Genomic DNA, 115,343 nt, shown 5'->3' on the forward strand with positions numbered 1-115,343 from the left:
ATCATCGCCCAGCGCGGCTACCAGGCCAACGCACAAGTAGTTGACCGGGCCCGCGAAACGTACCTGGCAGCACTCGAGATCGGAAAATCCTGATGTCCCTGAGTCCCATCGAGAGCGTCCAGGGCGTCAGCGGAACGGGGTATGCCGGGAGCACCAAGGCCCCCGGCAGCACCGGGGGTGGGTTCGGCACCGCACTGACCGGCGCCGTCGACGATTTGCAGTCCCTGCAGTCCACGTCAAAGGAACTTGCTGTGTCCGCGGTGACAGGCAACCTCGACGATATCCACAAGGCAACCCTCGCTGCCACGCGCGCGCAGGTGACGTTCGAGCTTGTTGCCGCGGTGCGGAACAAGGGCATTGACGCGTTCAACGAAATCATGAGGATGCAGGCCTGATGCCACCGGCGATTTCCCAGTTCTTCCGCAAGCTTGGCAGCGGCATGCAGGCGTTCAGCCCTGCCCAGCGCACACTCGCCATTCTGGGCGTGGCCGTGATTGTGCTCGGCGGCGTCGCCCTGACTGCGTGGCTGGGGAAGCCCGCCTACTCACCACTGTTTTCCGGGCTGAAGGACACCGACGCGAACAGCATCGTGGAGCAGCTCCGCAAGGACAACATCCCTTACGAGCTCAGCAACGGCGGGTCCACCATCCTGGTCCCCGAGGACAAGGTGTACGACGAGCGCTTGAAAGCGGCGGCCGCAGGATTGCCTACCGCCGCGGCCACCGGCTATTCGTTGCTGGACAAGCTGGGCGTCACTTCCTCTGAGTTCCAGCAGTCCGTCACGTATAAACGGGCCTTGGAAGGGGAACTCAGCACCACCATCCAGGCGATGGACGGCGTAAAGTCCGCGGCCGTGCAACTCGCCATCCCGGAGAAGTCGGTCTTCGTGGCCACCACCCCCGAAGCCACCGCCTCGGTGTTCGTGGAAACGCAGCCGGGCACGACCTTGTCCTCGGACAAGGTCCAGGCGATAGTGCACCTGACCTCCGCGGCGATCGAGAACTTGAAGCCAACCAACGTCTCGGTGGTCGATTCGCAAGGCAACGTCCTGTCCACAGTGGGCGGAGGAGCTACCGGGTCATCGTCCAAGCAAGCCTCGGATTACCAACAGCGCACCTCGGACGCGGTCCGGACAGTGCTGGACAGCGTAGTGGGCCCCGGGAACTCGACCGTTGCAGTGGCCGCTGATGTCACGGCCGAATCGGCCCAGCAACGCAGCGAAACATTTAGCCCTGCCACCAACACGCCGGCACTCAGTGAGTCCACGAAGACTGAGAAATACACCGGAACGGGCGGCGGAGCAGCAGGCGTCCTGGGTCCGGACAACATTGCCGTTCCCGGCGGAACCTCGGCGAACGGCAGCTACGACTCCAGCGATACCACCAAGAACAACGCCGTCAACAAGGTCACCGAAGACCGGACCATCCCTCAGGGAGCCGTAAAAAGGCAGACCATCTCCGTTGCCATCAACCAGTCAGCTGCCGGGGGCGTGAACATCGACTCCGTCCGATCACTGGTGACCGCCGCTGCCGGCATCAACACTGCACGCGGCGACGTAGTCACAGTGGAGGTCCTGCCCTTCAGCACCGCCGCCGCAGACAAGGCCGCTGAAGCACTCGGATCTGCCCAGGCCGATGCCGAGGCAGCCAAAGAAGCAGCGCTCATGAACACACTGATCATGGCCGGCAGCATCTTGCTCGCCGCAATCGCGCTGATCGTGACCGTCTTGATTATCCTCAAGCGCCGCCAGCGCCGGGAACCGGTGGACCTCGGAGAACGCGTGGAGTACGACGCTTTGCCTGAAGCCATCCCAACCCCTGCCATAGCAGGTCCGCCCACCACGGCCATCGAACTGACATCCATCCAGCCCGCTGCACCGTTGGAGCCCACCCCCGCCCTGCCGTTGCCCGATTCGGATGCCCTCGACGGCGAACTCAAACGTGCGCAGATCGAAGCGATGGTTGCCGATAACCCGGCACGGACCGCCGAATACCTGCGCGGCCTCATGGATGAAAGGCAGTCGGTGTGAGCCTGCCCGAAGCACCGGCCCTGAGCGGGGTCCAGAAGGTGGCTGTGGTCCTCATGCAGATGACCCCTGCCAGTGCCGCTGCAGTCATGGCCCAGTTTTCCGAATCCGAGGCAGAGGACATCGCCGCGGAAATTGTTCGTCTCCGCCGCGTTCCGTCCACCGTCGCAGATCACGTCATCAACGAGTTCCATGGACTGGCCGTCAGCGGCCGCTGTTCCGCCCGCGGGGGCCAGGAATTCGCCGTCGGACTTCTTGAAGCATCCTTCGGTGCCGACAAAGCCGCCGGCTTCATGGACCGACTCGCTTCAACCATGGCCGGAAAGTCCTTCGAATTCCTGGAAATGATGGACCCCGGGCAAATCCTTGCCCTGATCGACGGGGAATTGCCGCAAACCATCGCGTTGATCCTGGCCCATCTCCGGCCCGGCAAAGCCTCCGCTGTCATGTCCGGTTTGGAAGATGTCCAACGCATCGATGTGGCCCGGTGCATCGCGACCATGGGCTCGGCGTCTCCCGAAGCTGTCAGCATCGTCGCCGAAACACTCAAGGTCCGAGCCGGGGCGGTGATGTCCCAACGCAAATCCAATGAGGTCGTGGGCGGCATCCAGCCGCTGGTGGATATCATCAACCGTTCCGACGTCAGCACGGAGCGCTCGGTGTTGGACGGACTCGGCACTGTGGACCCGGACCTCGCCACCGAGGTTCGGGCGCGAATGCTCACGTTTGTGGACATCGTTAAACTGGAACCGCGCGATATCCAGCAAATTCTTCGCGGTGTCAGCGCCAGCGTCTTGGCCATCGCCATGAAGGGCGCCCCGCAGGTTGTCCTGGAAACCATCAGGGCCAACATGTCCGGCAGGAACCTGGAAATCCTCGAATCGGAAACGGCCGCATCAGGTCCTGTCCGTGCCTCGCAGGTGGAGGAAGCCCGCGCAGATATCGTCAGGTCCATCCGTGAGCTCGAAGCGGCGGGCGCTATTGTTGTCCGGCGCGGGGACGAGGACGACTTTGTCTACTGAGCCCTACACCCGCGTTACGTTCCCCGTCCTCCGCTCCGAGGCTCCCGCCACTGACCGCGGGTTCACCCAGGGCCACGCGGCCGGATACGCAGCGGGCATGCGCGCAGCGGCAGAAGAGCTACGCCGCTTGCGGGAAAAGCTGCTGGCTGAGCAGGCGGAAGGGCTCGACGCCGGCCGCTTGGCTGTTGCGCGTGCCGTCACCGTGCTGGAGGCAGCAGCTTCGGCCGCGCAGCGCCGCAGGGAGGCAACGGTTGCCGAGATCGAGGACGTGCTCGCCGCCACTGCCCTGGAGCTCGCCGAGGCCATTCTTGGCTACGAACTGGCGCACGGTGAACGGACGGCCCGGGCTGCAGTGGACCGGGCGCTCAAGCACTCCGAAGGAACCCTCACCACGGTTTGCCTGCACCCGGGAGACCTGGCCGCCTTGGAGGCTTCCGGCGTCGTGCTCCCCGCCGGTGTTGAGCTCAAGGCCGACGCCGCGCTCAACCCGGGCGACGCCGTCGCCGAACACCCTCAAGGGTGGATTGACGCGCGGTTGGGCTCAGCATTGGAGCGTGCCCGGCAGGCGTTGCTTGGAAGCCACGCATGAAGGGCCTCGCAGCCGCCGTGGCCGCCGCCGCTCCGCAACGGGTGGGCACCGTGACCTCCGTCCTCGGGCTGGGACTCGAGGTAGCGGGGCTGGATTGCGCGGTGGGCGAGTTGCTGACCGTGGGATCCGGCGCGGAAGCGCTCGACGCCGAGGTGGTGGCGTCGGTACTCGGGGGAGTGCGGTGCATGCCCCTGGGCCGGCTCACGGGTATTGCCGCGGGGGCGCCGGCACGCGCATCCGGACGTCCCGTGATGGTACCCACCGGGGCCGGTCTGTTCGGACGTGTGCTGGACGGGATGGGGCGGCCCCTTGATGGCAAGGGGCCGCTGGACTGTTCACACTTTGTGCCGCTGGACCAGGAAGCGCCGAACCCCATGCTCCGTGCGCGCATCGACACACCCCTTCAGACAGGGGTCCGGGTGCTGGACACCCTGACCACCCTCGGCCGGGGCCAGCGAATCGGCCTTTTTGCCGGCTCCGGGGTGGGCAAGTCCTCGCTGCTGTCCATGGTGGCCCGCGGCACCGACGCCCAAGTTTCCGTGATCGCGCTGGTGGGCGAACGTGGCCGCGAAGTACGCGAGTTCCTTGAGGACGATCTTGGTCCCGAAGGCTTGGCCAGATCCGTGGTGGTGGTTGCCACCTCGGACGAACCGGCCCTGATGCGCCTCCGCGCAGCCGTCACCGCAACACGGATCGCGGAGTCATTCCGTGAATCCGGACAGGACGTAGTCCTCATGATGGACTCCCTGACCCGTGTAGCCATGGCCCAACGCGAAATCGGCCTCTCCGCAGGTGAACCGCCCGCAACACGGGGCTACCCGCCGTCGACCTTTTCTGTTTTAGCCAGGCTCCTGGAACGGGCCGGAACCGCCGAAACCGGCTCCATCACGGGTATCTACACAGTCCTGGTGGACGGCGATGACCACAACGAACCCATTGCCGATGCCGCACGCTCCATCCTGGACGGGCACGTGGTCCTGGACCGGAAGCTCGCCGTGACAGGCCACTTTCCGTCCGTCGATGTTCTCGGATCCGTGTCCCGGGTGGCCTCGAAAGTAACAGACCCCGTCCATACCGCGTGCGCCGTGCAGTTGCGGAGGGTACTGGCTGCCCGCCGTGCAGCCCAGGACCTGATCGACGTCGGCGCATACCGCCGGGGGAGCAACCCGTTGGTGGACGCCGCCTTGGACAACGAGGCTGCCATCAACCAGTTCCTGCGCCAGGGCATGGGCGAGCCCTCCGCTATGGCCGAATCGTGGGCTTGGCTTTCCAGACTGTCCACCCGCTTTGACGTGGAAGGAGCCGCGTGAACCGACAGTTCTCCCTCGCAGGATTGCTGAGGCTGCGACAGGCCGAGCAAAAGACCGCCGAAACGGGGCTGGCTTCAGCCAATGCCCGTTCCTCCTCCGTCCGTGCCCGACGCGCCGAGGCCCGCGCCGCCCTCGCGGAGTCGGCCGGAACCGCCGGAGATTCCGCTACCTTGCTGGCCATCGCGGCTGCCCGGGCATCCTCGCAGAGCATGCTCGCAGAGCTTGATGCGTTGGCAGCCGTCGCCGCTGAGGAGGCCGCCGCCGCGCAGGCTGAGTACACAGAGGCGCGGCGCCGCGCGGTCGGCCTCGAGAAACTGGAGACCCGGCACGATGCAGCTTTCGCTGCATCCGAACTCCTCGCCGAACAGGGCGCCCTGGATGAGATTGCCTCAGCGGCATGGCACAGGAAGGCCGGCTCATGAGCATGGTTGAGGCGCTGGGCAGGATCCAGAGCATCGAAGCATCGCTGCAGCAGTTGGTTGAGCGGCCTGTTCCTGCCTCCTCTGGTCCGGTCACGCCCGTTTCTTCTTCCTCCTTCGCCTCGGCATTGAATTCGGCCCTGGGAACTGCCGACGCTTCCGCCCCTGCGGATATGTCCCGGATGCTCGCCGCCGTAGGTAGTACGACGTCGGCAACGGCCCCCGCCGCACCCGTTGCCACGGGCGGGGGAGCCACAGGGGACGCCGTGGTTGCTGCAGCCAAGAAGTACATCGGAGTGCCGTACGTGTGGGGAGGGACCAACCCGGCCGTCGGCATGGACTGCTCAGGATTCGTGCAGCGCGTGTTTAAGGACCTGGGTGTTGACTTGCCCCGCGTGGTGAGCGACCAAATGCACAAAGGCAGTCCCGTAGCCTCGCTCGCTGAAGCCAGGGCCGGGGATCTCCTGGTGAGCTATGGCGGCGAGCACATTTCCATCTATCTGGGCAATGGCAAGGCCATTGATGCTCCTGTGCCGGGCCAGACTATCCAGATCCGGGATGCGTGGGAGAAGTATTCCAACCTGACCTCCATCCGCCGGATTGTTCCGTCCGGGGGTGACTGATGCAGGTGGGGTTCCTTTTTTCGGGCAGCCCGTCCGGAGTTGTTAGGCCGGGTGGTGCTTCCGGTTCTGCGCAGGAGGGGTCGTCGGTTTCCGTGCAGGAGGGGCCGCCGTTGGCCCTTGGTTCCGTTGTTGCAGGGGGTTCGTCGGTGGCAATGAGCCTCCCCGCTGCCGAAGGAGCGGGAGGTCCGGGGGCTTTTGGCGACATCCTCGAGCGGTTGCTCGGCCCCGCCGATGCGGACGGTACGGAGTTGTCCGACGACGGATCCGTGGCTTCGGCTCAGGACCTGCAAGCCCGATTCGTGGGTTCGCTGCGTAGTGTGCCGGGCGCACGGCACACCCCGCAGCGAGGCATCGAAGTGGAGGGAACTCCTGCGCCAGAGGCAGCTTTGTCCGGAGTAGGCGTCGCCCCTGGCCCGGTCCGTTTAGACGACTCCCAGCGTATTAGACGGTTCCTGCCGTCCAGTGGGCAGCGATCCGTCGAAGCAGGGAGTTCTGCGGTGATTCCTGTGCCGCATGCCGCTTCGTCGTCAGGGCTGGGAGTGGGCGGTGGGGTACCCGTTGCTTCGGTGGAGGGTAGGCCGGCGGGGAGTCACGGCGAGATGCGGGACATGGCCCGATTCGTGGGTTCGCTGCGCAGTGTGCCGAGCGCACGGCATGACCCGCAGCGAGGCATCGAATCGGAGGGAGTTCCAGGGCAGGCAGCGACCGCGACGCCCGCCGCCGTCGTTCATCACGCGCAGGTGCAGCCGCAGGCGCAACCCGCCCAGCTCCAACCGGCGCCGACCCAATCCGCAACCCCGCACCAAGCAACGAACCAGCCCCTTGCGCACCAGCTCACCCAACCCCTGTTCACGCTGGCCACGGCCAAGCCAGGCGAGCACGTCATGACGCTGAGGGTGTCGCCGGAGGACCTGGGCCCGCTGACTGTGCGGGCGCACATCGACGGCGGGGGTGTGAGGATCGAACTGTTCGCCGCGGGTGATGCGGGACGTGAAGCTGTGCGCCACGTGCTCCCTGAGCTGAGGCGGGGGCTGGAGGAGATGGGAGCGAGCCTGAGCCTGTCGTCGGATGACAGCCCCCAGACGGACCGCCGTCCCCACGACAACTCCCAGGGGCAACATCATCCCCATGACAACCCCCGCCATGTCCCGACCGGTGAAGGGCCAGCCAGTGGAAATACAGAACTCCGGGCTCCGGTCCCGCAGGGCCCACGAGAGCCGGCCCTGGATGCTTCCCGCAATCGTGGACCACTACAAACCCGCCTCGACGTCCTCGTCTGACGTGAAGGAGAGAACAGCGTGACCATCCAAGCCATACCCGGCGCGGCCCAAGCCAGCCCAAGCCAAACCGTACGCAAGCCCGTCCAGACCATGGATTCCGAGGTCTTCATGCAACTGCTCGTGACGCAGTTGAGGTATCAGGATCCCAGCGCGCCCATGGACACCAACCAGATGATGAGCCAGTCGGTGCAGCTGTCCATGATGGAGAAAATGACGGAACTTACTGCCGGTTCCAAGGAGAGCTTCTCGTTGCAGATGCGCACGGCTGCTGCCCAGATCATCGGAACCACCGTGGATTACGCGCTCGCCGACGGAACCAAGGGCTCCGGCACGGCCACGTCCGTGTCCTTTGCCGAGGGCATCCCACTGGTCAGCATCGGCGACAGGAAAGTCCCGCTGGACAGCATCACAGGCATTACCACCGGACCATCAGCCGCGTAAGCGCACACAACAAACAGACCACCGAAGAAAGGCAACACCATGCTCCGTTCGCTGTACTCCGGAATTTCCGGCCTCCGTGCCCACCAGACCATGCTCGACGTCACCGGCAACAACATCGCCAACGTCAACACCACGGGGTTCAAGTCTTCCTCGGCCCAGTTCCAGGACACCCTTTCACAGATGGCCCAGGGCGCGGCTGCTCCACAGGGGGACAGCGGTGGCTCCAATCCTGCCCAGGTGGGGCTCGGCGTCAGGGTTGCCGGCGTAAGCACCAACTTCGGCCAGGGTTCATCGCAGAGCACCGGCCGCGGCACCGACCTGATGATTTCGGGCGAGGGTTTCTTCGTCACGGAGAAAGGGACCCGGCAGTTCTACACGCGTGCGGGCAACTTCCAGCTCGACGCCGGGGGCCGCTTGGTGAGTCCCGACGGCGGCATCCTCCAAGGCTGGTCCGCCACCAACGGAGCGGTGAACCTGGGCGCTGCCACGGGGCCCATTACCCTGGCTCCGAACGCTACCGCTGCGGCTGTGGCAACAACCCGCGCAGCGCTTGCTGGAAACCTGCCATCTGATGCAGCCGTGGGTACCGCTGTGGAGCGCCAGATCAGGGTGTTCGACGGCAACGGGGCAGAACGGGCGCTCAACATCACCTTCAGCCGCACGAACACCGGGTGGAGCGTAGCCGGAGCGGACGCCAACGGAGCCAACGGCTCGGGCGCGCTCACGTTCGCGAATGGAACACTGACCTCGGGCGGAACACTCAACGTTGGCGGGATTACCGTGGACCTTGGCGCCGTCACCGGCTTCGCTCAGATGGACACGGTCACCGTCACCGGCCAGAACGGTGCCGAAGCGGGAAAGCTGGAGTCCTTCACCCTGGCCGCTGACGGCTCTGTGGTGGGCGCGTTCAGCAACGGCAGCACCCAGGTCCTCGCCCAGGTGGCCCTTGCCAAGTTCACCAATGCCGAGGGCCTGGAGAAGGCCGGCGGCTCAACGTACGTCGCAACGGCCAACTCGGGGGCTGCACAGCTCGGCGTCCCGGGTGATGCGGGACTGGGTTCGCTGAGCTCCGGTTCCCTCGAGATGTCCAACGTGGATCTGTCCCAGGAATTCACCAACCTGATCGTGGCCCAGCGCGGCTTCCAAGCGAATGCCCGCATCATCACCACCTCGGATGAGGTCCTGCAGGAACTGGGCAACCTCAAGCGCTGATTGCCCGGAGACGTCTCCTGAAGAAGAGAGAGGCCGCCCGGGCTGCAAAGACCATCGGAGCCCGGGCCGTCCCTTTAGCATCGGCTGCTTCGCCGGCATACGTCAGGGGGTGACCGGCGCTTGGCCGGCAATGGCGCGGCGGGCCGTTCCGCCGTTTAGCAAGTCACCGGCTCGTGCTGTAACGAGTTCTCCCAGGAACCCGATCTCTTCCCGGGCGGGCACCGTGGCAGCAGCTCTTTCGACCGACTCCAGCACGGCGATCGCCGTCGCCTGCGCATCTCCCGCCTCCATGCCCCACGCCACACCTTCGCGTACCACATGCTCCAACGTGAGGTAGTTGAGCCTGGACTGACCACCCACAACGTGGCCCGCGTTATTGCTCGGGGCATAGAGGAGCAAAGTGGGGGCAAGGTCGTACAGCGGGGCCAGCTCCAGTTCGCCTCCATCCCTGATGAGCATCGAATAGTTCTTGGAGTGCGCGTCCCCATTGCCGATTACGAGATTGAAAGTAACGGACCGCAGCAGCGTGCGCCGGAATTCCCGGTCGTCGCGGGTGTGCGGTCCCGCAGCCTTCGCGAGCTGGGTCAGTCGGGACGGCGGTGCGGTGGAGGTTTCGTACTTGGAGGTGCTGGCCAGGGCCAACGCCTGGGCGAAATCTTCCTGGTGCAGCCGATCGCCGTCCGGAGTGCGGTCGTACCGGGTTACGACGATTGCCTCGCGGGATCCGAACATCTCCACATGAGCCTTTGCGGCCGGCAAGCCCGCCGCAGCCGCAACATTCAAAGCCCAGTCCTCGGCGGCTATCAGATGCGGAACAGGGGAATCCAGCGGTTCCGGCTTGATGATGTGGGTGGATACGGTCCCGCGGGCCGGCCATGCCCAGCCGTTCCTGCGCCGGCTCAGCAGCACCTTGGACTGAATACCTCCCAGCGAAGCGGTGATCGCGAAGTCTTCGGGCAGGTCCCAGGTAGGCAGTGCCTCAACGACGCGGACGACCTCATCGGCGGACATCAGTTGGGAGTCAACGGGGGCGTCCGGGGTCATACCCGATGGGAGTGCTTGGACTGCACCGGCGCAATCGGCACCCAGAATGGTGAGCAGCCCTAGGGCGTCCGGGGTCGACAATCCGTTCTCCGCAGCGAGATGCGAACGGACCTGCCCCTCCGGCAAGAGCCCGTCAAAGTAGTTGTATACCGCGGGCCCGTCGATCTTCTTGCGGTCTATCGGCAGCGACAATGAAAGCAGAATAGAGGCGGCGCCGTACTCGGCAATGACGTCCGGATCGTAGCGGAATGACATCCTCAGGCCAGACCCGGTGAGGACGCCGATGTGCCTTCCGTGCAGGAATACTTCCAGGCTCGTGTTCCGCGGGCTCACGGCTTAACCTGCAGCTTCGAGAACCGGGGGACCAAAGCGACATCGCGGCCCAGTACGCGGATGGCTTCCATAGCGAGGACGACCGAGACTGCTTCGCCGTGCTCAAGCCTCACAATGGTGCGCCGCGCAGTTCCCAGACGATCCGCAAGCTCCTGCTGGGTAATGCCCGCCTCCCTTCGGGCACCGCTGATAGCCCGCCCCAGCGAGGCGGCATCAACGGCCCGGTAAAACGGAGTTTGCGACATATATTGATCATACGCACCAAGTCCCTTATTTGCGCCAGATATGGCACATTTTTCAAAGAGGCGCGATTGTGCCAAATATGGCACACGCCGGACCGCGTCCGTCCTTCATCCAACAGACAGGGCAGGTTTAGGTGGGACCCCTAACGCCACGCCGGTCCCGGCCGACAGTAGGAGGTACAACCACCTCAAGCCAAAGCAGAACAGCACATGATCGTCGTGACCCGCCTCAACGGCACCCGCTTCGCCGTGAATCCGGACATTCTTGAACGGATCCACGAGAGTCCGGACACCCATTTGGTGACTCTCGACGGCGCCGCCTACGTTGTGCGGGAATCGCTGGTCGAAGTGGTGGAGCTGATCGCGGAATACCGGGCGACCGTGCTGCGCCGGGCGCAGGACCTTCCGCGGGTGACGGGCTACCCGTTGAGCCTGGTGCCGCCGCCCAAAGCGGACGAAGCGGACGAGTCGGACGAAGCAGAAGAACCGGAACACCCCAACCACCCCCGAAACGGAAGGTAGCCCCGTGACTATCATCGGCCTGCTGCTAGCCTTTGCCTCAGTGGTGGTCATGGTCACCTTGGAGCACGCAAACCTGACGTCATTGCTCCTTCCCGCACCCATGGTTCTGGTCTTTGGCGCGACCATCGCCGTGGGCCTGGCAGGCAATACGCTCCCCGATGTCATCAGCTCGTTCAAGCAGGTGCCCAAAGTCTTCATGGGCAAGCCGGCCAAGGCCAGTGCGAGCATCGACGAGCTGGTCCGGTTGGCGGAGAAAGCCCGGAGCGACGGCTTGCTGTCCTTAGAGGAAGAAGCCAACAACGCCAAGGATCCGTTCCTGGCCCGTTCCCTCCAGAACATCGCCGACGGAACGGACGCCGATGAGCTTCGGTTCCTCATGGAGGACGAAATCGATACCCGGATGCGCGCGGACCATGTGGCCTCCAAGTTCTTCGCTGCCTTGGGCGGATACGCACCTACGATCGGCATCATCGGCACTGTGGTCTCGCTGACCCACGTGCTGGAGAACCTGTCCTCCCCGGACCATCTGGGTCCAATGATCGCCGCGGCCTTCGTTGCCACCCTCTGGGGCCTGCTGTCGGCGAACTTCATCTGGCTCCCGATCAGCGCCAAGCTCAAACGTCTCTCTGAGCTGGAAGTGGAACGGATGAACCTCGTGATGGAGGGCTTGCTCGCAGTACAAAGCGGGACCCAGCCGTTGCTCCTGGCGGAGCGGCTGCGGGCCATGGTCCCGGCCGATCCCAAGGCCAAGAACGCCAGGAACAAGGCGGACGACGGCGGCAGGACCGGCAAGCTGACGACGTCCAGGGCCGCATGAGGTCCCGCAGGAAACGCGGTGCTCAGCCTGAAGAGCATCATGTGGACGAACGCTGGATGGCCTCCTACATGGACATGGTCACAGTACTCATGTGTATGTTCATCGTGCTCTTCGCCATGTCATCGGTAGACCAGATCAAATTCGAGAAGCTCCGCAATTCGCTGGCCACGGGTTTCGGAACCGAGATCAGCCAGAAGGTGGATACCGCCAGTGGAGTGGTGGTGCCGGGCGAATTGGCCACGGCCAACGGTGAAGGTTTCTCACCCCTTGACCTGGCCACGGAGGAAGTCAATAAGCTCACTGCCCTGCAGGGCGCCATGCAGAACCAGCTGCAAGCGCAAGGCCTGGACCAGAATGTGGAGTTCGTGGTGGGGGAGCGGGGCCTGACCGTGAAGCTGGTTGGTTCCCAGACCTTCTTCCAACCTGACATGCCGGACCTCACCCCCAAAGCGCTGAAGATCCTCAACGCCATCGCTCCCACCGTGGTTGGCTCAGGCCTTGAGGTGATGGTTGAGGGCCACGCAGCCAAGGGCTATACCGCTTACGCTTCGACGTGGGAACTGTCCGCAGCAAGGTCGGTCAACGTCTTGAGGTACTTCGTGGACCAATCCGGTATGCCGCCCGGCCGGATAGGTGCCGTGGCCTTTGGCGCCGCCCGGCAGGTCACGGATGATTCCACGGAGGAACTGATGGAACTCAACCGGCGGGTGGACGTAGTGCTGGTTTCCGACCGGCCGGAAGACATCCGTTCCCTCATTCCGCAGGCAATCGAAGCCCAAACCCAGGACACCGCTGCTGCGGCCAAGGCGAAGTAGCCAACGCCGGATAACGGAGAGTAAAACAGCCTTACGCCCGCTTCATCTTGGTCGATAGTCCCGTCCGTGGGAGAACAGGAAGGCCGCCGGCGCACCGTGGACGTCTATGACTTCCGCCGGCCTACCACCTTGCCGCGCCAGCACAGCCGTGTCCTGGAAGTTGCCTTCGAAACCTTCGCCCGGCAATGGGGCACGCAGCTCACCGCGAAAGTCCGGCTGAAGTCCACGGCGACACTTGAACAGTTGAGCATGCAGAGCTACGACGAATACTCTGCTTCCTTGCCTTCGGTGACGTCGATGATCCTGTGCCGGATCGAGGACTGCGAGTCCAGGCTGGTGGTCCAGTTCCCCGCCACGGCGGCGCTGTCCTGGCTCAGCCGGATGCTGGGGGGATCAGCAGATACCGCCGTGCCGGAACGCAAGTTCACGCAGATTGAGCACTCGTTGATCAGCCGCATGGTGGAGGAAGTCCTTGAGGACCTGAAGTACTCCCTGGGCAACCTGTTGACACAGTCCGTCACCATGGACGGGATCCAATACAACTCCCAGTTCGCCCAGGCCGCTGCGCCCTCTGAGCTGATGGTGGTGGCCGCCTTCAGTGTGAACGTGGGTGAGACCCAGTGTGCTGCAACTCTGGCCATTCCGGCCGATGTCCTGCTCAGCGGATTGGGAGAGGTCAACCCAACAGTCCATAGCGTGGACAACGAAGCCCTTGTCAGGACACAGTTGGCCCAAGTACCCGTTGAGGTGGCTGTCCAACTAACCCCCGCCCAGGTGACGCCGGCGCAGATCCTGGCACTCGGCGTCGGGGACGTCCTTCCGTTGCCCCACCTGGAGAACCGGCCGTTTGACGTCACCATCAACGGCACCCGGCTGGCCACAGCCGCCGCCGCACGGAACGGTTCGAGGGCCGCCGCCGTCATTGTCACTACCGAGGAGCACCAGCGATGAGCATCACCCTTACCGTGCAGGAAGCGGCAGCCGAACGCCTGGCACAGCACCTTCCAGCGTCCTCACTGCTGACGGTTGCCGGGATCGTCCCCGCGGAGTCCGCGGCACCTTATGCCTCTCCGGCTGTCACTGCCACATTTGTAGGTGCGTCGACGACTGACTTCGCCCTGCTGCTGGTGGACACCTCGTTTCTCGCCGCTGCCGGCGGTGCCTCCACCGGGGCGCCCTTCTCCGCAAGTGACGTCCTTCGTCCCGCCTTGGAGCAGGCTGCATCTGCGTTCGACGCCGGGGTGTTGGGGGAGTTGCGCGAGGAAGATGCAACAGGACTGCTGCAGGACCCTGCGACGGTTGTTTTTGAACTTCACGACGGCACAGTGCCTTTCGGATGGTTCGCTGTCCGGGTGCGGAACAATGACTCCGGGCCTTCCCGCAACGGCCGCGATTCCGATCTCACGGCCCGGCTTGGCCTCATCAGCAGCGTGGAGATGGCGTTGACGGTGGAGATCGGCCGTACTCGAATGTCCGTCCGCGACGCCTTGGCACTTGAACCGGGGAAAGTCATTGAACTCGACCGTTCGGCCGGTGCCCCCGCTGACGTACTGCTGAACGGACGCCTGATAGCCCACGGCGAAGTTGTGGTGGTGGACCAGGACTACGCCGTGCGCATCACCCGTGTCCTGGACGGGGCAGAGGGAACGTTGTAAATGGATTCCTTCCTCCTCGGGCTGCGCGTCGTCGTTGCCCTCGGCGCCGTGCTGGCCGCAATCTGGCTACTCCAGCGCCGACTCGGCAAAGGCAAGGGACGTCGTCGTGCCGATTCCACGCTGAGCGTGGTGAGTCGCCAGGCCGTGGGGCAGAAGGCCTCCGTGGTGGTGGTCGATGCCGGTGACAAGCGCTTTCTGCTGGGTGTCACGGAGCACAATGTCACGGTCCTGCACAGCAGTGACGCACCGGTGCTTGCAGCTGAGGTGATGGATTCGGTGCCCCGGCCGATGGTTGAGGAACAGAGTTTCGCTCAGTTGTTCCGGCAGGCATCCGGGGAACAGGTGCCCCGCACTGAACTGGTCACCGGGCAGGTTCCCGTGGTCCGGCGTCGGGCGGACCTGCACCGGCGGGCGGCCACCCCGGCGCACCCCCTGCACGGCTCCATCCTTTCCGCTTCCACGTGGCGCCAGGCCTCCGATGCCTTCAGGGGACGCCGCAATTGATTCGTTCCGCTGGTTCCGGCTTGCCGGGACTGCCCTCCTCCCGGCTGTACCGGGTGTGGTTCGTAGCGCTGTGGGCCCTTCTGCTCACGGCGGTCTTGATGTGGGCTGGAACCGCTGTTGGCCATGCCTCGCCGATCGATCCCACGCCGCCCACACCACCGACGCCTCCGGCAGCCCCGGGGTCCGGAGGCAATGTGAGCATCGACATCAATGGTTTGGACGGGACCCCGTCCACGGCTGTAGTGACCTTGATCGGGATCACGTTGCTGTCCGTGGCGCCTGCCTTGCTGCTCATGATGACCTCGTTCACAAAGATCTTCGTTGTGCTGGCGATGACCCGCAACGCCCTGTCCCTCCCGGCCATCCCGCCCAACCAAGTCCTCGCCGGCCTGGCACTCTTCCTGTCGTTGTTCGTGATGTGGCCTGTGGTGTCGGACATCAACACCGTGGCGGTGCAGCCCTACTTGAACGGCGGGCTCGACTTCAACGGCGCAATGTCCGCCGGCTGGACTCCGTTGCAGCACTTCATGCTCGCCCATACCCGTGAGGAAGATATCGCGCTCATGACGCGCGCGGCCGGAATGGATAACCCGGAGAACCCGGAATCCGTCCCTCTGCAGACTTTGGTGCCGGCCTTCATGGTTTCCGAACTCCGGGCGGCGTTCATCATTGGCTTCGTGATCTTCATACCGTTCCTGGTCATCGACCTCGTGGTGTCCGCCGCACTGATGTCCATGGGCATGATGATGCTCCCGCCGGTGATGATTTCCTTGCCGTTCAAGATCCTGCTGTTTGTCCTGGTTGATGGTTGGGGCCTGGTGATCACGTCCCTGATCCAGAGTTATTCGGGCGGCTGATGGATACCAACGCAGTCCTGGACATTTGCCTGCAGGCCATGATGGTCGCAGCCAAACTGGCAGCTCCCACCCTTCTCACTGCCTTGGTGGTTGGCCTGGGCATTTCCCTGTTGCAGTCCATCACGCAGCTTCAGGAGCCCACACTGAGCTTCGTCCCCAAGGCCGTTGCCGTAGCCATAGCGCTGGCGGTGTGCGGGCACTGGATGATCTCGGAAATGGTCACGTTCACCAATGAACTCTTCCTGCGCATCCCCGGATTGATCGGTGGCGCGTGAGGTGGACATTCCCATCGACCAGTCATGGATCCAGGTTCTCTTGTTGGCCTCGGTCCGCATGACGGCCTTCCTGGTGGTGGCACCACCCTTTGCGCATCATGCCATTCCGGCGAGGATCAAAGCCATGCTGGGTATCGGCCTTGGCCTGGCATTGTCCCAGCGGCTGTCCGCGGACGCCGTGCCCAAGGACACCGCGGGATTCATCACCGGCGTCGTCCTGGAACTGGCAACGGGCCTGGTGCTGGGGTTCCTGGTGATGGCTGTGTTCGCGGCGATCCAGTCGGCCGGCAGCCTGATCGATCTCTTCAGCGGGTTCCAGATGGCGCAGGCCTTCGATCCCCAGATGATGGTCAACGGCGCCCAGTTCACGCGCTTGTTCCAGATGGCGGCACTCGCGCTGCTCTTCGCCTCGGACGGCTATCAGCTGGTGATCGGGGGCCTGACGGGCAGCTTCAGTGCCTTGCCCCTCGCCGGCGGCCTGGACCTCAGCAAACCCGTGGATGCCATGGTGGGCGCTGTCACCGGCATGTTCATCTCCGCGGTCCAAATAGCCGGTCCGCTGCTGGTGGTTTTGGTGCTGGCCGACGTCGGACTCGGTCTCCTCACGCGCGTGGCCCCGGCCCTGAATGCATTTTCCCTGGGCTTCCCCCTCAAGATCTTCATCACTCTGGCTTTGGCAGGCTTCCTTTTCCTTGCCCTGCCTCGCCTGGTCGCTTCCCTGGCCGAGTTGGCCGCACGGACAGTCCTGGGGGTGGGCTAGTGGCGGACTCACAGGAAAAGACCGAACAAGCCACGGACAAACGTATGCGTGAGGTCCGTGAAAAGGGCCAGCTCTCCAGATCCCAGGACCTCATGGCCTGGCTGGCGGTGGGCGGTGCCGCCGCAATGCTTCCGGCCACCATCGACCATGCCTCCAACGCGGCCGTGGACCAACTCTTCACGGTCAAGGGCATCATCAACCATCCGGATCCCGCCAAAGCTGTGGCGGCCTTGGAGGACGGGCTCGCCTCTCTGGCGGGAATCCTGGGACCACTGTTCCTGGTGGTTACCGTGGTGGTGCTGGCAGGGTCTGCCTTGCAGGGCGGTATCCGCTTCAAGAAGTTCCGGCCCGAGTTCGAACACTTCAACCTGCTGGCCGGTTTCAAGAGGATGTTCGGTGCCCAGGCGCTGTGGGGCGGGGCCAAAGCACTACTGAAGACCGCCGTCGTGGGTCTTGTCCTCTACACCGTGATCCAAGGCTTGATGCCCGTTCTCCTCACCGCCGGGGGCTTGCCTGTGGCCGGTGTGCTCGCGGCCGCCGCAGGGGGCGTCGGGACGCTCATCCAGTTCGCGGTCGCGGCCGGGCTCGTGTTGGCAGCCGCCGACATGTTCGTCGTGATGCGCCGCAACCGGAAGAAAACCCGGATGTCCAAAAAGGAAGTCCTTGACGAGAACAAGAACACCGACGGAGATCCGCTGGTCAAGTCACACCGGCGTTCGCGCCAGCTGAGCATGAGCCGGAACCGCATGATCGCCGCGATCGGGGATGCCGACGTCGTGTTGGTCAACCCGACGCACGTGGCAGTCGCGTTGAAGTACGACGCCGGCAAATCGGCACCTCGCGTCGTGGCGAAGGGGGCAGGGGTCATAGCGGCCCGCATCAGGGAGGAGGCCGAGGGCAAAGGGGTGCCCATGGTCCAGGACATTCCCTTGGCCCGTGCCTTGCATTCGGCGTGTGAGCTGGGGCAGGAGATCCCCGTGGAGCTGTACCGCTCGGTGGCCGCTGTCCTGGCTTTCGTCATGTCCCTCAAGACGCGCGGCGCTGCCCGTGGAATCCATCGCATGAAGGAAGGTTTGCTGTCATGAAGAACAGCAAGTTCGCCCGGCTGTCGGTCCCGGTGGGCATCGTGGGGATTGTCCTGCTTCTGGTGGTCCCGCTGCCTGCTCCGCTGCTCGACTTCCTGATTGTCTGCAACATCCTGCTGGCACTCCTGATCCTGCTCACCAGCATGTTCGTGAAGAAACCCCTGGACTTCTCCGTGTTCCCGTCGCTGCTGCTGGTGGCCACGCTGTTCCGGCTGGGACTCAATGTGGCGTCCACCCGGTTGGTGCTGGGACAAGGCTTTGCCGGGCAGGTGATCGAGGCGTTCGGCAAGGTCACGGTGGGCGGTTCCTTGATCATCGGTGCCGTGGTGTTCCTGATCCTGGTGGTCATCCAGTTCGTGGTGGTCACCAAGGGTGCCGAGCGCGTGGCCGAAGTGGGCGCACGCTTCACCCTCGACGCCATGCCGGGTAAGCAAATGGCCATCGACGCCGACCTCAATGCCGGACTCATCACGGACGCCGAAGCCCGGAAGCGCCGCGCCGAAGTCTCTGCCGAAGCCGACTTCTACGGCGCCATGGACGGTGCCTCAAAGTTCGTCAAAGGCGACGCGATCGCGGGCATCATCATTATCATCATCAACTTTGTGGGCGGCATCGCGATCGGCGTGCTGCAGCGCGGCATGGACGCCGTTGACGCCCTGAACACGTATGGCCTGCTGACCATGGGCGACGGCTTGGTCACCCAGATCCCGGCCCTCCTCATGGCCGTCTCCACAGGCATGATCGTCACCCGGTCCAATGCCGAGGAGGACATGGGCCGCACCGCATCCTCGCAGCTCATGCAGTCACCCAATGCGCTGTTGATCGCAGGCCTTGCAGCGGCAAGCATGGCGTTGATTCCAGGGATGCCTGTCCTGCCCTTCCTTGTGGTGGGTGCCTTGTTGGTGATCGCGTCGCGACGCGTGGCAGCGCAGCAAAAAGCTGCTGCCGCGGCGGAGGCAGCAGGCAACGCCGCGGTGGCCCCGGAGGAAGATCCAAACGAGCGGCTCATGGAAGACATGCGGGTCCACCCGGTGGAGATTCTGTTGGCTCCGGACCTGGTGGACATCGTTTCCGGAGCTTCCGACGACCTCCTTGCGAGGGTGAGGTCGCTTCGGCAAAAGATCGCCATGGAGCTGGGCTTGGTTGTCCCGCCCGTCCGCACCAGGGATGCCATGGATCTCCCGCCCTCCACCTATGCCATCCGCATCGCCGGTGTCGAGGCCGGAAGGGGAGTGGCGCCGTCGGGCAAGCTCCTGGCCCTGGGCGAGTTCCTGGACGCCCTCCCGGGTACGGCCACCGTGGAACCTGTCTTCGGTTTGAACGGCAAATGGGTGCCCACGGAAATGCGCCACAGCGCAGAAATGACAGGCGCCACGGTGATCGACAGGGTGTCTGTCCTGGTGACGCATTTGTCCTCGATCATCACCGCCAACGCAGCAAGGCTCCTCACTCGCGAAGACGTTCGCGTCCTCACCGAGGGAGTCCGCAAGCAGAGCCCTTCCGCAGTGGAGGAGCTTACTCCCGGGTTGCTGACGCTCGCAGAGATCCAACGCGTCCTTGAGGGCCTCCTCGAGGAGCAGGTCCCCATCAACGACCTCCCGCGCATCTACGAGGCACTGTCCTTGCGGGCGAAGGTATCTACGGACCCGGAAGCCCTTATTGAATCGGCGCGGCAAGCTCTGGGGCCTGTCCTGGCCGACAAGTATTTGGACGGCGACGTTCTTCCGGTGGTGATGATCGATCCCCTGCTGGAGCAGTCGATGCTTGAGGACATGCGCCCGGGCGAGGGCGGTACACAGATCGTGATGGGCCAAGCCAAGCTCGATTCTGTGCTCTCCTCACTTAAATCCGCGGTAGAGGGAGCCGCGGCCACGGGACGTCAAGCGGTCCTCGTTTGCGCCCCCGCCCTGCGACCCGCGATCCGACGGCTTGTGGCCGCTCCCGACGGCGGTGTCCCCGTCTTGTCGTACCGCGAAGTGTCATCGGCCAACATACGCATAGAAACAGTGGGGGTGGTTCGCCATGCCGAAGCGCTACAAGCTTAGGGGAGCGTCCCTCGACGCTATCCGCGAGAAGGCGCTGACGCAGTATGGTCCGCAGGCCCGGATTGTGGCTGCCGAGAAGGTCATCAATCCAGGCATCGTGGGCCTGTTCGCAGCTGCCCGGTTTGAAGCGACGGTAGAGGTGGGCGAAGCGGCTGGCATTGCCCCAGCGGCCCTGGCATCCGGTCCTGCCGCTCCACGCGCCTCAACCGGAAAGACCGCCGCGAACCCGATTGCCGGCCACGATTTGCAGGGTCCTGCCATTGCCGCACTGCTGGAGCGGGCCGACGCAGCGGAGCGGGAGATGCACCGGCCCGATCCCGTTTCGACGGCCTCACCCGATTTCGCCGGGCTGCTGGAACACCTGGGCAAGGAACTTGAGGCGGCTCCGGCTCTGCACACGGTGCCTGAGCCGCCACTACCGCCGTCGGACGCTCCGAACGAAAAGGTTCCTGCGCCGCTGGAGGGTAACGGCAACGTGATCCTCCTTGTGGGCCTCGGTGACGACGCCTTGGGGCCGGCCCTGGAAATGTCGATCGCCGCCGGAGGCTCGGACGTCCGTACCGCCGGAGAGCTGACAGCGTTCGGCCACCTGCATGTCTCAGGCCGTCAAAGCGCGATGGCTGCGCGCGCCCAGGCAGTACTGACCGGCCAGAACGTGGTGGTCGCCTACGGGCTGGGTAAGGCATCAGACATTCCGGAGCAGGCGCACGCCATCGCCGGCCTGTCCGCCGACCAGGTATGGGTGGTGGCCGACGCACGCCGGAAAGAAGGGGACACGGCCGCGTGGGTGCGTGCCCTGCAAACACTGCTCTCAACGGAACCGGTTGGTGTCTCCGCACTGGCCGTCATCGGTGCATCGGAAACTGCCAGCCCGGAAACCGTGGACGGGCTGGGTATCCCGGTGGGCTGGGTGGATGGCAAACCGGCACGAAGGACCTCGCTCGGAAAGGTACATTGAAAGCATGCTGGTACTGACGCGCAAACCGGGCGAGAAGATCATGATTGGTGACGATATTGTCATTACCGTCATGGAGGGCCGCGGTGACGGGGTGCGGATCGGAATTGAAGCCCCGCGGGGTGTTTCCATCCAGCGCAGCGAAGTAGTTGAGGCGATCGCCGCCGCAAACCTCGCAGCCGCCCAAGCCGGCCCCGACGCCGAGGAACTCCTGGCGAACCTCCGCCCGCCGGCCCCCACCAACAACTGATCCTCTCTCACATCCCGTCGGGTTTTCGTCAGGTCCTCTTTCACATCCCGTCAGGTGGTGCCGAGGAAATCACGCAAAGAGGGGAGTGCGGCGCTGGTCACCGCCGCACGCGCACGTTGAACGTTGACGTCCAGGGTCATTATGGCGAGATCGTCCGGCTCAGCGTCCGCGGGTTCCCGCTCCTGCTCGAGCGCGGAGAGGTTATCAGCTGCCACGGCATCTATGGATTCCAAGAGAATAACCAATGCGCGGTGGTGTTCTTTCAATAGATCAGGCCAAATTCCGGCCGGCGCCATTCCTGCCAGTGAAGGCAACGAAGTCTGATCCGGCGCTTTCCATTCCGCGGCCAGGGCAGCCGCTTCCACGCCGCGGGCCAATGACTCGAAGCGTAGGCTTTCCACCACTTTTTCGAGCTCGGACGCGGTGTATTCGAGGCGGTGCCAGTTGCCTGCCCGCAGATGCAGGAGTTGCGTTTCGAGGAGGAAAAGCAAGAAATCGAGTTGCCTTCTCTCCCGCCACAACGTTGCCGATAGCTCGTCCGCCCCCACGGTTCCTCAATCCTTATTTGCCCGGCGGAAAGCAGGTTTCAGCAGGGTTTTGAATTTCTTGTGTCGAGCGTACACGTTTAGGGGTTTGCAGGTGGTATGTTCACTGAACACGTACCTGAGACAAAGTCCCACTGCGGCGCTGTGATTGGTCTCCAAGCGCCGTCCGGAATGCGGATCAAGGGCATGGCAAACTCAATATTCCGGTCTCATGGGGGGACTATCTTTTGAATCGCGAACAGCGCAACGAGCTGGTGTTGCAACACCTCCCGCTCGTTGGTTACTTGGTCTCTGACCTTTGTGCGCGCGCATCTCATTTGTCGCGCGATGATTTTGCCTCGGTTGGTTCCCTCGCCCTCATCAGTTCGGCAGATTCCTTTGACCCGGACCTGGGTGTTCCTTTCGGGGCTTTCGCACGCCGTCGAATCATTGGGGCTTTCGCGGACGAAATGCGCGCGGGAGACTGGGCTACCCGTTCGGCCCGCAAGCGCATCAAGGAAACCCTCGCCGTCCAGGAAACCCTTACGGGTGTGCTGGGACGCGGTCCGAGCGTTGCCGAGATGGCCTCTGCCCTTGGCGTCGAGCGCAGCCACGTCGAGGCGGCCTTGGCCGATGCAGCCAGAACCCTGACGTCGCTGGATGAGGTCGTGGTGGATACCGTGGCATCGGTAGCTCCGTCACCGGAGAACTCCGTGCTCGCCGACGAGCGCATCAAGTACCTCCGGGCCGCCGTCGATGCCTTGCCTGAGAAGATGCGGTTCGTCATCAGGGAGATCTACTTGGCAGGCCGTTCGGTCAAAGACCTCGCAGAGGAACTGGGCTCCACCCACGCGGCAGTTTCGCAGCAGCGGGCCGAAGGCATCCGGCTTTTGCGCGACGGCCTGGCCGCCCACTATTCAGATAACCCGGACCGGGCATTTGAACCTGAGTCCCGGATCACCGCCCGGCGTCGGAACGATTACCTTTCCGCCCTCGCCACGGCCACTACCGGCGGAATCACCCGGAGCCTGGGATTGGGTTCAACCCTCAACCAAGCCGTCTAGAAAGCACCGGACTACTGCGCCTTCGGCACCCGGCGAAGTACGACGGCGGCAAGCACTGCCGCTCCGGCCATCAGTACCAGCCCGATCGCCGCGGTGACGTGCACTCCGGATTCGAAGGCCACCCCTGCGGCCGCAGTCAGTGCCTCGGACAAGGGCGCGGGCAGTGCGGCCGCCGCATCAACCGCTCCGGCCAAGGTTTCCCCTGACTGGCCCGCAGCGGCAGCGGATACGCCGTCCGGTATCACCAGGTTGTGCTGGTAGGACGCGGTCAGGATGGAGCCCAGGACGGCGGTGCCCAGGAGCGATCCCAGTTCGTAGCCTGTTTCCGAGATGGCGGATGCCGCGCCGGACTTGTCCGCCGGGACCGAGCCCAGGATGAGGTCGTTGGAGATGGTCTCCGCAGCACCCACACCAACTGCCAACACCGTCAGTGCTGAGAGCAGGAACACCGGGCCGCTTCCGTGATCGCCCACGACAACCGCCAGGTACCCCACTGCGTTGAGGACCAGGCCGCCCGCCACCACGAAGCCGGGGCGGATCCGCTTCACCAGCGGCACCACTACCAGCCCTGCCACGATGGTGGCCAAGAGGGCCGGGATCATGGCAATACCGGCCTCCATGGGCGACTGGCCTTCGATGAGTTGCAGGTGCTGGGCGAAGAAGTAGATGAACCCGGTCATGGAGAACAGGGACAGCACGTTGGCGACGATGGCCGTGCTGAACACTTTGTTGCTGAAGAGGCGCACGTCCAGCATGGGGCTGGCCAACTGCTGCTGCCGCCGCACGAAGAGCACGCCCAGTACCGCGCCGAAGAGCATGAAGAAAGCCGCGGTTGGCCCGAAGCCGTGCACGGCGAATTCCTTGATGCCGTAGACGAACGGAGCCATGGTGAGGACGGACAGGACGATGCTTGGTACGTCCACCCGGCCAGGGTTGGCGTCCTTCGACTCCGGAATGAGGATCCTGCCGAACGCAAGCAGGGGCAGGAGCAGGAACGCTGCCACCAGGAAGACAGCTCCCCACCAGAAGTGCTCCACCAGCCAGCCCCCAAAGATGGGACCGAGGGCTGCGCCGCCCGAGAACCCGGCTGCCCAGACGGCGATGGCGAGGCGGCGCCGGTTCGGATCGGTGAAGATGTTCCTGATCAGGGACAGTGTTGAGGGCATCAGCATGGCGCCGAAGACTCCAAGGGCTGCGCGGCCGGCTATCAGCCATTCAGCCGAGGGCGCGAACGCCGTAGCAGCCGACACCGCAGCGAAGCCTGTGCTGCCGGCCAGAAGCAGCCGCCGTCGTCCTATCCTGTCGCCGAGGTTGCCCATGGATACCAGCAATGCAGCCAGGACCAGCGGGTACGCGTCAACGATCCACAGAAGCTGGATGCCCCCGACTTCCAATGAGCGGGCGATCTCCGGTAGAGCGAAGGTGAGGGCGGTGTTGTCCACGGCCACCAGGAGAACCGGAAACATGAGCAGGGCAAGGGCCGTCCAGTCGCGCCATGCTGCCGTCCTGCCGTGGAGGCGACAGGTGGAAGTGCGGGGAGCTTTGGTTGCGGACGACGAAAACATGAATATTACTGTACCGTCCAGACGGTATAGTTTCAAAAGAGCTCAACACGCCTGTTTAGGGAATGATGGACACATGCCGCGAAAACCAGTTGCCAAGGATGCCGTCCTGGATGCCTTCGAGGCGCTCCTGATCGAGGTGGGGGAGCGGGCAGCAACGCTCGACGCCGTCGCGAAGCGCGCCGGAGTCTCCAAGGGAGGGCTCCTCTATCACTTCCCCAACAAGGAGGCCCTCATCAGCGCTTTGCTGGAACGCCTCGACCGATTGGCGGAGGAAGACACCGAACAAATGATCGCGGCCCCGGACGGCGCAGCTGCGTACTTCATCCGGTCTTCAGTGTGGGCCGGTACGCCCATGGACCGGGCTTTTGTGGCGACCACCCGCTTGGCAGAGGTAGCCCACGAGGAGACGCGGAGGAGGTTTGCCGCCATCCAACAACGCTGGCTCGACGTGCTCGCCGAGGACGTTGGGCCGGAAGTCGCCAAAGCCGTCAGCTACATGGGTGACGGACTCTATTTCAACGCCATGTTCGAAGGCGGGCAGGCGGGCGGCAGCGCCGGGCGGGAGGCCGACGTCGGGATCCTTCTCGAGGTTCTGGAGCGACTGCGCAAGTAGCGCTCCGCCTATTTGCCGCGACGCCGGGCACGTAGGACAATTAACAATTGTGGTGCGCCTTGCAGCGGGCCGCGAACAACTGCATAAGCCTATGATCTGCGGCGGGAGAGTCCTGCAAAGCACGTGACGCAGGCGCCGTAGGAGCAAATCCTCCCCAGGAATCTCTCAGGCCCACGCACCGCCGCGGCTAGGCAACTCTGGAAAGCAGCAGGCAATCCGCCGTCAGCGGTGACGATTGTTGTGTTCACCGACGGTGCAAGCGGCGTTGCGCAGGCAACCCGCGGAAACTCTCAGGTCCAATACAGAGCGGGGAGGAACCCGAGCCACTGCGGCGTACCCAAGCGCCGCCCAACTAATGGAGTTCCTTCGTGACGGTTAGTTCAGCCTCCACCGCCTTCGTCGATCGGCACATCGGTGCCCGCCGCCAGGCCGACATCGGCACCATGCTCAAGTCAGTCGGTTACGACTCCGTGGATTCCCTCGTGGACACCGCGGTTCCCAACGACATCCGCCAGGACGTTGCCCTGACGCTGCAGAACGCGCTGAGCGAGGTGGAGGTCCTTGCTGAACTCCGCAAGCTTGCTTCCAAGAACAAGACTGCTGTCCAGATGATCGGCCAGGGCTACTACGACACCATCACGCCGCCGGTTATCCGCCGCAACATTCTCGAGTCGCCGGCCTGGTACACCGCCTACACGCCCTACCAGCCGGAAATTTCCCAGGGCCGCCTCGAAGCGCTGCTGAACTTCCAGACCATGGTGCAGGACCTCGTTGGCCTGCCGATCGCCAATGCTTCGCTCCTTGACGAAGCCACCGCAGTCGCTGAAGCCGTGCTGATGATGCGCCGTGCCAACAAGAACAAAGCCGTCCAGGATGGCAAGACCGTCCTCGACGCAGACTGCCTGCCGCAGACCATCGCGATCGTGAAGGGCCGCGCTGAGGCGCTCGGCTTCGAGGTGGAGGTTGCGGACCTCTCCGCGGGACTGCCCGACGGCGACATCAACGGCGTCGTCCTCCAGCAGCCCGGCGTCTCCGGCCGTGTCTTCGACCACTCCGCCGTCATCGCCGAGGCGAAAGAGCGGGGCGCGCTGGTGACGGTTGCTGCCGACCTTCTTTCCCTCACGCTCATCACCCCTCCGGGTGAACAGGGTGCGGACATCGCCGTCGGCTCCGCCCAGCGACTGGGTGTTCCGCTGTTCTTCGGCGGCCCGCACGCCGCTTACATGGCAGTTCAGAAGGGGCTGGAGCGTTCCATGCCCGGCCGTCTGGTGGGCGTTTCCAAGGACGACGCCGGTGTCCCCGCCTACCGCTTGGCGCTGCAGACCCGCGAGCAGCACATCCGCCGCGAAAAGGCCACGTCCAACATCTGCACGGCGCAGGCTCTCCTGGCCATCGTCGCCTCGATGTATGCCGTCTACCACGGCCCCGAAGGCCTGAAGGCCATCGCCGAGACCGCCCACCACCACGCGCGCACCCTTGCGGCCTCACTGAAGGCTGCCGGCGTCGAGGTCCTGCACGGGTCCTTCTTCGACACCATCACGGTTCGCGTTCCGGGCCGCGGCGCCGAGCTCGTCGCTGCTGCCGAAGAGCGTGGCATCAACCTGCGTGGAATCGACGGGGACACCGTGGGTATCTCCGTGGATGAGACAACAACAACTGACATCGTCGGCAGTGTCCTTGAAGTTTTCGGTGCCTCCGCGGTTGAGTCCGCAGAGGGCTTTGCGCTGGAGGCTTCCGTTGAGCGCTCCAGTGAGTACCTGCAGCACCCCGTGTTCAACACCCACCGCTCCGAAACGCAGCTCCTGCGCTACATCCGCAAGCTCTCCGATCGCGACCTCGCGCTGGACCGGACCATGATTCCGCTGGGTTCGTGCACCATGAAGCTGAACGCCACGGCGGAGATGGAAGCCATTTCCTGGCCCGAGTTCGCCTCCATCCACCCCTTCGCTCCTGATTCCCAGACCGAGGGCTGGCGTGAACTCATCGCCGACCTCGAAGCCCAGCTGACCGAGATCACGGGCTACGACCAGGTCTCCATCCAGCCGAACGCCGGGTCCCAGGGCGAGCTGGCCGGGCTCCTCGCCATCCGCGGCTACCACCACTCCCGCGGAGACCAGCAGCGGAACGTCTGCCTCATCCCCGCCTCGGCACACGGCACCAACGCAGCGTCCGCCGTGCTCGCCGGCATGAAGGTTGTTGTTGTAGCCACTGCAGCTGACGGAACCATCGACCACGAGGATCTCAAGGCCAAGATCGAGGCCAACCGCGAAGTTCTCTCGGCCATCATGATCACCTACCCCTCTACCCACGGTGTCTACGACGCCGACGTGCGGGAAGTCTGCGACGCTGTCCACGAAGCCGGTGGCCAGGTCTACATCGACGGTGCAAACCTCAATGCACTGGTCGGTTTGGCGCAGCCGGGCAAGTTCGGCGGCGACGTGTCCCACCTGAACCTGCACAAGACCTTCTGCATCCCGCACGGCGGTGGCGGACCCGGCGTCGGCCCCGTTGCCGCGAAGGCCCACCTGGCCCCGTTCATGCCCGGCAACGCCGCATCATGGACCGAAGGCAATGACGTTCCGATTTCGGCATCGCGCTTTGGTTCGGCCGGCGTGCTCCCCATCTCCTGGGCTTACGTGAAGCTCATGGGCGGGCAGGGCCTTACCGAAGCAACCAAGTCCGCACTGCTGGCTGCCAACTACATCGCAGCCCGCCTCAACGACTACTTCCCGGTGCTCTACACAGGCGAAGCAGGCTTGGTCGCCCACGAGTGCATCCTGGACCTCCGCGAGCTGACGGCCAAGACCGGGGTTACGGCCGAGGACGTGGCCAAGCGCCTCATCGACTTCGGCTTCCACGCACCCACCCTGGCGTTCCCGGTGGCCGGCACCCTCATGGTTGAGCCCACCGAATCCGAGGACATAATGGAGATCGACCGCTTCATCGAAGCCATGATCACCATCCGCAAGGAAATCGATCAGGTAGCACATGGCGACTTCTCCGTGCAGGATTCCCCGCTTCGCCGGGCACCCCACACGGCAGCCGCCGTCGTAAGCTCCGATTGGGACCGCGCCTACCCGCGTGAGCAGGCCGCCTTCCCCGTCCACCACTTGAAGCAGGACAAGTACTTCCCGCCGGTGGGCCGCATCGATGGCGCAGCAGGCGACCGCAACCTCGTTTGTTCATGCCCTCCGATCGAAGACTTCGAGAACTAAGGGGATCCGGAAAATGACTGAGAAGCACACGGCCCTCTACGAGGAGCACAAGAAGCTCGGCGCCTCCTTCACCGATTTCGGTGGCTGGCAGATGCCGCTCAAATACACTTCCGAGCTCGCCGAACACCACGCCGTCCGGAAGTCCGCCGGCCTGTTCGACCTCTCCCACATGGGCGAAGTCTGGGTCACCGGGCCGCAGGCAGCAGAGTTCCTGGACTACGCGCTGGTAGGCAAGATCTCCGCCATGGCCGAGGGCAAAGCCAAGTACTCGCTGATCTGCCAGGAAGATGGCGGCATCATCGATGACCTGATCGTCTACCGTCGCGGCGCCGACAAGTTCCTGGTGGTTCCGAACGCAGGCAATGCCTTCGTGGTCGCTGCTGAGCTGCTGCAGCGCGCCGCGGGCTATGACGTGCTTGTTGAGGATGCTTCATCGTCGACGTCGTTGATCGCCGTTCAGGGGCCGCTTGCGGAAGCGATCCTGCTGCGTTTGGTCCCGGCCGGACAGCACTCGCTGGTCACGGACCTGAAGTACTACGCGGCAGTCGAGGTGACCTTCCTGGTGGCCGGGAGTGGGCAGGATCTTCTCCTGGCACGCACCGGTTACACCGGCGAGGACGGGTTCGAGATCTTCGTGCCCAACGAATCCGCCGCCGCGCTGTGGCAGGCCATCTCCGCCGTCGCCGAGGAAGGCGAGCTCGTTCCGGCCGGTCTGGCCTCCCGCGACTCCCTGCGTCTCGAAGCCGGCATGCCCCTCTACGGCAATGAGCTGTCCCGTGAAGGCAATCCCTTCGCGGCCGGGCTCGGCCCTGTAGTGGCCTTGTCCAAGGAAGGCGACTTTGTTGGCAAGGAAGCCTTGGCAGCTTTGAAGGCCGACGGCGCAGGTGTCTCCACTGGTCGCAAGCTTGTGGGCCTCAAGGGCCTCGGGCGCCGCGCCGGACGTTCGCACTACCCGGTCTTGAAGGACGGCGCCGTTGTTGGCGAAGTGACCTCCGGCCAGCCCAGCCCAACGCTCGGGTACCCGGTAGTGATGGCCTACGTTGACGTTGCTTATGCTGAACCTGGCACCACTCTTGACGTCGATCTGCGCGGCAAGGCAGAGCCGTTCGAGGTCGTGGCCCTGCCGTTCTACAAACGGTCCCGCTAAGTTTTTGATCACCCACAGTTAGGAAAACAGAATGCCCAAAGTAGCGCCTGAACTTCAGTACTCCGACGAGCACGAGTGGGTTTTGCGTGGGGAGGGAAACTCGGTATCCGTCGGTATCTCCGAGGTAGCCACCGACGCACTGGGGGACATCGTCTACGTGGACCTGCCCGAGGTCGGTTCCACCGTGACCGCAGGCGAAACCTGTGGAGAGGTCGAGTCCACCAAGTCCGTCTCAGACCTCTACTCACCCGTTACCGGCGAGGTCACCGAGATCAACGACGCCGTTGTGTCCGACCCCGCACTCATCAACAACGACCCCTACGGTGAGGGCTGGTTGTTCAAGGTCGCTGCTGAATCCGATGGCCCGCTGCTCTCCGCCCAGGAATACGCCTCCAAGAACGGCGGCGACCTGGGCTAGTCCGATCGGTCCGCGTGCCCGACGGGTCCGGCGTGCCCGGCGGGTTCGGCATGCCATCCTCCGATTCGTGGTTCCGCTGCGGAGTGTGCCGTGCGCACGGCACACTCCGCAGCGTTGCCCCGTTTTGGCCAAGTGCGCTTTGGCGTAGCGTTGACTTGTAGTAACTGAATAAATTTGCGACGCCGGGTTGCCGCCTGAGGGGGCCGCCCGGCGTCGTATTTCGGTCGCCTTTTTGCCACGAGCGGGAGGGGGCCATCCGGCAGGATCATCTGCCGGACCGTTTCATGCTGTATACAAAGGGATCCCGGTTATGGCTGTTGGTGTTTTCGATTTGTTCTCCGTGGGTATTGGTCCGTCGAGTTCGCATACGGTGGGTCCGATGCGGGCTGGGGCGGTGTTTGCGCGGGAGCTTCGTGATTCCGGTGTGCTGTCTTCGGTGGCGGGGTTGCGGGTAGACCTTTACGGTTCTTTGGCTGCGACGGGTAAGGGTCATGGCACTTTTACGGCTATGTTGCTGGGTTTGGAGGGGTTTGAGCCGGAGTTGATCCTGCCCGGTGAGGTGGAGGAGCGTCTTGCTGCGATCGCGGAGACGGGCATGCTGAACCTGGCCGGGGCTTCGGGTGAGGGTGTGCTGTTGCCGTATGCGGTGGGGGATATGGTGTTGCATCCGTTGACGGTGTTGCCGCGGCATACGAACGGGATGAAGTTCGCTGTTACCGATGCTGTGGGGAACGTGCTGAGGGAGGCGACGTTTTTCTCGGTGGGTGGCGGGTTCATTGTTCGTGAGGGCGAGGAGGACGCGGCGCGGGCTGAGTTGGAGGAGTCCAAGGCGGAGTTGCCGTTGCCGTTCCGGACCGCTGCGGAGTTGCTGGGCCGGTGCTCGTCCAAGGGCCTGGGGATCAGCGACATCATGCTGGTCAATGAGCGGGCGTCCCGGTCCGAGGAGGAGATCCGGGAGGGTTTGCTGCATATCTGGTCGGTGATGGAGGCCTGTGTTGAAACGTCGCTCAAGCGCGAGGGTGTGCTGCCCGGGGGACTGAGGGTCCGCCGTCGTGCTCCTGATTGGTTGGAGCGGTTGTTGAAGGAGGACAAGGACCGGAACGATCCGAAGTATTGGCAGGAGTGGGTGAACCTGATCGCGTTGGCGGTCAATGAGGAGAACGCTTCCGGTGGGCGGGTGGTCACTGCTCCGACCAATGGTGCGGCCGGGATCATTCCTGCGGTGTTGTATTACGCGTTGCATTATGCCCCGGGCATGGACAAGGCGTCCCAGGCGGACCGGGATGATGTGGTGGTGCGGTTCTTGCTCGCTGCCGGTGCGGTGGGTGTGTTGTATAAGGAGCAGGCCTCGATTTCCGGTGCGGAGGTTGGGTGTCAGGGTGAGGTGGGTTCGGCCTCGTCGATGGCTGCTGCGGGGTTGGCTGAGGTGATGGGTGGTTCCCCGGCGCAGGTGGAGAACGCTGCGGAGATCGCGATGGAGCATAATCTGGGGTTGACGTGTGATCCGATCGGGGGGTTGGTGCAGATCCCGTGTATTGAGCGGAACGCGATCGCTGCGGCGAAGGCGATCAACGCCGCGAAGATGGCGTTGTGGGGTGATGGCACGCACCGGGTTTCCCTTGATGAAGTCATCGTCACCATGCGTGAGACGGGCAAGGACATGTCCCACAAATACAAAGAAACCGCGATGGGCGGCCTCGCCGTCAACGTCGTCGAATGCTGAGTCTGTTCCCTGTCAGTCCCTAGTGCCATGCTGTATGCATGAGCGGGGGATATGACCGGGATTTCTTGCGGGCACGCCTTGAGCTGCCCAGTCCGTCGGCGACGACGATTCTGCTGGACTACACCCATTTCTCAGTGCGTTTCCGGGCTGCGCGGAAGCTCGCAGCGATCGTTGGCGTTAATATCAGCGGCGGTGAACTGAATCCTTTGGCCCGCGAGGGAACCTGGCACTTCGACGACCGGATTCCCCGCGAGCAACAGGCTGGCCCGGACGTTTACAAGAACAACGCGTTCGACCGTGGGCACTTGGTCCGGCGGCTCGACCCCGTATGGGGCGATGCTGCCACAGCCAAGAAAGCCAACCAGGACACTTTCGCCTTCACGAACGCCGCACCCCAAGTGGACGACTTCAACCAAGGCAAGGAGCTGTGGGTTGGCTTGGAGGATCACGTCCTCAAGCATGCGGACGCCTTTGACGCGAAGCTGAGCGTCTTCACCGGGCCGGTTTTCGCTGACGACGACTCTGAGTACCGGGGAGTCAGGATTCCCAAGAAATTCTGGAAGATCGCGGCCTGGACCAATGATGGAACCCTCGGTGCTGCAGGCTTCGTGCTGGATCAGTCTCCATTGCTGGGGAAGGTGGAACTGAAGAAGGCGATCACTGAGCGGCTCCTGGAAGGTGAACCGCCACCCCTGGGCCCTTTCCGCACCTTCCAGGTTCCCATCGGGGAGATTGCGGAGCTGACCGGGCTGAGCCTAAGCCGGCTTACCAACGCCGACCGCTTGACCAGCGGGACGCGTGAACTGGGGAAGGCGCCGAAGGCCATCCAGCTGGAGAGCATGGAGCAGGTCCGGCTCTAATTGCAGCCTGCGAGCTCTCGGCCTGTAAATGATTGAAGACACAGCTCCCCTAGGTATGTGTAGGGATCGTTCAAATCGTGACGCGCTGGTGAGAATATTACATTCTGACGATCCATATTTCTCCGAAATATTCTATAATTCGCTGTTCTGTTGATTCGCCTCATGCTGCGTTGGTATTTTCATGCCCACGGGGGGGACAACTACTGACGTTGGAGTACTAGACGTTTTCAATGCCTGTTACCACCCGACTCCACTCCTACTGAGAGAACGGTGAAATGACAAATTTCTAAGCATCAGTGCGGCCAGCGTTGTCGCAATACCGATCATGATTGGCGCCAATGCTGGGGCGGCCCATGCAGGAGCAGAGCAAACATGTGGAAATGGGCAGGTCTGCTTGTTCCAAAGCTCCATGTGAAACGGGACCAAGTATTCGAACAACTACGCGACGACCTGGGTTGGTAACGGGGCAAATGATCCAACATCAAACATTGTTGGGTACACAACCAATCCGTCCTACCGATACGTGACATTCTTCGAACACCTAAACTTCGGTGGGAATTCCTTCTACATGAAGGAAGGGCAGGCAATCAGTTATCTTGCGGATATCGCTTATCCAGGCGGGGGGAATTGGGATAATCGAATTTCCAGTCACGATGAATCGTACTGATCCAGCGAATCTCCTAAATTAAAAGAGTCGAAAGGTGACCATGACCCGGCGTCGGCTTATGCCAGCAGTGCTGCTCTTCGTGCTTGCAGGATGCAGCGTGAACCAAACCGGACCACAGTCCGACGCCGGGCCCTTGCCCTCCATCGACCGTTCAGCTTATTCGGGAGTGCACGCACAACTGGACCACGCTACTGCCGAGATCCGGATGCCAATGGATTCATATGAGGTAAACGCGGATGAGTCCATGATCATCACAGCAGCGAATATGTACATTATCGAGGGCTGCATGAAGAAGGCCGGAATTACGATGCCAGAGAAACATGGCGATCTTGACGTGAAAGCGGATCAATCTTACGGCGTCTGGGTTCCGGAGCATGCGGCCAAGTACGGATATGTGAGACCAACCGTCCGGACCATTCCTGGAATCTACGATTCGGGAACCCGGGATTCTCCGCAAGCTGCCGTGAAGAAGTATTTTGAGTGTGACAACTCGACGGCGGGTGACCAAATTCCTGCATTTCGAAGTAGGGTAGCGGGCCAGGATTCACTGCTCACAACCATCGTCAATGACTCCAACGCCTTGGCCGAACGTGATCCCATGTGGAAGAGCATCCGTGAGGCGTGGATTAAGTGCCTTGGGGATTCAGGCATCACCATGCGTCAGGACTCACCCGACGCCTGGGTTCCGTCTTACCCGGCCGACAGGCAGGGTGAGATACGGACTGCGCTGCGCTCCAGGACACGGAATGCAAGAGCAAAACAAACATGATGCAGGGCTTGATGGACATTCGTGCCCAATACCAGGCCGCCCTTATAGAGACTCATCAAGGGGCATTGAACACACTGGCAGACGAAAAGTCCGCTGCATTGGCCAAAGCGAAGGATATTCTTCGACAACACGGACATGGCGGGCTTTAATGGGTGCCAGTGAACCTACAGTAGTGAAGCTTCCGCGGGTTCCACGAATCAGACGTGTTGTAGTTTTTCTATGCGTTGTTCTCGCGTGCACAGCCGGTTCGTTCTTTCTCGGAAGTAAAATGCGAACACCGCTAACTTCAGCAATCGATTCCATAGATAAAAAAGTTGAAGTGAGCGCTGCTGTAGAAAGGAAGTCACTGGCCGCTTCCATCGTCGTTTCTGCAACGATGACCGCCGGACCCTCCGTGTCGTTGCGTGCATCTATCCCCAAGGGAGCCGACCGGGCGGTCGTGACGGCCGTGTATGTCGACACGGGCGCAACGGTCGCCCCGGGGTCGCTTATCGCGGCCGTCTCAGGACGTCCCGTTATTGTCATGTCTACCGACGTACCTCTCTACCGGGACCTACTTGAGGGCGACCGGGGCCCGGATGTACTGGGGTTGCAGAAATGGCTTCAGGGCATGGGGTACTGGCCGGATGCCACGGGGATTTTTGATCAACGGACGGAGAACGCCGTCAAGAACTTCTACCGCGACCTCCAATTGACGGCCCCGACATCTGAAGACAAGAGGGTTGTTTTTCGCTGGCGGGAGTTCGTGCAGATCCCGGGGAATACGGGAACGATCATGACCTTGGTACGACCCGGCGATGTATTAGCGGAAGATTTGAGCTTGGGGATCGTCCAGACGGCCCCTGACATGGTGGTTGGGCGTGCCACCATAGACCAGGCCGATGCGCTCGTTGTGGGCAAGCAGGTCGATCTCGAAGCTGAAGGGTACTTGGCAAAGGGAACAATCCAAAGCATTGGTTCTTTTAGCGAAGGAGACCCCGAGAAGGGTGTCGTTCCGGGCATGGACGTCGTGTCCACTGTTCCCGTGGAGGGAACGCCACCAAAGCCAGTGCAGTCGGTTTCAATCAAGGTCCACGAAGCGGCCATTGAATCTTTGGCCGTCCCTTTGACCGCTGTCAAGCAGGATGACCGGGGCCCCTACGTGATCTTGTCAGGAGCGCAGGGGCAGGGACAAAGCAGCCCAACGCCCGAACGGGTGGACATTACAGTAACCGAGCAGCGCGACGGATGGGTTGCTATCGAGGAGACTTCGCTACTACAACCCGGAACATTGGTGATCGTCTCGTGACGGGCGACCTTCCTGCAAGTGACGCGAGACCACTCTTGACGATGAAGGGGGTCGGTCGAACTTACTATGTGGGAGACTCCGCGACCCAAGCTTTGCTCGGCGTAGATCTGCAGATATGCGAAGGCGACTTCCTTGCAATTATCGGGCCGTCCGGATCAGGAAAGTCCACGCTGTTGAATGTCCTTGCCCTCTTGGACCGGCCGACGGATGGCACTTATCACGTCAACGGTCACGATGTGGCCGGGTTGGGTGAGCGGAAACGAGATGCGTTGAGGTCGGAGATGTTCGGCTTCGTCTTTCAAGCATCGCATGTGATGACTGAAGAGTCGTCGGCCAGGAACGTTGCCCTTGGACTTCGTATTCAACGCCGTGCTCGCAGAGAACGAGAATTGCGTATCCGCCCTGCCCTCGAGCGGGTGGGACTTCTTCACCGCCAGGATGCGCTCGGTAGAAATTTGTCCGGAGGTGAACGTCAGCGTTTGGCACTGGCGCGCGCCCTCGCGACTAACCCAAAAGTTCTGTTTGCCGACGAACCGACAGGCAACTTGGACGTCGCCAACACGGAACGAGTCATCGAGGAACTCAGGAGCCTCAATGCAAAGGGGATGACTATCGTCGTCATCACGCACGATCCCGCTGTTGCGGCCGCAGCTCGATCGCAAGTGAAAATCGTGGACGGCGCTTTGGAAGGATCAGTCGTTCATGCTCATGAAGCACCGGCGTCAAGCTCGACGGACACCGGAGCTGCTAAGGCGTGCGCAGTTGAAACGACGGCTTCGCCGGCTTCTGGACGGAAACCGGCACGTTGGCAGGGGGTGGTCGACGACGTATATGACGCGTTGACAGCGCTGACGTCACGGACAGGACGGACAATGCTTCTCATCCTCGCCTTCATGCTGGGATCAGGCGGGCTTGTTTTGTCTGTGGGACTAAGCCAAACTGCATCCTCCCAAGTTTCGGAGCGTCTGGCCCAGGCAGCGCTTGATGAACTGCAAGTGTCAATGAGCGCGTCAGGAGCACAAGCCTATGACGCCAGTGGGATCGGGTTTACGGAGCAGAGGAAAAGGATAGAGGGACTGGATGGGGTTGTAGACGTTGGTTTGCGCTACGACCTGGCTTCGAAAGATCTAAAGCCGTCCCGTTTTCAGCCCGGCCTGGCAGTGCAAGAGCCAACGTTCGCAGGTTCCCTGCTAGCTGTGGACTCGCATTATCTTGCGCTGAATGATGCCGTTGTTGAGCCCAGTTCTGCGCTGTCGCTCCTGGATGGGGCATTTGGGAAACCCGTAGCGCTTCTAGGACGCGAAGCCGCCACGCGCTGGGGTGTTTCAGCTGCAGGGCCAGATGAAAAGATTTGGGTCGACGGGCAGCCCGTGCCAGTAGTTGGCGTCATTGAAAGCCCCGGACGGAACCAATTGCTCTCCGACAGCATCGTCCTGGGCATAGGGGACTTCGACCACCCTGTCTTGTCCAAATCAGTGTTCATTGTGCGTACTGTCCCCGGGTTCCCCGCTCCGCTGCGCGATGCGGTGCCGCTTGCTTTGAACGCGGCTCATCCCGAGTACTTCACGGTGAGTACTGTTGCAGATCTCCGGTCATTGAGAAGAGGTATAACCACTGATTTGAGTGCGTTCATCGGCCTTCTTTCCTGGGTCCTGCTCGCGTTAGCCTGTCTTAGTTCTGCGACTTCCATGTACCTGACGGTCCAGACGCGCAGGCCGGAAATTGCGCTTCGCCGGGCGATCGGGGCCGGCCGCGCGAGTATTGGCCGGATGTTTGTACTTGAGGGCCTGCTGGTTGGAACCGGCGGCGGATTGGCCGGAGGCGCGGCAGGGATGATGGCACTTCTGGCGTTTTGCCTGCAGCAAGGGTGGACCCCGGTCCTGGCGTTGGAAGCGGTCACGGTGGGGGTCATAGCCGGAGCAGTAACCGGGGTTCTTGCATCTGTATATCCTGCAATATCGGCTTCGCGGGCGGACCCCGCACAGGCTATTCGGGGCTGATCGCGGAACGGTCCGTCTTTCCCTAAGAGTTGGGTCGGCCGTGACCGCTTATGCGGAATCCGGTCTCCAACGGTCATCACGTCTGGGTGCCGGTGCGTCGTTTGGTTCCGGTCTGGAATCGCCAATCAAGCTGTCCCCGATAGACTTGGTCCTGCATGTCCGCATGCGCACCACGCTTTGAACCCTGCTTGAACACTGCACCGAACCCTGAGATTGGACACGGCCACCTTGCGAGAATTTACCGCCCGCTTTGCCACCGCCGAGGAAACCGATAACTGGGACAAGCACGTCACGGCCAACCCGAACGGCGGCAACATGCTGCAGTCGGACGCTTATGCCGCGGTTAAGGACGGTAACGGCTGGCTGGTCCGGCGGCTCGTCATCGAGACTGCTGAGTACTCCAGCTACAACCTGCTGCTGGAGAAAAATTTCCCTGTCTTGGGACGCCTTTGGTACCTGATCAAGGGCCCCGACGCAGAGTCCGTCGAAGACATCAAACCGATGCTGGACGCCGTCGCAACCCTGGCCAGGGAACGGAAGCTGAACGTCTTCACCGTCAAGATAGAGCCCGACGTCGTGGAGTCACCTGAGGTGGCTGCGCAACTGAAGGCGGCTGGGCTGGTTAAGGCTCCCAACATCCAGTCCAACGACTCCACCGCGATTCTGGATATCAGGAAGCCCTCCAACGAGGTCCTCCGCAGCATCTCTTCCCGTGCCCGCAATGCTGTAAGAAGGGCAGAGCGCGAGGGGTGCGAAGTCATCCAGGAAGAGGCCGGCGAAGAGAGCTACAAGAAGCTGTACGCTCTCATGCAGAACACCGTGAACGCCAAGGGTGCCATGCCGTTGCGCAGCTACGATTACTACGCCAAATTCTGGAACGAGTTCAGCAGCCGCGGGCAGGGGCACTTCTTCTTCGTCTACGAGGACGGCCAGCCTAGCGTAGGTGCCTTCGTGATCAACTACGGATCCAAAGCTACGTATAAGGACGGCGGCTCCACCCAGAACCGCAAGCGATACGGGGATTCGCACCTGACACAATGGGCGGCCATCCAGCGCATGCAGGAACTCGGATGCGTCGAATACGACTTCTGCGGCACTCCGTCCGCAGCTCGAATCAAAGACAAAACCCACCCGCTGTACGGCATGGGCTTGTTCAAGACGAGCTTCACCAAGACCGTCACGGACTTTGTCGGCTGTTATGACCTCGTCCTGAGTCCTCTCCGGTACAAGCTCTGGCTCAAGGGCGGAGAGAAGGTCCTCCGCCGGCTCGAGATCATGCGCACGGGTGGTCAGTTCTACTGACCGGCGCCTGACGCACCGAAAACTCGAAGCGTCAGCCAACAGACCAGGCCCGCCCCGGCCACCAACGGTGCATATCCAACTAGATGAGGTAATTTCTTTGACTCCGATTGAAGCTGGAAACTCCATGGAATTCGTTCTTCTCAGCGACGCTGAATTTGAGACCTTCGCCAAGGGGCACCCCCAGGGAAGTTTTATTCAATCCATGGACCTCACCCGCTTCCAGCGTGCCCGCGGGCAGGAAGTCGAACTGTTCGGCGTCACCCAGGGCGGGAGCCTCATCGCCGCCGGAAAGCTCGTCTACACGTCCAACCGCATCGGTTACAAAGTGGCGGACTGCGCCAAGGGACCACTGATGGACTACAGCGACGCCGCTGCGGTGAGGTTCGTCGTCGAGCAGTTGAAGAAGCATGCCGCCTCGAAGAAGGCGGCGGAACTGCGTATCTCGCCCAACGTCAAATACATCGCCCGGGACGAAGACGGCGCGGAGCACCCCGAGGTCGAAGACAACCGGCCGCTGCTGAAGGAGCTCGAGGGCTTCGGGTTCAAACACCAGGGCTTCGACATGAACTTCGCCAACATCAACTGGATGTTCATCAAGACCCTGGACGGCATCGCGGACGCCGAAGAGCTCATCATGGGAATGAATTACCGGACCCGCAAGGCCATCCGGAAGGCCGAAAAAAACGGTGTGTACCTGGAGCAGGCCACGCTGGAAACATTGGACGACTTCTACAACGCGCTGAAGACCGCCGGCGACGAGAAGGGCTTCACCTACCGCGAACGCGAGTACTACGAGCAACTGCTGCGCAACACCTCCGATGAGTTCACCAAGCTCATGATGGCCAAGATCAACATCCCGGAATACCGCGCCTCCATCACTGAGCGACTCGAGGCGGAATCCAAGAACCTCGCGGACCTGAAACGCGAAGTGGAGGAGACCGGCAGCAAGAAAAAGGCCAATAAGGTCAAGGTTGTCCAAGACCTGGTGGACAGCTACGAGCGCAGCCTCAAGGACATCGAGCGCTTCCCGGATTCCGTGGGAGTTGCCACCGTGGCGGCCATCCATTTCGCTTGCTCCGGGGACGAACTCACCTGCGTCATTGGTGGCACCGTGCAGGATTACATCTACTTCAACGGTGCCACGTCCCTGTACTGGGGCATGATGCTTCACGCCCTGAACAACGGCTACTCGCGGTACAACTTCTATGGCACATTCGGCATCCAGGGGCAGGATGAATCGGGCCATGGTGGGTACGAGTTCAAGAAGGGCTTTGGCGGAGAGGTGGTCCAGCTCATCGGCGACTTCGTTGCTCCCGTCAGTCCGGTCAAGTACACCGCCTACCGGGTGGCCAGGAAGCTTGCAGGAGCCGCCCAGACCGTTTTGGGAAACTTGCGGGAACCGGCAAAACTGCCGGTGATCGGAAAGTTCCTCAGGAAGAACTAAGCCAAAGGAGGAATGCTGCATGACTGAACGCCCCGAGGGCAATGGCGGCAGGCCTCATACGGACGGCTTGCCGAAAACCCAGCCGCTGCGGCCCTCGCAGGTCCGGCAGAATGCGTATGCCAAGCGGATGCTGATGCGCCTGGTGCAAGGTGACAGCCCGCCAACGGCGCCCATGAACATCGTGGACCGCCTGGCCGGGAGCCCTTACGCCAACCCCACCATCCAGGTGGTGGGCGTCGACGCCTCGGCGCGCAAGACCATCGACTTCGCACTGCACCTGGCCGAGGCAATGTTCCGTTACGGGGCCGGTGCGCTTGAGGTCGAAACGAGCATGATCGCGGTGACCGCGGCGTTGGGGCTGAAGAACGTCGAGGTGGACATCACCAACCAGTCGGTGGCCATCAACTACGCGCCGAAGGACCAAACGCCCATCACCCTGTTGCGTGTGGTGAGGTCGTGGACCAATAACTATGCGGGTCTGGCCCAGGTGCACCAGTTGGTTTCGGATATTGTCGCCGGGGGAGTGGGACGGGACGAGGCCGTTCGGCGGCTCAACGAGATCACACGCAGAGCCAAGCCCTTCCCCCGCTGGATGGTCACTGTGGCGTTCGGTGTGTTTGCCGCCGTGTTCGTCGGGGTGCTCGGCGGTGGTCCCGGAGCTTCGGCACTGGCTTTTGCCTCCAACATGTTGATCAGCCTCCTGGCGCGCCAGCTGATTCGCTGGCGGACTCCGGACTTCTTCGTCACCATGGCCAGTTCTTTTGTGGTCACCTTTGTTGCTTTGATGCTGCGTTGGGCGGGTGCGGACATAGCTCCGTCCATTGTGGTGGCCGGAGGCATCCTCCTGCTGCTCCCCACGGGCAGGCTTGTTTCGTCGGTACAGGATGCGATTAACGGCTTTCCGGTCACGGCAGCAGGCCGCTTCCTGTCCACCCTGCTGACTTTCGGCGCGATCGTGGCGGGCATCGGCGTCGCTGTGGTGGTTGGAACCCTGATGGGCAGCCAGGTCCTGGACGTCACCAATACTTTCCCGCCGGCCTACCCGTTGTGGGGACAGGCGATCCTCATTGCGATCGCCGTGGTGGCCATCGGTGTCACCGAACAGACACAGATGCGGCTGTTACTTCCGACGGCGGCAGTCGGGCTGGCGGGCTTCTTCGTTTTGTGGGGGGTTGGCGAACTCGGTCTTGGCGACCGTTTGTCGCCCGCCATTTCGGCGGTGATCATTGGCTTGCTGGGCCGCGTTGTGGCCCTGAAGCTTGGCGCCCCGCAGCTGGTGGTCGCGGTTCCGGCAGCGTTGATCCTTCTGCCGGGCCTCACGATCTTCCGGTCAATGTATGCCTTGACAGTCGAAGGCGGCGACATCCTGGCGGGTGCCGGTGGCATGCTCAATGCGGCGGCGATTGTCCTTGGCGTCGCAGCCGGCATTGTGCTTGGCGACAACCTGGCCCGACCTTTGACGAAGGGCCTGTCCAGCAACGAGCGGCGCAGGGTGCGGCGCCGGTAAGTCGCGCTGGTCCTGCCGGCAAGTCGGCTAGATCTTGCCGACAGGCAGTTTCTTCTCGGCCTGGAACACTTCCTCTACCCGACCCTGGGCCCAATAGCCGGACAGGGAGACCTGGGAGCGTTCCAGGCCGCGCTGCACGAAGAAGATCTCGCGGAGGCCCTTCATGTAGCCCCGCTCACCGTGAGCGAAGACGTCCACCCGTCCGGGAAGCCATTCCATGGTCCGGAGGGATTCGAGCAGCAGTTCGCTGGATCCGGCAAGTACCCCGTTCCGCTGCAGCCAGTGCAGTTCGACGCCGGCGGGGGCGGTGATTTGAAGGACGTCGTCGGCGCTGTCTACTTCCAGGAACGCCACGCCCCGCGCCTCCGGTGTCAGCGCCTCAATGGACGCGGCGATCGCCGGAATCGCGGCGTCATCCCCGGCAAAGAGGTACCAGTCGGCGTCGGGTGCCGGATTGTAGGCACCCCCGGGCCCTGTGAAGGTCAGCGCGTCACCGGGTTCAGCCGCCGCTGCCCAAGGGCCGGCGAGGCCTTCATCGCCGTGGACCACAAAGTCGATGGCAAGTTCCTGCGCTTCAAGGTTGACCCAGCGGATGGTGTAGGTCCGGGTATGGGGCCACTGCTCGCGGGGCATGGATTCCCGGATGGCCCACAGGTCCAGCGGCAGCTCGTAGTCGACGCCCGGCTGCGGAAAAACGATCTTGACGTACCTGTCCACGTACTCGTTGTGCGCGTAGTCCTTGAATCCCGGGCCGCCCGCGATGATCCGGATCATGTGCGGTGACAACTGCTCCTTGCGCAGCACCGTCAGGTTGACTTGGGGGCGCGTCTTGCGGTCGGCGGACGAAGTGGCGGGAAGGGCGGCATTCATAAGGCAAGCCTAAGCTGATCCACTGTGCATTTGCTGGGGATGAGCGGAACGTTACATACCACCCGGCGTCGCTCTGTCACGTCCTGACGCGTTTTCCGCGTCGCTCTCTCACATCCCGACGCGTTTTTTGTGTTGCTCTTTCACGTCCTGACGCGTTTTGTGCGTCGCTCTTTCACGTCCCCCGCCGGATAGTTCGACGACGGCGATCGGCCGGGTGCCGCCGTCGGTCCCTGCCGTGTGTACTTTTCCTGCCGCTGCAGGCCTCCGCCCGCCCCCGAGCCCATTCCCGACCGGGTGGGATGTGCCAGAGGGATCCCCAGCAGGGGGTGGGATGTGCCAGAGGAAGCTGCGAAAAGGCGTGGGGTTACAGGACGGGGAGTTCCCAGTCGACGGGTTCGGCGCCCTGTTCACGCAGCAGCTCGTTCGTCCGGCTGAAGGGCTTGGACCCAAAAAATCCGCGGGACGCCGACAACGGACTTGGATGTGCGGACACAATAGACGGTGCCCCGTTCAGCAGTGGCCCCACGGACTCCGCGTCCTTCCCCCAAAGAACGGCCACGAGCGGCTTAGGCTGCCCGTCGGCGTCGGTGCGGTTCACCACGGCCTTGACGGCCGCCGTCGTGATGGTTTCCCATCCCTTGCCGCGGTGCGAGCCTGCGTTCCCGGCATTCACGCTGAGGACGCGGTTCAACAGCAGCACTCCCTGCCCCGCCCAGGCACTGAGGTCGCCGTGGACGCGTGGCGGCAGCCCAAGGTCGTCGTGGAGTTCGCGGTAGATATTGGCCAGGCTCCGGGGGATGGGCCGCGTCTCCCGGGAGACGGAGAAGGAAAGCCCGACGGCGTGTCCCGGCGTGGGGTACGGGTCCTGTCCCAGTATCAGGACCTTGACGTCGGCCAGCGGCTGACGAAAAGCCCTCAGCACATTGCCGGCGGCGGGAAGAACCTGCGCTCCCATCCCGGCCTGCGCAGCGACGAAGCCCAGTGCCGCGCGAAGCTGCGGCTCAACCGGGCTCAGGGCCTGCGCCCAGTCCGGCGCCATCAAGTCCTCCAGCGGCGTGTCCAACAGTTCATCAAAGCCCTGACCCGAGGGGCTTGCAGGTTCCAAGTCAAAGAGCGCTTCCTCACCAGTCACCCGGCAATTGTCTCCCGTGACGCGCGGCACTTCCGAATGACAGTGGTGTTATTCGCCCGTAACATGGGGAGGAGGAAATCCCCTTACCCGCGTCTTGAGGAGTGTGCCGTGGCCGAACCCGCGCCGGAATCGATGGCGGAGCAGGGCACCGGTTTCGCCCTTGCAGACCTGGCCGCAGGTGTTCGGGAAGATTCTCCGTTGAGTGAGCGCGAGCAGCAGATACTGGCCCTGGAGCGGCAGTGGTGGAAGTACGCCGGGGCCAAGGAACAGGCCATCCGCGAACTGTTTGATCTCTCCGCTACGCACTATTACCAGATCCTGAATGCGCTGATCGATACCGAGGACGCCTTGGCCCACGATCCCATGCTGATCAAGAGACTGCGTAGACTACGTACGTCGCGCCAACGTGCGCGCACAGCGCGTCGCTTGGGGTCCGACGCATAATTCGCACGGCTGAACTGTCAGCAGCAACCAGCAAGGACAACGCTTCACCATGACCAAATATGCCAAGGATGAATTCGACCGGGTTCCGCAAAACACGTCCCGTCAGGGTGTGCACAGGGACGCCACGGAAACGCCGCGGCCTACTCTGTGGCCGGTCCTCACTGTGGGCGCCGTGGCCTTGGTCCTTGGCCTGGTGGCGTTCCTGATCCTTCCGCGGCTGGGCATCGTGGCGCCCCCGGCATCTTCCAGCACCTCGACGCCGGCCGCACAGCAGAGCGAGGCGGCACCTTCGGCAACACCCACGACGTCGGAGAGCGCGCCTATCGCTTCGGGCGAACCCACTCCGGACACGACTGCCTCGGAGTCGCCGTCTGCAACGCCATCACCGGCTCCTGTGGACAAGACCACCGCAGTGGCTGTTTACAACGGCACTGCCACCGCCGGGCTGGCCAGCCGCGTCGCCGGGTTGGTTCAGGGAGACGGCTGGGCTCTGGGCGCGGTGGGAAACTGGGGAGGACTTCCGCAGCAGACGTCCGTGGTCTTCTACAACGCTCCGGAGCAGAAGGCGAACGCCGATGCCGTAGCTTCCCTGCTGGGCATCACCACCGTTGTGGAGTCCCCGGACGTGCAGCAGCCCCTGGTCGTCGTAGTGGGACCCGGCTACCAGTAAACAGCCGAAAATACAGGGATCCGGAGTCCATCCGGCAGAACTCGGTTAAGCCTCAATAACAAAAGCAGCCCCTCACCGGCCGGGAGCAGCGAAGCGGCCGTGACAGTGGTTACAGTGGATGAATTCCGGCGCGGAGATCCCGGCTGCCGGCAACAGCTTCTGTGAAAGTGTGGGCATTATGGCTTTGGGGACCGTCAAGTGGTTCAACGCCGAAAAAGGGTACGGCTTCATCACTGTGGATGATTCCGGCGACGACGTTTTTGTCCATTGGTCGGCGATCCAGATGGACGGTTACCGCGCCTTGGAAGAGGGGCAACGCGTGGAGTTCGAACTCGGCGAAGGCCTCAAGGGGCCGCAGGCTGAAAGCGTGCGTGTAGCCTAGCGGCTCAGCTTTCGGCTGAATGGGCCTCGCTGTGGGTAGCAGCGAGGCCTTCCTGCTTGCACTCTCCACGGTCGAGTGCTAATTATTGATTTAGCACTCCTACGCATCGACTGCTAATTTCGGCCCCGTCCGCGGAGCAGGGATTACCGCCGCTGCCAAGGAGGAACAAGAAACACCCTGATGGGGTGAGGTCCGGAGCGCGGGGCATACAGAGGCCGCGAGCGAAGGGCCGTCCGTCGCGGGCATCCCATCTGACAGGTACCTTCTTAACGACTGTCCCGAAAGGACTACCGCCGTTATGGCCAAGATCATTGCATTTGATGAAGAGGCACGCCGCGGCCTCGAGCGGGGCCTGAACACCCTCGCTGACGCCGTCAAGGTCACCCTCGGCCCGCGTGGACGCAACGTCGTCCTCGAAAAGAAGTGGGGCGCTCCCACGATCACCAACGATGGTGTTTCCATCGCCAAGGAGATCGAGCTGGACGATCCTTACGAGAAGATCGGTGCTGAGCTGGTCAAGGAAGTTGCCAAGAAGACGGATGACGTCGCTGGCGACGGTACCACCACCGCTACTGTCCTCGCACAGGCCCTGGTCAAGGAAGGCCTGCGCAACGTTGCTGCCGGCGCCGACCCGCTGTCCCTGAAGCGCGGCATCGAGAAGGCAGTGGACGCTGTTATCAGCGAACTGCTTGCTTCCGCCAAGGAAATCGAAACCAAGGAAGAGATCGCAGCTACGGCTTCCATCTCCGCCGGTGACCAGGAAATCGGTGCACTGATCGCCGAAGCCCTGGACAAGGTGGGCAAGGAAGGCGTCATCACGGTCGAGGAATCCAACACCTTCGGCCTGGAGCTGGAACTCACCGAGGGCATGCGCTTCGACAAGGGTTACATCTCCGCTTACTTCGTCACCGACGCTGAGCGCCAGGAAACGGTCCTCGAAGACCCGTACATCCTGATCGTCAACTCCAAGATCTCCAACGTGAAGGAACTCGTCACGGTTCTGGAGAAGGTCATGCAGTCCAACAAGCCGCTGCTGATCATCGCCGAAGACATCGAGGGCGAGGCCCTGGCCACCCTGATCGTCAACAAGATCCGTGGCACCTTCAAGTCCGTTGCCGTCAAGGCTCCGGGCTTCGGTGACCGCCGCAAGGCCCAGCTGGCCGACATCGCCATCCTCACCGGTGGCCAGGTCATCTCCGAAGAGGTAGGCCTCAAGCTGGAGAACGCTGGACTGGAGCTCCTCGGCACCGCCCGCAAGGTTGTTGTCACCAAGGACGAGACCACCATCGTTGAAGGTGCTGGCGACGCCGAGCAGATCGCCGGCCGTGTTGCCCAGATCCGCGCCGAGATCGAGAACTCCGATTCCGACTACGACCGCGAGAAGCTGCAGGAACGCCTGGCCAAGCTGGCCGGCGGCGTTGCAGTCATCAAGGCCGGTGCCGCTACCGAAGTTGAGCTCAAGGAACGCAAGCACCGCATTGAGGACGCCGTCCGCAACGCGAAGGCTGCTGTTGAAGAAGGCATCGTTGCCGGTGGTGGCGTTGCCCTCATCCAGGCAGGCGCCAAGGCATTCGCCAACCTCACCCTGCAGGGTGACGAGGCCACGGGTGCCAACATCGTCAAGGTTGCCATCGACGCACCGCTGAAGCAGATCGCTTTCAACGCCGGCATGGAGCCGGGCGTTGTTGTGGACAAGGTTCGCGGCCTGCCTTCCGGCCACGGCCTGAACGCTGCCTCCGGCGTCTACGAAGACCTGCTGGCTGCCGGCGTCAACGACCCCGTAAAGGTCACCCGTTCGGCCCTCCAGAACGCAGCTTCCATCGCTGGTCTCTTCCTGACCACCGAGGCTGTTGTTGCTGACAAGCCGGAGAAGAACGCTCCGGCTCCGGGCGGCGACGAGATGGGCGGCATGGGCGGCTTCTAAGCCTCCTGTCCTGCAGCATCACGCTTAGCAACGACGACGGCGGTCCTCACCTTCGGGTGGGGGCCGCCGTCGGCGTTTCCTGCCAGGGCTCGTTTGACGCGTGGATCGGCGAAAAGCCGCGAATGCGCCGGGTTCGTGGGGAAAATTGCGGCGAGTTGGCAGGGTTCCCGCGGTCACGATGGAGGAGTGACGCGGCTTCAGTGTCTGTGAGGTCTGGCAGGATTGATTGCATGACGATTATTGCTGCCGCCGATGGTTCTGCCCTCGGTAATCCCGGGCCGGCCGGATGGGCCTGGTATGTTGACGACTCCTGTTGGCGCGCCGGTGGATGGCCCCACGGAACCAACAACATGGGCGAACTGATGGCGGTGCTGGACCTCTTCCGTTCCACCGCCCACATTCCGCACGAAGAGCTGCGGATTCTCTGCGACAGCCAATATGTCATCAACTGCATCACCAAGTGGATGCCGGGGTGGAAGCGCAAGGGTTGGCGCAAGGCCGACGGTAAGCCCGTGTTGAATGTCGATCTCCTCAAGGACATCGATCGCGCGATCGCAGGGCGCAAGTACACCTTTGAATGGGTCAAGGGCCATGCAGGCCATGAGCTCAACGAGGCCGCGGACGAACGCGCCAGGGCCGTTGCAACCGCCTATCAGCAAGGCGTGGCAGCGCCCACCGGCCCCGGTTTCTCCGGAGCCTCCGGAGCAGCTGCCGAGCCTGTCCCTGTGCACGCGGCACCAGCCGCCGCATCGGACGCAGCTCCAGCTTCAGCCCCGGCCGCCAAGGCGCCTGCCCCCTCCAGCCCCCTGCCTGCCTCGAAGCTGGATCGGGCTCCACGGCTGCATTCGGAGCCCACTTTGTTCGGTGAATCCGGTATTTTCGGCCAAGCGGACCTGTTCAGTGAGCTGGAAGATGCCGCCGCCCCGGAGCTGACACCGGAAGAACTGGTCGTGGCACTGGAACGGGAGCTCCTTCGCCCTGATGTGCGTGCTGACATCGGGCGGATAGGCGTCCTGCTTCATCCGGACTTCGCGGAGATCGGCCAGTCCGGCAGGTTCTGGACCCGCGACGCGATGATGGTGGCACTGGAGGAAGATCCCGGCGAGCACGTGGAACTGGAACTGCTCAGCGCGGACCGTCTGAGTGAAAACACGATCCTGCTCAACTACAGGAGCCTCGCGCACTCGGGTTCGGCGCTCCGAAGCTCGGTCTGGCTGTTGGAACGCGGACAGTGGAGGCTCCGCTTCCATCAGGGGACGCCGGAGAGCTGAGCGGTACCGTTGCTGGCTGCGAACCCTGAAGATATTCCGGCGGAACCTGCGGGGGGCAACCGGAGGGGAACAGGCGGCGAGAAGCAGACTGTGGAAAGTAACTTGGGGGAAGTAGCCTGCGGGACCGGCCGAAAGGGGGACATCGGCCGGCCCCGCAGGGGTCATGTCCCGGATAACGGCTCCGGGCACAGTGGAAGGAGCGCTCCTAGTAGGCGAAGCGCTGGGTATTGCCCTGTTCCACCTCGGCATAGCTGGTTGCCGCCGAAGCCAAGGCCACGTTGATGGATGCGAGGGATGCCTCCACCTTGCCCTGGGTCAACGCCCACTCAAGGACGAGTGCGTGGAAGTTGCTGGCAGCCGAACCGCGCCACGTGGCTTGCAGCTCTTCAAGGCCCATCTTCATGGCCTGAACGTCGGCGCTGATCCTGTCCACGGTGGTCTTGACGTTGGACGCCTTGAGTTGCAGCAGTTCGGTGTCTACGGAGATGACACTCATGGATAAAGCCTTTCGACGAGGTTGTTCCGCGGTTTGCGGTGGGTGCGTGGGCCACAAGACAAGAGCCTATGAACTACCCCCAACGCGTGGAACAGCACGTCGCCGCTATGTGGATAACGCCTCGGCCGGTTCCTCGTGGAGTGGAAGGCTGACCACCAGTGTTGCGCCGCCGCCGTCGGTATCCTGCACCCGCACGGAACCGCCGTGGCTGCCAACAATTGCCGCCACAATGGCCAGCCCCAGGCCGCTGCCGCCGGTTTCCCGGGTCCGGGAAGTGTCCGCCCGATAGAAGCGTTCAAAGACCTTGTTGGCCTCGTCATCGGGAATCCCGGGCCCGTGGTCGCGGATCTCGATCACGGACATCCTGCCCTCGGGAACGTCCCGGACCCCTACCGCGAGTTCAATGGGGCTGCCTTCCGGGGTGTAGCGCAATGCATTGCCGACGAGGTTGCCAATCACCTGGCGGAGTTTGGCTTCGTCCCCTTGAACGGGAGCAGCAGCGGGGGAGGCGCCGTCCAATCCCACCAGCTTGATGGTCCTGTTGCCGGACGACGCCTTGGTGTCCACCACGGCGTCGTTGGCCAGCAACTGCAGGTCGACGGGCTTGAGGTTGAGCGGCCGTTGTTCGTCCAGCCTTGCCAGCATGAGAAGGTCCTCCACCATTGAACCCATGCGTTTGGCTTCGCTTTCGATCCTGCCCATGGCGGTTGCCACGTCTTCTGGCGAAGTGAGGGCCCCATGGCGATAGAGCTCTGAGAAGCCGCGGATGGTAACCAGCGGCGTGCGCAGCTCATGGGAAGCGTCGGCCGCGAACCGGCGCATCCGTGCTTCGGAAGCTGCCCGTGCCGCGAACGAGGCCTCGATATGGGCCAGCATGGCATTGAGGGAGCCGCCCAGCCGGCCGACTTCGGTATGGATGTTGTCGATCTCCACGCGGCGGGACAGGTCCCCGGCCGCAATCGCAGCGGCCGTCTTCTCCACCTTGGCCAGGGGCCGGAAGGAACGGGCCACAGTCCAGGTGGCAATGAAGAACGCCAGCACCAGGGTCAGCAGCCCCACACCGACCACCACCAGGACGGCATGTTCCATGACTTTGTCCACGGGTGCTAGCGGAAGGCCGATGATGACCACGCCGTTCTTGCCGTTGGCGGTCACGCCTACGGCCACCACCCGCCAGTTGTTGCCTGCGGTGCCGTTGACTTGGAACGGTGTGTTCCCGCGGGCCTTCGCCTCAGCCGGGGTGATGCTGGAAATGGCCGGACGGTCGTCGGGGCTGCCACCAAATTGGTAGGGCGCAATTCCGGGTACATACAGCGTCAGCGAGTAGTCCGTTGGGACCGCGGGGTTGTATTCGGAGAGCTTGTCAAAGGACTGCTGGTCCAGGGCAAGGGCGACGGCGGCCTTGAGTTTGTCGTCCACCTGGCCTTGGAGATAACTCTTGACGAGCGTCAACGTGCCTGCCCCGGTGGCCGCGAGGGCCAGTAGGAGGAGTCCCATGATGATGGCAACGAGTTGCGACCTCAGGGACGCTGTTTTCCAGCGTTGCAGCAAGGTCAGCGCTTCTCTGCCGTCCGCAGCACGTAGCCCACGCCGCGCTTGGTCTGGATGAGGGCCGGGGCGTCGGGGTCGATGTCTACCTTCCGGCGAAGGTAGGAGATGTACGACTCAACGATTGAGGCATCACCGTTGAAGTCGTACTCCCACACGTGGTCCAAAATCTGGGCTTTGGAGAGGACGCGGTTGGGGTTGAGCATCAGGTAGCGCAGCAGCTTGAATTCCGTGGGGGACAGCTCTATCACCGTGCCGCCGCGCCGGACTTCGTGGGCGTCGTCATCGAGTTCAAGGTCGTCGACGCGGATAACGGCGTCGTCGTCTTCAAGCGGCTGGGTGCGGCGGAGGACAGCCCGGATGCGCGCGACCACTTCGTCCAGGCTGAAGGGCTTGGTGACGTAGTCGTCGCCGCCGACGGTCAGTCCGGTGACCTTGTCCTCGGTGTCATCCTTGGCCGTGAGGAAAAGGACCGGGAAGTGCTTGCCCGCTGCGCGGAGGCGTCGGGTTACGGTGAAGCCGTCCATGTCCGGGAGCATGACGTCCAATACGGCGAGGTCAGGGGCATGGGTGTCCGCAGCAGCAAGCGCTTCGCGACCATTGGACGCTGCAACGACCTCGAAACCTGCGAAACGCAGCGACGTGGAGAGAAGCTCACGGATGTTGGGTTCGTCGTCAACAACAAGGAGCTTGGCTTCGGGGCCGTTCTTTTTCATGCATCCATGATGCCCCCGGATTCTGGGAGTTATCTGAATGCTTTATGGGAGCGGACTGCGTGCAAGGTGGTGCCGGGCAGGGCTCCTAGCTCCCCAGCGCGAGTCCCGCTCCCAAAGCCACCATGGTGACGGCGATGCCGCCGTCGAGCAGTTGCCAGGAGCGGGGGCGGGAGAAGAATCCCTTCAGGAACCGGGCGCCGAACCCCAGCGACGCGAACCAGAGAATGCTGCCCAGAATGGCTCCCGCCCCGAACCACCACTCTTGCCCGGAACCTTGGGCGCTGGCAATGGAGCCCAGGAGCGCGATGTCCAGGTACACGTGGGGATTGAGCCATGTCAGTGCCAGCACTGTGGTTATGGCGGCGGCGAGGCTTCTCTTTCCGGATTTTGGAGAACTGCCCTCAGCTGTCAGGGACTGCGGGTTCAGCGCCCGCCGTGCCGCCATGATGCCGTACGTGACGAGGAACGCTGCGCCCACGTAGCGAAGGATGACGACGGCGGTGGGTGCCGCCGCGATCAAGGCGCCGGTACCGAGGATCCCGGCGGCAATGAGAACGGCGTCCGAGAGTGCGCAGATGGTGACGATAGCGGCGACGTGTTCTCCGCGGATACCCTGCCTCAGCACGAAGGCATTCTGTGCCCCGATGGCAACGATGAGGGCAAGGCCGGTGGCGAGGCCGAGGCCCGCCGCGTTGATGGTGTCAGGAAAATTCACTCCTCCAACGTATGGGCGGAGCTCGACTAAGAACAGCTAAAGATTCTTCACTGGATTAAGCTCTGCTTATGAAATTTCCCTCGGAGCAGTTGTCGACGTTCGCCGCAGTCCTTTCCGAAGGCACGCTGGAAGCAGCCGCCAGGACGCTTCACATCACCCCCTCCGCGGTCTCCCAGCGGTTGAAGGCCCTGGAGCAGACCGCCGGGCGGGTGCTGCTGCAGAGAAGCAACCCGGCCCAACCGACGGAGGCAGGGGAGGTTGTGCTTCGGCTTGCCCGCCAGGTGGCGCAACTGGAGGCTGATGCCGGAGCGGAACTGGGCTTGGGGGCAAGTGGTCCGCGCTTGGCCATACCGATTGTGGTGAATGCCGATTCCCTGGGTGTCTGGTTCCTGCAGGCCCTGACACAGGTAGCTGCCGAGGTTGACGTCACCTTCGACCTCCACCGCGACGATGAGCAGCACTCCGCCTCCTTCCTGCGCTCGGGGAAGGTGATGGCGGCTGTGACAGCAACACCGGATCCCGTGCAGGGTTGTCGGGTGGAGCCGCTGGGTGTCATGCGTTATTTGGCGGTCTCTGAACCGGCCTTTGCTGCCCGATGGTTCTCCGACGGCGTCGACCCCGGGAAACTTAACACGGCACCCACTGTGGATTTCGACCGGAAAGACACCTATCAATGGGCCTTTGTGCAGTCGTTGGCCAGTACGCCGGCCGGTGAATCGATTGACGTCAAAGGGCCCCGGCATTACGTTCCATCCAGCCACGACTTTGGAAATGCCATCCGCTTGGGCCTTGGCTGGGGCCTTATCCCGGAGATCCAATGCCAACAGGACATCAAGGACGGCACACTGGTGGAGCTTGCCCCGGGACGGCCCCTCGATGTGGCGCTCTACTGGCAGCGGTGGAAAACCGCCTCCCACGTGCTGGACGTGGTGAGCGACACCGTTCGAACCGTAGCAGCGCAGTTCCTCAGGCAGCCCTGACAAGCCGCAGGACAGTGTTGTTTTGGAACACGCCGTCGATGCTTCCAAAAATGTCGGTGCCCCATTCCACACTTGAAACATGGCAAAGAAAACAGCACCAGTCAGCAACGCCGCACACCCGGTGGAAGTTCAGTACGAATACCACGTGAGCTACTTTGACTCGGAAGTTGGCCGGGTCCAGGTAGAGGAGTTCGAGGACCTGCAGGCAGCCGAGCGCTTCGCTTCCATCCAACTCCGCTCGGAAGATTGCTGGGCCGTAGTGGAGCGCGTCGACATTCAGGCCTACATCCACCTCGCCGCCTGAGGAGCGTGCCTACTCCGGCCGGTTGTGGGCATGCCCTCCGTGGACGAACGGTGAGGACACCCCCTCGTACTGCATGAGCATCATCATCCCTTCGGCGGCATGGTCCAGGTTGTGGCAGTGATCCATCCAGATCCCCGGATTGTTGGCCACCAGCAGGACTTCCCAGACCTCTCCGCCCTGGATATCAACGGTGTCCAGGACCAAGGGTGATCCGCTCGGTGCCACTCCGTTCCGGCTGAGTACCAGGACATGATGACCGTGCGGGTGCATCGGGTGCGGTTCGGCGGTGCGGTTGATGATGGTTACCTTCACGACGTCCCCCTCCGCGACCTGCATGGAGGGCACCAACGGATAGGCCGCGCCGTTCACCGTGAAGGCATAGCGGGGGACCCCGTCCACAAACCGGAATTGCCGGTCCAACACGATTACTTCCTCACGGTCGGACGTCGGAGTATCAACCCTTCCTGGCACGGGTTCGCCATAGCCCAACAGATCAAGGACGGGAGTGGTCGCAAAAATTCCAGGAGTGGCCTTCTCCGGGTTGCTCCCCGCTGAAGGGCTGCTTCCGCCGGAAGCGGCACCCGACACCTCACCCGACACCTCACCCGAAACTTCGCCGGGACCCCCGGGGTTGATGACCACCGCGGCGTCAGCGGCAGCATCCATCCGAATGGTCACAGGAGTCCCGGGCATGGCAAAGGTCAGGTCATACCGGCCGCCGGCGCCGAGACGGAGCAGCTTTCCTGACACTTCGCCCGGCTTGTTGACTTCGGTTCCATCGACGGCGGCCACTGTGAACGCCGTTCCTTGCACGAGGTAGCGCTGTGGCAAGGAGTCGGTATTGATCAACCGCACGCGAACCAGCGAGCCCGGCTTCGCCCTATACACACTGCTACGGTCTGAGGAGCCCAGCATCCCCAAACCGCCGAGGTCGTGCCCGGCCACCACGATGTCTGCGTCACTACGGACCATGGCGGGATCGTGCACGACGAATACGCCGTAGAGCCCCTTGCGGACTCCTTCGGCTGAATCCTGATGGGTGTGGTACCAGTACGTACCTGCTTGCGCCGCGGCAAACCTGTACGTCATGGACTGGCCGGGCAGGACAGCGTCCTGGGTGGCGCCTGCCACTCCGTCCATGGCGTTCGGCACGTCATAGCCGTGCCAGTGCAGCGTCACCCCGGCCTGCACGTCACGGTTGTTCAGTACTACTTCCACTACTTCGCCCAGTTGGGCTTCCAGCGTAGGTCCCGGCAGGCTGCCGAACGTCCAGGCTTCCGTTGTCCGCCCCGACGGCAGCGTTACCTGTTCAACCCTCGCCGTGAGTTCATAACGCCGGACGGTGGCATTCGCAGGCATGTCGCCCAGTAAGGCAGTCACCGGCGTCGTGGCTGACACCGGAACCGGACCGCCGGCGTCGTGATGTCCGACGGCGGTGATGATCCCGGTGCCGTCCGCGGCACGGCTGCCCAGCCACGTGAAAACGCCGGCTCCCAGGGCCGTGCATGCCATCAGGCCGGCCAGCGCCGTGGCTGCCGTTGCACGCCTGCCGCCACGAGCCGGGCCCAGTGCGCTAACAGCGTGTCGCGGGAAGAGCGCCATTTTGGCCAGCACAACCACCCCTGCGACGAGGAAGAGCAGGATCACCAGGGTCCAGAGTGCGGGGAAGGGTCCCAGGACGAACATCAGGGCGAGGGAACCCACAGCGCCGGCGCCGGCTGCCACCATGGCCAGGACGGCGGCTTCACGCCCCGGGAGGGGTGCCGGCACCTGTGAGTCGTCGTTGGGGGAAAGGTGTGCGCCGGTGTTCCGCCTCCTCAGCAAGAACGGAACACCGGCCATCGCGGCCCAAGCCGCGGGGATGGCGGTCAGCGGCAAGCTGATGGTTATGCGTTCGCTGGCAAACCACCAACTGCCCGCCGCCAAGGCAGGGAGTAAAGCGTAGCGGGCTGCCGTTGCCACCAGGGCGACGGCAGTCGTGAGGAGCGCCAAACCGGTCTTGCGAGGCTTGGCATGGTCTTCACTGGCTGTTGACGTCCACGTCATCCAAACTGCCGCGGCCCAGGCACCGGCAGCAAGGACCGCCAGCACCAGGTCCACAGCCAACAGCTGTGAAGTGTTCAAGACAGCAGGTGGTCAGGCCGAAGCGGGAGACGTGGGCGCGTCGGAGGAGGTGTCCTTGGGTGGCAGCGGTTGCGGGTTGAGGGCAGCAGCCCGTGCCCGGCTGAACAGCCAGTAGGACATGAAGATGATCAGCAGCCCGGTGATGGGATGGATCGATGCCACCCACGAGCCGGACGGAGTGATGAAATCCTCGGATGAGCCAGTCAGCATGCCGCCAATGATGAAGATGAACAACTGGACCCAGGTCATCAGGAAAATTCCGGCGGCAAGCCAGATGGTTCGGGAACCCATACGGGCGATCGCGGCCACAATAGCGGCGAGGAGCGCGCCGTAGCGGAGGACGTACTGGCCGTTCAGGACGTGGTAAACACCCGCTTCGCGTTGGGCTTCGATGGTGTTTTGGAAGTGGAAGTAGCCGGCAAAAAACAACTGGGCAAGTGATGAAAGCAGAACGATGGCCGCAAGGACCATGAGGGTCTTACGCATTGGGGATCCTGACAGGAACTTCACAGATTCAGTAAAGGCCTTCAAGCCATCGGCACCCTTGGCTGCGGGCTACCCCCACTGCCGATGACTGGCCGCCAGGCTGCCTGGACCAAGGGCAGCTTTTAAGGGCGGAGAGCTTCACTTGGAATCGTAAAATTGCTGGAGATAAATAGCAAGGGTGCGGGGGTTATTCGCCCCAACGGCTCCCGGCCCCCGGCCCCCCAAAGGTTACTGGCCCTGTTCTGTCCCGACGTCCTTTCCGACGTCCTTGGCGTCCATGATGCGGTAGGCATAACCCTGCTCGGCCAGGAACCGTTGCCGTTTGGCGGCGAAGTCCTGGTCGAGCGTGTCGCGGGCAACCAGCGAGTAGAAGCGTGCGGCCCGGCCGTCCTGCTTGGGCCGCAAGAGCCGGCCCAGGCGTTGCGCCTCCTCCTGCCGGGAGCCGAAGGAACCGGAAACCTGGATCGCGACGGAGGCTTCCGGGAGGTCGATGGAGAAATTCGCCACCTTGGACACCACCAAAGTTTGGAGCTCGCCCTTCCGGAAGGCATCAAAGAGTTTCTGGCGGGCCTTGACGCTGGTTTCGCCCTTGATCAGGGGAGCGTCCAGCCTTTCGGAAATCTCATCCAGCTGGTCGATGTACTGTCCAATGACCAGTAGCTGCTCGCCTTTATGTGCCTCCACGAGCTGTTCCACCAAGGCGGTCTTAGTCTCCGATGTGGCGCACAACCGGTACTTGTCAGCGTCCTCGGCCATCGCGTAGGCCACGCGCTCGTCCCGGGGCAGGTCCACCCGGACCTCCACGCAATCGGCGGGGGCAATGTAGCCCTGGGCTTCGATGTCCTTCCAGGGAGCGTCGTAGCGTTTGGGGCCGATAAGGCTGAAGACCTCGCCCTCGCGACCGTCTTCACGGACCAGGGTGGCGGTCAGGCCGAGTCGCCGCCGGGCTTGCAGGTCGGCAGTCATGCGGAAGATCGGGGCGGGCAGCAGGTGGACTTCGTCATAGATGATCAGTCCCCAGTCATGGCCGTCGACAAGTTCAAGATGGGGGTACAGCCCGCCGCGTTTGGTGGTGAGCACCTGGTAGGTGGCAATGGTGACGGGCCGGACCTCCTTGACGGCACCTGAATACTCGCCGATCTCGTCCTCGGTCAGGGAGGTCCGTTTGAGGAGTTCGTCCTTCCACTGGCGGGCCGAGACGGTGTTGGTCACCAGGATCAGCGTGGTGGTCGAGGAGGTGGCCATGGCCGCTGCCCCCACCAGCGTCTTGCCGGCGCCGCAGGGAAGCACGACGACGCCGCTGCCGCCGGCCCAGAAGTTCTCCGTGGCCACCTTCTGGTACGGGCGCAGCTGCCAGTCTGTCTCGTCCAGCATGATCAGGTGCGGCTGGCCATCCACATAGCCGGCCAGGTCCTCGGCCGGCCAGCCCAGCTTGAGGAGCAACTGCTTCAGCTGCCCGCGCTGGGAGGAATGCACCACCACGGTCTCGCCGTCGATCCTCGGGCCCAACAACGGCGCAATCTTCTTGGCGCGGATGACCTCCTCCAGCACCGGGTAGTCGTCCGTGCGCATCACCAGACCGTGCTGCGGGTCTTTTTCCAGGCGCAGGCGGCCATAGCGGGACATGGTTTCTTCAATGTCGATCAGCAGCGCGTGGGGTACGGGAAAGCGGGAGTACTTCAACAGGGTGTCCAGCACCTGTTCGGCGTCCAGTCCTGCGGCCCGTGCATTCCAGAGGCCCAGGGGGGTGAGCCGGTAACTGTGCATGTGCTCCGGTGCGCGTTCGAGTTCTGCGAAGGCAGCGATGGCGTGCCGTGCTTCGGTAGCCAACTCGTGGTCGACTTCCAACAGGATGGTTTTATCGCTTTGAACGATCAGCGGACCGTCGGTCACTCTTTATTCCTATCTTGCGCGCCTCCGCGGGCCCGCCGTTTGCTGCAGCTAGGGGTGCCGGTCACCGGCTGGCTCCACATCGATGATCCTGTGGATGGACAGTACCCGTTCGGTGTCCTTCGCGGGATCGAAAACCCGCACCCGGCCACCCGATACGGAGACTGGAACAACGGTTTCCGTATTTGAATTCCCCAGGCTGTCCACCACGTTCATGGTGACTGCCTGCTTCATCCGGATTGCTTTCTGCAGGGTCTCCAGGCCCAGCTGGGTTGATGCCTCGCCCGTCCCGTCACCCGGGACGCTGCGGTGCTGCCGCAGAATCGCCAGTTGAGCCTCGACGTCGTCGTCCGGCGGAGCCGTCCGCGGCGCTGTATAAACCGGTCGGGCGCTGCCGGATACGGCGGTGGTCCGCTTCAGGCGTACGACGGCGGGTTCGGCGTCCTGCACGGCAGGTGATAGTCCCAGCTCGCGCAGGACCCTGGCGGTTTCCCGCGGGCTGGCCGAGGAGGTCAGGACAGTCGGGGCGAGGCGTACCAGGCTCAGGGCCGACGTCCGGGCTTCCAGCAACAGTTCGGAGATGGCCGATTCGTCGTCGCTCTGGATGAAGCTCGCGCTCGAACTGATCCGCAACCGGCCGTGCCGGGACGCGGTGTCCTGTATGAGGTAGGATAGCGGCTGGGGCACCTCGGTGGCCGAGTGCTCCCGAAGGAACGCCAGCAGCGATTCCGCATCCTCTCCGGCGTCGAGCGCCCTCCGGATGGAGGAGGGGGAGAAACGGTAGATCGACGCCGGCCCTTGCCCTTCGGCGTCGGACATCCGGAGCAGCCTCTCACTGAGCTCAGGCGCCAAATATCCGGGAGCCACGGCTGTCAGGTCAGCCTGCAACAGGATGTGGTTCACCGCAGCGGGCAAGTGTTCGCCAAGGATGGCCATGGCATGTTCGGGGCGGCCCGCCGCGATGGCCGAACCGAGCTGCGTGAACGCCCCCGAACCCATGAGGCCCAGGAGAGTAGCTTCCTCCAGGATGCCGCGCACCAGGGAACTGAACCGCCGGGCCATCCGGGGCTGCGCCCATTCCGCGCGTTGGAGGACCGCGCGGGCATCGAGCACCGGCGCCTTTCCATCCGGCGCTGCCGCCTCAGCGGTGAGTTCGTCCAGGATCTCCAGAAGCCTGCGCCGGACAACAGGGGCATCGGGACGCTGGGCTTCGGCGGACAATGCGTTGATGGTGCTGCCGGCCGCGCCGTGGTGGGAGCCCCCGGTGTTTCCTGCGATGGGCTGGCCCACCATGGACGGGGCGCGTTCGCTGGCCAGCCACGCATTCACCAACCACAACCACTGCTCCTGGCGGGGCAGGCCCGGCCATTCGAGCGCCGGGGACTGCACCCAGGTGGAGCTGTCCACATCCAGGCGCAACAGCCCGGACAGGGCGCACAACTCAAGCAGGACAGCCGTTTGGTGCACCCCGCACCGGATCGACTCGGCAAGCCGGCGCAGCTCGCGCACGCCCACGCCGCCGCTGCGAAGGGTGGCCAACGGTTGCTCCCGCACGACGAACAGCAGTTCATTGCACAGCCTGAGCGTCTCCGCGATGGCACCCATGGCCGCGTTGCGCCGCAGGGCGCCACTGGTGTGCCCCAGTTCCGGCACAGGAGGGGCCAGACTGAAGTCGTTCACAATGACGCCGCCACGCAGGGCGATGCCAACGCTGTGCGGCAGCTCAACGTGCCCGGCATCGAGGGGGACCAGCAGTCCGCGGGCCAGCAGCCAGTCGATCGGTCCGACGTCGGCACTTTCGTGCGTCACAGAAGCACGCCTTTGCGCCTGGGGTACGGCGCCCATGGCCCAGCTGCCGAACTTGTCCAGCAGGGCAGTGGTCCTCTCCGGAGCAGTGGCGAGGATGGCCCGAACGCCTTCGGGCGTGGAAGTCCATTTCTGCAGGGACAGCGCAGCATCCATCGGGGTGCTGGCCGGATGGATGTCAATGCCGCTGTGGTGCAGTTCGGACACAAGCTGGACCACGCGCTGGGCAAAGGCCGGCTGCAGCCTGACGAGTTCCGTGTAGCTGCGGCCCAAGCCCGCCGGGTAGATGCCGATGACATCCTTGAGGCTGCCCACGGGCAAATAGAAACGCTGCCGGGACCCTGCCGGCATGTGGGCAGATGCCGGCGGTTCCGCCCGATGGACCAGTGCCAGTTCCTGCAGCTTCGCGAGGATCGGTTCAAGCGCGGACAAGGTTGACCCGGCAATGACCTTCTTCAGGCCGGCAGCGGAGGCACTGTGTCCGGTGTCTGTGTTGGTACACAGATGGAGGGTTTCGAGGACCTGCATTTCCGGCTTGGTGAGTCGCTCCAAGGCCCGCTGGACACTGACCCGGGCGCTGGCCCTGGCCGCGAGTGCCGCAAAGTCCGGCGCCATGGGGGAGATGAGGTCCGGCCGCGCGGCAAACAAAGCCCGCAGCGAGGCATCGCTGCGCGCCTCGAGTTCCTTGCTGAGCGCTCGAATCAGGGACATCAGTTCAACGTTACCGCCAGCGGCACGCAGATGCCTGTCCCGCCGCAGCGGCTATTGGCGCCGGCGCTGGCGGGCTGCGTCCACCACCAGGAAAACGGCCATGATGAAGGCTATCGGCAGTCCGTAGAGTGCAGTCGAGGTAACCCATACGGGTGCGGCCCCGCCGTTGAAGGCAATGGCCATGACCGCTGCCACGGCAGCCAGCGAAACAAAGGCGACGACGGCGGCAGCAACAGTCAGGGGGCGGCGGTAACCCGGGGAAGTCATGCTCCAAAGGTATCCGGTTGCCGTGCGCTTCCGCTAAGCGCGAAGCGCCAAAGCTGGAATAGGGGGCCGGGCAGGATAACCTTGAAGGAGCAGACCCACACGGACCGGGCTGTCGCCCCTGATCCCGCAGGACCCTGTGGATGCGGCGCCGGCCTGACGTGTTTCCCACGCAAGAACGAAGAAGGTTGATTACGTGCCCACCGGCAAGGTCAAGTGGTATGACAAGGACAAAGGCTTCGGATTCCTCGCGGCCGAAGACGGCCAGGAAGTATTCCTGCCCAAGACGGCCCTGCCCGCGGGCGTAACCGAGCTTAAGGCGGGAACCCGGGTGGAGTTCGGCGTTGCCGACGGTCGCCGCGGGGCGCAGGCGTTGGGCCTGCGTATCCTGGACAAGACCCCCTCCATCGCCAAGGCCAAGCGTATGAACGCGCGGGACCTCGCGCCGCTCGTCCAGGACCTGGTCACTGTGCTGGACAACCTCTCCGGCACGTTGTCCTCCGGAAAGTACCCGGAAGGCAATAAGGCGAAGGCAATCGGTACGGCACTGCGCAAGGTTGCCGACGAGCTGGAAGCCTAAGGAACAGCCATGACTTCCGAATCCGCACAGGATACGCAGGCCGCCGGGAACGCATCTCATGCTGCCTCCGCTGCCGAGGCTCCTGCCAACGGGGAGACCCCTGCGAGCGGGGCCGGCCCGGCAGCCAAGGAAGTCCCCGCGCGGAAGGGTGCTGCGCCGAAGCCCCGCGCCGGAGTTCCGGTGTGGCGCACCGGTAAGCCGGACGCGTTCCTGGCTGCCGCCGTCCACGTGGCCCGGACAGCAGTGGAGGGTATCGCGAAGCCCGGCGAGGTAGGCGCCCACATCGGGGCCAAATCCGAGGGCGACCGCGTTGTCACCCACCTGTTCGAATCCAAGCTGCCCGGCTATGGCGGGTGGCAGTGGTACGCCGTGGTCACCCGGAACTCGCGTTCCAAGATTGTGACCGTGAGCGAGCTGGGATTGCTGCCCTCGGAGGACTCCATCCTCGCGCCCGAGTGGGTCCCGTGGGCCAAGCGGGTCCGGCCGGAAGACGAGACGCCATTGGTCGAGGAGACCGCCGGAGAAGTCCCGGAAGAAGCCGTGCAGGCGGAAGAAGCTGAAGCCGAGGCTTCCAGGAATGAACCGGCCGAAGACGCGGACGATGCCGACGCGGACGCCGAGGACGCCGTGCAGGAGCCTGCAGACTCCCCGGAAGCCTGATCCGCCAAGACTTTAAAAATAATCGGCGCCTGCAGGGAGCTTCTCCCGGCAGGCGCCGATTATTTGTGGGGGCTACTTCTTCAGCTCGCCCACCACGTAGTCAATGCTGGCGAGCAGGGCGGAGACGTCGTCCGGTTCGATCGCAACGAACGTCGCGATCCGCAGCTGGTTGCGGCCCAGCTTGCGGTAGGGCTCGGTGTCAACCACGCCGTTGGCGCGCAGCACCTTGGCGATGGCCGCGGCATCGATCGAATCGTCGAAGTCGATGGTGGCAATGACGTTGGACCGCTCTTCGGGGTTGGCAACAAAAGGGGTCGCGAATTCGGAGGACTCTGCCCACGAGTAGACGCGGCTGGCAGAATCTGCCGTGCGCTTGCTGGCGAAGTCAAGGCCGCCGTTGCTGTTGAGCCACTGGACCTGCGCATCCAGGGTCACCAGGGTGGAAAGCGAAGGCGTGTTGTATGTCTGGTTCAGCTTCGAGTTATCGATGGCGGTCTGCACGTCAAGGAAATCAGGAATCCAGCGGCCGCTTGCCTTGATGCGGGCAGCGCGTTCAAGCGCCGCGGGGGAGAAGAGGCCGAGCCACAGGCCGCCGTCGGATGCGAAGTTCTTCTGCGGTGCGAAGTAGTAGACGTCGGACTCAGCCACATCCACGTCAAGGCCACCAGCTGCGGAAGTAGCGTCCACCAGCACCAGGGAACCCTCATCGGCGCCGGCAACGCGCTTGACCGGCGCAGCCACACCGGTGGACGTCTCGTTCTGCGGCCACGCATATACATCCACGCCGGCTTCCGCAGCGGGAGCGGGGCGGGTCCCGGGCTCGGACTTGATGATGGAGGACTCGTCCAGGAACGGAGCCTTGTTGGTGGCGGCTGCAAACTTGGAGCCAAACTCGCCGAAGGACAGGTGCTGTGCCTTCTTTTCCACGAGGCCGAAAGCCGCGACATCCCAGAACGCCGTTGAGCCACCGACGCCGAGGACTACCTCGTACCCTTCAGGAGCACGGAAGAACTGGCTGAGGCCCTCACGAACGGAGCCTACGAGGTTCTTGACCGGTGCCTGGCGGTGGGAGGTGCCAAGGATGGTCTTCGATGCAGCGGACAGGGCTTCGATCTGCTCCGGGCGGACCTTGGACGGTCCGGCGCCGAACCTTCCGTCCTTGGGCAGCAGGTCGGCGGGAATGGTGATGCTGGTGTCGCTCACGCGTGGCTCCAATGTGTATCGGTCAAAGACGGGGAGGTGGCAGGTGGCATCAACTGCCCCTTCGACACCCCCAATTCTGCCTGAACAGGCGCGGGTGCGCGTACCCGGTGGTGTCATAGTCCGCCACGTGGAACGTGGTCGCGCGCGTTCCCGTCGTCAAGGGGGTGGAGGCAAGGTACCCGGAACCTTTGTGACCCTTCGAAAATTATCAAGAGTAATTCCAAATAAGCTAGGCTGGGGTACGCGTTCACAGGGTGGCGCAGGGGGACGTGCAGCCTCTACGGACGCGGTACGGTGGACATTACGCAAGAACTGCGTTCGAGGAGAGCTGAGCTGGATGACGGATCTGATCGATACCACTGAGATGTATCTTCGGACCATTTTGGAACTTGAAGAAGAAAACATCGTGGCTCTCCGCGCCCGCATCGCTGAGCGGTTGCGCCACTCCGGTCCTACGGTCTCCCAAACGATCGGACGCATGGAGCGCGACGGCCTGGTGGTGGTGTCCAATGACCGGCACCTGGAGCTCACGGAAGTTGGCCGCAAGCGCGCCACCGAAGTGATGCGCAAGCACCGCTTGGCTGAACGCCTCCTTGCCGACGTCATAGGCCTGGACTGGGCGTACGTCCATGACGAAGCGTGCCGCTGGGAGCACGTGATGAGCGAACGCGTGGAACGCAGGCTGTATGAACTGCTGGAGCATCCCACGCAATCCCCGTACGGGAACCCGATTCCCGGCCTGGAGGCCCTGGGCGGCCTCGCTGTCCAAGCTCCCTTCCGCCCGGACGTCAACCTCCTGCAGGCAATGGATGGTTATGCTGACGACTCCCGCGTTGTGGTGAGCCGGCTCGCCGAGCCCATCCAGGTCGAGCCCGAACTCCTGACCCAGCTGGACGAGGGCGGCATCCGTCCGGGTGCGGCCGTTTCCCTGGAGCGCGTGGGGGACTATATCTCCGTCCGGGTGCCGGGGATTGAAGGGGCCCTCGAGCTGCCGCCGGAAGTAGCTGCCCACGTATTCGTGGCAGTCGGCTAGCAAGCGAAAGGCCGGCCGGGTGCAGGCGTTCACTCCATGTGGGCGCCTTTGCCTTGCCATGGGCGTGGTTGATCTCACGTCACGCCGCCGCGCGGCGGTGTGACCTGCGGTTTCCGCGGATAGGTGATAAGGGGAGCGGGCAAAAAACGACCGCCCTGTAGATAACGAATTTATTACCGCGGGCCTTAATCCCCTATAGTTATCTACTAGCGCCGATATCAAAGCGTTACCTGATCTGGAGCCGAGCTCTGCCAGCAGATCAGGGGTGTTAAACATCTACTGGCAGAGGCGGGGGAACCACAATCGGCTGCCTAGAGAAGCAGCCTTGGGGTGAAGTCCGCAGCAGCAGTGCCTTACTTACGCAATTCCCTCCTGGGATACCTGTGTGCCGTGAGCGCTGCGTGCGGGCCGGGTCTTTGCACTCTCTGATCCGAATCCGACAGCTAACTTCGCAGGCTTTTGAGAGAGGAACAGAGTTTGACTTCGCAGAACGTCAGGGGCCGTCGACGCGCTACCGGCCCCGCTACTGAGCTGCGGCCAGCCCGCGTAGTATCGGAGATCCGGCCCCGCGACACCCAGCGTCAGGTGCGCCGCCGTAAGAGCCCGATGCGCCAGGTGGCCGATTTCGCAGCAGCCAGTGGTGTAGGGCAGAAGGCCGGCGTAGCACTCGCTGCTACCGGTCTTGCGCTCACTGTCGGCCTGCCTGCAACGAGTCCCGTCATGGCCACGTCCGAGTCCGGGCAGACTGAGGCCGCACTGGCTGTGGGCGGCGGGAGCCAGCCAGAGGTCTCCGCGGAAGCGTCCGCCAAGATCGACTTCAGCCGCGCCGCGGTGGCAACCAAGGCGGATCCCGACGGCAAGCTCAAGCAGTTGCTGAGCGCCCAGTCCGTGGGAAGCATCCAGGCCAGCTCCTCCAAGGGCACCATGGCCAGCCCGTTGGACACCCTCAGCACCGCATCACCGTTCGGCTACCGCATCAGCCCGCTGACAGGCGGCAGCGGCGATTTCCACCGCGGCCAGGACTTCGTGGCCCAGTGCGGCACGGCAGTCCACGCTGCTGCGGCGGGCAAGGTCACCTTTGCGGGTTGGCACGAATACGGTGGAGGCAACCGCGTGGTGGTGGACCATGGCAACGGCCTGGAAACCACCTACAACCACTTGTCGTCATTCAACGTCAAGGTCGGCGACACCGTGAATCGCGGAGACACCGTTGCCTTGAGCGGCACCACGGGCGCTTCCACCGGCTGCCACCTCCACTTCGAAGTCCAGGTCAACGGCGAAGTCGTCGACCCCATGGGCTGGCTCTAACCCGAGTTGATGGTCGTCTCTCGCATTCTTGACACGCCCCGTGATCTGAATGTGACATTTGCGTTCAACTGTTGTACCGTACAAAGCGCATCGGCTTTTTAGGGGGCCGATGCACTTGGGTGGATTGCCTAGCTCTGCCACCACTCAAGGTCCGTTCGCATAATTCGTCTGGCAGGGGCGGGGGAACCAATTTTGGTCTTCGAAAGAGGGCCTTGGGGTTAAGTCACAAACGCTTCCAACGGCGTGTGGCCGGATGACTCCCATCCGAATCCGACAGCTCACCTCGCAGGCATTGGGAGAGGCTACCTTCGTGTCATCACGCACTACTTCTGCGCGCCACCGCGCCCAGACGGTTACCCCGTTGAACACTCTTTCCAAGGCTGTTTCAGCGAATGCCGGAACCGTCGGCCGCCAGGCCGCAGTCCTTGCAGCAGCATCGGGCTTGGTCCTCAGCGTCGGCCTTCCTGCCCAGGCAGCGGATACTGACGTTTCCAAGGCTGAGTCCAGCGCACAGCAGCTGGTGACTACCGCCGTCGTCACGGCGGAACCAACCGCCACTGTTTCCTTTGAGAGCCCCGTTGTGGTTACCAAGGAAGCCCCCAAGATCCAGCGCGCTTCCCAGACCACGCAGCGCTCCCAGGCGAACGGCAACCAGAATGCCGGCCAGGGCGAGGGCGCAGTCACCGCCAAGTCCGCCGGCTCCAAGGATTCCGCGGCCAGCGCCGCGGCTTCGGGCCTCGCAGCAATCGCGTACACCGGCATCGGCCACCCGTACGTCTGGGGCGGCACCACCCCCAACGGTTGGGACTGCTCCGGCTTCACCCAGTGGGTTTACGCGCAGGCCGGCATCAGCATCCCCCGCGTCAATGCATGGACCGCCATGAAGCCCACCAGCACTCCCGCTCCCGGCGACCTCGTCATGCAGAACGGCGGTGCCCACGTTGGCATTTACGTCGGCAACGGCATGATGGTCAGCGCCCTGAACCCCAGCCAGGGCACGCTGCTTCACTCGGTAGCTTCTACCGGAACCTCCTCCTTCTTCACCCTGCGCTAAAAACCGTCCAGGTAAGCCAGCGCGCCCCCCGGGTGCTGGCCTGCCCATGACCCGCGTGCTTCCCAGCAGCACGCGGAAACGAAAAGAGATCATCATGACCAGTGCAAACAAGGTTGCGCGGCACCGGGCCGAGGCTCCCAAGACCAGCTCACTTGCCGTGATTGCAAAGGCAGTTTCGGTGAACGCCGGTGGCGTCGGCCGCCAGGCAGCCGTCATCGCCGCGGCTTCGGGCTTGGTCCTGACCAGTGGCGTTGCTGCCAATGCGGCGGATACCAATGTGGATCGCGAGTCCACCTCAACCACCTCCCTGGACATCCAGTCCGTCGTGCAGTCCACCATCGCCGCTGACTCCACCGTTGCCATCTCCTACGAGAGCCCGGTTGTCACCACGGTCGAGGCGCCCGCGCCCGTCGTGGAGAAAGCCCCGGCCAAGGCTGAAGCGAAGAGCTCCGCACAGGAAGCCACTGCCTCAGCTTCCAACGCTGCTGGCGGCGCAACCGTGGCAGTCAGCAACGCTGCACCGGCAGCAAAGGCTCCGGCTGCTTCCAGTGGCCTCGGTGCGGCCATTGCCGCTGCAGCCTACGCCCAGCTCGGCGTGACCCAGGACTGCACCATGTTGGTCACCAACTCCCTCGCAGCCGTGGGTATCAACTTCCATGACTGGCCTGCGGGTTACCTTTCCCTTGGACGTACGGTCAGCGCAGCGGAAGCCCAGCCGGGCGACCTCGCTTACTACGCCAACGGTGGTCTGGCCGGACAGGCCCACATCGCCGTCTACGTCGGCAACGGCATGGCAGTGCATGGCGGATGGAACGGATCCACCACTGCTCTGTTCAGCGTCAACGTCGGCTCGGGTCCGGTCTTCATCCGGGTCAACGGCTGATCGAACTTTGAGGAAATACCCCGCAGGTTTCACCTGCGGGGTATTTCCGTCTTAAGGGGCAGGACCGGGGCCTGTGGGCGACATCACAAGCTAATTCCACTGATAATTCGTTGATATGGCATATAAGTGCTTACTCTTATGGTGTCGATCCACAGCCCGTACATGCAGAGGGCAGCCGGCCCTCGTGCCCCTGGCGGGTGCGGCCGTTAAGAGGTACGTGCATGCGCACACTCGTTCTGAATGCTGGATATGAACCGCTGGCGGTAGTTACCTTCCGCCGGGCGCTGGTCCTTGTGCTCACCGGAAAAGCAAGCGTAGTGGCCGAAGGCGACGAACCTGTCGTCGGGCCGCAGGAGATTCTGGGACGCCCGTCCGTGATCCTCCTCAATCGCTACATCCGGCCGCGGTACAACAGGATTACGGCCGTCAGCCGGCGCGGAGTTCTCCGCCGCGACGGCCACCGCTGCGCCTACTGCGGTAAGACAGCCCACACCATAGACCACGTCCACCCCAAATCCAGGGGCGGCGCGGATTCCTGGGAAAACCTGGTTGCGGCGTGCTTGAAATGCAATAACGCCAAGAGCGACCACACGCCGGCAGAGATGGGTTGGAAACTCCGTTTCACACCCGGCGTCCCCTCCGGAACCATGTGGCAGATCAAAGAACTCGAGAAGCCTGCGCCGGACTGGGATCCGTTCCTCTTGCCGGAATCCGCTGCCTGATTGATGTGCGTCCGCCCTATGCGGCACCGGTAATCCTGTGCGGCACCGGTAATCTGGGCGAATGGAGTTCAACGCAGTGATCTTGGCGGGTGGCAGGGCCACCCGCCTTGGCGGTGTGCCCAAACCTTCGCTGACCTACGACGGCGCCACCCTGCTTTCGCATGCCCTGGACGCAGCCAGGGGTGCTGTGGCAACCGTAGTGGTGGGCCCCGATCCCGGCACGTTGCCGCCCGGCGTGCTGACTGCACGGGAGGAACCTGTATTCGCCGGTCCTGCTGCGGCGATTGCCGTAGGACTGGCTGCCCTGGCGGATCGGGGGCCCGCCCCTTGGACCCTGGTCCTCGCGTGCGACATGCCGCATGCCTCCCGCGGTGTGCAAGCGTTGTTGGCTGCCCTTATTGCCACGCCGAAGACCGAGGGTGCCATCGCCGTGTCCCCGGACGGGCGCAAGCAGCCGTTGCTGGGGATCTACAGCACACGGGCCATGGAAAGGGAAGTGGCCCTGGCCTCGGAAGGGGGAGGGTTAACGAACTCTTCAGTGTTCCGCCTGCTTGCTAGGCTGAAGGTGATGGCGGTGCCTGTTCCCAGCGGTTCCACGGATGATGTGGACACGTGGGCGGACGCCGCGGTACTGGGCATAGACAAACAGCAGGAGGCGGACGTGAAGAGCCAGGAAGAGACTCTCGAGGAATGGTGCCGCATGCTGCTGCAGGCATTCGAGCTTGAAGGCGTCGAGGTGGATGTCAACGAGGTCCTCGCCGTTGCTGGCGTTGCGGCGCATTCCGTGGTGCGTCCCGCTGCACCCCTGACCACGTTCATTGCCGGCTATGCGGCCGGAATGGCCCGGGGAATCGGGCAAGCCAACGACGACGCGGCCATGAGTGCAGCCCTCGGCCTGGCACGCCAAGTGGCCAAGCAATACCCGGAGCCCGGGGCAGAATCGGAATGACCGCGGCCCCGGAACAGGGCCACCACGCGGCACATACCTGGCAGGAGGCCCGGCAGCGCGCCTTTGAGGTTGCTGCTCCCATCCCCGCGAGCCCCGTTCCCCTGAGGGCTGCGCTCGGTCGGACGCTTTCCTCGGATGTATTGGCTCTCCAAGACATGCCCCACTATGCCTCGTCCGCCATGGATGGGTGGGCTGTCAACGGCAGCGGACCCTGGATACTGAGCGAACCGGGGCAGCGCCTTGCCCCGCACCAGGCCAGCCCGATCGTTACCGGCGGGCTCATTCCGCCCGGGGCCAAGGCAGTGCTGCGCAGCGAGAGCGGCGTCATCACCACGGACGACGACGGCCTGCCGATACTTGGGCTCGGCGGAGCCGCCAAACCGGGGGAGCCCCGCAACGGGCAGCACATCCGCAAAGCCGCGGAGGAAGCAGCCGGGGGCGAGGTCCTGATCAAGGCCGGGGCGGTCCTGAATCCCGCCCATGTTGCCCTGGCGGCCTTGGCCGGACTGGACGAGGTGGAGGTGCTCGGCAAGCCGCTGGTCCGTTTCCTCTTGACGGGTTCCGAAGTGGTTGACCAGGGCATGCCCGGCCCGGGCCAGGTCAGGGACACCTTCGGTCCGCAGCTTGGCGGGGTGGTTGAGCTTCTTGGCGGCATAGCGGGGGATCAGGTCAGGGTCGGCGACAGCTACGAAGATTGGCTTGCCGCCCTGGAGGACGTTGAACCGGACGTCCCCCAAGAAGCCGCGGGGTTGGCGGACGTGGACGCGGAGCCGCCGGCCGACGTCGTGATCACCACGGGCGGTACCGGCCGCTCCGGTACCGACCACTTCCGGAAAGCGGTCGCAGAGCTCGGCGGAACGCTGCTGATCGACGGCATCGCCATGCGCCCGGGGCACCCCGCTGTTTTGGCGGAGCTTCCGGATGGACGGTTCGTCCTGGGCCTTCCCGGCAACCCGTTGGCCGCCATGATGGCATTGTTCACAGTGGGTGGACCGCTGCTGGCCGCCTTGGGGCATGGCAGCATGCCGGAAACCGGCGAGGTGCCCTCCGGAGCCATGATCGACGCCGACCCCGGACGCACCCGGTTGATGCCGTTCAAACTGGTGTACGGTTTGGCCTCACCCGCCCAACATGCAGGGCCGGGAATGATGAGGGGGCTCGCCAACGCAGACGGCGTCATGGTGGTGCCGCCGCATGGAGTCCAACTCGGCGAGCTGGTGCAGGCGTTCGCGCTCCCATGGGGCAAGCCGCTGCCCGTGCCAAAGCCGCCGGAGGAAAAGCCGCGCAAGGCGCCTGGGCGAGGCCAGCGGAAGGGTCCCCAGGGGCCGGTCGACTGGAGCGCGCTCGACGCTTGACGCCCGCGGGTGGAACCAAGTGGCCAGCAGGCAACAGGCTTGCCATGATGGACACATGAACCAGGAGAAGGGAGCCTGATCATGGGACGCGTTACCCAACGCCGCAAGATCCATAAGTTCGTCCTGGACGGCTCACCACAAGCGCTGGAACACCCGGTCCGCTTCAAGGAAGACGTCCTCGCAGTGGAGGAACCACTGGAGATCCGGCTGGGGGAGATGTCCTTCGCGGTGACCATGCGGACGCCGGGGGACGACTTCGACCTCGTTGCCGGCTTCCTTGTCTCCGAAGGCATCATCTCCGAACCCGGCCAGCTGGTCTCCGAGCGGTTCTGCGCGGGGGAGGACGAGGACGGAGTACAGACCTTCAACGTGGTGGACGCCCAACTGCGTCCCGACGTCGAACGCCCCGCAACGGGCCGCAACGTGTACACCTCAAGCTCGTGCGGAATATGTGGAACGGATTCGATAGAGGCCGTCCGCAAGTCTTCCCGGCACAGCCCCAAGGAGGACCCGCTCACGGTTCCCGTCCGCGTGCTCGCTGACCTCCCGGACAAGCTCCGCGAGGCACAGGCCGTCTTCTCCAAGACGGGAGGGGTGCATGCTGCCGGCCTCTTCAAGATCCACGACGACGGCACCAGCGAACTGCTCTGCCTGCGCGAAGATGTGGGGCGGCATAACGCGGTGGACAAAGTTGTGGGATGGGCGTTGCGCTCTGGACGGCTGCCCTTGACCGGCACGGTGCTGCAAGTTTCCGGGAGGGCGTCGTTCGAACTGGTCCAGAAGGCTGCAATGGCCGGGATTCCCGTGCTCTCCGCAGTCAGCGCACCGTCAAGCCTCGCTGCCGATCTCGCCGAGGAATCCGGCATCACCTTGGTGGGTTTCAGCCGGGGCCACAGCCTTAATGCCTACGCCGGGCGTTGGCGCATCAGGGAAGAGGACCTTGCCCCTTCCGTTGCCTAGCTGGAGCCGGTTCCAGCTGTCCGACACTTGGCTATCAGCTGGGAACGACGTAGATTTTATCCATCGAATGGAATCATGGTTGCCCGCGCCGGCCCTCGCCACGGAGGCCCGGATGCCAGCCAACCACTCCTGCCGCCCGGCTGATTTTCTAAAGAGGTATTAATTGCACGACGACCGCAGGATCACCGAACAACGTCTGGACAGGTTTGTGCGTGAGCGTCTGCTCCCGGCCATCTACGGCCGTTCGATCCCGCTTGAACTGAGCAGCTGGGAAGCCCCCGGCGAGCCCGTGCCCGCCGCGGAAGCCCTGCGGCAGGTCTTTACGCCCCAGGAGCACGGTGCGGCATGGGGCAAGGCCTGGAGCACAAAATGGCTGCGGCTGCAGGGCGAAGTTCCGGAGGCCTGGGGCTCGGCAGAGAACACTGCCGTGGAAATCATCGTGGATTTGGGCTTCAACAGCGATGTGCCCGGCTTCCAGTGCGAGGGCACCGCATGGCGCGCGGACGGAAGCATCATCAAGGCAATCTCGCCACGCAACTACCATGTCCCGTTGAAGCTGATCGGCAGCGGACTGTCCGTGGATTTCTACGTAGAGGCCGCAGCGAATCCCGACGTCGCGCAAGGGTGGTCCTTCGCGCCGACGCCTTTGGGGGATAAGGCGACGTCCGGCGATGAACCGCGGTACCGGTTGGGCCGCATAGCCATCGCGGAGCTGAACGAGACCGTCTGGGAGCTCAACCAGGACGTCTGGACACTGAGCGGGCTGATGCACGAACTCCCCATGGAGATGCCCCGGCGCCATGAGATTCTGAGGGCGTTGGAACGGATGCTCGATGTCATGGATCCGGAGGATGTGGCCGGAACAGCTGCTGCGGGGCGGGAAGCCTTGGCGGAGGTGTTGGCCCGGCCTGCCTACGCGTCCGCCCACGAGCTGCTTGCCACCGGGCATGCCCACATCGATTCCGCGTGGCTATGGCCCGTCCGCGAAACCATCCGCAAATGCGCGCGGACCTTCTCCAACGTCGTGGCGCTGATGGATGACAACCCGGACTTCGTCTTTTCCTGCTCATCGGCCCAGCAGATGGCGTGGATGAAGGAGTTCTATCCCGAGCTCTTCGTCCGCATCCGCGAGAAAGTGCAGGCGGGCCAGTTCGTTCCCGTCGGCGGCATGTGGGTGGAATCGGATACCAATATGCCCGGCGGGGAAGCCATGGCGCGCCAGTTCGTGGAGGGCAAGAGCTTTTTCCTGCGGGAGTTCAACATCGAATGCCAGGAGGCCTGGCTGCCGGATTCCTTCGGCTACTCCGGTGCGCTGCCGCAAATCGTCAAGTCTGCCGGTTCCCGCTGGTTCCTGACCCAAAAGATTTCTTGGAACAAAGTCAACCGGATGCCGCACCACACTTTTGCGTGGGAAGGAATCGACGGGACGCGGCTGTTCACGCACTTCCCCCCGGTGGACACCTACAACGCCGAACTTCATGCGAGGGAACTTGCCCACGCCGAACGCAATTTCCGGGAGCACGGCCGGGCAACCATGTCCCTGGTGCCGTTCGGTTACGGCGACGGCGGAGGCGGACCCACCCGCGAAATGGTCGCGGCGGCGCGCCGCACTGCGGATCTGGAAGGTTCTCCCAAGGTCCGGCTGGGCACCGCCAAGGACTTCTTCGTCAAGGCCGAGGCCGAGTACCCGCAACTGCCGGTGTGGGTGGGCGAGATGTACCTTGAGATGCACCGGGGAACCTACACCAGCCAGGCCAAGACCAAGCAGGGCAACAGGCACAGCGAGCACCTCCTGCGCGAAGCGGAACTGTGGTGCACCACCGCGGCCGTCCGCCTGGGCGAGGCCTACGAGTATCCTGCCGGTGAACTCAAGAGGCTTTGGCAGCTTGTCCTCCTTCAGCAGTTCCATGACATCCTCCCCGGCAGCTCCATTGCCTGGGTCCACCAGGACGCCGAACGCAACTATCTGGCGATCGCCCGCGACCTCGAGGCAATCATCGTTCAAGCTGCCCAGGCCCTCCTCGGCCCGGGCGACACGGAGTTCCTGCTCAACGCGGCACCCCACAGGAGGCTCGGAGTGCCGGCATTGGGCGCATCGGAGCCCGGCAGCTCGCGGACGGGCTCATTGGACGGCGTTGTGCAGGCGAGCGAAGAGGCGGGCGGATACGTCCTGGACAACGGCATCATCCGTGCCGTGCTTGACGATCGCGGGCTGCTGACTTCCCTGGTGGACCACGCCAGCGGCCGGGACGCCATCGCCCCAGGGCACGCAGGAAACCTGCTGGAACTCTTCAGGGACACGCCCAACGAGTGGGACGCCTGGGACATTGAGGAGTTCTACCGGCGCAACGTCACGCCACTGACCGAAGCGGAAACCATCGGCCTCGAGCGCACGGCTGCATCCGCCGTCGTGGTGGTCAAGCGGACCGTTGGCGCCTCCACCATTACGCAGCGCCTCACGCTCGCCGCGGGGGCGGAGTCCTTGGGCATCAGCACGATTGTTGATTGGCAGGAGCGCGAGAAGATGCTCAAGATCGCCTTCCCGCTGGACGTGCGCGCGGACCAGTCCGCGTCGGAGACCCAGTTCGGACATGTCTTCCGGCCCACCCACACCAACACCTCCTGGGACGCCGCAAAGTTCGAGATCTGCGCGCACCGCTGGATCCACGTCGGCGAACCGGGCTATGGCGTTGCCGTCAGCAACGGGTCCAGCTACGGCCACGACGTCACGCGCGCAATCCGGGAAGACGGCGGGACCACGACGACGGTCCGTACCTCGCTGCTGCGCTCGGCCCGGTTCCCGGACCCTGAGGCGGACCGTGGCGAGCACGTGCTGGAGCTGTCCATCCGGCCCGGTGCGGACATCGCCGACGCGGTCGAAGAGGGTTACAGGACCAACCTCAAGCCACGCTTGATGCGGGGCGGGAACCCGGTTGAGCCGTTGGTTTCGGTGTCCAATCCCGGGATTGTGGTGGAGGCCTTGAAGCTCGCTGAAGACGGCAGCGGAGACGTGGTTGTGCGCCTCTACGAATCCCTGGGCCAGAGGTCCACGGGGACAGTGACGGCGAACTTCCCGGCCCGGACGGTGGTGGCTACCGACCTGCTGGAGCGTACGGTGGAGGCGACGGGCGTGGCCTCCAGGAGTGCAGGCGCGGGCGGTGCAGATCCGGGTACTGCCGTGGCCGGGCTCGTCCTTCGACCGTTCCAGCTGGTGACCCTGCGCTTCGGCAAGTAGCCTGCGCTTCGGCAACCAGCCTGGCGCGTCAGCAACCAGCCTGGCGCGTCAGCAACCAGCCTGGCGCGTCAGCAACCCGGAGCGGCGCCTACTCCACCAGTTCGGCGTCGATGACGTCCTTCACCAGCTGCACGCGCAGGGGAATCACGGCTTCGTAGTACTTGACGTCCTCTGTGACGTTCTTGGTGAAGACCTCATCCACGAGGTCCGGCATGCCCTTGACCCCGTCAAGGTAGCGCTCCGCCGCGAAGTCGAACTCCGACCGGTTGGCGCGAATCTTGCTGTTGAGCTCCCGGGCGTCGTCGGCGATCTTCAGCACTTCGTCGGCGGGGGCGTTGCGGGCTTCGGCGTCGGCCAGTTTCTTCACGAAGTCATCCTTGATCCGGACGAACTCTTCGTAGCTCTCCTCGGACTTCGCCGTCGCCTCTGCATGCTTCTCCAGGTCCGCCACCCTCTTGTCGAAGGTGCGGGCGAACTCCTCGTAGGCGACGTTCCCTGACTGCCTCAGTTCATTTGCCGCTTCCCGGCATGGGGCTGCCGCTTTAGCCAGCAATTGCTGGCGCTCCCGGAGGTTGGTGGCCTTGTTGCCGACAAACAAGCCGTTGCATCCTGCGGCATCATCCGCGCGGAAAAGGCCCTCGAAACGGGGATAGGACTCCACGAGGCCCTCCATGTAATCGAAGTAGCCCAGATGGGACTCTTCAAGCTGCTGCACCGCTGTGTTGACGGCTTCACTGGAGTCGAGCCCGGCCTTCACGGACTGCAACGACGTGCGTGCCGCCTCTGCGGCCTGCCGGAAGTCATCCAGCTCCTTTTTGCTGTCCTGCACGGCCTGGTCTTTGGAAGCCGGTGCGTTCCGTGCTTTCTTGTACGCCGCCAGGTATGCGTTAACGGCGGGCTGCAGTTTGTCGCGGGCCGCGGCCAGGTCATCGAGGCGTTGGTCCTTAACTTCCAGCAGGGTGTCCTTGCGCTGCTGGGCGGCGGATTGCGTTAAGGCCACGGCAGTCCCGGCGGCGGCCACGAGCAAGGCGATGACGAGGCCGATGATGAGGACGGCGCGATTCCGTTTCCGGGGGCCCGGCTTGGTGGTTTGTTCGGGAGCCGGACCTGCGGGAGGGTATTGGTTGCTCATAACTGGTCACCGTCTCCGGATGCTGCCTCAAACTGCTCCAGCCGGCTCTTCAAGACTTTCTCCAATTCCTGGTTGGCCGCGTTCGCATCAGCAACCACCTTGGTGGATTTCTCCTTCACTGCGGCCTCGTATTCGGTCCGTGCCTTGTTCAGGGGCTCGTTGATTCCCAACATGGCCGCAGCCGCCAGTGTTCGCTTGGCGATGCGCACCAGGTCCTCGTCGGCGTCCAGGACTTCCTGTTGCTTGTCCCGCTGGCCCTTGATGACGCCTTCAACGGCTGTCAGTAGCTTGTTGGTCTCTGCATCAGTGCCGTCTTTTGCCTCCGCGATGGCTTTCAAGCACGCATCGGCAACTTTGACGTATTCCGCAGAGTAGTTTTCGCTTTGCAGGTTAAGTTCGGTGTGGAGCGGCCCGCACGGCCCGCCCACCGACCGCGTAATGCTGGCGGTGTTGATGATGCGTTGGTCGTTGTAGGCAACCACCGCACCATACTTCTCCTTGAACTTTCCAAAAGCGTCGGAAACGGCAGGGTCCTGCAGGGCGGGGGATTCAGCCATCCGGTCCAGCTTGGCCATGTTGGCCGCTGATTCCCGTTGGAGCAGGTCAGCCTCGCGTTTGAGGACGGCGTCCTGCTCTTCCAGGGCATCTCCCTTGGAGACGTTGGTGTACCGCGCAGTGAATTCCTGAACCAAGGGATCATAAAGGTTCATGGAGTTGTCCACGATCGACCGTTCCTTGTCGAAACGGACTACATCGGCGCGCTGGACGTCTGCGGGGCGTGAAAAGTACCACCACGCCCCGATTCCCAAGGCCGCGGCGACCAAAGCCACGACCACAACGATGATGACGTTCCGCCGCCCTTTTCCGCGAGCCTGTTCGGTGCCATCACCCAAAGCTTGGCTATCACTCAAAGCTTGTTCCCCCAATTTTCATGCGCTCAATAGAGTCTAGACGTCGTGCTGCAGCCTCTTGACGAAAAGCTTGGTCCGTTCCTGGGTTGGTGAACTCAATACTTCGGCCGCCGGTCCGCGTTCAACCACCACTCCGCCGTCCATGAAAATGACTTCGTCCGCCACATGCCGGGCGAAAGCCAGTTCGTGGGTGACGATCACCATGGTCCAGCCTTCTTCGGCGAGCTCTTTGATGACACCCAGGACCTCTCCCACCAGTTCGGGGTCCAAGGCGGACGTCGGCTCGTCGAAGAGCAACAACTGGGGCTTCAGCGCCAACGCCCGCACAATACCCACACGCTGCTGCTGGCCGCCGGAGAGCTCAAACGGGTAGGCATCACGCTTGTCGGCCAGGCCCACGCGTTCAAGGAGCCGTTCGGCCTCGGCAATTGCTTCTGCACGGGGGCGCTTTTGGACTTGGACGGGGCCTTCGATGACGTTCTTCAACACGGTCATGTGCGGGAAGAGGTTGTAGTGCTGGAAGACCATCGCGCTGCGGTCCCGCAAGGCGGCTATTTCCTTCTTGCCCACCTTTTTGCCGAAATCGATGGAGAGGCCACCCTCGGATTCGGTGCCGCCAAAGGTGACCGTACCGGCGTCGGGCACTTCCAATCCGTTGAGCGAGCGCAACACGGTGGTCTTGCCGGAACCCGAGGGACCGATGAGGGCCACTACCTGGCCCCGGCGGATGTCGACGTCGATGTCGCGGAGCACGACGTTGCTGCCGAACGCTTTGGCAAGATTCCGGGCCTGAAGGACCGGCGCAGCTGCCGGGCCGGCCTGCGAAGGGACGTCAGTGGGCGACATAGCGGTCCAATCTCCTCTCCACGGCTGATTGCGCGGTGGAGAGGACCAGGCAAATGACCCAGTAAACCAGCGCGGCCTGCAGGTACAGGACCATGAACTCCTGGCTGAAGGCGGCGATCTGCTGGGCGTTGCGGAACAGTTCGGTGACCAGAATGAGGGAAGCGAGCGAGGTGTCCTTCACCAGTGAGATGAAGGTGTTGGACAACGGGGGAACTGACACCCTGGCCGCTTGGGGGAGGATGATGCGGAGCAGCGTCTGCCCGCCGGACATGCCGATGGTGTGCCCGGCCTCCCACTGTCCCTTGGGGACGGAAAGGATGGCTGCCCGGATAATCTCAGCCGCGTAGCCGCCGACGTTCAGGGAAAAGGCGATGACGGCGCTGGGCCAGGGATCAAGTTTCACGCCAATGCTGGGCAGACCGTAGAAAATGACGAACAACTGGACCAGAAGCGGCGTGCCGCGAATAACCGAGACATAGAACCGGCCGATCCCGGACAACAGCATGTTGGGGCTTAGCCGCATCAAGGCGACTACCAGCGCCAGGACCAGGCCGAAGGCGAAGGACAGCAACGTGAGCGGAATGGTTCCGGTCACTGCCCCCGAGACAATCGGCCCGAAGGAACTCCAGACGAGGTCCCAGTCCATCTATTTGGTGACGTCCGCGCCGAAGTACTTGTCCGAGATCTTCGCCAGGGTGCCGTCCGCCTGGAGGTCGGCGAGGGCCTTGTCCACCGCCTTCGTCAGCTCGGTTGAGCCCTTACGGAAGACGAACGCGCTCTCGGTCTTCTCCGGGGCCTCCGCAGCCACCTTCAAGCCGGAGTCGGGCGTGGTCTTGGCGTAGTCGAGGTACGTGAGCTTGTCATTGACGGTGGCGTCAACGCGTCCCTGCTGGACCAGGGTTGCTGCCTGGGCCCAGCCTTCCACTGACTGCACGTTGGCGCCGGCTTCCACTGCCATCTTGTAGAAGTTGCTGGTCAGCGACTGGGCAGTGGTTTTGCCCTTGAGGTCGGCGAAGCTGTTGATGTCCGACGTGTCCTGCTTGGTAACCACCACGCCGGTGGAAACGGTGTACGGCGTGGAGAACTCGTACTTGGCCTTGCGTTCGTCGTTGATGGAGATCTGGTTGGCGATGGTGTCAAAACGCTTGGCATCAAGGCCGGCGAAGATGCCGTCGAACTGCGTCTCCTGGAACGTCGCCTTGACGCCGAGCTTCCCGGCAACAGCCTCGGCTATTTCGACGTCATAGCCGGTGAGTTCCCCGGCGCCGTCTGCATGGAAGCTGAAGGGGCGGTAGGTGCCTTCCGTGGCAATGACCAGTTCGCCCTTGGACGTTACATCCGACAGGGAGGTGTCCCCGCCGGACTGGGACTGGGATGATCCGCCGCCCCCACAGGCCGAGAGTGCAAGGGCAACAGAGGCCACAGTGGCTGCAAGGACAGAGCGACGGGTGCGAAGACTGGTCATGGAGTCATCTTAGCCGCGAGGTCTGACGGCGACGGCCAAGAGGGCGCTTAAAAAGGCTGAGTGGGGGCGGTCCCCAACAGCCCGCCACCACTCATCCCCCCAATTGTGATCCTGTGGGCGCCACATCCACCGGAAACCCGTTCTCTGATTCCGCTGCCAGGCCGCAAGCCGCATTCACACATTCATGATTGTGCCACGATCTAATGGTTTTGTGAAAGTCTTACGTTGTGCGACGCGCTTTCCGCTTCGCATACGCCTTGGAGAACCAGATGCCTGCAAGCCCCACTGCCGTAGCAAGGACCGCGGAGTAATTGATCACCGAACGCAGCCAGAGGTGCACAGCAGGGATCAGGGGGAACAACTGGGACACCAGAAGCAGGGTCAGGCCCAGCATCAGCAACGCTGACGCTCCCCGGAGCAGGGCAGGAAAGCGGCCCGTGATTGTTCGCCAGATGGCAGGGAGCAGGCAGGCGGCAACGTACCCCGGGTAGAAGCGCCCCAATGCTGCGTAGGCTTCCATGGATGGACCCCATGTCAGGCCGTTCATGCCCACGGAAGATCCCCGGGTGTCGGTGATGACAAAGAAAAAAGTGGTCAGGGCTGCGATGACACCCAACACCGCAAGTCCCCACGGCCCGTGGATGGCCCGCCCGGCAGACTTGGAGTCGAACCCGGCAGCGACCTTGGTGCCCAGCAACAGGAACGTGCCGTAGAGGAGGAAGCGCAGGATCAGGTTGGTGACGTTCATGCCCCCCAGCACAGCGTCGATGGCCAGGTAGGGGGCCTCGATGCTAAGGAAGATATCCATGGTGATCAGGGCGAAAAGGTAGAACAGCACGCGGTTCTCGCCGCGCAGCGCGCTGGGAATGCGCGCCACTGTGATTGCCAGGCAAATCACCAGGGTTGCCCAGGGCAGGACAGCCGTCATCCGAGGTTCTCCCAAATTCTTTCAGTTCGTTCATGGTCTTGTTCCTGGCGCCGCAGGGTCTTCCCGAGGGCCTGGAGGCGTTCACCGGCCAGGGTCACCAGCTCTCCCAGGGTCATCCGGTCCAGTGCGTCCTGGCGCCCTTCGGCCGGCCAACCGGCTTCCGCTTCGGTGATCAGCCCGCCGGCCACCAGTCCGCCGGCCGGTCCCACCCCTGCTGCCCGGGAGGTGGCTATGGCCAGTTCCGGCGGAAGGCGGTTGGCTGTCAGGTGGGCGGAGAAGTTTTGGGGCGCAATCCCGGTGGCTTCGCTGACCCGGTGCCGTAATTCGCCGTCGTCGATCGCGTCCACCCAGTTGCGCACCGCGGTCGGGTGCGGTGTCCCGGAGAGTCCGGGCGGCGCAGCCTGCCCGGGTTCGCTGCGCTGCACCACGGCACGCAGAAGGTCGATCGTGGCGATCTGGCTGACCAGCTCCGCGGGCGTGGGAGGCACCGGATCTCCGTGCAGGACCGCGTAGAGGTCGAAGGTCGCCAGCTCCTGGACCGGATTGAGGCCGTAAGCCCGGCTGATGCTCACCAGCGTTGACTCGGCCACCTTTCCCCGGACCAGCTGCTGGGCAAGAGTGGTGCGTTTGATGCCGGACACCCTGCAGACATCAGCCGTGCTGGCGTCGGGCGCAACGTTGTGCAGCCAGCGCTGGAACGCCTTGGACTGTAAGGGCATGAAAGACTTTCTACGGGTCTGTAAGGGTGGTTCCAGCCATGCTCTGAAGATTGCCGGAAGTGGGAGTACGAATCGATTTTACGCGGACACCACATTGAATTATGCTTGTTTCTTGAACCCGCTGGTCCGTACACCCCCCAAGTCCGGACCGGCGGGTTTTTCCATGCCTGCCCACCGACGGCAGGCCGCGAGAGGATTTAGCGAATGACTGCAACGTTGGTTGCCAAGGACCTGTCCGGCGGCCACGGCCACCGCACGCTCTTTTCCAAGCTGTCACTCACCGTTGCTCCCGGCGACGTCGTGGGCGTGGTGGGCGCCAACGGTGCCGGAAAGTCCACGCTGCTGCGCCTCCTGTCCGGAGTGGACCAGCCCCAGGGCGGCAAGGTCAGCCTTGCCCCGGCTGACGCTTTTGTGGGCTGGTTGCCGCAGGAACACGAGCGCACCGAAGGCGAAACGATCGCCGCCTACATCGCCCGCCGGACCGGTTGTGCGCGGGCAACAGCGGACATGGAAACCACGGCCGAGGCTCTGGGTTCCGGGGCGGCCGGTGCCGATGATGCCTACTCGGTTGCCTTCGACCGTTGGATGGCATCCGGCGCTGCCGACCTTGAAGAAAGAATCCCTGCCGTCCTTGCGGACCTCGGCCTGGAAGTGGGCTCCGACGCCGTCATGACGGGACTCTCCGGAGGGCAGGCTGCACGCGTTGCGCTCGCCGCCCTCTTGCTGAGCCGCTTCGACGTCGTCCTGTTGGACGAACCCACGAATGACCTCGACCTTGACGGACTCGCCCGGCTGGAGGCGTTCGTCCAGGGCCTGCGTGGCGGCGTCGTTCTGGTGTCCCATGACCGCGAGTTCCTGGCCCGCTGTGTCACCACAATCGTGGAGCTGGACCTCGCGCAGAACTCCGTGTCCGTTTACGACGGGGGATACGAGGCTTTCCTGGAAGAACGGGCCATTGCCAAGCGCCATGCCCGGGAACGGTATGAGGAGTACGCCTCCACCAAGGCAGACCTCGTGGCGCGGGCACGCACGCAGCGTGAGTGGAGCTCCCAAGGCGTCCGGAACGCGATGAAGAAGAACCCGGACAACGACAAGATCCGCAGGGCAGCCAGTACGGAATCCTCGGAGAAGCAGGCGCAGAAAGTCCGCCAGATGGAGTCGCGGATTGCCCGGCTCACGGAAGTGGAAGAGCCGCGCAAGGAGTGGCAATTGCAGTTCAGCATTGGCCAGGCGCCGCGTTCCAGCGCCGTCGTGGCCACCTTGCGGGACGCCGTCGTACGTCAGGGCGACTTCACGCTGGGGCCGGTGAACCTGCAACTCAACGGCGGCGAACGGATCGGCATCACAGGCCCCAACGGGGCCGGCAAGTCCACGCTGCTGCGGTTGCTGCTGGGGACGCGCGTTCCCGACGACGGCTATGCTTCCATGGGTGCCTCCGTCGCGGTGGGCGAGATTGACCAGGCCCGCGGGCTGCTCGACGGCGGCAAGAAGCTGGGCGACGCTGTTGAAGCGGTGCTCGTGGACTGGAACAGCGCCGACGTCCGAACGCTCCTGGCCAAGTTCGGCCTCAAAGCGGACCACACGTCCCGCACTGTCGACTCCCTGTCTCCGGGGGAGCGGACGCGCGCGGGACTGGCCCTGCTGCAGGCCCGCGGCGTGAACCTGTTGGTGCTCGACGAGCCCACCAACCACCTCGACCTGCCCGCGATCGAGCAGCTTGAGGAAGCGCTGGAGAATTACGATGGCGCTTTGCTGCTGGTCACGCACGACCGACGCTTGCTGGAGAACGTCCGGCTCGACTCCCGATGGCACCTGGAAAACGGCCGGGTCCGGGAGCTGCACCACACATCAGGCCAGGAGAAGTAACCATGAGCATGGATGGCGTTGCCTGGAGCTCGCTGCATAAACTGACCCGCGCCCAGAGTGGCTCGCAGCCGTTCTCGAAGGAAACCCTGAAACGGGTCATGGCCTTCGCCGCGCCGCACAAGGGCAAGCTCATCGGGTTCGTCCTTGCCTCGATCGCGGGCGCCGTGCTGGCCGTCGCCACACCCGTCCTCGCCGGGCAAGTGGTGGACGCTATCATCGGCAACGCCGGCGCCGGCACGGTGATCTGGCTTGCTGTCCTGATCGCCCTGGTTGCAGTGGGTGAAGCGGGAGTTGGGCTCGTGACCCGCTGGTTGTCCTCCACCATCGGCGAGGGCGTCATCGTGGACCTTCGCACCCGCGTGTTCGACCATGTCCAGCGGATGCCCATCGCGTTTTTCACCCGGACCCGCACCGGCGCGCTGGTGAGCCGCCTCAACAATGACGTGATCGGCGCACAGTCCGCGTTCGCCGGCACGCTGTCCGGCGTAGTCAGCAACGTGGTGGCGCTTGTCCTGACGCTCGCGGTCATGCTCAACACCTCGTGGCTGGTCACCGTGCTGGCCATGATCCTGTTGCCGATCTTCCTCATTCCCGCCCGGCGCATGGGCTCCAAGCTGGCCGATCTCCGGCGCGAAGCTGCTGCCCACAACGCGGCCATGGGCACCCAGATGACCGAGCGGTTCTCAGCCCCCGGCGCAACGTTGGTAAAGCTTTTCGGACGCCCGGATGAGGAATCACGCGAGTTCGCTGCCCGTGCCGGCCGCGTGCGGGACATCGGCATCCGCACAGCGATGCTGCAGTTCACCTTCGTCACGGCGCTGACCCTGGTGTCCGCCCTCGCTTTGGCACTGGTTTACGGGCTGGGCGGTTGGTTGGCCATCGGCGGCCAGTTGGCGGCGGGCGACGTCGTGGTCCTCGCCCTGTTGCTGACCCGCCTCTACGCACCGCTCACCTCGCTGTCCAATGCCCGCGTGGAGATCATGAGTGCGTTGGTCAGCTTTGAGCGCGTGTTTGAAATCCTGGACTTGAAGCCGCTCATCACGGAAAAGCCCGACGCCGTCACCGTTCCGCCGGGACCCGTGGCCATTGAGTTCGACGACGTCCGCTTCGCCTACCCCTCCGCGGAAAAGGTCTCCCTGGCCTCCCTTGAGGACGTGGCCACGCTCGATACCCGCGGCGGCGAAGAAGTCCTTCACGGCGTCAGCTTCCGCGTCGAACCCGGGGAGACGGTGGCTCTGGTGGGATCGTCGGGCGCCGGCAAATCCACCATCGCCCAGCTGCTATCCCGCCTCTACGACGTCGACTCCGGTGCAGTGCGGCTGGGCGGCACAGAAGCCCGGGACGGCGTGGACGTGCGCGATGTCCGCTTCGACTCGCTGCGGGACACCTTGGGAATGGTCACGCAGGACGGCCACTTGTTCCACGAAACCATCGCTTCCAACCTCCGCCTGGCACGGCCGGACGCCACGGAAGAGGACATGTGGGACGTGCTTCGCAGGGCGCGCCTGGAAGCCATGATCCGTTCCCTTCCCGATGGCCTGGACACTGTGGTGGGGGAGCGCGGGTACCGGCTCTCCGGTGGCGAAAGGCAACGCCTCACCATCGCCCGGCTCCTGATCAAGCAGCCGCGCGTCGTCATCCTCGACGAGGCAACAGCCGCACTCGACTCCACCAATGAAGCCGCCGTGCAAGCGGCCTTGGGAGAAGCGCTCGAGGGGCGCACCGCCGTCGTGATTGCCCATCGCTTGTCCACCATCCGCGCCGCGGATGCGATCCTGGTGGTTGAGGACGGCCGGATTGTGGAGCGGGGCACGCACACGGAGTTGCTTGCGGCGGACGGACGCTATGCGGAGCTCTACCGGACGCAGTTCGCCGAAGCTACGGCCGTGGCCCGCGAGTTCTAGCCCAACTGACTGGCATTAGGGGTTGCTCTGAGCCCTCAGAACAACCCCTATTGCCAGTTACTTCGGGGATTCGAGGGCAGGGAGGACGTGGTCCGTGAGCAGCGGTGCGAGGTCCTCCGGCCAAGGCTCCGTCACATCGAGCCAACGGATCTCAGCGATCTCCGCCGACGGGTGCGCCTCCCAGATGCCAGGCGCCGTGAAGACCGTGGCCTCGATGGTGGTGGCTTCCTCATTGGCGGCCACGGCATGCCAAACGCCCGCTGGCTCGAGGTCCGCGGGCGCCACATCGATGCCGACTTCCTCCAGCAGCTCCCGCGACGCCGCCTCCGCGGCGTTCTCGCCGGCCTCGGGCTTCCCGCCGGGGTGCATGAATTTCCCGGTGCCGCGCTTGCGAACGGTCAGGAGTTGGCCGGCCCGGTTGTAGACACAGACGGCACTGACCACGATCACGTTCATTGCGCTCTCTCCAAGTGCGATTCCAGCAGCAGGTCCTTGGCCGGGCCGTGGACGTCCCACGTGAAGCTGAAGGAATCCGGTCCTTGCCAGGAATAGCGGACGTGATAGTCGTCGGGGTCGCACCAGTGCTTGTCCGTGGCCAGGCCGGAGAAGCTCATCACATGGAAAGGACGGCCATCAGGGAAGAAGACGTCCAGGGTGCGCCGGTCGGCGCCGGGTTTCAGGACATACTCACGGAAAGCGGGGCCGGTGTGCGTGGGCCAGTGCATGGTTCCGTCTTCGCGGTAGTCCAGTCCGCCGTCGGGGTTCCTGGTGTAACGCACGACGCCGGTAAAGGTTCCGCGGGTGCCGGTGGCGCGGTCCAGAAGGGTTCGTTCCACGGACCATTCGCCGGCCAGGTAGGCCAGCAAGTCCTCCGGCGGCTGATGGTCCTTCAAGTGCCCTCGATTGGAATCGAACCAACGACACCGGCTTTAGGAGAGCCGTGCTCTATCCACTGAGCTACGAGGGCATGTTTCCTGGTCCTGGATTCCTCCGCGGAGGGGTCCAAGGCCCGGACACGACTACAAGCATACAAGCTGCCGGGGCAGTGCCCGAACACCGCTAGGCTGGCGGACATGAAAGGACAAGCGACTGCGCCGGAAGTGGCCGGAACTTTCCTTCCGAACGTTCGGAGCATCCGGGCAGGGATCGGTGGCTGGGCGCAACTGAGTGTTGTCCAGTACTTCGTGGCAGAGGCCGCTGTGATCGAGGCGTGGGCGGGCCCGGAGCCCTACAGCCGTGCCACCGGATTCATCAGCGACCTCGGTGCCGTGTCCTGCGGGGTCTACGAGGACCGCGACGTTTGTTCACCCCTGCATCTCCTCATGAACGTGTCCTTTGTTGTGCAGGGACTGGCCTTGGTGTTGGGTGCGTTGTTCCTGACGGCGGGCCTGCTGTGCGTTGCCGCCCGACCGGGGGTTCCTGCCCGGCGCTTCCACACCAATTCCGTGCGGGTGTTGGCCAAGCCGTGGATCCTTGCCGTGGCTATCCGGATCCTTACGGGTGTTGCCGGCGTGGGGACGATCATCGTGGGCCTGGTTCCCGAGGACTACGGCTCGCCCTGGCATTTGGCCGGCGCGCTCATGTTCTTCATCGGCGGCGGGTTCGCGTTGCTGCTGTTTGGCTTCCTCTGGATGAAGCAAACGCCGGTGAGCTGGTTCCTTGCCGCTTGCGGTGTTGTGTGCGTCGGGGCCCTGGTTGTTGGCGGAGTGACTGCCATGGATGTGCCCCAGCCGGGTTTGCTGGAGCGGTTCATGGCGTACCCGGTGACCGTCGGGTTGGCTGCGGCGGGCCTGGTGATCGCGCAACGCGTGCATCGGGAGCGGCGTTTCCGTGCCCTGCAGGCCCGGTAGGGGTGCTCGCAGGTCCGGTTGGGGCGGGCCGGGCGGGAACGGTAGCGGCACAGGTCCGGAACGGGTCTCTCCGGGTGGGGCGCACCCTTTTCCGCCGTGCGCGCCCGTACGAATAGGGGCGTCGGGCGGGAACAGCAGCGCCACAGGTCCGGAACGGGCGCGCCGGGCGGGAACAGCAGCGCCACAGGTCCAGAAACGGGCGAGAACCATGCTCACAAGGGCTGCGTCGTGCACGGCCCGGGTCTATCCTTGGCGCTATGACGACGGCGGCTGGTCCGCGGGGCGGTGAACGGGGGCTTTTGCCGGACCTCGCAGGGCGACGCGAGCTTGTTGGAGGTTGGGCGGCGATCACGCTCATCCATTACTTCGTGGTGGAAGCGATTGCGATGGCTGCGTGGCGTGGCAACCCTGGCTACGACCGGCGCGAACACGTCATCAGCGACCTAGGGGCAGCACACTGCGGCCCGTTCAACGGCTACGAGGTCTGTTCGCCCCTGAATTGGCTAATGAACGCCTCGTTCGTGCTTCAAGGAGTGGCCATGGTGCTGGGAGCAGTGTTGCTGAGTTCGGCCGTATTGTCCGTGGCAGCGGAGCACGGGCAGCGAGCCATCACGCCAGCCATGGCAGGCAGGTCCGCCGAGGCTTTTCCTTGGATCGCGGCGTGGGCGGTGCGTGCATTGGTCCTCGTTGCCGGGATCGGACAGGCCATGGTGGGCCTGGTTCCTGAGGACACGGACCTTGCGCTGCATCTGACCGGCGCCGGCATGTACTTCATTGCCGGACCGCTGGCCCTGGTGGTCCTGGGCCTGGTGTGGCGGGGGCACACGCAGATGTCTTGGATGGTCCTGTTATTCGGAGTGGTGTCCCTTGGAACCACGATCTACGTCCTGGCAGTCCAGTTGCGGGTGGAAGAGGCCGGCGCAATCGAACGCACCATGGCGTACCCCATCATCCTGGGCTTGTCATTGGTGGGCTTGGTGGTGGCCCGCCGTGTCACCAAGGAACGCAGGGCAGTCAGGACTTTGGGGCGTCCGGCCCTCCAGTAGCGCCCGCCCCTCCGGTAACCTTCGGCCCTTTAGTGGCGTCCGGCCTTTCGGCAGCGGCAGCAGAATCCTTCCGCCCAAGGAACACCGCAGCCACACCACACAGCAAGCTGAGAAGGAACAGCACCCACGACGCAACTGTGACCGCCGACGCCACGGCCACCGAAGCGGCGTCGGGCGCTTCCGCGGCCAGTACCGAATCGATGGCGACGTTCGACCACAAGTGCGCCACGGCAAAAAGCAGGGGAGCCGCCCACATGGCCCACCGCCATGCTTTGCGGGCAACGTTGGTGCCGATGAGCAAGAGCCAGCTGAAACCGAAAATCAGCGGAAACAGGGTCCCGGCGGTCCTATGCACGTAGTTCAACTGTCCGCGGGCGTCCTCGTCCATGGCCGCGTGCAGTTGGGCGATGTAGTCCTGCGAGAAGCCGCCGATGAGCGAGTCGGGCATGGCCAGGCCACCGGACAACTGGGTCATCTGGTTCAGGGTGAGCAGGTGCAGGTACCAGAACAGGAAAAGGCTGGCCACCACGCCGGCGATGACAATCAGTTTCGAGTTGCTCTGCGCCTTCTGGGGAGTCCGGGCGGTGGTGGGATTAATGACGGGCGGCAACGAGTGTTCCGGAACCACTGCCTTTGCTCCGTGTTTCTTGATGCGCTGCGCTGGGGTCTTGGCCATGTGATTCATTATCCCGCCACATAAGCTGGAACCATGACCATCGGCAGGCACACAGCAACTGAACTCGATCCATCCCTCGACGATTACCAACTGGCCAGCGCTTTGGTCCGCGAGGCAGGCCAGCTCGCGCTCCTGATGCGGATGGGCGGCCTGCAGGGCGAGCGCAAGACTTCGGTGTCCGACGTCGTCACGGCAGCCGACCGGGCCGCTGAAGCCTACGTGCTGGAACAGTTGCGCCGCTGCCGGCCGGATGACGGAATCCTTGGCGAGGAGGGCGCATCGGTAGCCGGGACCAGTGGCCGGACGTGGGTGATCGATCCCGTGGATGGCACGTACAACTTCCTGCACGGCTCCACTTACTGGTGCTCTGCCATAGCCCTCAAACGGAACGATTCGGACCACGGGGGCAATGCCGTGGCGGATCCTTCCGTGATCCTCGGCGCCATCTACCAGCCCGAAACGGACAAGCTCTGGCTCGGCGGCGAAGAACGCGCAGCAACCCTTAACGGCGAAGCGATCTCCGGTTCGGGTGATACCTCAGTGAGCCAACTGTGCGCGGCGACGTACATCCATCCGACCTGGCTCGCCGACCCCCGGACCGCCATGCCGTGGCATGCAGCCGCCATCACCGCAGCATCGCTGCGGATGTTCGGTTCAGGATCCTGTGACCTTGGCCGCGTCGCCGACGGTGAACTCGGGTGCTGGTTCCAACACAGCTGCCCCGAATGGGACTGGCTTCCGGGCAAGGCGATTGTCCGGGCTGCCGGCGGGGACACCGCGGTGGTGCAGGTCAACGGGCTGAATTGGTTCGTGGCGGGAGGCTCGACGGCGGTCAGGGAGTTGAGCGCGGCTCTTACTTCAGTGCCGCAGTTCGCTTAGTTCGCCTGGCTTTCAGTGGCCCGGTCCCGTCCACGGACCGGGCCCGGGCCAAGGAGTGTCAGACCCACCGCCTAGACTGGTAGGCACCATGGATATGTTGTTTGACCCCTACGCAGACGGACCCTTCAACGCAGGCCCCCGGGCCGCAGTCAAGGCTGCGCCGGAGCTTTCCCGCCCCGGTGGTGGTGCGGGAGGCGCCCGGGTGGGAACGGACAACAGCGGCCCGGGGGAGGCCCCCGGCTCGGGCGGCTGGGGTCATCACGACGGCGGGATGCCGACCGCCGATGCGCTTCTCCAGGGGTTGAACCCGCAGCAGGAAGAAGCCGTGAGGCATGCCGGCAGCCCCCTGCTGATCGTGGCAGGTGCCGGCTCCGGCAAGACCCGCGTCCTCAGCAACCGCATTGCCTACTTGATCGCCACCAAGCGGGCGCATCATGGCGAGATCCTGGCTATCACCTTCACCAACAAGGCCGCCGCGGAGATGCGCGAACGTATCGAAGCCTTGGTGGGCGGCCGGGCCAAGGCCATGTGGATTTCCACCTTCCACTCCTCCTGTGTCCGCATTTTGCGGCGTGAGGCGGCCAACGTCGGGCTGAACTCCAACTTCTCTATCTACGATTCCGCGGACTCCCTGCGGCTCATCACGCTCGTGGCCAAGAACCTGGACCTGGATCCCAAGAAGTTCCCGCCCAAGGCAATCCAGCACAAGATTTCGGCGTTGAAGAACGAGCTGGTGGACGACGATTCCTTCGCGTCCTCGGCCAACTACAACGATCCTTTCGAAACTGCGGTCGCCGAGGTCTTCAAGGGCTACACGCAACGTTTGCGGCAGGCAAACGCCATGGACTTCGATGACCTTATTGCCCAGACCGTTTACATGTTCCGGGCATTCCCGGCGCTCGCGGAGTCGTACAGGCGGCGCTTCCGGCACGTCCTGGTGGATGAATACCAGGACACCAACCACGCCCAGTACGCCTTGGTGCGGGAGATCGTGGGTCTGGGCACTGACACGGATGTGGCCCCCAGTGAACTGACGGTGGTGGGCGATTCCGACCAATCCATCTATGCCTTCCGTGGCGCGGACATCCGCAACATCGTGGAGTTCGAACACGATTACCCGAATGCGCGGACCATCAAGCTGGAGCAGAACTACCGCTCCACCCAGAACATCCTCAGCGCAGCCAACGCGGTGATCTCCCGTAACCCCAACCGGCAGGAAAAGCGGCTGTGGACGGCCGAGGGCGACGGCGAGAAAATCATTGGCTACGTCGGTGAAAACGAACACGACGAAGCCCAGTTCATCGCCAAGGAGATCGACCGGCTGCAGGACGAGGAAGGGCTGCGTCCGGGCGATGTGGCCATCTTCTACCGCACCAACGCGCAGTCCCGGTCCATCGAAGATGTGTTGGTTCGCGTGGGCTTACCGTACAAGGTTGTGGGCGGCACCCGGTTCTACGAACGCAAGGAAATCAAGGACGCCCTGGCTTACTTGCGTGTTCTGGTGAACCCGGACGACGACGTCAACTTGCGCCGCGTGTTGAACGAACCCAAGCGCGGGATCGGAGACCGCGCGGAGGGTGCCATTGCCGCCCTCGCAGAGCGTGACCGGACTTCCTTTATGGACGCTGCCCGCCGGGCGGACCAGGCACCGGGAATGGCCACGCGTTCGGTGAACGCAGTGTTGGGCTTCGTGAAACTCCTGGATGACCTCGCCGAGGTTGCTACGGGTTCGGGAGCGTCGGCTGCGTTGGAAGCCGTCCTTGAACAAACCGGCTATCTTGCGGGACTCCGTGCCAGCAACGATCCCCAGGACGAGTCCCGCGTAGAGAACCTCGCCGAACTTGTTGCGGTTGTCCGGGAATACGAACGGGACAACCCGGAAGGGACGCTGGGTGAGTTCCTGGAACAGGTTTCACTTGTTGCCGACGCCGACCAGATCCCGGACGCCCCCGGCGCCGACATCGATGCCGCTGTTGCCGAGGCGAAACGCTTGGGCGTTGTCACGCTCATGACGCTGCACACTGCAAAGGGCCTGGAGTTCCCCGTGGTGTTCCTGACCGGCATGGAGCACGGAATCTTCCCGCACCAGCGCTCGGCCACGGACCCGAAGGAACTCGCCGAGGAACGCCGCTTGGCTTACGTAGGCCTCACGCGTGCCCGTCAGCGGCTGTATGTCACCCGCTCCGAGGTCCGCAGCATGTGGGGCCAGAGCCAGTACAACCCGGCCAGCCAGTTCCTGCAGGAAATTCCTTCGGAGTTGGTGGACTGGAAGCGTGAAGGAACCAGCCGCCAGGTGGGAGGGTGGGGTAACGCGCCCATCGGGTCCAAGCAATACGGCGGGTCTTTCTGGGGTGCGGGAGGCTCGCGCGGCGCTTCCGCCAGCCCAACGGCGGGTTTCGACGCCGACGTTCCGGCCGCCGTCGCACGCACCCGAGTGCAGCCGCAAAAGGAAGTCATTTCCGTGGCCGTGGGGGACAAGGTCAACCACACCAGCTTCGGCAACGGCGTGGTGCTGGGCGTCGAAGGCGCCGGGGACAAGACCGTGGCGAAGGTGAAGTTCGACGTCGGCGAGAAGCGGCTGCTTCTGCGTTACGCGCCGCTGACCAAGCTTGATGCGTGACACCCACGGCATAATTGGTCGCATGCGACGGACTGTATTGGGGATCCTTGCCGCCTTGCTCCTGCTGAGCAGCACGGCGTGTTCCTTCTCCACCAAGGATCCCAACTACGTTCCGCCGGAGCCTTTGCCTCCCTTGGAGCAGTTGAAGCAGGTCCCGGTCACGGAGCAGACCTCCCTGGCTGCAGGCAATGACGTCACGGCCTTTGTGACGCCGGACCGCAACATCGTCTGTGCCATGACGTCGGCCAGGGGCGGCCACCTCAACGTGCCCTACGAGCCGAACAGCTACTCGGACTCGGCCAACAACAAGTTTGCCGTGGTTCCGGTGGTCCATTGCGAGCTGGCGGCGTACCCCAAGCCCGAGGTGGATGACGTCGCCGATGACTGTGGCGGCACCGGCCTGGGGTACCTCGGCGGCACGGTCTTGTTGACTCCGGACAGTGCCGTGTACGGCTCGTGTCGCTCCGGCGTAACACAGATGGAGGCGGAGTTCGGGCCCAAAGGCAGCAAGGACGGACCCGTCTCGCAGCTTCGGGAGTTGAGCGAAGGGCAGAACATTGAGCGCAACGGCCTGCGTTGTTCGGCCTACAACAGCGGGGTTGCCTGCGGAAACGTTTCCGGCGGGGTGGCGTTCTTCGTCAGCCGTGAGGGCTACCAGCTGGTTTCCGACGGCGGCAAGACGGTCCGCGGGAGCCTCAAGAAACTTTCCTGAACACCGCCGGGGCTTCCGGAGGGCCAAAAATCCCCGTTATCACGGGGATTTTCTACGTTCCATAGAAGTGTAAGCTTACTCACTTAACCGGTAGTGTGGGAGGGGCGGGACTCCTCAAAGGGCTAAAGTTCCGAGAGGACCTTACGCAATGTGACCGGACGTTGATTCGGATTTTCGCTGCGTACTTTCCGCAGCTGGCTTCGCGTCATCGCGGTTCCGGCTGGACAGAAACTACTTCGACGTAGAAGGACACTAAACCGTGGACCTGTTTGAATATCAGGCGCGCGATATGTTCGAAGCGCACGGTGTACCCGTGCTCGCCGGCATCGTGGCGCACACTCCTGAAGAAGCGAAGGCAGCTGCTGAGAAGATCGGTGGCGTTACTGTCGTCAAGGCACAGGTTAAGGTCGGTGGCCGCGGCAAGGCTGGCGGCGTGAAGGTTGCCAAGTCCGCCGATGAGGCGCTTGAGCACGCAACCAACATCCTGGGCATGGACATCAAGGGCCACACCGTCAACAAGGTGATGATCGCCCAGGGTGCCGACATCGCCGAAGAATTCTACTTCTCGGTCCTCCTGGACCGTGCAAACCGCAACTACCTGGCCATGTGCTCGGTTGAGGGCGGCATGGAAATCGAGCAGCTCGCCGTCGAGCGTCCCGAAGCCCTGGCCAAGGTTGCCATTGATCCGGCAGTCGGCATCGATCAGGCCAAGGCCGACGAAATCGTTGCAGCCGCAGGCTTTGCCGAAGAACTCCGCGGCAAGGTTTCCGATGTGATCCTGAAGCTGTGGGACGTCTTCAAGAAGGAAGACGCCACCCTGGTTGAGGTGAACCCCTTGGTCCGCACGGGTGCAGGCGAGGTCGTTGCCCTGGACGGCAAGGTCTCCCTGGACGAGAACGCAGATTTCCGCCACGTCCACCACGCTGAGCTGGAGGACAAGGAAGCAGCTGACCCGCTTGAGGCCAAGGCAAAGGCGCAGGACCTCAACTACGTGAAGCTGGACGGCGAAGTCGGCATCATCGGCAATGGTGCCGGTCTTGTGATGTCGACCCTCGACGTCGTTGCTTACGCCGGCGAGAACCACGGCAACGTGAAGCCCGCCAACTTCCTTGACATCGGTGGTGGAGCTTCCGCTGAGGTCATGGCCAACGGCCTTGACGTCATCTTGGGCGACTCCCAGGTCAAGAGCGTCTTCGTCAACGTCTTCGGTGGCATCACCGCTTGTGACGCAGTCGCCAAGGGCATTGTGGGCGCACTGGCAGAGCTCGGTTCTTCCGCGAACAAGCCGCTGGTTGTTCGCCTCGACGGCAACAACGTCGAAGAGGGCCGCCGCATCCTGACCGAGGCCAACCACCCGCTGGTTACCCTGGCCGCCACCATGGACGAGGGCGCCGACAAGGCCGCCGAGCTCGCCAACGCAGCTAAGTAAAGGGACGCGAGAATGTCTATCTACCTCAACAAAGACTCCAAGGTCATCGTTCAGGGCATCACGGGCGGCGAAGGCACCAAGCACACCGCACTGATGCTCAAGGCCGGCACCAACATTGTTGGCGGCGTCAACGCCCGCAAGGCCGGCACCACGGTCCTGCACGGCGACAAGGAAATCAACGTCTTCGGCACCGTCAAGGAAGCCATGGCTGAAACCGGCGCAGACGTGTCCATCGTCTTCGTTCCGCCGGCATTCACCAAGGACGCCGTTGTTGAAGCCATCGAAGCCGGCATCGGCCTGGTCGTGGTCATCACCGAAGGCGTTCCGGTTCAGGATTCTGCCGAGTTCTGGGCCCTCGCCCAGTCCAAGGTTGACGCCGACGGCAAGCAGATCACCCGCATCATCGGACCGAACTGCCCCGGCATCATCACCCCTGGTGAGGCATTGGTCGGTATCACCCCGGCCAACATCACCGGCAAGGGCCCCATCGGCCTGGTTTCCAAGTCCGGTACCTTGACCTACCAGATGATGTACGAACTCCGCGACCTCGGTTTCTCCACCGCGATCGGCATCGGCGGTGACCCGATCATCGGCACCACCCACATCGACGCCCTGGCTGCGTTCGAAGCCGACCCGGAGACCAAGGCGATCGTCATGATCGGTGAAATCGGTGGCGACGCTGAAGAGCGTGCAGCCGACTTCATCAAGGCCAACGTCACCAAGCCTGTTGTGGGCTACGTGGCAGGCTTCACGGCTCCCGAAGGCAAGACCATGGGCCACGCAGGCGCCATCGTCTCCGGTTCCGCCGGAACCGCACAGGCAAAGAAGGAAGCCCTTGAAGCAGCAGGCGTGAAGGTCGGCAAGACGCCGTCCGAGACCGCCAACCTCCTGCGCGAGGTTTACGCAGCGCTCTAGTCTTTACGGCTGACCCACGACGGCGGCCCGTCACCTTTCCAGCGAAAGGTGGCGGGCCGCCGTCGTGCTTTAAGCGAACCGCCGCGAACGACCGGCACCGGGGTGTACCCAAAGTTCCACATGTTTGTTAGTATGTCAGGACAAACTTCTGGAAAGGACACTTCCATGCCCTTGGTACGCATTGACGTCAACGAAGGCCGCACCCGCGAAGAGTTGGCAACCATCAGCCGCACCGTCCATGACGCCATCCTGGCCGAATATGGAATCCCCGAGCGCGACTACTTCCACATCCTCACCGAGCACCCGCAGGGTCAGATCGTCGCCCAGGACGCGGGCCTCGGTTTTGAGCGTAGTTCCGGGGTGGTCATGATCCAGATCTTCACCCAGGGCGGCCGCAGCCAAGATGCAAAGAGCGCCCTCTTTGCGGCGATTGCGAAGGGCTTGGGCGAGGTGGGGATAGCCGGTGAAGACGTCTTCGTGGGCTACGTGGAGAACACTGCAGGGGACTGGTCGTTCGGCTTTGGCCGCAGCCAGTATGTCACCGGCGAGTTGGCTGTCCCGGCCAAATAACCGGGCCCTGTGTCACGTTGTAAATATGTCAGTACAAACCTTTGACAGGACATTAAATCTGGTGCAAAGTAGTCATGTGGCCCCGCTCACTGAGGGGTAGCAAGGCATTGGGGCCCAGCGCTCAAAGGTTCAGAGTTCCAAGAGAAAGGTCAACGAGTACCGTGACCCACGAACTGCTCACAATCGGGCGCATCAGCGTTGATATCTACCCGAACGACATCGGAGTCGGGCTGGAGGATGTAACCTCCTTCGGCAAGTACCTGGGAGGTTCGCCCTCCAACGTGGCCGTTGCTGCCGCCCGCCACGGCCGCCGCACCGGCGTTATCACCCGCACCGGCGATGATCCCTTCGGCAGCTTCCTGCACCGCGAACTGCGCAAATTCGGCGTGGACGATTCGTTCGTCACGCCGGCGGCCGGGCAGACTCCCGCCACCTTCTGTGCCATCAAGCCGGCCACCGACGAATTCCCGCTGTACTTCTACGGCCGGTTCCCCACGGCCCCGGACCTGCAGATCAAGGCCAAAGAGCTGGACCTGGACGCAATCCGGGACGCCGGGATCTTCTGGTCCACCGTCACCGGCCTGTGCCAGGAGCCCTCACGCAGCGCCCACATCGCGGCGCACGAGGCACGCCCCCGGACCGGCCTGAAAGAGGGCCAGTTCACCATCCTGGACCTCGACTACCGGCCAATGTTCTGGGCATCCGAAGAGGAAGCCCGCGCCGAGGTTGCCAAGATCCTCCCGCACGTGACGGTCGCGATCGGCAATGACAAGGAATGCGCCGTGGCCGTAGGGGAGGGAACTCCTGATGAGCAGGCGGACCGCCTCCTGGCCGCCGGCGTGGAGATCGCCGTCGTGAAGCTTGGCGCGGAAGGCGTCATGGCCAAGACCCGCACCGAGCGCGTGGTTTCCGCACCCGTGCCGGTGGAGACGGTCAACGGCTTGGGCGCCGGTGACTCCTTCGGGGGAGCTTTCTGCCACGGCTTGCTGTCAGGCTGGCCTCTCTCCGAGGTTCTGGACTACGCAAACGCTTCCGGTGCGATCGTCGCATCCCGCCTCTCTTGCGCGGATGCGATGCCGACGCCGGACGAGGTCACCTCGCTGCTGGCCGAACGCGGCCGGCCCATCCCCGGCGCATCCGCCGCACTCGCAGAAGGAGCCGTGCGTTGAGCCTCAACGATGACCCCCGCCGTTACGAACACCTGAGCCGGATCCGGCTGGAGGACCCGCAGGCCGTGGCCCGCGCAGCTGCCACCCGCCGTCGTCACCCCGGCCTGAAGCACGGCGTGCAGAACTTCATTGTTGCCGCCGACCACCCGGCCCGCGGCGCCCTCGCCGTCGGCAGCGACCCGATGGCCATGGCCGACCGCCGCGATCTTCTGGACCGTCTGCAGATCGCTCTGGCTAACCCGGCCGTTGACGGCATCCTGGCCTCGCCGGACATCATGGATGATCTGCTGCTGCTCGGCGCCCTCGAAGGCAAGCTCGTCTTCGGTTCCATGAACCGCGGCGGCCTTGCCGGCTTGGTGAATGAGTTCGATGACCGTTTCACGGGCCACACCGCCGCTGCCCTTGAGGCGCTCGGTGCCGATGGCGGCAAGATGCTGACCCGCATCTGCCTGGGCGATCCGGACACGGTGGCTACCTTGGAAGCTACGGCGAAGGCGATCGATTCGCTCGCCGAGCGGAAGCTGATCGCCATGGTGGAGCCGTTCCTGTCCGTGCGCGACGCCAACGGCAAGGTCCGCAACGATCTCCGCGCCGATGCCGTGATCAAGTCTGTCGGCATCGCCGAGGGCCTCGGTTCCACCAGCGCCTACACCTGGATGAAGCTGCCCGTGGTGGCCGAGATGGAACGCGTCATGGCCTCCACCACGCTGCCCACGGTACTCCTTGGCGGTGACCCCGACGGCAGCCCTGATGAAGTCTTCGCGTCGTGGCAGGCCGCGCTGGCGTTGCCCGGCGTGCAGGGCCTCACCGTTGGGCGGACGCTTCTGTACCCGCACGACGGCGACGTGGCAGGTGCCGTCGCGACGGCCGCCTCGCTGCTGAACAACACTGCGCCCGCGGCACTTGACCCCGCAGGGCTCACCTCGTCAGACCGTATCCCCGTGAAAGTATCGGAGTAACTCGCCATGCGGACCATAACCGGAACAGCAACCCGTCGGATGACCGTGGCGCAGGCCGTGGTCGAGTTCCTGTCCAAGCAGTACACCGTTGATTCGGTGGGTGGCGTGGACTTCCGTGAGCGCCTGATTCCGGGCACATTCGGCATTTTCGGGCACGGCAACGTTGCCGGTGTGGGCCAGGCATTGAAGCAGTATCAGGCCGCTGACCCGTCCATCATGCCGTACTACCAGGGCAGGAACGAGCAGGCCCAGGTCCACCAGGCTGTGGGTTATGCCCGGCACACGCGCCGCCGCCAGACGTTCGCGATCAGCACCTCGATCGGTCCGGGGTCCTCCAACCTGCTCACCGGTGCAGCCCTGGCTACGACCAACCGGCTGCCGGTGTTGCTGCTTCCGTCTGATACGTTCGCGACCCGTGCCGCTGACCCTGTGCTGCAGCAGCTCGAGCTGCCATACGCGTACGACATCACGGTCAATGATGCGTTCCGGCCGTTGTCGAAGTTCTTTGACCGGGTGAACCGTCCGGAGCAGTTGTTCTCCGCGTTCCACCACGGCCTGCGGGTGCTGACGGACCCGGCCGAGACCGGTGCGGTGACTATTTCGTTGCCGCAGGATGTCCAGGCCGAGGCGTTTGATGTTCCCGAAGAATTCCTGGCCGAGCGGGAGTGGCGTATCCGCCGTCCCGAAGCCGAGGATGACGACATCCGCCGTGCCGTGGAAGCGATCCGTGCTGCGAAGCGTCCGCTGATCATTGCCGGCGGCGGTGTTCTCTACGCGTACGCCAATGAGGAACTGGCGAAGTTCGCTGAGCTGACCGGTATTCCGGTGGGCAACACGCAGGCCGGTGTCGGCGTGCTCCCGTGGGACCACAAGTACTCCCTTGGCGCGGTCGGTTCCACGGGAACGACGGCGGCGAACGCCATCGCTGCCGAAGCGGACCTCATCATCGGTATCGGCACCCGCTACGAGGACTTCACTACCGCGTCCCGCACGGCGTTCCAGAACCCGGACGTGAAGTTCGTGAATATCAACGTCGCCGCGATCGACGCGTACAAGCACGGCACGCACCTGCCCATCGTGGCCGATGCCCGCAAGGCGCTCGTGAAGCTGAACCAGGCCCTGGGCGGCTACCGCGTGGGCGCTGACCTGGAGCAGAAGGTCGCCGCCGAAAAGAAGCGCTGGGACGCGACCGTGGATGAAGCGTTCGAGACACGCTTCACGCCGTTGCCGGCTCAGAACGAAATCATTGGTGCCACGAACAAGGCCATGGACGCCCAGGACGTGGTGATCTGCGCGGCCGGGTCACTGCCCGGCGACCTGCACAAGATGTGGCGGGTCCGGGACCCGTTCGGGTACCACGTGGAATACGCGTACTCCTGCATGGGCTACGAGATCCCCGGTGGTTTGGGCGTCAAGCGTGCAGCGCTTGCCGAGGCAGCAGCAGGCGGCCCGGAGCGGGATGTGGTGGTCATGGTGGGGGACGGCTCATACCTGATGATGCACACCGAACTGGTCACCGCCGTCGCCGAACGCATCAAACTGATCGTGGTGCTGATCCAGAACCACGGCTACGCCTCCATCGGCTCCCTCTCGGAGACGCTGGGTTCGCAGCGTTTCGGTACCCAGTACCGGGTGCTGGACAAGGAACAGCACTCCTTCGACGCCGGCGAGAACTTGCCCATCGACCTCGCCACGAACGCCGAATCCCTCGGCGCGAAGGTCATCCGGATCGAACCGGGCGAGAAGGTCATCGCCGAACTCGAACAAGCCATCCGCGACGCCAAGGCAGCCCCCGAGGAGACCGGCCCGATCGTGATCCACGTCGAATCCGATCCGCTCCTGGACGCCCCGTCCTCAGAGTCCTGGTGGGACGTGCCCGTCTCGCAGGTCTCCGAACTGGAATCCACGCAGCAGGCCTACAAGACCTACACCGACCACAAGAACCGCCAGCGCAAACTGCTCGGCTAGAACCCAGACATCCGCCCCTAAAGCTAGAAGACGAGGAAGTCCGCATGTCGACGACGACCACCACTTTGACCACTATCAACCACTTCATCAACGGTGCTGAGTCAGCCGGTGAAGGTGACCGCACCCAGCCGGTGTACAACCCGGCCACGGGCCAGGTCACTGCCGAGCTGCGCCTGGCGAACGAGAATGACCTGAACACCACGGTCGCCGCAGCCCGGAAAGCCGCTGATTCCTGGGGTGATATTTCCCTGGCCAAGCGCACCGCGGTGCTGTTCAAGTTCCGTGAACTGGTCGCAGCCCACGTGGACGAACTCGCTGAACTGATCACGGCCGAGCACGGCAAGGTCCTCTCCGACGCCAAGGGCGAGATCGGCCGTGGCCTGGAAGTCATCGAGTTCGCCTGCGGCATCCCCTCGCTGCTGAAGGGTGATTACTCGGACCAGGTCTCCACCGGCATTGATGTGTTCTCCTTCCGCGAACCGTTGGGTGTGGTGGCCGGTATTACCCCGTTCAACTTCCCGGTGATGGTGCCGTTGTGGATGGCACCGATGGCCATCGCCACCGGTAACGCGTTCATCCTCAAGCCCTCGGAGCGGGACCCGTCCCCGTCGCTGCTGCTGGCCAAGCTGTGGCAGGAAGCGGGCCTGCCTGATGGTGTGTTCCAGGTCCTGCACGGCGGCAAGGAAACCGTTGATGGGCTGTTGACGCACCCGGACGTTGACGGCATCTCCTTCGTGGGCTCCACCCCGATCGCCCAGTACGTCCACGAAACCGCCACGAAGCACGGCAAGCGGGTCCAGGCACTTGGTGGGGCGAAGAACCACGCGATCGTGCTCCCGGACGCTGACCTGGACAACGCCGCGGACCACCTCGCCGCCGCTGCTTTCGGCTCGGCGGGGGAGCGCTGCATGGCGATCTCCGTGGCCGTCGCCGTCGGGGACGCCGCTGACCTGCTGGTGAAGAAGGTCGAAGAACGCGCCCTGGCCGTGAAGGTCAACAACGGCACCGAACCCGGCGCCGAAATGGGCCCGGTCATCACCCCCGCCTCGAAGGAACGCATCGTCAAGATCGTCACCGAAGCAGAAAGCGCCGGTGCCGCGATGGTGGTGGACGGACGTGACCTGGTCGTCCCAGGCCACGAAGACGGCTTCTGGGTAGGCCCCACCGTGATCGACCACGTCAAGACCGAAATGACCGCCTACACCGAGGAAATCTTCGGACCCGTCCTGGTGGTGGTCCGCGTGGACACCCTCGAAGACGGCATCAAGCTGATCAACTCCAACCCGTACGGCAACGGCACCGCGATCTTCACCTCCTCGGGAGCGGCGGCACGGAAGTTCCAGCGCTCGGTGACGGTGGGCATGATCGGTATCAACGTGCCCCTGCCCGTCCCGGTGGCCTACCACTCCTTCGGCGGCTGGAAGGCATCCCTCTTCGGTGACAAGCACATCTACGGCCCCGAAGGCGTCTCCTTCTACACCCGCGGCAAGGTAGTCACCTCCCGCTGGCCCGAAACCCACCACGCCTCCGGCGCCTCCTACAACTTCCCCTCCAACTAGCCCCCATCTCCGCTGCCCCGGCACCAAAGCCGGGGCAACGGAGGCTATCAAGAAAGACACCGTTGTCATGACTGACGTCGAGAACAAACTCATCATCGGCACAGCTCCCGATTCCTGGGGTGTTTGGTTCGCGGACGATCCCCAGCAAACACCGTGGGAGCGGTTCCTGGACGAGGTCGCAGAGTCCGGCTACAAGTGGATCGAACTGGGTCCCTATGGCTACCTGCCGACCGACCCCGCCCGCCTCGCGGAAGAACTTAAGCAGCGTGACCTGAAGGTCAGCGCCGGTACTGTCTTTACTGCTTTCCACCGCGGCGCCAAGCAGTACGAGGAAGCCTGGGAGCCCGCCCGCAAGGTAGCCGAACTCACGGCAGCCATGGGCGGCGAACACATTGTGGTTATCCCGGCCATGTGGCGCGACGACGTCACGGGCGAAGCCGTGGAGAACGGCGAACTGACGGACGAGCAGTGGGCAGACCTGTTCGCCGGCCACAACCGCATGGGGAAGGTCCTGCTGGAAGACTTCGGGCTGCACCAGCAGTTCCACTCCCACGCCGACTCCCACGTGGGGGCGCAGAAGGACATCGAGACCCTCCTCGCCGCTACGGATCCCCAGTACTTGAACCTGTGCCTGGACACCGGCCACGCCGAATACTGCGGAGCCTCCAGCCTTGAGCTCATCAAGAACTACCCGGAGCGCATCGGCTACCTGCACCTGAAGCAGATCAACCCCGAGGTCCTGGCCGAAGTCAATGAGAAGAACATGACCTGGGCAGCGGCAAACCTGGCCGGCGTCATGACCGAGCCGCCGAACGGCCTTCCGGACCTGCGTGCCGTCATCGAAGCCGTGGAGGGCCTGAACCGCCCCATCTTCGGCATCGTGGAACAGGACATGTACCCGGTAGCCTTCGACGTACCGATGCCGATCGCCAAGCGCACCCGCAACTACCTGCTCTCCTGCGGCTCCCGGACCCGTGTCCAGTAGCACCGTCCAGTAGCAGCCAAACCACACTCACCAAAGGACAGAAACTGTGACAAAGACTCTCCGCGTAGCCGTCATCGGCGCAGGCCGCATGGGTGCTGACCACATCAAGCGCCTCAGCACGCGCATCCACGGTGCTGAAGTTGCCGCCGTCGTCGACGTTGACCTGGCCCGTGCGCAAGCCGCCATTGAAGGCATCGACGGTGCAGTGGCCCTGGCCAGTGCCGACGAGGCCCTCAACAACGGCGACGTCAACGCCGTCCTGATCGCCACGCCGGGGTTCCTGCACGAGGAAATCCTGTACAAGGCGCTGGAGAAAGACTTCCCGATTCTGTGCGAGAAGCCCCTGACCCCGGACGCCGAGAGCTCCTGGAAGGTTGTCCAGGCGGAGCTCGTCCTGGGCCACAAGCGCATCCAGGTTGGTTTCATGCGCCGTTTCGACGCCGAGTACTCGGCTTTGGGTTCCATCATCCGCAACAGCGAATTGGGGGAGCTGTTGATGCTGCACCACCAGCACCGGAACCCGAGCACGCCGGAGGGCTTCACCAATGAGATGCTGATCAACGACTCCGTGGTCCACGAGTTCGACGCCATCCGCTACTTCACCGGCGAGGAGATCACGTCCGTGCAGGTCCGCCTGGGCAAGCCAACGCGCAACGCTCCCAACGGCCAGCACGATCCCCAGCAGGTCCTGATCGAAACCGAATCCGGTGTACTGGCCGACGTCGAAATCTATGTCAACGCCAAGTTCGGCTACCAGGTGGCTACTCAGGCTTCCTTCGAGGACGGCATCGTGAGCATCGGCGGTGACAGCGGCCCGTACGTCCAGACCGCGGGCAAGTGGGGCGGCAACGTCACGCCCGGTTTCGAGGACCGTTTTGGAGCCGCGTACGACGTCGAGGTGCAGGCTTGGGTGGATGCGGCACTTCGCGGCGAAATCGGCGGACCAACGGCATGGGACGGCTACGCCACCGCCGCCTGCTGCGAGGCCGGCGTTGAGGCGCAGAAGTCCGGAGAGAAGGTCAAGGTCCACTTGAACGCCAAGCCGGATCTGTACAAGTAGGGGACTGAACATGAAGATCGCACTTGATCCCACACCCTTCCACCACAGCCACAGCCTGCTGGAGTTCCCCCGCGTTGCTGCCGACCTCGGGTACAAGTACCTGCAGATGACGCCGCACGCGGACCTCATCCCCTTCTACAACCACCCCAAGGCCGACGATGAACTGGTAGGCAAGCTGAAAGCAGCGTGCAAGGATGCCGGCGTGGAAATCGCTTCCGTCCTGCCCGTGCTTCGCTGGTCCGGGCCGGACGAAGATGCCCGTGAGGCCGCTGTCCGCTACTGGAAGCGGGCCATCCGGATTGCCGTGGACCTTGGCGTCCAGACCATGAACACCGAGTTCAGCGGGCGCCCGGAGAAGGCCGAGGAATCCGAGCGTGCCTTCTACCGTTCCATGGAGGAGCTCCTGCCGATCATCGAGCGCGAAGGCCTTGACGTGCTGATTGACCCGCACCCGGACGACTTCGTGGAGGACGGACTGGCCGCTCTGCGTGTCATCCGCGGCGTCAATTCGCCGAACATCGGGATGGTCTACGTCGCCTCGCACACGTTCCACATGGGCAACAAACCGTTGGAGATCATGCGTGCCGCCGGTGACAAGCTGCGTCTGGTGCACATCTCCGACACCATGAACCACCACGCCTCCCACGGCCTGAGGTACATCACCAACCCGCCCGGGAACGCCGTACGCGTCCACCAGCACCTGAAGATCGGTGACGGGGACGTCAACTGGAACGAGTTCTTTGGTGGCCTCAAGGAGATCGGCTTCCTGGACAAGGAGAACACCGTGATGGTTTCTTCCGTGTTTGCCGAGGACGAGAACGCCGAGGAAGTCTCCCGCTACCAGCTCAAGACCATGACGGATTACATCGCCCAGGCCTAGTAGCGCTGAACACCAAGGAAGCCCCTGTGAATCACAGGGGCTTCCTTAGTGCTTGGAATCAGGCTTATTGTCTGGGTCAGGCCGTGAACGGGAGCCGCGGGTCCACGTCCTGGCCTTCCAAGGTCTGGCGGATCCAGCCGTGGTGGGGGTCGTCGCTGATGAGCCAGTCCCGGACGCGGCCGGGGCCGGCCATGACGTTCAGGTAGTAGAGGTCGTAGCCGGGTGCTGCCATGGCGGGGCCGTGCCAGCCGTAGGGCACCAGGACAACGTCGCCGGTGCGGACTTCGGCGGAGACGTCGATGGGACGCTCATCGGAGGCGTAGACGCGGGCGTAGCCGATGGCGTCCGCATCTTCCGGGGCGGGGGAGCCGGGGGCTACGCGGGTTTCGAAGTAGTAGATCTCCTCGAGGCTGGTTTCGCCGTCCTTTTCCTCGTCGTGCTTATGGGGAGGGTAGGAGGACCAGTTGCCGGCGGGGGTGATGACTTCGCAGACGATGAAGCGGTCGGCTTCCAGTGCTGCGGGTGTGCCGAAGTTGTGGACCTGGCGGGAGCAGTTGCCGGCGCCGCGGAGTTCAACCGGGGTTTCTGCGGCGGTGATCAGCCTGGTGGGGTACGACGCTTTGGCGGGTGCGGTCGCGACGGCGACGCGGCCGCCGTCGTTCGAGCTGATGGTGACCGCTTTCTCGATGCCGGTGTAGAGAACGTCGCTTGGCCCGTGGAAGACAGACTGCCGTCCCTGAAGACGGTACTGCTCGCCGTCGACCGTCACCGTGAAGGAGCCGCTCAGCGGCACCACGATGCGTTCCTCGCCCGCGGCGGAAAGCTCGACGGCGGAACCTGCGGCGAGCGTCGCCACCTTCAGTCCCGTGTGGGCCCAGCCGTCAACGGCGAGGCTGGAATCGGAGGTGCCGAGGGAGATGTCCCACTTGCCGTCGGCGGCGGTTCCCAGCGGGTATACCCAGTTGGCCATAAGTTAAGTCCTTGCGTTAGCGCTGTACGAGGGTCATTTCAAAGCTGTAGGAATCGCCGCGGTAGACGTGGTGGCCGGTTTCCACCATGCGTCCGGTGTCGTCCACCGCGGTGCGTTCCATGGTCACCAGGGCCGATCCCACGTCGGTTTCCAGCAGGGGTGCCTGGTAGTCGTTGGCGATCATGGCGCCGATCCGCTGCGAGGCGAGGCGGAAGTTGACGCCGCCGCGCCGCAGGATGGCGTAGAGGCCTTCGCTGGCGAGCTGGGCTTCGTCCATGGTGACGATGTCATCACGGACCCAGTTCTCCATGAGGGCCAGCGGTTTGCCGCCTACTTTGCGGAGGCGGGTGAAGTGGTAGACCTTGGAACCGGCAGGCAGCTGCAGCGCGGCGAGGGTGGCCGCATCCGCTTCGTCGTGGGCGAAGCTCAGCACATCCGTAGTGGGCTTTTTGCCGTTGTTGCTGAGGTCGTCGTAGAGGCTGGAGAGTTCCAGGGGACGGCGGACCTGACTGGCAACAACCTGCGTTCCCACGCCGCGCTTGCGGACAAGGAGTCCGGCACGGACCAGTTCGTCCATGGCCTTGCGCATCGTGGGTCGTGACAGGTTGAGCTGTGCCGCGAGGTCGATCTCGTTGTCCAAGCGGCTGCCCGGTTCCAGGACGCCGCTGTGGATGGCAGCTTCAATGCCTTGGACAACTTGGTGGTAGAGCGGCACCGGGGACGAACGATCGATGCTGAGGCTGAGTTGGTTCGCCACTGGTTTCCTCCTGGACGGCTGTGCATGACCGGCGGGAGCAGGGTTTCGGCTCCTCTGCCGGAAGGATGTATTTGTCCGTTCATGTTCTCTTGATAGGACATACTGCCTTTTCCTGATCATAGCAGCCGGGTTTCCGCCGTCAAGGAAGTGGCCTTGAGGGACGTGTTCCTTGACTGGTACGAGGGGTTGAAACGTAAAAACATCCTAATGTCAGGACAAAGTATTGACAAAGTGTGAGGTCAGTCACCATGATCTGAGTAGTGGATGGTTCGGATACGAGTCTCCGGACACCCCAAGCTGACATCAAAGGAGATAACGGTGGCAAAATTCTCGTGGCGCAAAGCGGCCCTCGCCGCAGCAGTGGTTCCCCTCATAGCACTGAGCGCCTGTTCGAGCCAGGGCGGCAGGCCGTCCGATTCCGGTGGTGGAGCTGCCGCCGGCCAGGTGGCCTCCACCGACCGCATCAAGGTAGCCCTCATCACGCACGCCGCAGCAGGTGACACCTTCTGGGACATCGTCCGTAAGGGCGCCGAGGAAGCCTCAGCCAAGGACAACGTCGAACTGCTTTACACGAGCGATCCCGAAGCCGGGCGGCAAGCCCAGTTGGTGCAGCAGGCCATCGACCAGAAGGTTGACGGCATCGCAGTAACGGTCGCCACCCCTGACGCCCTGAAGGACGTCCTGAAGAAGGCAACCGACGCCGGCATCCCCGTAGTCAGCCTCAACGCCGGTGAGTCCGTATCCGCCAAGCTCGGAGCATTCACCCACTTCGGTTCCAACGAACAGTTGGCCGGCGAAGCCGTGGGCACCCGCCTCGCCGCTGAAGGGTACAAGCACCCGGTCTGCGTCATCCAGCAGCAGGGCCACGTCGGCCTGGAAGCGCGCTGCGCAGGCGTGAAGGCCAAGGTCCCCGCCACTGAGATCCTCTACGTGGACGGCAAGGACATGACAGCGGTTCAGTCCACCGCCACCGCCAAGCTCCAGGCTTCCAAGGACGCAGACGTCATCATCGGCCTCGGTGCTCCGATCACGCTGACCCTCCTGAAGTCCGTCACGGATGCGGGAAGCTCCTCCAAGGTAGCCAGCTTCGACCTCAATGCTGAACTTGCCCAGAAGATCGTTGATGGCAACGTCATCTTCACCGTGGACCAGCAGCCCTGGCTCCAGGGCTACATGTCCGTTGACGCCCTGTGGCAGGCCAAGCGCGGCGGCTTCAAGATCGGTGGCGGCCAGCCCGTCCTGACCGGTCCCACCATCGTGGACAAGGCCAACGCCTCTGACGTCCTCAAGTTCGCCCAGCAGGGCGTCCGCTAATCCAGGCATCAGGCTGCGCGGCCCACACCGCGCAGCCTGACCAACCGCGAAGCCTGAACAACCGCGAAGCCTGAAACAACAAGGAGTCATCCCCATGGCAAGCACAGCAACCCTGCCACCGGCACCAGCCCCGGCGTCCGGTGACGAACGGGTAGGACGCCGCAACCCGTTCCAGAAATTCCTCGCCCGCCCGGAGGTCGGCGCCCTCGTTGGCGCAGTAGTCCTCTTCATCTTCTTCGCCTCCGTATCGCAAACCTTCACCCAGCCCAACGCCCTGGCCACAGTGCTTTACGGATCCTCAACCATCGGCATCATGGCCGTCGGTGTTTCCCTCCTGATGATCGGCGGCGAGTTCGACCTTTCCACCGGCGTCGCCGTCATTTCCTCGGCCCTGACAGCCTCGCTGTTCAGCTGGTACTTCTCTATGAACGCCTGGGTCGGTGTCCTGCTGGCACTGGTGGTTTCCCTTGCCATCGGATTCATCAACGGCTGGATCCTCATCAAGACCAAACTGCCCAGCTTCATCGTCACCCTGGCGACCTTCCTCATGCTGACCGGCCTGAACCTGGCACTCACCCGGCTTGTGGGCGGTTCCGTTTCCTCGCCGTCGATCTCCAAGCTTGACGGCTTCGAATCTGCCCGCGCAGTCTTCGCCTCGTCCATCAGCATCGGCGGGGTGGAAGTGAAGATCACCGTCTTCTTCTGGATCGTCCTGGTTGCCGTGGCCTCCTGGATCCTGCTCCGGACCCGGATCGGCAACTGGATCTTCGCCGTCGGCGGTGACGCGAACGCTGCCCGCGCAGTTGGCGTGCCGGTGACCAAGACGAAGATCGGCCTCTTCATGGCCGTCGGCTTCTGCGGCTGGATCCTCGGCATGCACAACCTCTTCGCCTTCGACGCCGTCCAATCCGGCGAAGGCGTCGGCAACGAGTTCCTCTACATCATCGCCGCGGTCATCGGCGGCTGCCTCCTCACCGGCGGTTACGGATCGGCGATCGGCGGGGCCATCGGTGCCTTCATCTTCGGCATGGCCAACAAGGGCATCGTGTACGCACAATGGAATCCGGACTGGTTCAAGTTCTTCCTGGGCTTGATGCTGCTGCTGGCTACCATCGTCAACCTCATCGTCAAACGCCGGGCAGAGCTGAAGTAAGGGGCCGGACCAATGAACGCACAACGAATCGACCAGCAAACCCTGCTAAGAGACGAGAAAGATCCTTTGACCCACACGCCCGTGCACCTGCTCTCCCTCGAAGCGGTCGGAAAGCACTACGGCAACATCATCGCACTGCGGGATGTCACCATGGCCGTGGACAACGGCAGGGTCACCTGCGTCCTGGGCGACAACGGCGCCGGCAAGTCCACGCTGATCAAGATCATCGCCGGCCTGCACCAGCACGACGAGGGCAGCTTCAAGATCATGGGCGAGGAGCGCAAGCTCGGCTCACCCCGTGAAGCCCTCGACGCCGGGATCGCGGCCGTGTACCAGGACCTCGCCGTCGTGTCGCTCATGCCGATTTGGCGGAACTTCTTCCTCGGTTCCGAACTCACAACCGGCGTAGGCCCGTTCAAGCGCATGGATGTCCAGAAGATGAAGGACATCACCAAGAAGGAACTCGCGGACATGGGCATCGACCTGCGCGATGTGGAGCAGCCCATTGGCCAGCTCTCGGGCGGTGAACGACAATGTGTCGCGATCGCCCGCGCCGTGTACTTCGGGGCAAAGGTCCTGATCCTCGACGAGCCGACAGCCGCGCTGGGAGTCAAGCAGTCCGGCGTCGTACTTCGCTACATCCTGCAGGCCCGCGACCGCGGCCTCGGCGTCATCTTCATCACCCACAACCCGCACCACGCGTACCCCGTGGGCGACCGGTTCCTGCTGCTCAAGCGCGGCAAATCGATTGGTTACTACGAGAAGAAGGACATCACGGTCGAGGAACTCACGGCCCAAATGGCCGGCGGCGCCGAACTGGCCGAACTCGCCCACGAACTCGAACAACTCGGCGGACACACCGAAGCGCTCAATGAGGTCAAGGCCGAAGTAGCAGACGTAGCCGACGCAGCACCGGAGAAGGCATGAAGGAAATAACGCTCGGCCTGGTGGGTGTGGGCCGCATCGGTGTGATGCATGCCCGGAACATCAGTGCGTTGAACGAGCAACTCAATCCTGAAGGAGTCAACGTCAGGCTCAAACTGACGGACGTTGCCGAGGAACACGCACGATCGGTGGCCCGGGACTTCGGCGCGGAGTACTTGCCGTCCGTGGAAGCCTTGATCGCCGCCGGCATTGACGGGTTGGTCGTGGCCACCGGGACAGCAACCCATCCGGATCTGATCATGGCGGGCGTTGATGCCGGTATTCCGGTCTTCTGCGAGAAGCCGGTGGCCGTCAACGTGGCAGAGTCCCTCCCGGTCCTGGACTACATCCGGGAAAAGGGCGGCACGGTCCAAATCGGACACCAGCGCCGCTTCGATTCCGGCTACCTCGAGGCCAAGCGGGCCTATGACGCCGGCGAACTCGGCTGGATCCATTCCCTGCGAGCGGTCACCTGCGACATGGCGCCGCCGCCCGTGTCCTTCCTGGCAACCTCAGGCGGACTCTTCCGGGACTGCTCGGTCCACGACTTCGACATCCTCCGCTGGTTGACGGGACGTGAAATCGTGGAAGTTTACGCGAAGGGCTCCAACAACGGCGACCCCGCAATCGGTGAGGTGGGCGACGTGGATACCGCTTTGGCAGTGGTGACGTTCGACGACGGCACTGTAGGCACGGTGTCGGCCAGCCGCTACAACGGGGCCGGGCATGATGTCCGGCTGGAGCTGCAGGGCTCGGAAGGATCCGTGGTGGTGGGCATGGACGACCAGATGGCGCTGCGTTCCGGAGAGCGCGGAATCACCTTCCCGGCGGGGACTCCGCACAAGACCTTTGCCGAACGGTTCGACCAGGCCTACCGCTCCGAAATGGCCGCGTTCGTGGAAGTGATTCTGGGGGAGCGCAAGAACCCCTGCACTCCCGAGGACGCGGTGGCCGCTTCCCGCGTGGCGGATGCGGCACAGGAATCGTTGGAGACGGGCGTCCCCGTGAGAGTCCCGGTGTAACTCTCTATCACTTCCCGACGCTTTTCCGCGGTTGCTCTATCACTTTCCGACGTTTTTCTACGGTTGCTCTATCACTTTCCGACGCCTTTCCGCGGTTGCTCTGCCAGATCCCGCGGGAAGGTTCGACGGCGGCACTCGGCCTGAGTGCCGCCGTCGAGCTTTTGGTGCGGATGGCTTTCCCTCCCAGCTCCGTTTACCCCGCAACCCTTCCCGCCGAACGCACCCAGTGCTAAGGGGGCATTCGGAGGCAAAGGGTGCGCCACCTGAGTGACGGACGCGGCACAGGAATCGTTGGAGACGGGCGTCCCCGTGAAAGTCCCGGTGTAACGCTCTATCACCTCCCGACGCCTTTCTGCGGTTGCTCTGCCAGATCCCGCGGGAAGGTTCGACGGCGGCACTCGGCCTGAGTGCCGCCGTCGAGCTTTCTGTGCGGCTGGCTTTCCCTCCCACTGGCGTCCCGCCCAGGTCCGTCTACCCCGCAACCCTTCACGCCGAATGCAGCCAGTGCTACGGGTGCATTCGGCGGCAAAGGGTGCGCCACCCCGAGTGGTGGACGCGGCACAGGAATCGTTGGAGACGGGCGTCCCCATGAAAGTCCCGGTGAAACGCTCTATCACTTCCCGACGCTTTTCCGCGGTTGCTCTATCACGTCTCGCGGGAAGGTTCGACGGCGGCACGGACTGGGTGCCGCCGTCGAACTTTCTGTGCGGCTGGCTCCCTGCCCGATTGGCGTCCCGCCCAGGCCCGTCCACCCCGCAACCCTTTCCGCCGAATGCCCCCAGTGTTCCCCACCGGTCAGGCCCCAGACCGCGGGCACCAAACCCCAGTGGCAGAGGGATGGTGGGGAGGGGGCGGGATGTGTGAGAGAGGAACCGGCAAAACCGGGTGGGATGTGGCAGAGGAACCGGCAAAACCCGGTGAGATGTGGGAGAGGGGTGGTGGGGAGGGGGTGGGATGTGAAAGAGGAACCGGCAAAACCCGGTGGGATGTGGAAGAGGGATGGTGAAAAAGGGGTGGGATGTGGCAGAGGGAGGGGGCGTGGCTGACGCGGGCCGGATGAGTCTGGGGGAAAACTCCGACCCGCGCCAGGTGTGTGGGGGTTGGATCAGGCGATGACTTTCATTCCCTGCCAACCCGTGCCCAAGCTGATCGGCGGCACGTTGCCCAGCGTTCCGCCACCCGATCCGGGGTACAGCCACAAGGTGTCTCCGATGCGGCCGAGGACGTCGTTCTTGCCGTCGCCATCAAGATCCCTGGGGCCGGCCAGCGCAGTGCGGGTGCTCCACCCGGTTGCGATCTGCTTCCAGGTCAGCCAGCCTCCGGAGCCATTTCCCGGATATAGCCATAATGCCCCTGTGTCGGTGCGCCGCGCCAGTACATCCCCCTTGCCGTCACCGTTGAAATCGCCGGTGCTGAAGATGGCGTTCATGACGTCCCAGCCCCAGCCGACGGTGTAGGGCGAGCGTTGTCCGCCGCTGCCGTTTCCTTCGTAGAGACGCAGTTCTCCGTTGCTCCTGCGGCCGATGAAATCGGGGATGCCGTCGCCACTGAAGTCGCCGGGGGAGAAGATCTGGGACATGGTGGTCCAGCCTGTGCTGACCTGTTTCCGGGCGCCGAAGCTGCCGGCTCCGTCGCCGGGGTAGAAGTACAGGATGTCTCCGGCACGGGCCAGAAGATCGTTCTTGCCGTCCCTGTTGAAGTCGCCCGGAGTGATGGTGTCGGTGATCGAGGACCAGGCCGGAGCCGCGAGGGCCACTTGCCGCGGCAGGAGTCCGCCGGCGCCGTCGCCCGGGTAGAGGTACAGGTTGCCGGCGGTGTCCGCAGCCAGGACGTCGGAGCGGCCGTCACCGCTGAAGTCATGGGTCGACGGCGGCCCGGCGGCGGGAACAGTGTAGGTCTGGGTTCCCACGGCCGAGGTATTGCCCTCCGCGTCCACTCCGATGTACTTGAGGGTCAGGGTGGAGCTGCCCATCACGAGGGGAGCGGTGTACTTGAGGTTGGTTGCGGATTCGGTGGTCGTCGGCGTGCTGCCGTCGGTGGTGTAGTAGATGGTTGCCGTTTCATTGGCGCTCAGGGTGATGGTGGCACCGCTGGCGAGGGCCCGCCCCGTCGGGTTGGCCGTGATCACCGGGGCAGTGGTGTCCGGGGGAATGGTGTAGGTCTGTGTCGCCACGTCGGAGGTGTTGCCCGCGGTGTCCTTCGCAAAGTACTTCAGCGTCATGGGACCGGGGCCCGTGAAGGTGATGGGTGCCGTGTACAGCAGACCTGCGGTGAGGGGGTCGGTGCCATCCTTCGTGTAGCGGATCTCGGCAGCCTCATTGGCGGTGAGGGTGATGTTCGTCCCTGCTGCGTATTCTCCGCTGGCCGGGTTGGCCGTCACGATGGGTTTGGTGACGTCGGGCCCGGTGGAGTAGGTCTGGGTGACCACTGCGGAGGAGTTGTTGGCGCCGTCCACTGCGAAGTACTTCAGCGTCAGCGGCCCGTTCAGGATGATAGGTGCCGTGTACTTGGTGCTGGCCGTGGTGGGCGTGGAGCCGTTGGTGGTGTAGTAGATCGTCGCGGTTTCGTTGGCCGTCAACGTGATGGCCTGGCCTGCGGCGTAGGTTCCGCCCTCAGGTGCCGCGGTGACCACCGGGGCCACATTGTCCGTACCGAGGTAGGCCTCGAACTCCGCCAGTCCGGCATTCGTGGTGCTGCCGCTGACTGAGGTGATGTTGAAACGCACTGAGCTCACGGTCTTGGCGGGGAAGTTGATGGTAAGCCCGGAGCCGTTGTTGGGCAGTGCCGGAACGGGGACCGTGCTGCCGTCCGAGAACACGAGGTTTCCGCCGGTCACCTGGTCGCTGAGGATCGGTCGGTCGCCAAGTGTCACGGCGTTGATCGTACGGGTGGGTGTGAAGTTGTATTGGATCCAGCTTCCTGCCTTCTCGCCGGCAGACACCCATTCACGGGACGCGTCCATCGGCGCACCCCAGAAGTAGCCGTCCCGGGCTTTTTCGGGGCTTTGGGCGGAGGCCTTCTGTGATGACGCGCTGACTGTGGTGCCCGTTGATTTGGCAGCGTTGCCCACCCACTCGATGGCCGTGATGTACTGCCGCTTCAACCACTCGTTGTAGGGGGAGTCCGGGCACCCTTCTCCAGGGCTGTTGCAGAGATACATATCGAAGTCTGCGAACCGGACAAACGTATCCACCTTGGCGGTCAGTTCAGATCCGGTGACGTTCTGCGGGTATTCGTCGATGACGTAGGCGTCATAGGCCATGGAGGTGTGCGGCCCGGTGTAGCTGCGGGTGGCCAGTTGCGCGAACTTGGCTGTGGCCCAGTGGTCGCTGTGGTCATAAGGGCTGTTGAAATTCCCGGTCCAGTCCTGCGTGCGGAACGTGGTGGGTTTGAAGTTCGCGACCAAGCGGTTGAGGGCGGTCTGGAACTGGGACTTGGTAAACGTGGCGGCGTTATCCACGGGCCTGATGGAGGACAAGCGGCCGTCCCACAGCTTGAGGATGCTTTGGGAATTGTAGGCAGCGCTCCCCAAACCGTTGGGGAAGCCGTCCGGCAAGCGCATGAACACCACGGAGATGTTCGGCGCGCCGTTGAGCGTCTGCATGGTCAGCGGCCGGTTGGGGACACCGGCGTCGGAGGTCGTCCAGGAGTCCGCCACACCGGCCATCTTGGCGTAGCTGGCCCTGATTCCCGCCTCCAGGCTGCGCCAGTACGTGGCCCCTTCGCCCGCTTCCCCTGCGGTGGTGAAGACGGTTTGGACGCATCGTTTCGCTTGGATGTCGCGCATGAAGTCGGGACTCAGGAAGATCAGGTCGTCATCGGTATGGCCCACGATCTGCATGGCCCCGCCGGTCCCCGCGCATGGGGGCACGGCGGCCGAGGCAGGTGCGGCAGAGGCCAGGACCAGTCCGCCGAAGGCCAAGGCAGGGCTAAGCACCATGCCGAGCACGCGGCGCACCAAGGAGCTGCGGGGGTGGCTGTTCAGGGGATTCGGATGACTCGGTCGACTGAAAAGATGTGAACGGACCACAACAATGCTCCTTGAGCAGACGTTGGGCCCCCCAGCCGGCGAACTTCAGACGCCCGTAACGAACGCCATTCGAATGAATTTATATGTGCCTTGCGGCCGCCGTTGGGGACGGAAACCGGTGCAGTGACCGCTACTGTACTCCTCGGGCCCGGCGCTGGGTAGACCTGCCGTTGAACTTTTCGCCACTACGCTGGGTCCATGACCCCGTCAGGTGCCCTGAATCCCAATCCGAGAACGCTTGATGTTGAAAACCTCATCCACTTCGACCGCTTGGTCAGCGCCGGGGCGCATTCAATGCACGGCTGGCACGCCCAGTCCCTGGACCTGCGCGGGCGCTCCCGTGAACTGCTGGCGCTGAACCCCCAGGGCGCGGTCTTCCTGGGCTGTACGTTCGACGACGGCGTGGAGGATCAGCTGCGCAGCCAGGGGGCGCTCATCTTCCCCAAATTGCAGGGTGTTCCGTTCAACCCCTACAGGGGCAGCCTTTACACGGCGGCCGAACTGTATCCCGGCATCTCTACCGAGGAATATGAGCACACTTTGGACGCGCGGGTCTATCACTGGAGCATCCTGCCCGGCCAGCGCTCCCGGCTTGACTCAACACTCGCCGCGGCCCTGCACGACCACGCGATCGGCGACGCCCTGGAAGAGGCCCTGGCCAACGGGGCGCTCGCCGGGTCCAGGCTGGTGGGCGTCATGGGTGGCCATGCGGCGCAGCGCGGCAGCCGGGAGTTCTCCGACGCCGCCCGCTTGGGCCGCTTGCTCGCGAACGCGGGGCTCACGGTGGCCACCGGTGGCGGTCCGGGTGCCATGGAAGCGGCCAACATGGGTGCCTACCTCAGCGCAATGCCCGACGGCGACTTCCGCGCCGCGGTGCAGCAACTCGCCGCCGTCCCGGGGTTCCGTCCCTCGGTGACGGCGTGGGCGCGCCAGGCAGCCGCCGTCGTCGAAGATTATCCGGACGGTACGGCGACGCTGGGCATCCCCACCTGGTTCTACGGGCACGAACCGCCCAACCTGTTTGCCACCCACATTGCCAAGTACTTCGCCAACGCCATTCGTGAAGCCATCCTGCTGGAACTGTGCAACGGCGGGATTATCTTCCTCCCGGGAGCGGCCGGTACCGTGCAGGAAATCTTCCAGGACGCGTGCGAGAACTACTACGGAGCCCCGGAAACCATCACCCCCATGGTGCTGGTGGGCCGCGACCACTGGGAGAGGACATACCCGGCGTGGCCCATGCTGCAAAGCCTCGCCGCAGGACGTCCCATGGACCGGCAGATCTTCCTCGTGGACACGGTGGAAGAAGCAGTGGCGATCGTGGTGGGCCCGGCCTAGAAATTCTTGCTGCAGGGGCCCTTGCCGAGTTCGGCGAGGCCTGTCCGGTCACCGGCCGCGTATTGGCGCACCCACGAGGCTTGGTCGTACATCAGCTGGCGCGGATCATCCACGTGGTCCAAGCCCAGCAGGTGCCCCAACTCGTGCATGATCACTGCCACCCCGATCTCCCTGCCCCGCGGCGAATCCATGATTCCGGTGAACTGGGGAGCATCCAATGCCACTGAACCGGTGACATACGCCTTGTACCCGTTACTCAGGCCGATGGACGAGCTTCCGCCCAGGCCGACGGTTTGCCCGGCCAGGCGCGGCACTTCTTCGGGGGTGCTCCACGCAATGAGCACGGGAGCCCACCGGTCACCGTACATCTCCGGTTGGTAGCCCTCCCTGTTGGCTGACGGCAGCTCGGACGTGGGACCGTCGTAGATGAACTGGAGGCCGGTGGCCAGGCTCGCCTCCCGGATGGCTTCCTCCACCAGGGGCTGCCAGGAGGCCGGTGCCCTGGTGGAGTTGACCACGTAATGGATCGGCCTGCAGGGGGAGTAGGCCACGGGTGATCCGTCGTCCTTCACGGCCAGGAATTTGTAGGAAGAACTGGTGGGCCGGACAACCGGCGGGGTGCCCAGCGGCGCGTCCGCTTCCTCCCGCCCGGGAAGTGGATCCTCGCGTTGCCCGAACGGCAGGACACCCGGCCTGGGCGCTTGGCTTTGGGCCGTGGAACTGCCGCCCATCCACTGCTGCAGCTCACCGCCGAAGTACGCCCCGGCACACACGAGCCCAAGGACAACGAAGAGGAAGAAGACCGCCACGATGCTGCTGTGCTTGATCGGCCGTGTGGGCTGGTCGAGGGGGCCGCGCGGGTGCGTGGACCAAGGCGGCACCCCGACGGCCGGTGGCACGGGAGCGGCGGGCGGCACCCCGACGG

107 protein-coding genes, 1 tRNA gene and 3 riboswitches (2 of these 111 running past the window's edge) are annotated in these 115,343 nt (G+C 63.7%); of the genes, 77 read left to right on the forward strand and 31 right to left on the reverse strand.

The features are described 5' to 3' along the window. The 11 genes from RI444_RS04330 to RI444_RS04380 all read left to right on the forward strand — a co-directional run. Positions 1 to 93 carry the final stretch of a flagellar basal body rod protein FlgC gene (locus tag RI444_RS04330; protein ID WP_021473718.1) on the forward strand. The gene continues 300 nt to the left of window position 1, outside the view, so 93 of the gene's 393 nt are visible here — the last part of the coding sequence; the start codon falls outside the window, past its left edge; it ends in the stop codon at positions 91 to 93. Further along, on the forward strand, positions 93 to 395 hold the full coding sequence (gene fliE / locus RI444_RS04335) for a flagellar hook-basal body complex protein FliE (protein WP_021473717.1): 303 nt from the start codon (positions 93 to 95) through the stop codon (positions 393 to 395). Before RI444_RS04330 ends, fliE begins: the two co-directional genes overlap by 1 nt. After that, positions 395 to 2,029 (forward strand): flagellar basal-body MS-ring/collar protein FliF, encoded by a 1,635-nt coding sequence (gene fliF / locus RI444_RS04340; RefSeq protein ID WP_069696705.1) that lies wholly within the window; start codon positions 395 to 397, stop codon positions 2,027 to 2,029. The genes fliE and fliF overlap by 1 nt, the downstream gene beginning before the upstream one ends. Positions 2,030 to 2,082: 53 nt before the next feature. Then, positions 2,083 to 3,048: a flagellar motor switch protein FliG gene (gene fliG, locus RI444_RS04345; protein WP_242703271.1), complete on the forward strand. Its 966-nt coding sequence runs from the start codon at positions 2,083 to 2,085 to the stop codon at positions 3,046 to 3,048. After that, positions 3,038 to 3,637 (forward strand): FliH/SctL family protein, encoded by a 600-nt coding sequence (locus tag RI444_RS04350; RefSeq protein ID WP_207605069.1) that lies wholly within the window; start codon positions 3,038 to 3,040, stop codon positions 3,635 to 3,637. Before fliG ends, RI444_RS04350 begins: the two co-directional genes overlap by 11 nt. After that, the gene (locus RI444_RS04355) at positions 3,634 to 4,947 is read left to right on the forward strand and encodes a FliI/YscN family ATPase (RefSeq protein WP_207605068.1); all 1,314 of its coding nucleotides are present in this window, start codon (positions 3,634 to 3,636) and stop codon (positions 4,945 to 4,947) included. Before RI444_RS04350 ends, RI444_RS04355 begins: the two co-directional genes overlap by 4 nt. After that, positions 4,944 to 5,369 carry a flagellar FliJ family protein gene (locus RI444_RS04360; protein WP_021473712.1) on the forward strand — a complete coding sequence of 142 codons (426 nt, stop codon included), beginning with the start codon at positions 4,944 to 4,946 and terminating at the stop codon, positions 5,367 to 5,369. Before RI444_RS04355 ends, RI444_RS04360 begins: the two co-directional genes overlap by 4 nt. Continuing rightward, a complete protein-coding gene (locus RI444_RS04365; protein WP_069696708.1) occupies positions 5,366 to 5,989 on the forward strand; it encodes a C40 family peptidase in 624 nt (207 codons plus the stop codon). Before RI444_RS04360 ends, RI444_RS04365 begins: the two co-directional genes overlap by 4 nt. Before the next feature lie 110 nt (positions 5,990 to 6,099). Then, complete coding sequence (locus RI444_RS04370) at positions 6,100 to 7,269, forward strand: flagellar hook-length control protein FliK (protein WP_207605067.1); 1,170 nt, start codon at positions 6,100 to 6,102, stop codon at positions 7,267 to 7,269. 18 nt (positions 7,270 to 7,287) lie between these two features. Beyond that, a complete protein-coding gene (locus tag RI444_RS04375; protein WP_242703142.1) occupies positions 7,288 to 7,710 on the forward strand; it encodes a flagellar hook assembly protein FlgD in 423 nt (140 codons plus the stop codon). 39 nt (positions 7,711 to 7,749) lie between these two features. Further along, positions 7,750 to 8,922, forward strand: coding sequence for a flagellar hook protein FlgE (locus RI444_RS04380; RefSeq protein WP_062095363.1), 1,173 nt, complete (start codon positions 7,750 to 7,752; stop codon positions 8,920 to 8,922). Positions 8,923 to 9,024: 102 nt separating this feature from the next. Here the strand turns inward: RI444_RS04380 and RI444_RS04385 are convergent, their stop codons facing one another. Continuing rightward, positions 9,025 to 10,299, reverse strand: a complete 1,275-nt coding sequence (locus RI444_RS04385; RefSeq protein ID WP_207605066.1) for a type II toxin-antitoxin system HipA family toxin — start codon at positions 10,297 to 10,299, stop codon at positions 9,025 to 9,027. Continuing rightward, on the reverse strand, positions 10,296 to 10,544 hold the full coding sequence (locus tag RI444_RS04390; RefSeq protein ID WP_021473706.1) for a helix-turn-helix transcriptional regulator: 249 nt from the start codon (positions 10,542 to 10,544) through the stop codon (positions 10,296 to 10,298). Before RI444_RS04390 ends, RI444_RS04385 begins: the two co-directional genes overlap by 4 nt. Before the next feature lie 207 nt (positions 10,545 to 10,751). Here RI444_RS04390 and RI444_RS04395 point away from each other — a divergent pair, with 207 nt between their 5' ends. The 13 genes from RI444_RS04395 (at position 10,752) to csrA (ending at position 21,081) form a co-directional block, all read left to right on the forward strand. Then, positions 10,752 to 11,063, forward strand: coding sequence for a flagellar FlbD family protein (locus RI444_RS04395; RefSeq protein WP_021473705.1), 312 nt, complete (start codon positions 10,752 to 10,754; stop codon positions 11,061 to 11,063). A gap of 49 nt (positions 11,064 to 11,112) precedes the next feature. Continuing rightward, entirely contained in the window at positions 11,113 to 11,880 is a 768-nt protein-coding gene (locus tag RI444_RS04400) for a motility protein A (RefSeq protein WP_069696719.1), read from the forward strand. 41 nt (positions 11,881 to 11,921) lie between these two features. Next, complete coding sequence (locus RI444_RS04405; RefSeq protein WP_021473703.1) at positions 11,922 to 12,695, forward strand: flagellar motor protein MotB; 774 nt, start codon at positions 11,922 to 11,924, stop codon at positions 12,693 to 12,695. Positions 12,696 to 12,761: 66 nt separating this feature from the next. Beyond that, positions 12,762 to 13,646 (forward strand): flagellar motor switch protein FliM, encoded by an 885-nt coding sequence (locus tag RI444_RS04410; protein ID WP_031216915.1) that lies wholly within the window; start codon positions 12,762 to 12,764, stop codon positions 13,644 to 13,646. Then, entirely contained in the window at positions 13,643 to 14,350 is a 708-nt protein-coding gene (fliN, locus tag RI444_RS04415; RefSeq protein WP_069696711.1) for a flagellar motor switch protein FliN, read from the forward strand. Before RI444_RS04410 ends, fliN begins: the two co-directional genes overlap by 4 nt. Further along, on the forward strand, positions 14,351 to 14,854 hold the full coding sequence (gene fliO / locus RI444_RS04420; protein WP_062095369.1) for a flagellar biosynthetic protein FliO: 504 nt from the start codon (positions 14,351 to 14,353) through the stop codon (positions 14,852 to 14,854). A 98-nt stretch (positions 14,855 to 14,952) separates the two neighbouring features. Further along, positions 14,953 to 15,711 carry a flagellar type III secretion system pore protein FliP gene (fliP, locus tag RI444_RS04425; RefSeq protein WP_079941265.1) on the forward strand — a complete coding sequence of 253 codons (759 nt, stop codon included), beginning with the start codon at positions 14,953 to 14,955 and terminating at the stop codon, positions 15,709 to 15,711. After that, entirely contained in the window at positions 15,711 to 15,986 is a 276-nt protein-coding gene (fliQ, locus tag RI444_RS04430; RefSeq protein WP_021473698.1) for a flagellar biosynthesis protein FliQ, read from the forward strand. The genes fliP and fliQ overlap by 1 nt, the downstream gene beginning before the upstream one ends. A 1-nt stretch (position 15,987) precedes the next feature. Continuing rightward, entirely contained in the window at positions 15,988 to 16,746 is a 759-nt protein-coding gene (locus RI444_RS04435) for a flagellar biosynthetic protein FliR (protein ID WP_207605065.1), read from the forward strand. Continuing rightward, on the forward strand, positions 16,746 to 17,831 hold the full coding sequence (locus tag RI444_RS04440; RefSeq protein ID WP_207605064.1) for a flagellar biosynthesis protein FlhB: 1,086 nt from the start codon (positions 16,746 to 16,748) through the stop codon (positions 17,829 to 17,831). Before RI444_RS04435 ends, RI444_RS04440 begins: the two co-directional genes overlap by 1 nt. Beyond that, the gene (locus RI444_RS04445; protein ID WP_207605063.1) at positions 17,828 to 19,876 is read left to right on the forward strand and encodes a flagellar biosynthesis protein FlhA; all 2,049 of its coding nucleotides are present in this window, start codon (positions 17,828 to 17,830) and stop codon (positions 19,874 to 19,876) included. Before RI444_RS04440 ends, RI444_RS04445 begins: the two co-directional genes overlap by 4 nt. Next, positions 19,854 to 20,834, forward strand: a complete 981-nt coding sequence (locus tag RI444_RS04450) for a hypothetical protein (protein ID WP_207605062.1) — start codon at positions 19,854 to 19,856, stop codon at positions 20,832 to 20,834. The genes RI444_RS04445 and RI444_RS04450 overlap by 23 nt, the downstream gene beginning before the upstream one ends. 4 nt (positions 20,835 to 20,838) lie before the next feature. Next, the gene (gene csrA, locus RI444_RS04455) at positions 20,839 to 21,081 is read left to right on the forward strand and encodes a carbon storage regulator CsrA (RefSeq protein ID WP_021473693.1); all 243 of its coding nucleotides are present in this window, start codon (positions 20,839 to 20,841) and stop codon (positions 21,079 to 21,081) included. A 50-nt stretch (positions 21,082 to 21,131) separates the two neighbouring features. On the opposite strand, the gene RI444_RS04460 is transcribed toward csrA, so the two are convergent. Further along, positions 21,132 to 21,629, reverse strand: coding sequence for a flagellar protein FlgN (locus RI444_RS04460; protein ID WP_139770648.1), 498 nt, complete (start codon positions 21,627 to 21,629; stop codon positions 21,132 to 21,134). Positions 21,630 to 21,853: 224 nt separating this feature from the next. Here RI444_RS04460 and RI444_RS04465 point away from each other — a divergent pair, with 224 nt between their 5' ends. Beyond that, a complete protein-coding gene (locus RI444_RS04465) occupies positions 21,854 to 22,669 on the forward strand; it encodes a sigma-70 family RNA polymerase sigma factor (protein WP_021473691.1) in 816 nt (271 codons plus the stop codon). A gap of 11 nt (positions 22,670 to 22,680) precedes the next feature. On the opposite strand, the gene RI444_RS04470 is transcribed toward RI444_RS04465, so the two are convergent. Continuing rightward, positions 22,681 to 24,234, reverse strand: a complete 1,554-nt coding sequence (locus RI444_RS04470; RefSeq protein ID WP_207605061.1) for an MFS transporter — start codon at positions 24,232 to 24,234, stop codon at positions 22,681 to 22,683. A 73-nt stretch (positions 24,235 to 24,307) separates the two neighbouring features. On the opposite strand from RI444_RS04470, the gene RI444_RS04475 reads away from it, so the two are divergent. From RI444_RS04475 to RI444_RS04530, 12 genes are all read left to right on the forward strand, one after another. Then, positions 24,308 to 24,847: a TetR/AcrR family transcriptional regulator gene (locus RI444_RS04475; protein WP_021473689.1), complete on the forward strand. Its 540-nt coding sequence runs from the start codon at positions 24,308 to 24,310 to the stop codon at positions 24,845 to 24,847. Between the two features lie 92 nt (positions 24,848 to 24,939). Further along, positions 24,940 to 25,038, forward strand: a riboswitch (glycine riboswitch). Positions 25,039 to 25,215: 177 nt separating this feature from the next. After that, positions 25,216 to 28,062 (forward strand): aminomethyl-transferring glycine dehydrogenase, encoded by a 2,847-nt coding sequence (gene gcvP, locus RI444_RS04480; protein ID WP_207605060.1) that lies wholly within the window; start codon positions 25,216 to 25,218, stop codon positions 28,060 to 28,062. Positions 28,063 to 28,075: 13 nt separating this feature from the next. Further along, positions 28,076 to 29,209 carry a glycine cleavage system aminomethyltransferase GcvT gene (gene gcvT, locus RI444_RS04485; RefSeq protein WP_021473687.1) on the forward strand — a complete coding sequence of 378 codons (1,134 nt, stop codon included), beginning with the start codon at positions 28,076 to 28,078 and terminating at the stop codon, positions 29,207 to 29,209. A 31-nt stretch (positions 29,210 to 29,240) separates the two neighbouring features. After that, positions 29,241 to 29,627 (forward strand): glycine cleavage system protein GcvH, encoded by a 387-nt coding sequence (gcvH, locus tag RI444_RS04490; protein WP_021473686.1) that lies wholly within the window; start codon positions 29,241 to 29,243, stop codon positions 29,625 to 29,627. A gap of 310 nt (positions 29,628 to 29,937) precedes the next feature. Next, the gene (locus RI444_RS04495; protein WP_316963871.1) at positions 29,938 to 31,350 is read left to right on the forward strand and encodes an L-serine ammonia-lyase; all 1,413 of its coding nucleotides are present in this window, start codon (positions 29,938 to 29,940) and stop codon (positions 31,348 to 31,350) included. A 38-nt stretch (positions 31,351 to 31,388) separates the two neighbouring features. Then, positions 31,389 to 32,210: a DNA/RNA non-specific endonuclease gene (locus RI444_RS04500; RefSeq protein WP_062095382.1), complete on the forward strand. Its 822-nt coding sequence runs from the start codon at positions 31,389 to 31,391 to the stop codon at positions 32,208 to 32,210. A gap of 701 nt (positions 32,211 to 32,911) precedes the next feature. Then, the gene (locus RI444_RS04505; RefSeq protein WP_207605058.1) at positions 32,912 to 33,646 is read left to right on the forward strand and encodes a hypothetical protein; all 735 of its coding nucleotides are present in this window, start codon (positions 32,912 to 32,914) and stop codon (positions 33,644 to 33,646) included. A gap of 268 nt (positions 33,647 to 33,914) precedes the next feature. After that, on the forward strand, positions 33,915 to 34,934 hold the full coding sequence (locus tag RI444_RS04510) for a peptidoglycan-binding protein (protein ID WP_207605057.1): 1,020 nt from the start codon (positions 33,915 to 33,917) through the stop codon (positions 34,932 to 34,934). Positions 34,935 to 35,002: 68 nt separating this feature from the next. Beyond that, the gene (locus RI444_RS04515) at positions 35,003 to 36,934 is read left to right on the forward strand and encodes an ABC transporter ATP-binding protein/permease (protein ID WP_242703141.1); all 1,932 of its coding nucleotides are present in this window, start codon (positions 35,003 to 35,005) and stop codon (positions 36,932 to 36,934) included. A gap of 213 nt (positions 36,935 to 37,147) precedes the next feature. Further along, on the forward strand, positions 37,148 to 38,236 hold the full coding sequence (locus RI444_RS04520; protein WP_082694508.1) for a lipid II:glycine glycyltransferase FemX: 1,089 nt from the start codon (positions 37,148 to 37,150) through the stop codon (positions 38,234 to 38,236). 124 nt (positions 38,237 to 38,360) lie between these two features. Further along, a complete protein-coding gene (locus tag RI444_RS04525; protein ID WP_021473680.1) occupies positions 38,361 to 39,680 on the forward strand; it encodes a peptidoglycan bridge formation glycyltransferase FemA/FemB family protein in 1,320 nt (439 codons plus the stop codon). Between the two features lie 19 nt (positions 39,681 to 39,699). Continuing rightward, positions 39,700 to 41,187, forward strand: a complete 1,488-nt coding sequence (locus RI444_RS04530) for a threonine/serine exporter ThrE family protein (RefSeq protein WP_021473679.1) — start codon at positions 39,700 to 39,702, stop codon at positions 41,185 to 41,187. Positions 41,188 to 41,214: 27 nt separating this feature from the next. Here RI444_RS04530 and RI444_RS04535 read toward each other — a convergent pair whose 3' ends face one another. Together RI444_RS04535 and RI444_RS04540 are read right to left on the reverse strand one after the other, a co-directional pair. Then, entirely contained in the window at positions 41,215 to 42,057 is an 843-nt protein-coding gene (locus tag RI444_RS04535; RefSeq protein WP_021473678.1) for a siderophore-interacting protein, read from the reverse strand. Between the two features lie 364 nt (positions 42,058 to 42,421). Next, positions 42,422 to 43,189 (reverse strand): uracil-DNA glycosylase, encoded by a 768-nt coding sequence (locus RI444_RS04540; RefSeq protein WP_069696177.1) that lies wholly within the window; start codon positions 43,187 to 43,189, stop codon positions 42,422 to 42,424. A gap of 108 nt (positions 43,190 to 43,297) precedes the next feature. Between RI444_RS04540 and RI444_RS04545 the strand changes: the two genes are divergently transcribed. From RI444_RS04545 to RI444_RS04565, 5 genes are all read left to right on the forward strand, one after another. Then, a complete protein-coding gene (locus RI444_RS04545; protein WP_069696176.1) occupies positions 43,298 to 43,633 on the forward strand; it encodes a DUF3263 domain-containing protein in 336 nt (111 codons plus the stop codon). A 49-nt stretch (positions 43,634 to 43,682) separates the two neighbouring features. Continuing rightward, complete coding sequence (locus RI444_RS04550; protein ID WP_069696175.1) at positions 43,683 to 44,303, forward strand: LytR C-terminal domain-containing protein; 621 nt, start codon at positions 43,683 to 43,685, stop codon at positions 44,301 to 44,303. A gap of 178 nt (positions 44,304 to 44,481) precedes the next feature. Then, positions 44,482 to 44,685 (forward strand): cold-shock protein, encoded by a 204-nt coding sequence (locus tag RI444_RS04555; RefSeq protein WP_031216907.1) that lies wholly within the window; start codon positions 44,482 to 44,484, stop codon positions 44,683 to 44,685. A 298-nt stretch (positions 44,686 to 44,983) separates the two neighbouring features. Next, the gene (gene groL, locus RI444_RS04560) at positions 44,984 to 46,609 is read left to right on the forward strand and encodes a chaperonin GroEL (RefSeq protein ID WP_021473673.1); all 1,626 of its coding nucleotides are present in this window, start codon (positions 44,984 to 44,986) and stop codon (positions 46,607 to 46,609) included. A 230-nt stretch (positions 46,610 to 46,839) separates the two neighbouring features. Then, positions 46,840 to 47,880 (forward strand): ribonuclease HI family protein, encoded by a 1,041-nt coding sequence (locus RI444_RS04565; RefSeq protein WP_069696174.1) that lies wholly within the window; start codon positions 46,840 to 46,842, stop codon positions 47,878 to 47,880. 205 nt (positions 47,881 to 48,085) lie between these two features. Here the strand turns inward: RI444_RS04565 and RI444_RS04570 are convergent, their stop codons facing one another. The 4 genes from RI444_RS04570 to RI444_RS04585 form a co-directional block, all read right to left on the reverse strand. Then, entirely contained in the window at positions 48,086 to 48,376 is a 291-nt protein-coding gene (locus tag RI444_RS04570; protein ID WP_021473671.1) for a WXG100 family type VII secretion target, read from the reverse strand. Between the two features lie 105 nt (positions 48,377 to 48,481). Further along, complete coding sequence (locus tag RI444_RS04575) at positions 48,482 to 49,927, reverse strand: sensor histidine kinase (RefSeq protein WP_021473670.1); 1,446 nt, start codon at positions 49,925 to 49,927, stop codon at positions 48,482 to 48,484. A 2-nt stretch (positions 49,928 to 49,929) separates the two neighbouring features. Further along, positions 49,930 to 50,640, reverse strand: coding sequence for a response regulator transcription factor (locus RI444_RS04580; protein WP_021473669.1), 711 nt, complete (start codon positions 50,638 to 50,640; stop codon positions 49,930 to 49,932). 85 nt (positions 50,641 to 50,725) lie between these two features. After that, positions 50,726 to 51,355 carry a LysE/ArgO family amino acid transporter gene (locus RI444_RS04585; RefSeq protein ID WP_021473668.1) on the reverse strand — a complete coding sequence of 210 codons (630 nt, stop codon included), beginning with the start codon at positions 51,353 to 51,355 and terminating at the stop codon, positions 50,726 to 50,728. A 68-nt stretch (positions 51,356 to 51,423) separates the two neighbouring features. Here RI444_RS04585 and RI444_RS04590 point away from each other — a divergent pair, with 68 nt between their 5' ends. Beyond that, entirely contained in the window at positions 51,424 to 52,335 is a 912-nt protein-coding gene (locus RI444_RS04590) for a LysR family transcriptional regulator ArgP (RefSeq protein ID WP_207605055.1), read from the forward strand. 79 nt (positions 52,336 to 52,414) lie between these two features. Next, positions 52,415 to 52,639: a hypothetical protein gene (locus tag RI444_RS04595; protein ID WP_021473666.1), complete on the forward strand. Its 225-nt coding sequence runs from the start codon at positions 52,415 to 52,417 to the stop codon at positions 52,637 to 52,639. A gap of 9 nt (positions 52,640 to 52,648) precedes the next feature. Here the strand turns inward: RI444_RS04595 and RI444_RS04600 are convergent, their stop codons facing one another. From RI444_RS04600 to RI444_RS04620, 5 genes are all read right to left on the reverse strand, one after another. Continuing rightward, complete coding sequence (locus RI444_RS04600; RefSeq protein ID WP_207605054.1) at positions 52,649 to 54,763, reverse strand: multicopper oxidase family protein; 2,115 nt, start codon at positions 54,761 to 54,763, stop codon at positions 52,649 to 52,651. Between the two features lie 12 nt (positions 54,764 to 54,775). Further along, entirely contained in the window at positions 54,776 to 55,249 is a 474-nt protein-coding gene (locus tag RI444_RS04605) for a hypothetical protein (protein ID WP_021473664.1), read from the reverse strand. 228 nt (positions 55,250 to 55,477) lie between these two features. Continuing rightward, a complete protein-coding gene (locus RI444_RS04610) occupies positions 55,478 to 57,142 on the reverse strand; it encodes a DNA repair helicase XPB (RefSeq protein ID WP_069696172.1) in 1,665 nt (554 codons plus the stop codon). Positions 57,143 to 57,190: 48 nt separating this feature from the next. Next, positions 57,191 to 59,656 (reverse strand): helicase-associated domain-containing protein, encoded by a 2,466-nt coding sequence (locus tag RI444_RS04615; protein ID WP_021473662.1) that lies wholly within the window; start codon positions 59,654 to 59,656, stop codon positions 57,191 to 57,193. A gap of 51 nt (positions 59,657 to 59,707) precedes the next feature. Continuing rightward, positions 59,708 to 59,923 carry a hypothetical protein gene (locus RI444_RS04620; RefSeq protein WP_021473661.1) on the reverse strand — a complete coding sequence of 72 codons (216 nt, stop codon included), beginning with the start codon at positions 59,921 to 59,923 and terminating at the stop codon, positions 59,708 to 59,710. A gap of 193 nt (positions 59,924 to 60,116) precedes the next feature. Between RI444_RS04620 and RI444_RS04625 the strand changes: the two genes are divergently transcribed. After that, a complete protein-coding gene (locus tag RI444_RS04625) occupies positions 60,117 to 60,500 on the forward strand; it encodes a cold-shock protein (RefSeq protein ID WP_021473660.1) in 384 nt (127 codons plus the stop codon). Positions 60,501 to 60,509: 9 nt separating this feature from the next. Beyond that, on the forward strand, positions 60,510 to 61,160 hold the full coding sequence (locus RI444_RS04630; protein WP_062095406.1) for a DUF3027 domain-containing protein: 651 nt from the start codon (positions 60,510 to 60,512) through the stop codon (positions 61,158 to 61,160). A gap of 72 nt (positions 61,161 to 61,232) precedes the next feature. Here the strand turns inward: RI444_RS04630 and serC are convergent, their stop codons facing one another. Continuing rightward, a complete protein-coding gene (gene serC / locus RI444_RS04635; protein ID WP_021473658.1) occupies positions 61,233 to 62,363 on the reverse strand; it encodes a phosphoserine transaminase in 1,131 nt (376 codons plus the stop codon). Between the two features lie 337 nt (positions 62,364 to 62,700). On the opposite strand from serC, the gene RI444_RS04640 reads away from it, so the two are divergent. From RI444_RS04640 to RI444_RS04680, 9 genes are all read left to right on the forward strand, one after another. Further along, positions 62,701 to 63,396: a metal-dependent transcriptional regulator gene (locus tag RI444_RS04640; protein ID WP_128397201.1), complete on the forward strand. Its 696-nt coding sequence runs from the start codon at positions 62,701 to 62,703 to the stop codon at positions 63,394 to 63,396. Between the two features lie 229 nt (positions 63,397 to 63,625). Beyond that, a riboswitch (cyclic di-AMP (ydaO/yuaA leader) is annotated at positions 63,626 to 63,869 on the forward strand. A 4-nt stretch (positions 63,870 to 63,873) separates the two neighbouring features. Further along, complete coding sequence (locus tag RI444_RS04645) at positions 63,874 to 64,704, forward strand: M23 family metallopeptidase (protein WP_031216905.1); 831 nt, start codon at positions 63,874 to 63,876, stop codon at positions 64,702 to 64,704. Positions 64,705 to 64,843: 139 nt separating this feature from the next. Further along, positions 64,844 to 65,010, forward strand: a riboswitch (cyclic di-AMP (ydaO/yuaA leader). A 4-nt stretch (positions 65,011 to 65,014) separates the two neighbouring features. Continuing rightward, complete coding sequence (locus RI444_RS04650) at positions 65,015 to 65,758, forward strand: C40 family peptidase (RefSeq protein ID WP_052474162.1); 744 nt, start codon at positions 65,015 to 65,017, stop codon at positions 65,756 to 65,758. 94 nt (positions 65,759 to 65,852) lie between these two features. Further along, positions 65,853 to 66,641: an NlpC/P60 family protein gene (locus tag RI444_RS04655; protein ID WP_031216903.1), complete on the forward strand. Its 789-nt coding sequence runs from the start codon at positions 65,853 to 65,855 to the stop codon at positions 66,639 to 66,641. Between the two features lie 221 nt (positions 66,642 to 66,862). Continuing rightward, positions 66,863 to 67,363: an HNH endonuclease gene (locus tag RI444_RS04660; protein WP_062095412.1), complete on the forward strand. Its 501-nt coding sequence runs from the start codon at positions 66,863 to 66,865 to the stop codon at positions 67,361 to 67,363. A 61-nt stretch (positions 67,364 to 67,424) separates the two neighbouring features. Further along, positions 67,425 to 68,312 carry an NTP transferase domain-containing protein gene (locus RI444_RS04665; protein ID WP_021473652.1) on the forward strand — a complete coding sequence of 296 codons (888 nt, stop codon included), beginning with the start codon at positions 67,425 to 67,427 and terminating at the stop codon, positions 68,310 to 68,312. Beyond that, the gene (locus tag RI444_RS04670) at positions 68,309 to 69,667 is read left to right on the forward strand and encodes a molybdopterin molybdotransferase MoeA (protein ID WP_207605053.1); all 1,359 of its coding nucleotides are present in this window, start codon (positions 68,309 to 68,311) and stop codon (positions 69,665 to 69,667) included. The genes RI444_RS04665 and RI444_RS04670 overlap by 4 nt, the downstream gene beginning before the upstream one ends. Before the next feature lie 81 nt (positions 69,668 to 69,748). Continuing rightward, entirely contained in the window at positions 69,749 to 70,627 is an 879-nt protein-coding gene (gene fdhD / locus RI444_RS04675; protein ID WP_207605052.1) for a formate dehydrogenase accessory sulfurtransferase FdhD, read from the forward strand. A 163-nt stretch (positions 70,628 to 70,790) separates the two neighbouring features. Further along, a complete protein-coding gene (locus RI444_RS04680) occupies positions 70,791 to 73,862 on the forward strand; it encodes an alpha-mannosidase (RefSeq protein WP_207605051.1) in 3,072 nt (1,023 codons plus the stop codon). 88 nt (positions 73,863 to 73,950) lie between these two features. Here the strand turns inward: RI444_RS04680 and RI444_RS04685 are convergent, their stop codons facing one another. The 7 genes from RI444_RS04685 to RI444_RS04715 form a co-directional block, all read right to left on the reverse strand. After that, a complete protein-coding gene (locus RI444_RS04685) occupies positions 73,951 to 74,994 on the reverse strand; it encodes a hypothetical protein (protein ID WP_242703140.1) in 1,044 nt (347 codons plus the stop codon). Beyond that, a complete protein-coding gene (locus tag RI444_RS04690) occupies positions 74,991 to 75,905 on the reverse strand; it encodes a hypothetical protein (RefSeq protein WP_242703139.1) in 915 nt (304 codons plus the stop codon). Before RI444_RS04690 ends, RI444_RS04685 begins: the two co-directional genes overlap by 4 nt. A 36-nt stretch (positions 75,906 to 75,941) precedes the next feature. Then, entirely contained in the window at positions 75,942 to 76,751 is an 810-nt protein-coding gene (locus RI444_RS04695) for an amino acid ABC transporter ATP-binding protein (protein WP_062095417.1), read from the reverse strand. Beyond that, positions 76,738 to 77,397 carry an amino acid ABC transporter permease gene (locus RI444_RS04700; protein ID WP_021473645.1) on the reverse strand — a complete coding sequence of 220 codons (660 nt, stop codon included), beginning with the start codon at positions 77,395 to 77,397 and terminating at the stop codon, positions 76,738 to 76,740. Before RI444_RS04700 ends, RI444_RS04695 begins: the two co-directional genes overlap by 14 nt. Beyond that, positions 77,398 to 78,216, reverse strand: a complete 819-nt coding sequence (locus RI444_RS04705; protein ID WP_062095419.1) for an amino acid ABC transporter substrate-binding protein — start codon at positions 78,214 to 78,216, stop codon at positions 77,398 to 77,400. 220 nt (positions 78,217 to 78,436) lie between these two features. Then, positions 78,437 to 79,144 (reverse strand): hypothetical protein, encoded by a 708-nt coding sequence (locus RI444_RS04710; protein WP_069696167.1) that lies wholly within the window; start codon positions 79,142 to 79,144, stop codon positions 78,437 to 78,439. Continuing rightward, positions 79,141 to 79,863 carry a hypothetical protein gene (locus RI444_RS04715; protein WP_021473642.1) on the reverse strand — a complete coding sequence of 241 codons (723 nt, stop codon included), beginning with the start codon at positions 79,861 to 79,863 and terminating at the stop codon, positions 79,141 to 79,143. Before RI444_RS04715 ends, RI444_RS04710 begins: the two co-directional genes overlap by 4 nt. Before the next feature lie 204 nt (positions 79,864 to 80,067). Here RI444_RS04715 and RI444_RS04720 point away from each other — a divergent pair, with 204 nt between their 5' ends. Both RI444_RS04720 and RI444_RS04725 read left to right on the forward strand, forming a co-directional pair. Further along, entirely contained in the window at positions 80,068 to 81,729 is a 1,662-nt protein-coding gene (locus RI444_RS04720; RefSeq protein ID WP_207605050.1) for an ABC-F family ATP-binding cassette domain-containing protein, read from the forward strand. 2 nt (positions 81,730 to 81,731) lie between these two features. Further along, on the forward strand, positions 81,732 to 83,633 hold the full coding sequence (locus RI444_RS04725) for an ABC transporter ATP-binding protein (protein WP_207605049.1): 1,902 nt from the start codon (positions 81,732 to 81,734) through the stop codon (positions 83,631 to 83,633). A gap of 57 nt (positions 83,634 to 83,690) precedes the next feature. On the opposite strand, the gene RI444_RS04730 is transcribed toward RI444_RS04725, so the two are convergent. From RI444_RS04730 to RI444_RS04740, 3 genes are all read right to left on the reverse strand, one after another. Further along, positions 83,691 to 84,089 carry an NUDIX hydrolase gene (locus tag RI444_RS04730; RefSeq protein ID WP_207605048.1) on the reverse strand — a complete coding sequence of 133 codons (399 nt, stop codon included), beginning with the start codon at positions 84,087 to 84,089 and terminating at the stop codon, positions 83,691 to 83,693. Beyond that, positions 84,086 to 84,526: a DUF6314 family protein gene (locus RI444_RS04735; RefSeq protein WP_021473638.1), complete on the reverse strand. Its 441-nt coding sequence runs from the start codon at positions 84,524 to 84,526 to the stop codon at positions 84,086 to 84,088. Before RI444_RS04735 ends, RI444_RS04730 begins: the two co-directional genes overlap by 4 nt. A gap of 1 nt (position 84,527) precedes the next feature. Then, positions 84,528 to 84,600 (reverse strand) — tRNA-Arg (locus RI444_RS04740). Positions 84,601 to 84,706: 106 nt separating this feature from the next. On the opposite strand from RI444_RS04740, the gene RI444_RS04745 reads away from it, so the two are divergent. After that, a complete protein-coding gene (locus RI444_RS04745) occupies positions 84,707 to 85,483 on the forward strand; it encodes a DUF998 domain-containing protein (protein WP_069696164.1) in 777 nt (258 codons plus the stop codon). Between the two features lie 257 nt (positions 85,484 to 85,740). Then, positions 85,741 to 86,529 (forward strand): DUF998 domain-containing protein, encoded by a 789-nt coding sequence (locus RI444_RS04750; RefSeq protein ID WP_069696163.1) that lies wholly within the window; start codon positions 85,741 to 85,743, stop codon positions 86,527 to 86,529. On the opposite strand, the gene RI444_RS04755 is transcribed toward RI444_RS04750, so the two are convergent. After that, positions 86,498 to 87,205: a hypothetical protein gene (locus RI444_RS04755; RefSeq protein WP_242703138.1), complete on the reverse strand. Its 708-nt coding sequence runs from the start codon at positions 87,203 to 87,205 to the stop codon at positions 86,498 to 86,500. The genes RI444_RS04750 and RI444_RS04755 overlap by 32 nt on opposite strands. Before the next feature lie 33 nt (positions 87,206 to 87,238). Between RI444_RS04755 and RI444_RS04760 the strand changes: the two genes are divergently transcribed. From RI444_RS04760 to RI444_RS04820, 13 genes are all read left to right on the forward strand, one after another. Next, the gene (locus RI444_RS04760) at positions 87,239 to 88,084 is read left to right on the forward strand and encodes an inositol monophosphatase family protein (RefSeq protein ID WP_021473634.1); all 846 of its coding nucleotides are present in this window, start codon (positions 87,239 to 87,241) and stop codon (positions 88,082 to 88,084) included. A gap of 88 nt (positions 88,085 to 88,172) precedes the next feature. Beyond that, positions 88,173 to 90,704, forward strand: coding sequence for a DNA helicase PcrA (pcrA, locus tag RI444_RS04765; RefSeq protein ID WP_021473633.1), 2,532 nt, complete (start codon positions 88,173 to 88,175; stop codon positions 90,702 to 90,704). A gap of 22 nt (positions 90,705 to 90,726) precedes the next feature. Then, on the forward strand, positions 90,727 to 91,416 hold the full coding sequence (locus RI444_RS04770) for a hypothetical protein (RefSeq protein WP_082694428.1): 690 nt from the start codon (positions 90,727 to 90,729) through the stop codon (positions 91,414 to 91,416). Between the two features lie 259 nt (positions 91,417 to 91,675). Beyond that, on the forward strand, positions 91,676 to 92,845 hold the full coding sequence (gene sucC / locus RI444_RS04775) for an ADP-forming succinate--CoA ligase subunit beta (protein ID WP_207605047.1): 1,170 nt from the start codon (positions 91,676 to 91,678) through the stop codon (positions 92,843 to 92,845). Between the two features lie 12 nt (positions 92,846 to 92,857). Further along, on the forward strand, positions 92,858 to 93,760 hold the full coding sequence (gene sucD / locus RI444_RS04780; RefSeq protein WP_021473630.1) for a succinate--CoA ligase subunit alpha: 903 nt from the start codon (positions 92,858 to 92,860) through the stop codon (positions 93,758 to 93,760). A 165-nt stretch (positions 93,761 to 93,925) separates the two neighbouring features. After that, a complete protein-coding gene (locus RI444_RS04785) occupies positions 93,926 to 94,330 on the forward strand; it encodes a tautomerase family protein (protein WP_021473629.1) in 405 nt (134 codons plus the stop codon). A 161-nt stretch (positions 94,331 to 94,491) separates the two neighbouring features. Then, positions 94,492 to 95,499 (forward strand): 5-dehydro-2-deoxygluconokinase, encoded by a 1,008-nt coding sequence (iolC, locus tag RI444_RS04790; RefSeq protein WP_021473628.1) that lies wholly within the window; start codon positions 94,492 to 94,494, stop codon positions 95,497 to 95,499. Continuing rightward, on the forward strand, positions 95,496 to 96,458 hold the full coding sequence (locus tag RI444_RS04795; RefSeq protein WP_207605046.1) for a deoxyribose-phosphate aldolase: 963 nt from the start codon (positions 95,496 to 95,498) through the stop codon (positions 96,456 to 96,458). The genes iolC and RI444_RS04795 overlap by 4 nt, the downstream gene beginning before the upstream one ends. 39 nt (positions 96,459 to 96,497) lie before the next feature. Beyond that, positions 96,498 to 98,426: a 3D-(3,5/4)-trihydroxycyclohexane-1,2-dione acylhydrolase (decyclizing) gene (gene iolD, locus RI444_RS04800; RefSeq protein WP_069696156.1), complete on the forward strand. Its 1,929-nt coding sequence runs from the start codon at positions 96,498 to 96,500 to the stop codon at positions 98,424 to 98,426. A 44-nt stretch (positions 98,427 to 98,470) separates the two neighbouring features. Then, on the forward strand, positions 98,471 to 99,985 hold the full coding sequence (locus RI444_RS04805; protein WP_021473625.1) for a CoA-acylating methylmalonate-semialdehyde dehydrogenase: 1,515 nt from the start codon (positions 98,471 to 98,473) through the stop codon (positions 99,983 to 99,985). Positions 99,986 to 100,052: 67 nt separating this feature from the next. Beyond that, positions 100,053 to 100,970 (forward strand): sugar phosphate isomerase/epimerase family protein, encoded by a 918-nt coding sequence (locus RI444_RS04810; RefSeq protein ID WP_021473624.1) that lies wholly within the window; start codon positions 100,053 to 100,055, stop codon positions 100,968 to 100,970. Between the two features lie 46 nt (positions 100,971 to 101,016). Continuing rightward, entirely contained in the window at positions 101,017 to 102,030 is a 1,014-nt protein-coding gene (locus RI444_RS04815) for a Gfo/Idh/MocA family protein (protein WP_021473623.1), read from the forward strand. 10 nt (positions 102,031 to 102,040) lie between these two features. Beyond that, complete coding sequence (locus RI444_RS04820; protein WP_021473622.1) at positions 102,041 to 102,910, forward strand: sugar phosphate isomerase/epimerase family protein; 870 nt, start codon at positions 102,041 to 102,043, stop codon at positions 102,908 to 102,910. A gap of 76 nt (positions 102,911 to 102,986) precedes the next feature. Here the strand turns inward: RI444_RS04820 and iolB are convergent, their stop codons facing one another. Then, positions 102,987 to 103,880, reverse strand: coding sequence for a 5-deoxy-glucuronate isomerase (gene iolB / locus RI444_RS04825; RefSeq protein WP_207605045.1), 894 nt, complete (start codon positions 103,878 to 103,880; stop codon positions 102,987 to 102,989). Between the two features lie 16 nt (positions 103,881 to 103,896). Next, on the reverse strand, positions 103,897 to 104,637 hold the full coding sequence (locus RI444_RS04830; RefSeq protein WP_021473620.1) for a GntR family transcriptional regulator: 741 nt from the start codon (positions 104,635 to 104,637) through the stop codon (positions 103,897 to 103,899). A 318-nt stretch (positions 104,638 to 104,955) separates the two neighbouring features. Here RI444_RS04830 and RI444_RS04835 point away from each other — a divergent pair, with 318 nt between their 5' ends. From RI444_RS04835 to RI444_RS04850, 4 genes are all read left to right on the forward strand, one after another. Further along, positions 104,956 to 105,951: a substrate-binding domain-containing protein gene (locus RI444_RS04835; protein WP_021473619.1), complete on the forward strand. Its 996-nt coding sequence runs from the start codon at positions 104,956 to 104,958 to the stop codon at positions 105,949 to 105,951. Between the two features lie 94 nt (positions 105,952 to 106,045). Further along, on the forward strand, positions 106,046 to 107,104 hold the full coding sequence (locus tag RI444_RS04840) for an ABC transporter permease (protein ID WP_021473618.1): 1,059 nt from the start codon (positions 106,046 to 106,048) through the stop codon (positions 107,102 to 107,104). Positions 107,105 to 107,116: 12 nt separating this feature from the next. Continuing rightward, positions 107,117 to 108,031, forward strand: coding sequence for an ATP-binding cassette domain-containing protein (locus tag RI444_RS04845; protein WP_031216895.1), 915 nt, complete (start codon positions 107,117 to 107,119; stop codon positions 108,029 to 108,031). Further along, positions 108,028 to 109,050, forward strand: coding sequence for a Gfo/Idh/MocA family oxidoreductase (locus tag RI444_RS04850; protein ID WP_069696151.1), 1,023 nt, complete (start codon positions 108,028 to 108,030; stop codon positions 109,048 to 109,050). The genes RI444_RS04845 and RI444_RS04850 overlap by 4 nt, the downstream gene beginning before the upstream one ends. A 1,105-nt stretch (positions 109,051 to 110,155) precedes the next feature. Here the strand turns inward: RI444_RS04850 and RI444_RS04855 are convergent. Then, positions 110,156 to 113,080, reverse strand: a complete 2,925-nt coding sequence (locus RI444_RS04855; RefSeq protein ID WP_242703137.1) for a chitobiase/beta-hexosaminidase C-terminal domain-containing protein — start codon at positions 113,078 to 113,080, stop codon at positions 110,156 to 110,158. Between the two features lie 198 nt (positions 113,081 to 113,278). Between RI444_RS04855 and RI444_RS04860 the strand changes: the two genes are divergently transcribed. Then, on the forward strand, positions 113,279 to 114,418 hold the full coding sequence (locus RI444_RS04860; RefSeq protein WP_207605044.1) for an LOG family protein: 1,140 nt from the start codon (positions 113,279 to 113,281) through the stop codon (positions 114,416 to 114,418). Here the strand turns inward: RI444_RS04860 and RI444_RS04865 are convergent. Next, a protein-coding gene (locus RI444_RS04865) for a matrixin family metalloprotease (RefSeq protein WP_207605043.1) crosses the window boundary here: on the reverse strand, positions 114,415 to 115,343 show its 3' portion. 103 nt of this gene lie beyond the right edge of the window; the window shows 929 of its 1,032 coding nt (coding positions 104-1,032); its start codon lies off the right edge, out of view; its stop codon occupies positions 114,415 to 114,417. The genes RI444_RS04860 and RI444_RS04865 overlap by 4 nt on opposite strands.

Source organism: Paenarthrobacter sp. AT5 (genome assembly GCF_032764245.1).
GTDB classification, from domain to species: domain Bacteria; phylum Actinomycetota; class Actinomycetes; order Actinomycetales; family Micrococcaceae; genus Arthrobacter; species Arthrobacter ureafaciens.

What these genes read in the sequence shown, in the direction of transcription:
- fliE (WP_021473717.1), top strand. Translation starts at nt 93, where the DNA reads ATGTCCCTGAGTCCCATCGAGAGCGTCCAGGGCGTCAGCGGAACGGGG.
- fliF (WP_069696705.1), top strand. Translation starts at nt 395, where the DNA reads ATGCCACCGGCGATTTCCCAGTTCTTCCGCAAGCTTGGCAGCGGCATG.
- fliG (WP_242703271.1), top strand. Translation starts at nt 2,083, where the DNA reads ATGCAGATGACCCCTGCCAGTGCCGCTGCAGTCATGGCCCAGTTTTCC.
- RI444_RS04355 (WP_207605068.1), top strand. Translation starts at nt 3,634, where the DNA reads ATGAAGGGCCTCGCAGCCGCCGTGGCCGCCGCCGCTCCGCAACGGGTG.
- RI444_RS04365 (WP_069696708.1), top strand. Translation starts at nt 5,366, where the DNA reads ATGAGCATGGTTGAGGCGCTGGGCAGGATCCAGAGCATCGAAGCATCG.
- RI444_RS04380 (WP_062095363.1), top strand. Translation starts at nt 7,750, where the DNA reads ATGCTCCGTTCGCTGTACTCCGGAATTTCCGGCCTCCGTGCCCACCAG.
- RI444_RS04390 (WP_021473706.1), bottom strand. Translation starts at nt 10,544, where the DNA reads ATGTCGCAAACTCCGTTTTACCGGGCCGTTGATGCCGCCTCGCTGGGG.
- RI444_RS04395 (WP_021473705.1), top strand. Translation starts at nt 10,752, where the DNA reads ATGATCGTCGTGACCCGCCTCAACGGCACCCGCTTCGCCGTGAATCCG.
- RI444_RS04400 (WP_069696719.1), top strand. Translation starts at nt 11,113, where the DNA reads ATGGTCACCTTGGAGCACGCAAACCTGACGTCATTGCTCCTTCCCGCA.
- fliN (WP_069696711.1), top strand. Translation starts at nt 13,643, where the DNA reads ATGAGCATCACCCTTACCGTGCAGGAAGCGGCAGCCGAACGCCTGGCA.
- fliO (WP_062095369.1), top strand. Translation starts at nt 14,351, where the DNA reads ATGGATTCCTTCCTCCTCGGGCTGCGCGTCGTCGTTGCCCTCGGCGCC.
- fliP (WP_079941265.1), top strand. Translation starts at nt 14,953, where the DNA reads ATGTGGGCTGGAACCGCTGTTGGCCATGCCTCGCCGATCGATCCCACG.
- fliQ (WP_021473698.1), top strand. Translation starts at nt 15,711, where the DNA reads ATGGATACCAACGCAGTCCTGGACATTTGCCTGCAGGCCATGATGGTC.
- RI444_RS04445 (WP_207605063.1), top strand. Translation starts at nt 17,828, where the DNA reads ATGAAGAACAGCAAGTTCGCCCGGCTGTCGGTCCCGGTGGGCATCGTG.
- RI444_RS04450 (WP_207605062.1), top strand. Translation starts at nt 19,854, where the DNA reads ATGCCGAAGCGCTACAAGCTTAGGGGAGCGTCCCTCGACGCTATCCGC.
- csrA (WP_021473693.1), top strand. Translation starts at nt 20,839, where the DNA reads ATGCTGGTACTGACGCGCAAACCGGGCGAGAAGATCATGATTGGTGAC.
- RI444_RS04470 (WP_207605061.1), bottom strand. Translation starts at nt 24,234, where the DNA reads ATGTTTTCGTCGTCCGCAACCAAAGCTCCCCGCACTTCCACCTGTCGC.
- RI444_RS04475 (WP_021473689.1), top strand. Translation starts at nt 24,308, where the DNA reads ATGCCGCGAAAACCAGTTGCCAAGGATGCCGTCCTGGATGCCTTCGAG.
- gcvT (WP_021473687.1), top strand. Translation starts at nt 28,076, where the DNA reads ATGACTGAGAAGCACACGGCCCTCTACGAGGAGCACAAGAAGCTCGGC.
- gcvH (WP_021473686.1), top strand. Translation starts at nt 29,241, where the DNA reads ATGCCCAAAGTAGCGCCTGAACTTCAGTACTCCGACGAGCACGAGTGG.
- RI444_RS04495 (WP_316963871.1), top strand. Translation starts at nt 29,938, where the DNA reads ATGGCTGTTGGTGTTTTCGATTTGTTCTCCGTGGGTATTGGTCCGTCG.
- RI444_RS04500 (WP_062095382.1), top strand. Translation starts at nt 31,389, where the DNA reads ATGAGCGGGGGATATGACCGGGATTTCTTGCGGGCACGCCTTGAGCTG.
- RI444_RS04510 (WP_207605057.1), top strand. Translation starts at nt 33,915, where the DNA reads ATGCGAACACCGCTAACTTCAGCAATCGATTCCATAGATAAAAAAGTT.
- RI444_RS04525 (WP_021473680.1), top strand. Translation starts at nt 38,361, where the DNA reads ATGGAATTCGTTCTTCTCAGCGACGCTGAATTTGAGACCTTCGCCAAG.
- RI444_RS04530 (WP_021473679.1), top strand. Translation starts at nt 39,700, where the DNA reads ATGACTGAACGCCCCGAGGGCAATGGCGGCAGGCCTCATACGGACGGC.
- RI444_RS04535 (WP_021473678.1), bottom strand. Translation starts at nt 42,057, where the DNA reads ATGAATGCCGCCCTTCCCGCCACTTCGTCCGCCGACCGCAAGACGCGC.
- RI444_RS04550 (WP_069696175.1), top strand. Translation starts at nt 43,683, where the DNA reads ATGACCAAATATGCCAAGGATGAATTCGACCGGGTTCCGCAAAACACG.
- RI444_RS04555 (WP_031216907.1), top strand. Translation starts at nt 44,482, where the DNA reads ATGGCTTTGGGGACCGTCAAGTGGTTCAACGCCGAAAAAGGGTACGGC.
- groL (WP_021473673.1), top strand. Translation starts at nt 44,984, where the DNA reads ATGGCCAAGATCATTGCATTTGATGAAGAGGCACGCCGCGGCCTCGAG.
- RI444_RS04565 (WP_069696174.1), top strand. Translation starts at nt 46,840, where the DNA reads ATGACGATTATTGCTGCCGCCGATGGTTCTGCCCTCGGTAATCCCGGG.
- RI444_RS04570 (WP_021473671.1), bottom strand. Translation starts at nt 48,376, where the DNA reads ATGAGTGTCATCTCCGTAGACACCGAACTGCTGCAACTCAAGGCGTCC.
- RI444_RS04580 (WP_021473669.1), bottom strand. Translation starts at nt 50,640, where the DNA reads ATGAAAAAGAACGGCCCCGAAGCCAAGCTCCTTGTTGTTGACGACGAA.
- RI444_RS04590 (WP_207605055.1), top strand. Translation starts at nt 51,424, where the DNA reads ATGAAATTTCCCTCGGAGCAGTTGTCGACGTTCGCCGCAGTCCTTTCC.
- RI444_RS04595 (WP_021473666.1), top strand. Translation starts at nt 52,415, where the DNA reads ATGGCAAAGAAAACAGCACCAGTCAGCAACGCCGCACACCCGGTGGAA.
- RI444_RS04605 (WP_021473664.1), bottom strand. Translation starts at nt 55,249, where the DNA reads ATGCGTAAGACCCTCATGGTCCTTGCGGCCATCGTTCTGCTTTCATCA.
- RI444_RS04615 (WP_021473662.1), bottom strand. Translation starts at nt 59,656, where the DNA reads ATGTCCCTGATTCGAGCGCTCAGCAAGGAACTCGAGGCGCGCAGCGAT.
- RI444_RS04620 (WP_021473661.1), bottom strand. Translation starts at nt 59,923, where the DNA reads ATGACTTCCCCGGGTTACCGCCGCCCCCTGACTGTTGCTGCCGCCGTC.
- RI444_RS04630 (WP_062095406.1), top strand. Translation starts at nt 60,510, where the DNA reads ATGACTTCCGAATCCGCACAGGATACGCAGGCCGCCGGGAACGCATCT.
- RI444_RS04640 (WP_128397201.1), top strand. Translation starts at nt 62,701, where the DNA reads ATGACGGATCTGATCGATACCACTGAGATGTATCTTCGGACCATTTTG.
- RI444_RS04655 (WP_031216903.1), top strand. Translation starts at nt 65,853, where the DNA reads ATGACCAGTGCAAACAAGGTTGCGCGGCACCGGGCCGAGGCTCCCAAG.
- RI444_RS04660 (WP_062095412.1), top strand. Translation starts at nt 66,863, where the DNA reads ATGCGCACACTCGTTCTGAATGCTGGATATGAACCGCTGGCGGTAGTT.
- RI444_RS04665 (WP_021473652.1), top strand. Translation starts at nt 67,425, where the DNA reads ATGGAGTTCAACGCAGTGATCTTGGCGGGTGGCAGGGCCACCCGCCTT.
- RI444_RS04670 (WP_207605053.1), top strand. Translation starts at nt 68,309, where the DNA reads ATGACCGCGGCCCCGGAACAGGGCCACCACGCGGCACATACCTGGCAG.
- fdhD (WP_207605052.1), top strand. Translation starts at nt 69,749, where the DNA reads ATGGGACGCGTTACCCAACGCCGCAAGATCCATAAGTTCGTCCTGGAC.
- RI444_RS04685 (WP_242703140.1), bottom strand. Translation starts at nt 74,994, where the DNA reads ATGAGCAACCAATACCCTCCCGCAGGTCCGGCTCCCGAACAAACCACC.
- RI444_RS04695 (WP_062095417.1), bottom strand. Translation starts at nt 76,751, where the DNA reads ATGTCGCCCACTGACGTCCCTTCGCAGGCCGGCCCGGCAGCTGCGCCG.
- RI444_RS04700 (WP_021473645.1), bottom strand. Translation starts at nt 77,397, where the DNA reads ATGGACTGGGACCTCGTCTGGAGTTCCTTCGGGCCGATTGTCTCGGGG.
- RI444_RS04705 (WP_062095419.1), bottom strand. Translation starts at nt 78,216, where the DNA reads ATGACCAGTCTTCGCACCCGTCGCTCTGTCCTTGCAGCCACTGTGGCC.
- RI444_RS04710 (WP_069696167.1), bottom strand. Translation starts at nt 79,144, where the DNA reads ATGACGGCTGTCCTGCCCTGGGCAACCCTGGTGATTTGCCTGGCAATC.
- RI444_RS04715 (WP_021473642.1), bottom strand. Translation starts at nt 79,863, where the DNA reads ATGCCCTTACAGTCCAAGGCGTTCCAGCGCTGGCTGCACAACGTTGCG.
- RI444_RS04720 (WP_207605050.1), top strand. Translation starts at nt 80,068, where the DNA reads ATGACTGCAACGTTGGTTGCCAAGGACCTGTCCGGCGGCCACGGCCAC.
- RI444_RS04725 (WP_207605049.1), top strand. Translation starts at nt 81,732, where the DNA reads ATGAGCATGGATGGCGTTGCCTGGAGCTCGCTGCATAAACTGACCCGC.
- RI444_RS04730 (WP_207605048.1), bottom strand. Translation starts at nt 84,089, where the DNA reads ATGAACGTGATCGTGGTCAGTGCCGTCTGTGTCTACAACCGGGCCGGC.
- RI444_RS04745 (WP_069696164.1), top strand. Translation starts at nt 84,707, where the DNA reads ATGAAAGGACAAGCGACTGCGCCGGAAGTGGCCGGAACTTTCCTTCCG.
- RI444_RS04750 (WP_069696163.1), top strand. Translation starts at nt 85,741, where the DNA reads ATGACGACGGCGGCTGGTCCGCGGGGCGGTGAACGGGGGCTTTTGCCG.
- RI444_RS04755 (WP_242703138.1), bottom strand. Translation starts at nt 87,205, where the DNA reads ATGGCCAAGACCCCAGCGCAGCGCATCAAGAAACACGGAGCAAAGGCA.
- RI444_RS04760 (WP_021473634.1), top strand. Translation starts at nt 87,239, where the DNA reads ATGACCATCGGCAGGCACACAGCAACTGAACTCGATCCATCCCTCGAC.
- pcrA (WP_021473633.1), top strand. Translation starts at nt 88,173, where the DNA reads ATGGATATGTTGTTTGACCCCTACGCAGACGGACCCTTCAACGCAGGC.
- RI444_RS04770 (WP_082694428.1), top strand. Translation starts at nt 90,727, where the DNA reads ATGCGACGGACTGTATTGGGGATCCTTGCCGCCTTGCTCCTGCTGAGC.
- sucD (WP_021473630.1), top strand. Translation starts at nt 92,858, where the DNA reads ATGTCTATCTACCTCAACAAAGACTCCAAGGTCATCGTTCAGGGCATC.
- RI444_RS04785 (WP_021473629.1), top strand. Translation starts at nt 93,926, where the DNA reads ATGCCCTTGGTACGCATTGACGTCAACGAAGGCCGCACCCGCGAAGAG.
- iolD (WP_069696156.1), top strand. Translation starts at nt 96,498, where the DNA reads ATGACCGTGGCGCAGGCCGTGGTCGAGTTCCTGTCCAAGCAGTACACC.
- RI444_RS04805 (WP_021473625.1), top strand. Translation starts at nt 98,471, where the DNA reads ATGTCGACGACGACCACCACTTTGACCACTATCAACCACTTCATCAAC.
- RI444_RS04810 (WP_021473624.1), top strand. Translation starts at nt 100,053, where the DNA reads ATGACTGACGTCGAGAACAAACTCATCATCGGCACAGCTCCCGATTCC.
- RI444_RS04820 (WP_021473622.1), top strand. Translation starts at nt 102,041, where the DNA reads ATGAAGATCGCACTTGATCCCACACCCTTCCACCACAGCCACAGCCTG.
- iolB (WP_207605045.1), bottom strand. Translation starts at nt 103,880, where the DNA reads ATGGCCAACTGGGTATACCCGCTGGGAACCGCCGCCGACGGCAAGTGG.
- RI444_RS04840 (WP_021473618.1), top strand. Translation starts at nt 106,046, where the DNA reads ATGGCAAGCACAGCAACCCTGCCACCGGCACCAGCCCCGGCGTCCGGT.
- RI444_RS04845 (WP_031216895.1), top strand. Translation starts at nt 107,117, where the DNA reads ATGAACGCACAACGAATCGACCAGCAAACCCTGCTAAGAGACGAGAAA.
- RI444_RS04850 (WP_069696151.1), top strand. Translation starts at nt 108,028, where the DNA reads ATGAAGGAAATAACGCTCGGCCTGGTGGGTGTGGGCCGCATCGGTGTG.
- RI444_RS04860 (WP_207605044.1), top strand. Translation starts at nt 113,279, where the DNA reads ATGACCCCGTCAGGTGCCCTGAATCCCAATCCGAGAACGCTTGATGTT.